This is a genomic window from Geodermatophilus sp. SYSU D00766, from assembly GCF_054049915.1.
In genome coordinates this window covers 1-115,343 of sequence record NZ_JBJGYI010000012.1, presented here as the reverse complement: position 1 = coordinate 115,343, position 115,343 = coordinate 1, and the positions used below count along the sequence as shown (strand labels likewise).

The 115,343-nt window shown below is 75.7% G+C and carries 98 protein-coding genes (1 of these 98 running past the window's edge); 73 read left to right on the top strand and 25 right to left on the bottom strand.

What is annotated here, in order from left to right; translation table 11 throughout:
* A protein-coding gene (locus ACI8AD_RS11890; protein WP_456870730.1) for an ATP-dependent DNA ligase crosses the window boundary here: on the bottom strand, positions 1 to 238 show its 5' portion. Its footprint begins 833 nt before the window's first position; 238 of the gene's 1,071 nt are visible here — the first part of the coding sequence; it begins with the start codon at positions 236 to 238; the stop codon falls past the left edge of the window.
* 108 nt (positions 239 to 346) lie between these two features.
* Here ACI8AD_RS11890 and ACI8AD_RS11885 point away from each other — a divergent pair, with 108 nt between their 5' ends.
* Positions 347 to 2,908, top strand: a complete 2,562-nt coding sequence (locus tag ACI8AD_RS11885; protein ID WP_456870729.1) for an ATP-binding protein — start codon at positions 347 to 349, stop codon at positions 2,906 to 2,908.
* A 3-nt stretch (positions 2,909 to 2,911) separates the two neighbouring features.
* On the opposite strand, the gene ACI8AD_RS11880 is transcribed toward ACI8AD_RS11885, so the two are convergent.
* Entirely contained in the window at positions 2,912 to 3,277 is a 366-nt protein-coding gene (locus tag ACI8AD_RS11880) for a DsrE family protein (RefSeq protein ID WP_456870728.1), read from the bottom strand.
* Between the two features lie 245 nt (positions 3,278 to 3,522).
* Between ACI8AD_RS11880 and ACI8AD_RS11875 the strand changes: the two genes are divergently transcribed.
* Positions 3,523 to 3,756 carry a type II toxin-antitoxin system Phd/YefM family antitoxin gene (locus ACI8AD_RS11875; RefSeq protein WP_456870727.1) on the top strand — a complete coding sequence of 78 codons (234 nt, stop codon included), beginning with the start codon at positions 3,523 to 3,525 and terminating at the stop codon, positions 3,754 to 3,756.
* The gene (locus ACI8AD_RS11870; protein ID WP_456870726.1) at positions 3,753 to 4,139 is read left to right on the top strand and encodes a type II toxin-antitoxin system VapC family toxin; all 387 of its coding nucleotides are present in this window, start codon (positions 3,753 to 3,755) and stop codon (positions 4,137 to 4,139) included. The genes ACI8AD_RS11875 and ACI8AD_RS11870 overlap by 4 nt, the downstream gene beginning before the upstream one ends.
* Positions 4,140 to 4,148: 9 nt before the next feature.
* On the opposite strand, the gene ACI8AD_RS11865 is transcribed toward ACI8AD_RS11870, so the two are convergent.
* From ACI8AD_RS11865 to glgX, 4 genes are all read right to left on the bottom strand, one after another.
* Positions 4,149 to 4,871, bottom strand: coding sequence for a dihydrofolate reductase family protein (locus ACI8AD_RS11865; protein ID WP_456870725.1), 723 nt, complete (start codon positions 4,869 to 4,871; stop codon positions 4,149 to 4,151).
* Positions 4,871 to 6,622 (bottom strand): malto-oligosyltrehalose trehalohydrolase, encoded by a 1,752-nt coding sequence (gene treZ, locus ACI8AD_RS11860; protein WP_456870724.1) that lies wholly within the window; start codon positions 6,620 to 6,622, stop codon positions 4,871 to 4,873. Before treZ ends, ACI8AD_RS11865 begins: the two co-directional genes overlap by 1 nt.
* Positions 6,623 to 6,723: 101 nt before the next feature.
* Entirely contained in the window at positions 6,724 to 9,054 is a 2,331-nt protein-coding gene (gene treY, locus ACI8AD_RS11855; protein ID WP_456870723.1) for a malto-oligosyltrehalose synthase, read from the bottom strand.
* Positions 9,051 to 11,165, bottom strand: coding sequence for a glycogen debranching protein GlgX (gene glgX, locus ACI8AD_RS11850; protein WP_456870722.1), 2,115 nt, complete (start codon positions 11,163 to 11,165; stop codon positions 9,051 to 9,053). The genes treY and glgX overlap by 4 nt, the downstream gene beginning before the upstream one ends.
* A gap of 470 nt (positions 11,166 to 11,635) precedes the next feature.
* On the opposite strand from glgX, the gene uvrB reads away from it, so the two are divergent.
* From uvrB to ACI8AD_RS11805, 9 genes are all read left to right on the top strand, one after another.
* The gene (gene uvrB / locus ACI8AD_RS11845; RefSeq protein ID WP_456870721.1) at positions 11,636 to 13,747 is read left to right on the top strand and encodes an excinuclease ABC subunit UvrB; all 2,112 of its coding nucleotides are present in this window, start codon (positions 11,636 to 11,638) and stop codon (positions 13,745 to 13,747) included.
* 248 nt (positions 13,748 to 13,995) lie between these two features.
* The gene (locus tag ACI8AD_RS11840; protein WP_456870720.1) at positions 13,996 to 15,093 is read left to right on the top strand and encodes a TerC family protein; all 1,098 of its coding nucleotides are present in this window, start codon (positions 13,996 to 13,998) and stop codon (positions 15,091 to 15,093) included.
* A 234-nt stretch (positions 15,094 to 15,327) separates the two neighbouring features.
* Positions 15,328 to 15,924 carry a TerD family protein gene (locus ACI8AD_RS11835; RefSeq protein ID WP_456870719.1) on the top strand — a complete coding sequence of 199 codons (597 nt, stop codon included), beginning with the start codon at positions 15,328 to 15,330 and terminating at the stop codon, positions 15,922 to 15,924.
* A 198-nt stretch (positions 15,925 to 16,122) separates the two neighbouring features.
* Complete coding sequence (locus ACI8AD_RS11830; protein ID WP_456870718.1) at positions 16,123 to 17,487, top strand: VWA domain-containing protein; 1,365 nt, start codon at positions 16,123 to 16,125, stop codon at positions 17,485 to 17,487.
* Positions 17,488 to 17,566: 79 nt separating this feature from the next.
* Positions 17,567 to 18,769 carry an HpcH/HpaI aldolase/citrate lyase family protein gene (locus ACI8AD_RS11825; RefSeq protein WP_456870717.1) on the top strand — a complete coding sequence of 401 codons (1,203 nt, stop codon included), beginning with the start codon at positions 17,567 to 17,569 and terminating at the stop codon, positions 18,767 to 18,769.
* Positions 18,766 to 20,049: a phosphoribosyltransferase domain-containing protein gene (locus tag ACI8AD_RS11820; RefSeq protein WP_456870716.1), complete on the top strand. Its 1,284-nt coding sequence runs from the start codon at positions 18,766 to 18,768 to the stop codon at positions 20,047 to 20,049. The genes ACI8AD_RS11825 and ACI8AD_RS11820 overlap by 4 nt, the downstream gene beginning before the upstream one ends.
* Positions 20,046 to 21,173: a cysteine protease StiP family protein gene (locus ACI8AD_RS11815; protein WP_456870715.1), complete on the top strand. Its 1,128-nt coding sequence runs from the start codon at positions 20,046 to 20,048 to the stop codon at positions 21,171 to 21,173. Before ACI8AD_RS11820 ends, ACI8AD_RS11815 begins: the two co-directional genes overlap by 4 nt.
* Positions 21,170 to 21,976, top strand: coding sequence for a hypothetical protein (locus ACI8AD_RS11810; protein WP_456870714.1), 807 nt, complete (start codon positions 21,170 to 21,172; stop codon positions 21,974 to 21,976). Before ACI8AD_RS11815 ends, ACI8AD_RS11810 begins: the two co-directional genes overlap by 4 nt.
* Positions 21,977 to 21,998: 22 nt before the next feature.
* Positions 21,999 to 22,874: a proline dehydrogenase family protein gene (locus tag ACI8AD_RS11805; RefSeq protein ID WP_456870713.1), complete on the top strand. Its 876-nt coding sequence runs from the start codon at positions 21,999 to 22,001 to the stop codon at positions 22,872 to 22,874.
* A 4-nt stretch (positions 22,875 to 22,878) separates the two neighbouring features.
* Here ACI8AD_RS11805 and ACI8AD_RS11800 read toward each other — a convergent pair whose 3' ends face one another.
* On the bottom strand, positions 22,879 to 24,147 hold the full coding sequence (locus ACI8AD_RS11800; RefSeq protein ID WP_456870712.1) for a hypothetical protein: 1,269 nt from the start codon (positions 24,145 to 24,147) through the stop codon (positions 22,879 to 22,881).
* Positions 24,148 to 24,384: 237 nt separating this feature from the next.
* Here ACI8AD_RS11800 and ACI8AD_RS11795 point away from each other — a divergent pair, with 237 nt between their 5' ends.
* From ACI8AD_RS11795 to ACI8AD_RS11755, 9 genes are all read left to right on the top strand, one after another.
* A complete protein-coding gene (locus ACI8AD_RS11795) occupies positions 24,385 to 25,506 on the top strand; it encodes a DUF475 domain-containing protein (protein ID WP_456870711.1) in 1,122 nt (373 codons plus the stop codon).
* A 142-nt stretch (positions 25,507 to 25,648) separates the two neighbouring features.
* Positions 25,649 to 26,266: an AIM24 family protein gene (locus ACI8AD_RS11790; protein ID WP_456870710.1), complete on the top strand. Its 618-nt coding sequence runs from the start codon at positions 25,649 to 25,651 to the stop codon at positions 26,264 to 26,266.
* Positions 26,267 to 26,269: 3 nt separating this feature from the next.
* On the top strand, positions 26,270 to 26,914 hold the full coding sequence (locus tag ACI8AD_RS11785; protein WP_456870709.1) for an AIM24 family protein: 645 nt from the start codon (positions 26,270 to 26,272) through the stop codon (positions 26,912 to 26,914).
* A gap of 10 nt (positions 26,915 to 26,924) precedes the next feature.
* Positions 26,925 to 27,884: an AIM24 family protein gene (locus tag ACI8AD_RS11780; RefSeq protein ID WP_456870708.1), complete on the top strand. Its 960-nt coding sequence runs from the start codon at positions 26,925 to 26,927 to the stop codon at positions 27,882 to 27,884.
* A gap of 72 nt (positions 27,885 to 27,956) precedes the next feature.
* Complete coding sequence (locus ACI8AD_RS11775; RefSeq protein ID WP_456870707.1) at positions 27,957 to 29,720, top strand: S9 family peptidase; 1,764 nt, start codon at positions 27,957 to 27,959, stop codon at positions 29,718 to 29,720.
* An 80-nt stretch (positions 29,721 to 29,800) separates the two neighbouring features.
* Entirely contained in the window at positions 29,801 to 30,631 is an 831-nt protein-coding gene (locus ACI8AD_RS11770) for a TerD family protein (protein ID WP_456870706.1), read from the top strand.
* Positions 30,632 to 30,686: 55 nt separating this feature from the next.
* Positions 30,687 to 31,901, top strand: a complete 1,215-nt coding sequence (locus tag ACI8AD_RS11765) for an alpha-hydroxy acid oxidase (RefSeq protein WP_456870705.1) — start codon at positions 30,687 to 30,689, stop codon at positions 31,899 to 31,901.
* Positions 31,902 to 31,947: 46 nt separating this feature from the next.
* Positions 31,948 to 32,949, top strand: a complete 1,002-nt coding sequence (locus tag ACI8AD_RS11760; RefSeq protein WP_456870704.1) for an acetamidase/formamidase family protein — start codon at positions 31,948 to 31,950, stop codon at positions 32,947 to 32,949.
* A 13-nt stretch (positions 32,950 to 32,962) separates the two neighbouring features.
* Positions 32,963 to 33,724: an SDR family NAD(P)-dependent oxidoreductase gene (locus ACI8AD_RS11755; protein WP_456870703.1), complete on the top strand. Its 762-nt coding sequence runs from the start codon at positions 32,963 to 32,965 to the stop codon at positions 33,722 to 33,724.
* A gap of 126 nt (positions 33,725 to 33,850) precedes the next feature.
* Here ACI8AD_RS11755 and ACI8AD_RS11750 read toward each other — a convergent pair whose 3' ends face one another.
* Complete coding sequence (locus tag ACI8AD_RS11750; RefSeq protein WP_456870702.1) at positions 33,851 to 34,507, bottom strand: MBL fold metallo-hydrolase; 657 nt, start codon at positions 34,505 to 34,507, stop codon at positions 33,851 to 33,853.
* A 48-nt stretch (positions 34,508 to 34,555) separates the two neighbouring features.
* On the opposite strand from ACI8AD_RS11750, the gene ACI8AD_RS11745 reads away from it, so the two are divergent.
* Positions 34,556 to 35,992, top strand: coding sequence for an amidase (locus ACI8AD_RS11745; protein WP_456870701.1), 1,437 nt, complete (start codon positions 34,556 to 34,558; stop codon positions 35,990 to 35,992).
* Between the two features lie 139 nt (positions 35,993 to 36,131).
* Positions 36,132 to 39,029, top strand: a complete 2,898-nt coding sequence (gene uvrA, locus ACI8AD_RS11740) for an excinuclease ABC subunit UvrA (RefSeq protein WP_456870700.1) — start codon at positions 36,132 to 36,134, stop codon at positions 39,027 to 39,029.
* Between the two features lie 86 nt (positions 39,030 to 39,115).
* On the opposite strand, the gene ACI8AD_RS11735 is transcribed toward uvrA, so the two are convergent.
* Together ACI8AD_RS11735 and ACI8AD_RS11730 are read right to left on the bottom strand one after the other, a co-directional pair.
* Positions 39,116 to 39,733 carry a copper resistance CopC family protein gene (locus tag ACI8AD_RS11735; RefSeq protein WP_456870699.1) on the bottom strand — a complete coding sequence of 206 codons (618 nt, stop codon included), beginning with the start codon at positions 39,731 to 39,733 and terminating at the stop codon, positions 39,116 to 39,118.
* 224 nt (positions 39,734 to 39,957) lie between these two features.
* On the bottom strand, positions 39,958 to 41,637 hold the full coding sequence (locus ACI8AD_RS11730) for a DUF222 domain-containing protein (protein ID WP_456870698.1): 1,680 nt from the start codon (positions 41,635 to 41,637) through the stop codon (positions 39,958 to 39,960).
* A 270-nt stretch (positions 41,638 to 41,907) separates the two neighbouring features.
* On the opposite strand from ACI8AD_RS11730, the gene ACI8AD_RS11725 reads away from it, so the two are divergent.
* The 8 genes from ACI8AD_RS11725 to ACI8AD_RS11690 all read left to right on the top strand — a co-directional run bounded on the left by ACI8AD_RS11725 (position 41,908) and on the right by ACI8AD_RS11690 (position 47,688).
* Complete coding sequence (locus ACI8AD_RS11725; protein ID WP_456870697.1) at positions 41,908 to 42,189, top strand: hypothetical protein; 282 nt, start codon at positions 41,908 to 41,910, stop codon at positions 42,187 to 42,189.
* Positions 42,190 to 42,240: 51 nt separating this feature from the next.
* Positions 42,241 to 43,164 carry an alpha/beta fold hydrolase gene (locus tag ACI8AD_RS11720; protein WP_456870696.1) on the top strand — a complete coding sequence of 308 codons (924 nt, stop codon included), beginning with the start codon at positions 42,241 to 42,243 and terminating at the stop codon, positions 43,162 to 43,164.
* Positions 43,165 to 43,192: 28 nt separating this feature from the next.
* On the top strand, positions 43,193 to 43,627 hold the full coding sequence (locus ACI8AD_RS11715; RefSeq protein ID WP_456870695.1) for a helix-turn-helix domain-containing protein: 435 nt from the start codon (positions 43,193 to 43,195) through the stop codon (positions 43,625 to 43,627).
* A 10-nt stretch (positions 43,628 to 43,637) separates the two neighbouring features.
* Positions 43,638 to 44,054, top strand: coding sequence for a VOC family protein (locus ACI8AD_RS11710; RefSeq protein ID WP_456870694.1), 417 nt, complete (start codon positions 43,638 to 43,640; stop codon positions 44,052 to 44,054).
* A gap of 61 nt (positions 44,055 to 44,115) precedes the next feature.
* Complete coding sequence (locus tag ACI8AD_RS11705) at positions 44,116 to 45,144, top strand: Bug family tripartite tricarboxylate transporter substrate binding protein (RefSeq protein ID WP_456870693.1); 1,029 nt, start codon at positions 44,116 to 44,118, stop codon at positions 45,142 to 45,144.
* Positions 45,141 to 45,686, top strand: a complete 546-nt coding sequence (locus ACI8AD_RS11700) for a tripartite tricarboxylate transporter TctB family protein (RefSeq protein ID WP_456870692.1) — start codon at positions 45,141 to 45,143, stop codon at positions 45,684 to 45,686. Before ACI8AD_RS11705 ends, ACI8AD_RS11700 begins: the two co-directional genes overlap by 4 nt.
* On the top strand, positions 45,686 to 47,269 hold the full coding sequence (locus ACI8AD_RS11695; protein ID WP_456870691.1) for a tripartite tricarboxylate transporter permease: 1,584 nt from the start codon (positions 45,686 to 45,688) through the stop codon (positions 47,267 to 47,269). The genes ACI8AD_RS11700 and ACI8AD_RS11695 overlap by 1 nt, the downstream gene beginning before the upstream one ends.
* Positions 47,266 to 47,688: a universal stress protein gene (locus ACI8AD_RS11690; protein ID WP_456870690.1), complete on the top strand. Its 423-nt coding sequence runs from the start codon at positions 47,266 to 47,268 to the stop codon at positions 47,686 to 47,688. The genes ACI8AD_RS11695 and ACI8AD_RS11690 overlap by 4 nt, the downstream gene beginning before the upstream one ends.
* 18 nt (positions 47,689 to 47,706) lie before the next feature.
* Here ACI8AD_RS11690 and ACI8AD_RS11685 read toward each other — a convergent pair whose 3' ends face one another.
* Positions 47,707 to 48,564, bottom strand: coding sequence for an alpha/beta fold hydrolase (locus ACI8AD_RS11685; protein ID WP_456870689.1), 858 nt, complete (start codon positions 48,562 to 48,564; stop codon positions 47,707 to 47,709).
* Positions 48,565 to 48,758: 194 nt separating this feature from the next.
* Here ACI8AD_RS11685 and uvrC point away from each other — a divergent pair, with 194 nt between their 5' ends.
* From uvrC to ACI8AD_RS11630, 11 genes are all read left to right on the top strand, one after another.
* Entirely contained in the window at positions 48,759 to 50,810 is a 2,052-nt protein-coding gene (gene uvrC, locus ACI8AD_RS11680) for an excinuclease ABC subunit UvrC (protein ID WP_456870688.1), read from the top strand.
* Entirely contained in the window at positions 50,807 to 51,790 is a 984-nt protein-coding gene (rapZ, locus tag ACI8AD_RS11675; RefSeq protein ID WP_456870687.1) for an RNase adapter RapZ, read from the top strand. Before uvrC ends, rapZ begins: the two co-directional genes overlap by 4 nt.
* Positions 51,790 to 52,833 (top strand): gluconeogenesis factor YvcK family protein, encoded by a 1,044-nt coding sequence (locus ACI8AD_RS11670; RefSeq protein WP_456870686.1) that lies wholly within the window; start codon positions 51,790 to 51,792, stop codon positions 52,831 to 52,833. The genes rapZ and ACI8AD_RS11670 overlap by 1 nt, the downstream gene beginning before the upstream one ends.
* Positions 52,834 to 52,876: 43 nt before the next feature.
* Positions 52,877 to 53,851, top strand: a complete 975-nt coding sequence (gene whiA, locus ACI8AD_RS11665) for a DNA-binding protein WhiA (protein ID WP_425454189.1) — start codon at positions 52,877 to 52,879, stop codon at positions 53,849 to 53,851.
* A 216-nt stretch (positions 53,852 to 54,067) separates the two neighbouring features.
* Positions 54,068 to 55,762, top strand: a complete 1,695-nt coding sequence (locus ACI8AD_RS11660; protein WP_456870685.1) for a diguanylate cyclase — start codon at positions 54,068 to 54,070, stop codon at positions 55,760 to 55,762.
* A gap of 120 nt (positions 55,763 to 55,882) precedes the next feature.
* The gene (gap, locus tag ACI8AD_RS11655) at positions 55,883 to 56,887 is read left to right on the top strand and encodes a type I glyceraldehyde-3-phosphate dehydrogenase (RefSeq protein WP_456870684.1); all 1,005 of its coding nucleotides are present in this window, start codon (positions 55,883 to 55,885) and stop codon (positions 56,885 to 56,887) included.
* A complete protein-coding gene (locus tag ACI8AD_RS11650; protein WP_456870683.1) occupies positions 56,887 to 58,077 on the top strand; it encodes a phosphoglycerate kinase in 1,191 nt (396 codons plus the stop codon). Before gap ends, ACI8AD_RS11650 begins: the two co-directional genes overlap by 1 nt.
* A gap of 9 nt (positions 58,078 to 58,086) precedes the next feature.
* Positions 58,087 to 58,899, top strand: a complete 813-nt coding sequence (gene tpiA / locus ACI8AD_RS11645) for a triose-phosphate isomerase (RefSeq protein WP_456870682.1) — start codon at positions 58,087 to 58,089, stop codon at positions 58,897 to 58,899.
* Positions 58,900 to 58,935: 36 nt separating this feature from the next.
* Positions 58,936 to 60,741 carry an ABC transporter substrate-binding protein gene (locus ACI8AD_RS11640; protein ID WP_456870681.1) on the top strand — a complete coding sequence of 602 codons (1,806 nt, stop codon included), beginning with the start codon at positions 58,936 to 58,938 and terminating at the stop codon, positions 60,739 to 60,741.
* A 36-nt stretch (positions 60,742 to 60,777) separates the two neighbouring features.
* The gene (gene secG / locus ACI8AD_RS11635) at positions 60,778 to 61,011 is read left to right on the top strand and encodes a preprotein translocase subunit SecG (RefSeq protein ID WP_456870680.1); all 234 of its coding nucleotides are present in this window, start codon (positions 60,778 to 60,780) and stop codon (positions 61,009 to 61,011) included.
* Positions 61,012 to 61,139: 128 nt separating this feature from the next.
* The gene (locus tag ACI8AD_RS11630; protein ID WP_456870679.1) at positions 61,140 to 61,481 is read left to right on the top strand and encodes an RNA polymerase-binding protein RbpA; all 342 of its coding nucleotides are present in this window, start codon (positions 61,140 to 61,142) and stop codon (positions 61,479 to 61,481) included.
* Positions 61,482 to 61,494: 13 nt separating this feature from the next.
* On the opposite strand, the gene ACI8AD_RS11625 is transcribed toward ACI8AD_RS11630, so the two are convergent.
* Genes ACI8AD_RS11625 through tkt form a run of 8 tightly spaced genes read right to left on the bottom strand, consistent with a single transcriptional unit; the run spans position 61,495 to position 74,115 of the window.
* Entirely contained in the window at positions 61,495 to 62,373 is an 879-nt protein-coding gene (locus tag ACI8AD_RS11625; protein ID WP_456870678.1) for a PIG-L deacetylase family protein, read from the bottom strand.
* A complete protein-coding gene (locus ACI8AD_RS11620; RefSeq protein WP_456870677.1) occupies positions 62,370 to 65,516 on the bottom strand; it encodes a BTAD domain-containing putative transcriptional regulator in 3,147 nt (1,048 codons plus the stop codon). The genes ACI8AD_RS11625 and ACI8AD_RS11620 overlap by 4 nt, the downstream gene beginning before the upstream one ends.
* A 2-nt stretch (positions 65,517 to 65,518) precedes the next feature.
* Positions 65,519 to 66,388, bottom strand: a complete 870-nt coding sequence (gene pgl, locus ACI8AD_RS11615; RefSeq protein WP_456870676.1) for a 6-phosphogluconolactonase — start codon at positions 66,386 to 66,388, stop codon at positions 65,519 to 65,521.
* The gene (locus ACI8AD_RS11610) at positions 66,385 to 67,548 is read right to left on the bottom strand and encodes a glucose-6-phosphate dehydrogenase assembly protein OpcA (RefSeq protein ID WP_456870675.1); all 1,164 of its coding nucleotides are present in this window, start codon (positions 67,546 to 67,548) and stop codon (positions 66,385 to 66,387) included. Before ACI8AD_RS11610 ends, pgl begins: the two co-directional genes overlap by 4 nt.
* Positions 67,549 to 67,573: 25 nt before the next feature.
* Entirely contained in the window at positions 67,574 to 69,091 is a 1,518-nt protein-coding gene (zwf, locus tag ACI8AD_RS11605) for a glucose-6-phosphate dehydrogenase (protein ID WP_456870674.1), read from the bottom strand.
* 51 nt (positions 69,092 to 69,142) lie between these two features.
* Positions 69,143 to 70,750 (bottom strand): glucose-6-phosphate isomerase, encoded by a 1,608-nt coding sequence (locus ACI8AD_RS11600; protein ID WP_456870673.1) that lies wholly within the window; start codon positions 70,748 to 70,750, stop codon positions 69,143 to 69,145.
* A complete protein-coding gene (tal, locus tag ACI8AD_RS11595) occupies positions 70,747 to 71,850 on the bottom strand; it encodes a transaldolase (RefSeq protein WP_456870672.1) in 1,104 nt (367 codons plus the stop codon). The genes ACI8AD_RS11600 and tal overlap by 4 nt, the downstream gene beginning before the upstream one ends.
* 30 nt (positions 71,851 to 71,880) lie before the next feature.
* On the bottom strand, positions 71,881 to 74,115 hold the full coding sequence (gene tkt, locus ACI8AD_RS11590) for a transketolase (protein WP_456870671.1): 2,235 nt from the start codon (positions 74,113 to 74,115) through the stop codon (positions 71,881 to 71,883).
* Between the two features lie 319 nt (positions 74,116 to 74,434).
* Here tkt and ACI8AD_RS11585 point away from each other — a divergent pair, with 319 nt between their 5' ends.
* Both ACI8AD_RS11585 and ACI8AD_RS11580 read left to right on the top strand, forming a co-directional pair.
* The gene (locus ACI8AD_RS11585; protein WP_456870670.1) at positions 74,435 to 75,349 is read left to right on the top strand and encodes a heme o synthase; all 915 of its coding nucleotides are present in this window, start codon (positions 74,435 to 74,437) and stop codon (positions 75,347 to 75,349) included.
* 394 nt (positions 75,350 to 75,743) lie between these two features.
* A complete protein-coding gene (locus ACI8AD_RS11580; protein ID WP_456870669.1) occupies positions 75,744 to 76,724 on the top strand; it encodes a ScyD/ScyE family protein in 981 nt (326 codons plus the stop codon).
* A 160-nt stretch (positions 76,725 to 76,884) separates the two neighbouring features.
* Here ACI8AD_RS11580 and ACI8AD_RS11575 read toward each other — a convergent pair whose 3' ends face one another.
* On the bottom strand, positions 76,885 to 77,814 hold the full coding sequence (locus tag ACI8AD_RS11575) for a COX15/CtaA family protein (RefSeq protein WP_456870668.1): 930 nt from the start codon (positions 77,812 to 77,814) through the stop codon (positions 76,885 to 76,887).
* 210 nt (positions 77,815 to 78,024) lie between these two features.
* Between ACI8AD_RS11575 and ACI8AD_RS11570 the strand changes: the two genes are divergently transcribed.
* From ACI8AD_RS11570 to ACI8AD_RS11520, 11 genes are all read left to right on the top strand, one after another.
* Positions 78,025 to 80,577 carry an ATP-dependent Clp protease ATP-binding subunit gene (locus tag ACI8AD_RS11570; protein WP_456870667.1) on the top strand — a complete coding sequence of 851 codons (2,553 nt, stop codon included), beginning with the start codon at positions 78,025 to 78,027 and terminating at the stop codon, positions 80,575 to 80,577.
* Between the two features lie 95 nt (positions 80,578 to 80,672).
* Complete coding sequence (locus ACI8AD_RS11565) at positions 80,673 to 81,494, top strand: helix-turn-helix transcriptional regulator (RefSeq protein ID WP_456870666.1); 822 nt, start codon at positions 80,673 to 80,675, stop codon at positions 81,492 to 81,494.
* On the top strand, positions 81,491 to 82,933 hold the full coding sequence (gene sufB, locus ACI8AD_RS11560; RefSeq protein ID WP_456870665.1) for a Fe-S cluster assembly protein SufB: 1,443 nt from the start codon (positions 81,491 to 81,493) through the stop codon (positions 82,931 to 82,933). Before ACI8AD_RS11565 ends, sufB begins: the two co-directional genes overlap by 4 nt.
* Positions 82,933 to 84,264: a Fe-S cluster assembly protein SufD gene (gene sufD, locus ACI8AD_RS11555; protein WP_456870664.1), complete on the top strand. Its 1,332-nt coding sequence runs from the start codon at positions 82,933 to 82,935 to the stop codon at positions 84,262 to 84,264. Before sufB ends, sufD begins: the two co-directional genes overlap by 1 nt.
* Before the next feature lie 3 nt (positions 84,265 to 84,267).
* Positions 84,268 to 84,621, top strand: coding sequence for a Rieske (2Fe-2S) protein (locus tag ACI8AD_RS11550; protein ID WP_456870663.1), 354 nt, complete (start codon positions 84,268 to 84,270; stop codon positions 84,619 to 84,621).
* A gap of 15 nt (positions 84,622 to 84,636) precedes the next feature.
* Entirely contained in the window at positions 84,637 to 85,410 is a 774-nt protein-coding gene (sufC, locus tag ACI8AD_RS11545) for a Fe-S cluster assembly ATPase SufC (RefSeq protein WP_089405652.1), read from the top strand.
* Positions 85,407 to 86,738, top strand: coding sequence for a cysteine desulfurase (locus tag ACI8AD_RS11540; RefSeq protein ID WP_456870662.1), 1,332 nt, complete (start codon positions 85,407 to 85,409; stop codon positions 86,736 to 86,738). The genes sufC and ACI8AD_RS11540 overlap by 4 nt, the downstream gene beginning before the upstream one ends.
* A complete protein-coding gene (gene sufU / locus ACI8AD_RS11535; protein WP_456870661.1) occupies positions 86,738 to 87,211 on the top strand; it encodes a Fe-S cluster assembly sulfur transfer protein SufU in 474 nt (157 codons plus the stop codon). The genes ACI8AD_RS11540 and sufU overlap by 1 nt, the downstream gene beginning before the upstream one ends.
* Positions 87,208 to 87,588, top strand: coding sequence for a metal-sulfur cluster assembly factor (locus ACI8AD_RS11530; RefSeq protein WP_456870660.1), 381 nt, complete (start codon positions 87,208 to 87,210; stop codon positions 87,586 to 87,588). The genes sufU and ACI8AD_RS11530 overlap by 4 nt, the downstream gene beginning before the upstream one ends.
* A gap of 146 nt (positions 87,589 to 87,734) precedes the next feature.
* On the top strand, positions 87,735 to 88,202 hold the full coding sequence (locus tag ACI8AD_RS11525; protein WP_456870659.1) for a GNAT family N-acetyltransferase: 468 nt from the start codon (positions 87,735 to 87,737) through the stop codon (positions 88,200 to 88,202).
* A gap of 71 nt (positions 88,203 to 88,273) precedes the next feature.
* Entirely contained in the window at positions 88,274 to 89,464 is a 1,191-nt protein-coding gene (locus ACI8AD_RS11520; protein WP_456870658.1) for a site-2 protease family protein, read from the top strand.
* A 9-nt stretch (positions 89,465 to 89,473) separates the two neighbouring features.
* Here the strand turns inward: ACI8AD_RS11520 and ACI8AD_RS11515 are convergent, their stop codons facing one another.
* Complete coding sequence (locus ACI8AD_RS11515) at positions 89,474 to 91,327, bottom strand: SCO7613 C-terminal domain-containing membrane protein (protein WP_456870657.1); 1,854 nt, start codon at positions 91,325 to 91,327, stop codon at positions 89,474 to 89,476.
* 42 nt (positions 91,328 to 91,369) lie between these two features.
* Entirely contained in the window at positions 91,370 to 93,463 is a 2,094-nt protein-coding gene (locus ACI8AD_RS11510; protein WP_456870656.1) for an SCO7613 C-terminal domain-containing membrane protein, read from the bottom strand.
* Positions 93,464 to 93,594: 131 nt separating this feature from the next.
* On the opposite strand from ACI8AD_RS11510, the gene ACI8AD_RS11505 reads away from it, so the two are divergent.
* The 8 genes from ACI8AD_RS11505 to ACI8AD_RS11470 all read left to right on the top strand — a co-directional run bounded on the left by ACI8AD_RS11505 (position 93,595) and on the right by ACI8AD_RS11470 (position 100,367).
* Complete coding sequence (locus ACI8AD_RS11505) at positions 93,595 to 95,196, top strand: ABC-F family ATP-binding cassette domain-containing protein (protein WP_456870655.1); 1,602 nt, start codon at positions 93,595 to 93,597, stop codon at positions 95,194 to 95,196.
* 17 nt (positions 95,197 to 95,213) lie between these two features.
* The gene (locus ACI8AD_RS11500; RefSeq protein ID WP_456870654.1) at positions 95,214 to 95,594 is read left to right on the top strand and encodes an MmcQ/YjbR family DNA-binding protein; all 381 of its coding nucleotides are present in this window, start codon (positions 95,214 to 95,216) and stop codon (positions 95,592 to 95,594) included.
* Between the two features lie 160 nt (positions 95,595 to 95,754).
* Positions 95,755 to 95,985, top strand: coding sequence for a helix-turn-helix domain-containing protein (locus tag ACI8AD_RS11495; RefSeq protein WP_073420258.1), 231 nt, complete (start codon positions 95,755 to 95,757; stop codon positions 95,983 to 95,985).
* On the top strand, positions 95,982 to 96,755 hold the full coding sequence (locus tag ACI8AD_RS11490) for an enoyl-CoA hydratase/isomerase family protein (RefSeq protein WP_456870653.1): 774 nt from the start codon (positions 95,982 to 95,984) through the stop codon (positions 96,753 to 96,755). The genes ACI8AD_RS11495 and ACI8AD_RS11490 overlap by 4 nt, the downstream gene beginning before the upstream one ends.
* A 76-nt stretch (positions 96,756 to 96,831) precedes the next feature.
* Positions 96,832 to 98,724, top strand: coding sequence for an ABC transporter ATP-binding protein (locus tag ACI8AD_RS11485; RefSeq protein ID WP_456870652.1), 1,893 nt, complete (start codon positions 96,832 to 96,834; stop codon positions 98,722 to 98,724).
* A 43-nt stretch (positions 98,725 to 98,767) separates the two neighbouring features.
* Positions 98,768 to 99,235: an SgcJ/EcaC family oxidoreductase gene (locus tag ACI8AD_RS11480; RefSeq protein ID WP_456870651.1), complete on the top strand. Its 468-nt coding sequence runs from the start codon at positions 98,768 to 98,770 to the stop codon at positions 99,233 to 99,235.
* Positions 99,232 to 100,056, top strand: coding sequence for a sulfurtransferase (locus ACI8AD_RS11475; RefSeq protein WP_456870650.1), 825 nt, complete (start codon positions 99,232 to 99,234; stop codon positions 100,054 to 100,056). The genes ACI8AD_RS11480 and ACI8AD_RS11475 overlap by 4 nt, the downstream gene beginning before the upstream one ends.
* 29 nt (positions 100,057 to 100,085) lie before the next feature.
* Positions 100,086 to 100,367, top strand: a complete 282-nt coding sequence (locus ACI8AD_RS11470; RefSeq protein ID WP_456870649.1) for a hypothetical protein — start codon at positions 100,086 to 100,088, stop codon at positions 100,365 to 100,367.
* A 15-nt stretch (positions 100,368 to 100,382) separates the two neighbouring features.
* Here ACI8AD_RS11470 and ACI8AD_RS11465 read toward each other — a convergent pair whose 3' ends face one another.
* The 3 genes from ACI8AD_RS11465 to ACI8AD_RS11455 form a co-directional block, all read right to left on the bottom strand.
* Positions 100,383 to 101,063 carry a sirohydrochlorin chelatase gene (locus tag ACI8AD_RS11465; protein WP_456870648.1) on the bottom strand — a complete coding sequence of 227 codons (681 nt, stop codon included), beginning with the start codon at positions 101,061 to 101,063 and terminating at the stop codon, positions 100,383 to 100,385.
* Between the two features lie 65 nt (positions 101,064 to 101,128).
* Positions 101,129 to 101,884, bottom strand: coding sequence for an SDR family oxidoreductase (locus ACI8AD_RS11460; RefSeq protein WP_456870647.1), 756 nt, complete (start codon positions 101,882 to 101,884; stop codon positions 101,129 to 101,131).
* Between the two features lie 4 nt (positions 101,885 to 101,888).
* The gene (locus tag ACI8AD_RS11455) at positions 101,889 to 104,717 is read right to left on the bottom strand and encodes an aconitate hydratase (protein WP_456870646.1); all 2,829 of its coding nucleotides are present in this window, start codon (positions 104,715 to 104,717) and stop codon (positions 101,889 to 101,891) included.
* 263 nt (positions 104,718 to 104,980) lie between these two features.
* Here ACI8AD_RS11455 and ACI8AD_RS11450 point away from each other — a divergent pair, with 263 nt between their 5' ends.
* The 10 genes from ACI8AD_RS11450 to ACI8AD_RS11405 all read left to right on the top strand — a co-directional run bounded on the left by ACI8AD_RS11450 (position 104,981) and on the right by ACI8AD_RS11405 (position 115,241).
* On the top strand, positions 104,981 to 105,742 hold the full coding sequence (locus ACI8AD_RS11450) for an SIR2 family NAD-dependent protein deacylase (RefSeq protein ID WP_456870645.1): 762 nt from the start codon (positions 104,981 to 104,983) through the stop codon (positions 105,740 to 105,742).
* Positions 105,739 to 106,050, top strand: a complete 312-nt coding sequence (locus ACI8AD_RS11445) for a hypothetical protein (protein WP_456870644.1) — start codon at positions 105,739 to 105,741, stop codon at positions 106,048 to 106,050. Before ACI8AD_RS11450 ends, ACI8AD_RS11445 begins: the two co-directional genes overlap by 4 nt.
* Positions 106,047 to 106,478, top strand: coding sequence for a DUF1772 domain-containing protein (locus tag ACI8AD_RS11440; protein ID WP_456870643.1), 432 nt, complete (start codon positions 106,047 to 106,049; stop codon positions 106,476 to 106,478). The genes ACI8AD_RS11445 and ACI8AD_RS11440 overlap by 4 nt, the downstream gene beginning before the upstream one ends.
* A 224-nt stretch (positions 106,479 to 106,702) precedes the next feature.
* On the top strand, positions 106,703 to 108,238 hold the full coding sequence (locus tag ACI8AD_RS11435) for an AMP-binding protein (protein WP_456870642.1): 1,536 nt from the start codon (positions 106,703 to 106,705) through the stop codon (positions 108,236 to 108,238).
* 152 nt (positions 108,239 to 108,390) lie between these two features.
* A complete protein-coding gene (locus tag ACI8AD_RS11430; protein WP_456870641.1) occupies positions 108,391 to 109,845 on the top strand; it encodes a C40 family peptidase in 1,455 nt (484 codons plus the stop codon).
* A 303-nt stretch (positions 109,846 to 110,148) separates the two neighbouring features.
* A complete protein-coding gene (locus ACI8AD_RS11425; RefSeq protein WP_456870640.1) occupies positions 110,149 to 111,477 on the top strand; it encodes an AAA family ATPase in 1,329 nt (442 codons plus the stop codon).
* Entirely contained in the window at positions 111,474 to 112,556 is a 1,083-nt protein-coding gene (locus ACI8AD_RS11420; RefSeq protein WP_456870639.1) for a DUF58 domain-containing protein, read from the top strand. Before ACI8AD_RS11425 ends, ACI8AD_RS11420 begins: the two co-directional genes overlap by 4 nt.
* A 28-nt stretch (positions 112,557 to 112,584) precedes the next feature.
* Positions 112,585 to 113,544, top strand: a complete 960-nt coding sequence (locus tag ACI8AD_RS11415; RefSeq protein WP_456870638.1) for a VWA domain-containing protein — start codon at positions 112,585 to 112,587, stop codon at positions 113,542 to 113,544.
* A gap of 25 nt (positions 113,545 to 113,569) precedes the next feature.
* Positions 113,570 to 114,289 (top strand): SDR family NAD(P)-dependent oxidoreductase, encoded by a 720-nt coding sequence (locus ACI8AD_RS11410; RefSeq protein WP_456870637.1) that lies wholly within the window; start codon positions 113,570 to 113,572, stop codon positions 114,287 to 114,289.
* A 103-nt stretch (positions 114,290 to 114,392) separates the two neighbouring features.
* Positions 114,393 to 115,241: a mycofactocin-coupled SDR family oxidoreductase gene (locus ACI8AD_RS11405; protein ID WP_456870636.1), complete on the top strand. Its 849-nt coding sequence runs from the start codon at positions 114,393 to 114,395 to the stop codon at positions 115,239 to 115,241.
* Positions 115,242 to 115,343 lie beyond the last annotated feature (102 nt).

Genomic DNA, 115,343 nt, shown 5'->3' with positions numbered 1-115,343 from the left:
CGCCGTCGACGACGCAGCGCTCGGGCAGCGCCTCCTTCACCGCGGCCACCACCTCGGGGAAGTAGCGGGTGAGCGGGCGCTCGTTGCGGCTGCCGAGCTCCACCTCGTCGCCGTCGCGGAAGACGATGCAGCGGAACCCGTCCCACTTGGGCTCGTAGAACAGCCCCTCGGCGGTGGGCAGCGTCGTCGTGGCCTTGGCCAGCATCGGCCTCACCGGCGGGAGAACGGGCAGGTCCATGCCGGCCAGTCAAGCAGCGGGGGCCGACGGCGCACACGCCGCCGTCGATCGAACGGGTGGCGCGCCGCGGGCTCCCGCGACCGGCCGCGGGTCACTAGCGTCCCCGGCGTGCGCCTGCTCGAGCGGGAGGAGCCGCTCGCCCTGCTCGCCACCGCCGCCCGCGCGGCGGCGGCCGGCCGGGGCGGCGTCGTCCTGGTGACCGGCGAGCCCGGCATCGGCAAGACCGCGCTCGTGGGCGGCCTGGCCGGCCGGCTGGCCGGGGTGCGCGTGCTCACCGGCCAGTGCGACGACCTGACCACCCCGCGGCCCTTCGGCGCGCTGCGCGACGTCGCCCGGGCCGTCGGCGGCCCGCTGGCCGAGGTGCTCGCCGACGGGTCCGCACCCGCCGCGGTGCACGACGGGCTGCTCGCCGAGCTGGCCGGGCCGGCGCCGACGGTGCTGGTGCTCGAGGACGTGCACTGGGCCGACGACGCCACGGTCGACGCCGTCCGCACGCTCGGCCGCCGGGTGCCCGCGCTGCCCGCCGTCCTGGTGCTGACCTACCGCGACGGCGAGCTCGACGGCGCCGCGCCGCTGCGCCGGGCGCTGGCCGCCCTGCCGCCGCGGGCGGTGACCCGGGTGCCGCTGGCGCCGCTGTCGCGGGCCGCGGTGGCCGAGCTCGTCGGTCCCGGCGCCGACCGCGTGCACGCGCTGACCGGCGGCAACCCGTTCCTGGTCACCGAGCTGGCCGCCGAGGGCACCGACGGGCTGCCGCCGTCGGTGCGCGACGCGGTCGCCGGCCGGGTGGCCGCGCTGGCGCCCGGCGCCCGGGCCCTGGTCGAGCTCGTCTCGGTGGTCCCCGCCCGCACCGGCACCGACGTGCTCGACGCGGCCCTGCCCGGGTGGGAGGCGGCGGCCGCCGAGCCCGAGCGGACGGGGCTGCTGCGCGTCGAGCCCGGCTCGGTCGCCTTCCGGCACGAGCTGGCGCGCACCGCCGTCGCCGGGACGCTGACCGCCGCCGACCGCCGGCGGCTGCACGCCACCGTGCTCGCCGCGCTGCAGCGGCTCGGCGCGGACCCGGCCGACCTGGTGCACCACGCCGAGGCCGCGGGCGAGGCGGCGGCGCTGGCCGCCGCCGCGCTCCCGGCCGCCCGCGGCGCGGCGGCCGCGGGGGCCAACCGGGAGGCCCTCGCCCACTACCGGCGGGCGCTGCCACTGGCCGGCTCGCTGCCGGGCGCCGAGCGCGCCGCCCTGTACGAGGAACTGGCGGTGGTCGCCTACCTCAACGGGCGGATCCCGGAGGCGCTGACGGCCGTCGACGCGGCGGCCGCGGCGCACCGGGCCACCGGGGACCACCGGGGGCTGGGCCGCTGCGCGCGGGTGCGGTCGCGGCTGCTCTGGTACGCGGGGGACGGCGCGGCCGCCGAGCGGGAGGCCCGGGCCGCGGTCGCGCTGCTCGAGCCGCTGGGCGAGTCCGCCGAGCTCGCCCGCGCGTGCAGCGTGATCGGTCAGCTGGCGATGCTGGCCGGCCGGTCGGAGGAGGCGCTGACGTGGTCGGCGCGCGCGGCGGACATGGCGCTGCGGGCCGGCGACCGGGCCACCCACGCGCACGCGCTGGTCAACACCGGCAAGGTCCGGGCCACCCGCGACCCCGACGACACCGCGACCATCGAGCAGGCGTTCGCGGCCGCCGACGGCGCCGGCGACCCGCACGAGGCGGTGCGCGCGCTGGTCTGCCGGGCGTGGTCGGAGCTGCTGTGGGTGCGGCCCGGGCCGGCGCGGCGGACGGCGGAGCGGGCCCTGGCCTACGCCGCCGAGCACGAGGTCGACGCGCTGCGCGAGTACACCGAGGTCACCCTCGCCTGGCTGCGGGCGCGGGAGGGGGACTGGGCCGGCGCCGAGCGCGTCGCCCGGGCGCAGCTCGAGCGCGGCGTGACGGTCAACCAGATCCTGGCCAAGACCGTGCTCGCCGAGGTCGCCGTCCGCCGGGGGGACGACGACGCGGCCGCCCGCCTGGCCGACGTTGCCGCGCAGTCGTGGGCCACCGCCGAGATGCAGCGGATCGAGCCGGTGCTCGAGCTGCAGGTGGAGCACGCGCTGCTGCACGGGACCCCCATGCCGGTGGACCGGGTGCGGCAGGTCGACGCGCTCGCGCGGGCCACCGACTGGGCGGGGTGGGGCGGCGTCCGGATGGCCGCGTGGGCCGCGGTGGCCGGCTGCCCGGTGGAGTCCCGCGTGCGTGCCGCGCCGCCGCACCGGGCCGTGCTCGACGGCGACTGGCGGGCGGCGGCCGACGCGTTCGGCGCCGTCGGCTGGTCCTACGACCGGGCGCTGTGCCTGTCCGCGCTCGACGACCCCGCCGCGCTGGCCGAGGCCCTGGAGACCGCCCGCGCGCTCGGCGCGGCACCGCTGGCCGCACGGGTGACCCGGCGGCTCCGGGCGCTGGGGCTGCCCGTGCGGCACGGCCGCCGGGGGACCACCCGCGCGCACCCCGCCGGGCTGACCGCCCGGCAGGAGGAGGTCCTGCGGCTGCTCGCCGAGGGGCTCACCAACGCCGAGATCGCCACGCGCCTGGTCGTGTCCCCGCGGACGGCCGAGCACCACGTGACCGCGGTGCTCGGCCGGCTGGGGGTCCGCGGGCGGCGGGAGGCGATCCGGCGGGCGGGGGAGCTCGGGCTGCTCAACGGCTGAGCGTCAGTAGCTGAACGTGGTCGCGCCCTCGTCGCCGATCCAGTTCCACAGCGGGATGGTCCCGGCGAGCTCGGCGTTCTTGATCAGCTGCCCGGCGTCGAGCTGCTTGGCCTCGACGCAGATCGGGCAGACGAACCAGCGCCCGCCGGCGGCGGCGAAGCGCTCCATCAGCGAGGGCAGCGGCGGACAGCCGGCGCAGGCGGTGCCGACCGCGGTGCCCTCGAGCGCCAGCCGCACCGCCTCCTTGGCGGCGAACACGACCGTCTCCCGGCCGGTCTCGGCGGCGCCCACGGCCACCAGCATCGCGACGGTGACCTTCTCCGGGTCCTCGAGACCGGTGGCGAGACTGACGACGGCCTTGGTGCTCATGTGTCCTCCTGGCGGTGTCGGCCCGCTCCCTCGGCGGGCTCGGCCACGACGCTAGGGACGCGCTGACCTGCGGACATGGGGCGCCGACCCCCATGTGAGCGCCGCGGACCCCCACGCGAGACCCGCGGCGACGACGGCGGCCCGAGCGTGTGCGCCGGCGCCGCGAACGGGCCCCCGGACCGCGGCGCGGGCGCACACGCCGGCGACGACCGCGACGAGATGACCAGCTCAGTAGACTAGCCGGCATGACGGTGTCGGTCGGCGTGCACGAGGCGAAGACGCACCTGTCCCGGCTGCTCGAGCGGGTCGCGGCCGGTGAGGAGGTCGAGATCACCAACCGCGGGCGCGTGGTCGCCCGCCTGGTGGCCCCGGCGCGCCGGACTCCCAACTTCGGCTTCGACCGGGGCAACGTGTGGATCGCCGACGACTTCGACGAGCTGCCGGAGGACCTGCAGCGGGCCTTCGAGGGGAACGAGTGAGGGTCCTGCTCGACACCCACGTCCTCGTCTGGGCCGCCACGACCCCTGAGCGTCTCGGTGCCGCCACGGATCTGGTCGCCGGGGCCGAGCGCCGGCTGATCTCGGCAGTCTGCGTCTGGGAGCTGGCGATCAAGCAGGGCCTCGGCAAGCTGACCCTCGGGTCCGACGTCCGCACCTGGACGCGCCGGGTGGCCGCGGAGCTGGCGCTGGACCACCTGCCGGTCACCGCCGAGCACGCCGCCGCCGTCGAGCACCTCCCCGACCTGCACCGCGACCCCTTCGACCGGCTGCTGGTCGCCCAGGCCGTCGCCGAGGGTGCGGTGCTGCTGACCGCGGACACCCGCCTGGCCGGGTACGGGGGCGCCGTCCGCCTGGTCGGCTGAGCGGGCCGGCTACCGGTCGAGCGCGTAGCGGGTGAACAGGACGCCGTCCTCCTCGAGCACCTGCACCAGCCGGGGGCGGACGACGTCGCGCAGCGCCCGGTCGAGCAGCCGGGCCGGCCCGCCGACGAGGGCGGGGGAGACGGTGAGGTCGAGCTCGTCGACGACGCCCGCGTCCAGCGCCGCCGACAGCAGCGACGGTCCGCCCTCGCACACCAGCTGCTCGAGCCCGCGGTCGGCGAGCCGGTCCAGCGCCAGGGGCAGGTCGACGTCGTCGTCGCCGCAGACGAGCACGTCCACGCCGGTGCCGGCCAGGGCGGCGCGGCGGCCGGGGTCGGCGGCCGCGCAGGTCACCAGCACCGTGGAGGGGACGGCCAGCCGGTCGCCCGGCGCGAGCGACGCCCGCCGGGAGACGACGACGACCGGTGCGGTCTCCGGCCGGCCGAGCCCGGCGCGCAGCCGCCCCACCGCGGAGTCGGCGGCCACCGGCCGGTAGCCCTCGGCCGCGGCGGTGCCGTGCCCGACCAGCACGGCGTCGGCGAGCGCCCGCAGCACCCGGAACACCCGCCGGTCACCCGGGGACCCCAACCCCGCGCTGCGCCCGTCGACGGAGATCGCGCCGTCGAGGGAGACGACGAAGTCCACCCGCACCGACCGCCCCGGCGGCAGCCGGTAGGCCTCGGCGAGCGCGGCGTCGTCGTCGACCGGGTCGGCCCCGGGGAAGAGCCGGCGCATCAGGTCGTGAGCACGGCCGCGCTCTCGGCCGGCAGCCGCACCGTGTCGCCGCCCAGCGACGGCTCCTCGGCGGTGGCGAACAGCACGCCGGTGACGGGCCGGTCGAGGTCGACCTCCCGCGGCTCGCCCGACAGGTTGGCCACCACCCGCAGCCGGCCGCGGTGCACCACCAGCAGCCGGTCCTCGTCGTCCCAGCCGACCTCCACCGCCGTGAGGTCGGGGTCGACCAGCTCCGGCTGCGCCCGCCGCAGTGCCAGCAGTGCCCGGGTGGTCGCCAGCAGCGTGGCGTGCGGCTCCCGCTCGACCTCCGACCAGTCCAGCTTCGAGCGGGTGAAGGTCTCGGGGTCCTGCGGGTCGGGCACCTCGTCGGCGTCCCAGCCGTGCTCGGCGAACTCGCCCTTGCGCCCCTCGGCGGTCGCCCGCCCGATGTCCGGGTCGGTGTGGCTGGTGAAGAACTGCCACGGCGTCGCGGCGCCCCACTCCTCGCCCATGAACAGCATCGGGGTGAACGGGCTGGTGAGGACCAGGGTCGCGCCGACGGCGAGCAGGCCGGGGGACAGCGACGCCGACACCCGGTCGCCGATGGCGCGGTTGCCGATCTGGTCGTGGTCCTGCAGGTAGCCCAGGAACTTCCAGCCGGGCAGCCGGGCGGCGTCCACAGGCCGGCCGTGGGACCGGCGGCGGAAGCTCGACCACGTGCCGTCGTGGAAGTACGCGCCGGTCAGCGTCTTGGCCAGCCCGGCGAGGCCGGCCTCGGCGAAGTCGGCGTAGTAGCCCTGGCCCTCCCCGGTGAGCACCGCGTGCAGCGCGTGGTGGAAGTCGTCGCTCCACTGCGCGTGGATGCCGGTGCCGTTGGCCGCGCGCGGGGTGACCAGGCGGGGGTCGTTGAGGTCGCTCTCGGCGATCAGCGTGAGCGGCCGGCCGAGTGCCACCGACAGCCGGTCGACCTCCTGGGCCATCTCCTCGAGCACGTGCGTGGCCCGCTCGTCGACCAGCGCGTGGACGGCGTCGAGCCGCAGCCCGTCGACGTGCATGTCGCGCAGCCACATCAGCGCGTTGTCCAGGACGTAGCGGCGCACCTCGTCGGAGTCCGGCCCGGACAGGTTGATCGAGGAGCCCCAGGGGTTGGGGCCGCCCTCGCTGAAGACCGGCATGAACAGCGGCAGGTAGTTGCCCGACGGGCCGAGGTGGTTGTAGACGACGTCCTGGATCACGCCGAGGCCGCGCCGGTGGCAGGCGTCGACGAAGCGCTGGTAGGCCGCCGGCCCGCCGTAGCTCTCCTGCACCGTGTACCAGAGGACGCCGTCGTAGCCCCAGTTGTGGGTGCCGTCGAAGCCGTTGACCGGCAGCAGCTCGACGAAGTCGACGCCGAGGTCGACCAGGTGGTCCAGGCGCTCGACCGCCGCGTCGAGGGTGCCCTCCGGCGTGAACGTGCCGACGTGCATCTCGTAGACGACGCCGCCGGCCAGCGGGCGCCCGGTCCAGGCGCCGTCGCCCCACGGGTACGCCGCGGGGTCGAAGCGGCGGGACGGGCCGTGGACGCCGTCGGGCTGCCGGCGCGAGCGCGGGTCCGGGTACACCTTCTCGTCGTCGTCGCCGAGCAGGTAGCCGTAGTCGGCCTCCGGCGCGGCCTCGACCTCGGCGCGCCACCAGCCGCCGGCGTCGCGCCGCATGTCGTGCACGGCGCCGTCGACCTGCAGGCGCACCCGCTCCGGTACGGGCGCCCAGACGGCGAACTCGGCGGCGGGCATGCAGGGACCTCCTGGGGTGCTGGGGTGGGACCGGTGCTCAGTGCCCGGGCGGGCGCGGGCCAACCGTGGCCCCGGCGCGCCGCGCCGGGACCACGGCCGGCTCAGGCGCGGACGAGCAGCGCGACGGGCAGCCGGTCGAGCAGGCCGGCCAGCGGGACGCCGTCGGCGTCGGACACCACCCGGGCGCCGGTGAGGACGTCGCGCCAGGCCCCGGTGGGCAGGGCCACCGTGGTGTCCCCCCACCCGGTGGTGGCCAGCGCCACGGGCAGCCGGGTCGCGACCGTCACGGCGCCGCCCCGGTCGAACGCGACGACGTGCGGCGCGGCGCTGCCGCGGGCGGGCACCGGCGTGTAGCCGCCGAACAGCTCCGGGGAGTCCCGCCGCAGCCGCAGCGCCCGCGAGGTGACCAGCAGCTTGGCCGCGCCCGTGTCGTCGACCCCGGGCACCCAGCCGTCGTCGAGGCGGGCCAGCAGCCGCCGCCGCTCGTCGTAGTCGACCGGGCGGCGGTTGTCCGGGTCGACCAGCGAGCGGTCCTCCAGCTCGGTGCCCTGGTAGACGTCGGGAACGCCGGGCATCGTCAGCTGCACGAGCTTCTGCGCCAGCGCGTTGGACCGCCCGGCCGGCCCGATCCGGGCCACGAACGCCTCGATCTCGGCGGTGGTCGCCGGGTCGTCGTAGGCGGCGTCGACCATCGCGTGCAGCTGCGCCTCGAAGGCCTCGTCGACGTCGGTCCACGTCGTCGACAGCCCGGCCTCGCGGGCGGCCTTCTCGGCGTAGGCGTGCGCCCGCTCGCGCGACAGCGGCCACGCGCCGACCAGGTTCTGCCACACCAGGTGCGCCAGCGGCCGGTCGGGCAGCGGGTGCCGCGACAGCCAGCCGCGCACCAGGTCGGCCCACTCGGTGGGCACCTCGGCGAGGACGGCCAGCCGGGCGCGGGTGTCCTCGCTGCGCTTGGTGTCGTGGGTGGTCAGCGTGGTCATCGACCGCGGCTTGACCGCCAGCCGCCGCGCCTGCGCCTCGTGGAACTCCTCGACGGTGACGCCGAAGCGGGCGGGGTCGCCGCCGACCTCGTTGAGCACCACGAACCGGGCCCACCGGTAGTAGGCGCTGTCCTCCACGCCCTTGGCCATGACCGGGCCGCTGGTCTGCTCGAAGCGGGTGGCCGCCTCGGTGCCGGCCCGCGCCAGCACCGGGTGCAGCGCGTCGACCGCCGCCACCAGGTCGGGACGGCGGTCCCGGACGGCGGCCACCGCGGCGTCGAGGTGCTCGCGGCCGTCGGGCAGGTAGGTGCGGTAGACGGAGAAGGTGGCCAGCAGCTCGGCCAGCGCCTCCCGCTCGGTCGCCTCGTCGACGCCGGGCAGCTCGCCGATCACCCGCACCAGGCGGGCCACCTCCGAGCCGAGGCTGCCGTCGGTCACCTCGCGCTTGCAGTCGTGCACCAGCCGCGCGTAGTCGACCGGCCGGCCCGACAGCTCGGTGTCCAGCGCGGTCAGCGCCGCCTCGCCGGCCGTGTCGACCAGGACGTCGTCGACCTCGGCCAGCGCGTCGTAGCCGGTGGTGCCGTCGGTCCGCCAGCTCTCCGGCAGGTCCTCGCCGGGCTCGAGGATCTTCTCCACGACCGTCCACCGCCCGCCGGAGGCCTCGGCCAGCCGGTCGAGGTACCCCTTCGGGTCGGCGAGGCCGTCGGGGTGGTCGATCCGCAGCCCGTCGACGGCGCCCTGCTCGACCAGCCGCAGCACCAGCTCGTGGGTGGCGCGGAAGACCTCCGGGTCCTCCACCCGCAGCCCGGCGAGGGTGTTGATCGCGAAGAACCGCCGGTAGTTGAGGTCGGTGTCCGCCCGCCGCCAGTCGACCAGCTCGTAGTGCTGCCGGTCGTGCACCTCCTGCGGGCTGCCGCCCTCCGTCCCCGGCGCGATCGGGAAGCGGTTGTCGTAGTAGCGGAGCTCGCCGCCGACGACCTCGAGCTTCTCGACGTCGTCGGCCGACCCCAGCACCGGGATCCGGATGCGCCCGCCGCCGAAGTCCCAGTCGACGTCGAACGCCGACGCGTGGGCGCTCTCGCGGCCGTGCCGCAGCACGTCCCACCACCACGGGGCCTCGGCCGGGTCGGCCACGCCCATGTGGTTGGGCACCAGGTCGAGGACCAGGCCCAGCCCGTGCTCGTGCAGCGCGGCGACGAACCGGTCGAGGCCGGCCTGCCCGCCGCGCACCTCGTCGACGTGCGCGTGGTCGACGGTGTCGTAGCCGTGCGTGCTGCCCGCCGCCGCGCGAAGCAGCGGCGAGGAGTAGGCGTGGCTGACCCCGAGGTCGGCGAGGTAGCCGGCCACCGCCGCGGCGTCGTCGAGGGTGGAGTCGGCGGTCACCTGCAGCCGGTAGGTCGCCGTCGGGACGTCCCGGCGCCGGTCGGCGCCGAGCGGCTCGCCCGCGGTCACGACCGGCGGGGGGCGCTGAGCACGACCATCGAGCGGTCCTGCACGGTGATCGTCTCGCCCGGCTTGAGCTCGCGCGGCTCGACCTCGCCCACCTCGGCGGTGTCGAGGCGGACCGTCCACAGCCCGGCGTACTCCTCGGCCGGCACGGTGAACTCGATCGGCTCGTGCGAGCCGTTGAACGCCAGGTAGAAGTGGTCGTCGACGACGTCCTCACCGCGCTCGTCGGTGGACCGGATGCCGTGCCCGTTGAGGTACATCGCGATCGACTTCGCGAAGCCGGCGTCCCAGTCGTCCTCGGTCATGAGGTCACCGGCCGGCGTGAGCCAGGCGATGTCCTGCACCGGGGCGCCGGCCTGGCGGCGCACCGGCCGGCCGTGGAAGAAGCGGCGACGGCGGAAGGTCGGGTGCTCAGCGCGGAGCCGGGTGACCAGCTTGGTGAACTCCAGCAGCCCCTCGTCGACCTCGTCCCAGTGGATCCAGGTCAGCGGGGAGTCCTGGCAGTAGCCGTTGTTGTTGCCGCGTTGGGTGCGGCCGAGCTCGTCGCCGTGCAGCAGCATCGGCACGCCCTGGCTGAGCATCAGCGTGGCCAGGAAGTTGCGCCGCTGCCGGGCGCGCAGGGTGAGCACCTTCTTGTCGACGGTGTCGCCCTCGACCCCGCAGTTCCAGCTGCGGTTGTGGCTCTCGCCGTCGTTGTTGCCCTCGCCGTTGGCCTCGTTGTGCTTCTCGTTGTAGGAGACCAGGTCGGTGAGGGTGAACCCGTCGTGCGCGGTGACGAAGTTGATGCTCGCCATCGGCCGGCGGCCGGAGTGCTGGTAGAGGTCGGAGGACCCGGTGATCCGGCTGGCGAACTCGCCGACCGTGGCGTCCTCGCCGCGCCAGAAGTCGCGGACGGTGTCGCGGTACTTGCCGTTCCACTCCGTCCAGAGCGCGGGGAAGTTGCCCACCTGGTAACCGCCCTCGCCGACGTCCCACGGCTCGGCGATCAGCTTCACCTGGCTGACCACCGGGTCCTGGTGCACCAGGTCGAAGAACGCCGAGAGCCGGTCGACGTCGTGCAGCTCGCGGGCCAGCGCCGAGGCCAGGTCGAAGCGGAACCCGTCGACGTGCATCTCGGTGACCCAGTACCGCAGCGAGTCCATGATCAGCTGCAGCGCCTGGGGGGTGCGGGCGTTGAGCGTGTTCCCGGTGCCGGTGTAGTCCATGTAGTACTGCGGGTCGTCCTCGACCAGCCGGTAGTACGCGCGGTTGTCGATGCCCTTGAACGACAGCGTGGGGCCCAGGTGGTTGCCCTCGGCGGTGTGGTTGTAGACCACGTCGAGGATCACCTCGATGCCCGCCTCGTGCAGGGTGCGGACCATCCCCTTGAACTCCTGCACCTGCATGCCGTTGTCGGTGTTGCTGGCGTACTCGTTGTGCGGCGCGAAGAAGCCGATCGTGTTGTAGCCCCAGTAGTTGCGCAGGCCCTTCTGCAGCAGCGTGTCGTCCTGGACGAACTGGTGCACCGGCATGAGCTCGATGGCGGTGACGCCGAGGCCCTGCAGGTGGGAGACGACGGCGGGGTGCGCGATGCCGGCGTAGGTGCCGCGCAGCTCCTCGGGCACGTCGGGGTGCGTCATCGTCAGGCCCTTGACGTGGGCCTCGTAGATGACGGTCTTGTGGTAGGGCGTCCTCGGGGGGCGGTCGACACCCCAGTCGAAGTAGGGGTTGACGACGACGGACTTCGGCATGTGCGCCGCGGAGTCCTCGTCGTTGCGCTCGCCGCTGTCGAAGTCGTAGCCGAACACCGACGGGTCCCACTCGATCTGGCCGTCGATGGCCTTGGCGTAGGGGTCCAGCAGCAGCTTGGTGGGGTTGCAGCGCTGTCCCTGCTGCGGGTCGTACGGGCCGTGGATGCGGTAGCCGTAGCGCTGCCCGGGCTGGATGCCGGGCAGGAAGGCGTGCCAGACGTAGCCGTCCATCTCGGGCAGCCGGATGCGGGTCTCGGTGCCGTCGTCGTCGAAGAGGCACAGCTCGACCTTCTCGGCGACCTCGCTGAAGATCGCGAAGTTGGTGCCCGTGCCGTCGAACGTGGCTCCGAGGGGATAGGCCGTGCCGGGCCACACCTGGTTCATGGACGTGTTTCCTCCTGCGTGGGCGCCCCCGCGGGGGTCACGGGGCGCGACGGCCCCCCGCCGCGGCCGTCGGCAGGGGGTCTGGGCACACGGTGCCCGCGGGTCCCTTGCCCGATCCGGACGGGTCCACACCTGACGCGGCGCACGTCACGCCCCGGCCGCTGCCGTCCGGGGACGACGACGCCCCCCGGGCCGGGGCCGCGGGGGGCGTCGTGCGCAGGTCCGGCGGTGCCGTCGGAGGCCCTGGCCGGGGGAGCGCTGCCCGGGTCCGACCTCGCCCGGTGTCCGGGTGGCACTGGTCCCTGGCGGGGCGCGCTCCTGCGGGGCGTCACGCTAGCGGGCCCGCCGCACCGGCACGAGCACCGAGGCCGCTCCCGGTCAACCCGGCACGTCCCGTCCGTCCCGCCCGTCGCGGCGGGCCGCCCGGATCACACCGGTTTCTGTCGCCGGTCGGTCGTACCGTCGTCCTCGTGCGCGCGACCACCGACATCCGGCCCACCCAGGGGCGCTTCCGCGTCGTCAGCGAGTTCCAGCCCTCGGGTGACCAGCCCGCCGCGATCGAGGCCCTCGCCCGGCGGGTGGAGGCCGGCGAGACGGACTCCGTGCTCCTCGGCGCCACCGGTACCGGCAAGTCGGCCACCACGGCCTGGCTCGTCGAGCAGGTGCAGCGCCCCACCCTGGTGATGGCGCCGAACAAGACCCTCGCCGCGCAGCTGGCCAACGAGTTCCGCGAGCTGCTGCCGGACAACGCCGTCGAGTACTTCGTCTCCTACTACGACTACTACCAGCCCGAGGCCTACGTCCCGCAGACCGACACCTACATCGAGAAGGACTCCTCGGTCAACGACGAGGTCGAGCGGCTGCGGCACTCGGCCACCCAGGCGCTGCTCACCCGGCGCGACGTCGTCGTCGTCGCCACGGTCTCCTGCATCTACGGCCTGGGCACCCCGCAGGAGTACGTCGACCGGGCGCTGCGGATCTCGGTGGGGGAGGAGCGCGAGCGCGACGAGCTGCTGCGCACGCTGGTCGAGGAGCAGTACACCCGCAACGACCTGTCCTTCACCCGCGGCACGTTCCGGGTGCGCGGCGACACGATCGAGGTCTTCCCGGTCTACGAGGAGCTCGCCGTCCGGATCGAGATGTTCGGCGACGAGGTCGAGCGGCTCTACTACCTGCACCCGCTCACCGGCGAGGTGGTCCGCGAGGTCGAGGAGCTGTTCGTCTTCCCGGCCACCCACTACGTCGCCGGTCCCCAGCGCATGGAGCGCGCCATCGCCTCCATCGAGGCCGAGCTCGAGCAGCGGCTGGCCGAGCTCGAGCGGCAGGGCAAGCTGCTGGAGGCCCAGCGGCTGCGCATGCGCACCACCTACGACATCGAGATGATGCGCCAGGTCGGCTTCTGCTCCGGCATCGAGAACTACTCGCGGCACATCGACGGCCGCGCGCCGGGCAGCGCCGGCGCGTGTCTCATCGACTACTTCCCCGACGACTTCCTGCTCGTCATCGACGAGTCGCACGTCACCGTCCCGCAGATCGGCGGCATGTACGAGGGCGACATGAGCCGCAAGCGGACGCTGGTCGAGCACGGCTTCCGGCTGCCCTCGGCGATGGACAACCGCCCGCTGAAGTGGGAGGAGTTCACCGACCGGATCGGCCAGACGGTGTACCTGTCGGCGACGCCGGGGCCCTACGAGCTGGGCCGGGTGCAGGGCGACGTCGTCGAGCAGGTCATCCGGCCGACCGGGCTGGTCGACCCGGAGGTCGTGGTCAAGCCCACCAAGGGCCAGATCGACGACCTGGTGCACGAGATCCGGGTGCGCACCGAGAAGGACGAGCGGGTCCTGGTCACCACGCTGACCAAGAAGATGGCCGAGGACCTCACCGACTACCTGCTCGAGCTCGGCATCAAGGTGCGCTACCTGCACTCCGAGGTCGACACCCTGCGCCGGGTGGAGCTGCTGCGCGAGCTGCGGCAGGGCGAGTACGACGTCCTGGTCGGCATCAACCTGCTGCGCGAGGGCCTCGACCTGCCCGAGGTGTCGCTGGTGGCCATCCTCGACGCCGACAAGGAGGGCTTCCTGCGCTCGGGCACCTCGCTGATCCAGACGATCGGCCGCGCGGCCCGCAACGTGTCGGGGCAGGTGCACATGTACGCCGACACCGTGACGCCGTCGATGGCCCTGGCGATCGAGGAGACCAACCGGCGCCGCGAGAAGCAGATCGCCTACAACCAGGAGCGCGGCATCGACCCGCAGCCCCTCCGGAAGAAGATCGTCGACATCCTCGACGGCATCTACCGCGAGGCCGAGGACGGCGGCGCGGAACTGGTCGGGGGCTCGGGCCGGCAGCAGTCCCGCGGCAAGGCGCCGGTGCCCGGCCTGTCGTCGAAGACCAAGGGCAAGGCCGGGGCGATCGACGTCGCGGGCCTGCCCCGGGCCGAGCTGGCCGACCTGATCACCCAGATGAACGAGCAGATGCTGGCCGCCGCCCGCGAGCTGCAGTTCGAGGTGGCCGCCCGGTTGCGCGACGAGCTGGCCGAGCTGAAGAAGGAGCTGCGCCAGCTCGACGCCGCCCACGCCTGAGCCGGCCCGAGCGGACGCGACCGTCCGCTCGGGCCGGGAACCCGGCACGGGGCACCGGCCGTTGGCAGTTGCGGACCCTCCCGTGCGGCGCTCCCGCGCGGGCCGGGTCCCGCGTGGAGGGGAGTATCCCGACGCGGTGGTGTCGTCAGCACGGGCAGCAACGCCCCGGCGCCATCGGCCGGCCGGTAACGGTCGGCGGGAGAGACCTCCGGTGCTGACAGCTGCCAGTGGACCGGAGGTACCGCCTGATGGACGTCCCACTCTGGGTGTGGGGGATCACCGTCGCCGCGATCGTGTCGATGATCGCGTTCGACTTCGTCGGCCACGTGCGCACACCGCACGCCCCGACGCTGCGCGAGTCGGCGACCTGGTCGGCGATCTACGTCGCGCTGGCCGTCGTCTTCGGGATCCTGGTGTGGGTCTTCGCCGGCGGGACGTTCGGCGGTGAGTACTTCGCCGGCTACATCACCGAGAAGAGCCTCTCGGTGGACAACCTGTTCGTCTTCGTCCTGATCATGGCCAGCTTCGCGGTGCCGCGGGAGCTGCAGCAGAAGGTGCTGCTGTTCGGCATCGCCTTCGCCCTGGTGCTGCGGACGGTGTTCATCTTCCTCGGCGCGGCGGCCATCGAGAACTTCAGCTGGGTCTTCTACCTGTTCGGCGCGTTCCTGATCTACACCGCCGTCGCGCAGGCCCGGGCCAGCGGCCACGACGACGACGAGTTCAAGGAGAACGCGTTCCTGCGGCTCACCCGCAAGATCGTGCCGACGACGCAGGAGTACCACTCCGACCGGCTGACCACGAAGATCGACGGCCGGCGGTACATCACCCCGCTGGCCATCGCGCTGGTCGCCATCGGCAGCGCCGACATCCTCTTCGCCGTCGACTCGATCCCGGCCATCTTCGGCCTGACCACGGAGACCTACCTGGTCTTCGCCGCCAACGCCTTCAGCCTGCTGGGCCTGCGCCAGCTCTTCTTCCTCATCGACGGCCTGCTCGACCGGCTGGTCTTCCTGCACTACGGCCTGGCGGTCATCCTCGGCTTCATCGGGATCAAGCTGCTCATCCACGCGCTGCACGAGAACGAGCTGCCGTTCATCAACGGCGGCGAGCACGTCACCGCGATCCCCGAGGTGCCCACCTGGCTGTCGCTCACGGTCATCGTGGTGACCCTGTTCATCACCACGGTCGCGAGCCTCGCCCGCAGCCGCCGCGACGCCCGGGAGGCCGCCGCGCAGGGCACCGTCGGCCGGGGCGCGGCCGCGGTGGCCGGCGAGACCGGCGTCCCGACCGCCGAGCGCCAGGGCGAGGAGCAGCCGCGCCCCGCGCGGCCGGCGCCACCGGCCTGACCGGGCCGGGCAGGGGCCGCGCGGGCGGGAACCCGTCCGCGTCACGGCACCTGTTGCTCCCGGTGACCGTGCGGCAGTATCCGGAACACGTCCGCTCCGCTGGGTGCCCGACCGGCACCCGGCGCAGCGGGACCGGGGGACAGCGCCGGGCGCCCGCGCCTGCGCACCCGCCGGTGACGCCGGCTCGTCCGGCGTGCTCGCCAGCGGCGACCGCCGCTGCGCGACCCGACAGACATGGGAGTCCAACAGATGGGTGTCAGCCTCTCCAAGGGCGGGAACGTCTCGCTGACCAAGGAGGCGCCGGGCCTGACCGCGGTCAACGTGGGCCTCGGCTGGGACGTCAACACGTTCTCCGGGGGCGACTTCGACCTCGACGCGTCGGCGATCATGCTCGACGCCGGCGGCAGGGTCACCCCCGACGACTCGGGCTTCGTCTTCTTCAACAACCTCCGCAGCCCCGACGGCTCGGTCGTCCACGTCGGTGACAACCTCACCGGCCAGGGCGAGGGCGACGACGAGGTCATCCAGGTGAACCTCGCGGGCGTGCCGCCGACGGTCGACAAGATCGTCTTCCCGGTGTCGATCTACGACGCGGACAACCGCAAGCAGAACTTCGGCGCGGTGCGCAACGCGTTCATCCGCATCGTCAACCAGGCCAACAGCCAGGAGATCGCCCGCTACGACCTCACCGAGGACGCCTCGGTCGAGACCGCGATGGTCTTCGGTGAGCTCTACCGCAACGGCGCCGACTGGAAGTTCCGCGCCGTCGGCCAGGGCTACGCCTCGGGCCTGCGCGGCATCGCCCAGGACTTCGGCGTCAACGTCGGCTGACCCCCACCGGGCCCGGACGGCACCCGTCCGGGCCCGGTGCCGCCCCGCGCGCCGATCCCTCCCGTTCCGGGCCCACCCGACGTACTGTCCGCGCGCTCCCGCACCCGCCCGAGACCGGAGGTCCGATCCCGCCATGCCCGTCGACGTGCCCGCTGCCCACCCGCGCACCGCCCGCTCCTCCGGCTGAGCGGCAGCAGCGTGGTCCACGTCCTCACCCGCGGCGGCAACGTCGGCCTGGCCCAGGCCGGCCTGAGCGGGCCCGTCGTCGTCACCCTCACCTGGAACCCGGCGCCCGGCGTCGACGCCGACCTCTCGGCGTTCCTCACCACCGGTGCCGGCCGGGTCCGCAGCGACGACGACTTCGTCTTCTACAACCAGCCGTCCGGCGCCGGCGGCGCGGTGCGCCACCTCGGCAAGTCCACCCGCGGCGGCGGGACCGTCGACCAGGTCCGCATCGACCCCGCCGCGCTGCCCGCCGACGTGGAGAAGGTCGTCATCGGCGCCTCCCTCGACGGCGCGGGCACCTTCGGCGCGCTCACCGGCCTCGCCGTCGAGGTGGCCCCCGACGGCGGTGCCCCGGCCGCCGTGCGCTGCGAGCTGGCCGCCGGGCCGGAGACCGCCCTGGTCTTCGCCGAGGTCTACCGCCGCGGCGGCGAGTGGAAGGTGCGCGCCGTCGGGCAGGGCTACACCGGCGGCCTGGCGGCCATGGCCACCGACGTCGGCGTCAGCGTCGACGACGAGCCCGCCGCCGCGGCACCGCCGGCCTCCGCCGCCCCCGCCCCGTCCGCGGCGCCCCCGGTCAGCACGGAGAAGCGCCGGCTGGTCGACCTGGAGAAGAAGCTGTCGACGCAGGCGCCGCAGCTGCTCAGCCTGGTCAAGACCGCCGGCGTCAGCCTGGAGAAGCGCGGTCTGGGCGAGCACACCGCCCGCGTCGCGCTGGTTCTCGACATCTCCGGCTCGATGGCCGCGCTGTACCGTGCCGGCGCCGTGCAGCGGCTGGCCGAGCGGGTGCTCGCGCTGGGGCTGCGCTTCGACGACGACGGCGTCGTCGACGTGTTCCTCTTCGGCAAGGACGTGCACCGGCCCGAGCCGGGACTGCGGCTGGAGGGCCACCAGCAGTACATCGCCGAGCTCACCCACCGGTACCCGCTGGAGTACGACACCCGCTACGGCGCCGCGATGGCCGCCGTCCGGCAGGCCTACTTCGGCGACAGCCGCGAGCGCGCCGAGCCGCAGCCGGCGCAGGTGCCCGTCTACGTCATGTTCCTGACCGACGGGGCGCCGAGTGACAAGGCGGTGGCCACCCGGCAGATCCGCGCGGCGTCCTACGAGCCGGTGTTCTGGCAGTTCATGGGCATCGGCCCGGAGCGGCAGTTCTCCTACCTGCAGCGGCTCGACGACCTCGAGGGCCGGTTCACGGACAACGCCGACTTCTTCGCCGTCGACCAGGACGACCTGATGGGCCGCCGGCCGATCGGCGACGACGCGCTGTTCGACCGGCTGATGACCGAGTACCCCGGCTGGCTGCAGCGGGCGCGGGCCCAGGGCCTGCTGCGTCCCTGACCTCGCACCCGCCCGAGACCATCCCGGCCGCCCGGCCGCCGCCAGCCCACATCCAGCAGAGGGTGAGAGGGATCGACCCGTGCGCCACTTCGCCTACCTGACCGACGACGAGCGGGAGCGGCTCTTCGCCGTCCCGCCGGGGGAGATCGGCCCGGCCACGCCGCGCGCCATGCTCGCCCTCGCCCTCGGCGCGACGCTCTACAGCCCCGGCACCCGGCCGTCGCTGGACGCCGACGCCGCCCGGGCCGCCGCCGCCGGCGCCACCAGCACCGTGTGGTGCCTCGAGGACGCCATCCCGCACGCCGCGGTGGGGGAGGCCGAGGCCAACGTCGTCGCCGCGCTGCACCGGATCGACCGCCGGGTCACCGAGGGGGACCCGGCGCCGCTGCCGCTGGTGTTCGTGCGGGTGCGCACGCCCGAGCAGATCCGCTCGATCGCCGTCGGCGCGGGGCCGGCGCTGGCGCGGCTGGCCGGCTTCAGCCTGCCGAAGGCCACCGGCGCGACCCTCGGGCCGATGCTCGAGGCCATCGCCGAGGTGAGCGCGGCCACCGGGCACCCGCTGTACGGCATGCCCATCCTCGAGACGCCCGACCTCGCGTGGCGGGAGACCCGCGCGGAGGCGCTGGCCGCACTCGCCGAGGTCCTCGACGCCCACCGCGAGCAGGTGCTGTGCCTGCGGGTGGGCGGCACCGACCTGTCCGGGCTGTTCGGCCTGCGCCGCGACCGCGACACCACGATCTGGGACGTCGCCGTCGTCCGGGACTGCCTGGCCGACGTGGTCAACCGGTTCACCCGCGGCGGCGAGCACGTGGTCACCGGGGCGGTGTGGGAGCACATCCCCGGCCCCCGGCTGTTCAAGCCGCAGCTGCGCCAGTCGCCGTTCACCGAGCAGCACGAGGGCCGGCTGCGGCAGCGGATGATCGCCGGCGACCTCGACGGCCTGGTGCGCGAGGTCGCCCTCGACAAGGCCAACGGGGTGCTCGGCAAGACCGTCATCCACCCGGCGCACGTCTCGGTGGTCAACGCGCTGCTCACCGTCTCGCGCACCGAGTACGACGACGCCCTGGAGATCCTCACCGCCCGCGGGCAGGGCGGCATCGCGGGATCCGGCAACGGCCGGATGAACGAGATCGGCCCGCACGCGCTGTGGGCGGAGCTGATCAGCCGCCGCGCCGCGGTCTACGGCGTGGTCGCCGACGAGGCGGCGCTGGTCGACCTGCTGTCGGCCGGCGAGCGCCGGGTCGCCGAGGTCTTCGCCGCGAACGAGGTCCGCCGCGCGTGACGGCCACGCTCACCCCGGCGGGTCTCGCCGGCACCGTCTCCGCGCTGCTCGACGTCGGGGTGTCCGACCCCGGCCGCTTCGCCGCGCTGTGCGGCCTGGCGCTGCGGGACAACCCGCGCCGGGCCCACCTCGTCGTCTCCCGCGTCCTCGGCAAGCACGTGCCGGTCGCCCCGGCCGAGGTCCTGGGTGCCGGGCACGCCGTCGGCGACGCCGTGGCCGCCGTCCTGGGCGGGGAGGTGCCCGGCCTGGTCGTCGGCTACTGCGAGACCGCCACCGGGCTCGGGCACGCCGCCGCCGCGCGGCTCGGTGCGGCCGCGCTGTCGACCACGCGGCGGGTGCACCCGGGCGTGCCGGTGGCGGCGGCGTTCGAGGAGGAGCACTCCCACGCCGTCGCCCACGCCCTGCAGCCGGCCGGCCCGGTGACCCTCGGCGCGCCGGGCCCGCTGGTGCTGGTCGACGACGAGCTGACCAGCGGGCGCACCGCGCTCAACACCGTCGCCGAGCTGCACGCCCGCTGGCCGCGCGAGCGCTACGTGATCGGCACGCTGCTCGACGCCCGCCCACCGGCCGCGCGGGCCGCGTTCGCCGAGCGGGCCGCCGCGCTCGGCGTGCGGGTCGACGTCGCCGCCGTCCTCACCACCGCGCTCACCCTCCCCGACGACGTCCTGGCGCGCGCCGCGGCCGCCCGCACCGCGCTGCCCGGCCCGGCGCCGCTGCCGGCCGGCGCGCCCGGCGCGGTGCGGGTGCACGAGGGCCTGTGGCCGGCCGGCGCGCCGACCACCGCCCGCCACGGGCTGACCGCCGCCGGCACCGCCCGGCTGCACGCGGCCGCCGGCGCGGCGGCCGCCGCCCTCGCGCCGGCGCTGGCCGGCAGCCGCGGCGTCCTCGTGCTCGGCACCGAGGAGCTGATGTACGCGCCCACCGTGCTCGCCGCCGCCCTCGCCGGGCGACCGGCGGGCGTCCCCGTCACCACCCAGTCGACCACCCGGAGCCCCGTGCACGCCGCCGACGACCCCGGCTACGCCCTGCGCCGCAGCCTGTCCTTTCCCGCACCCGACGAGCCGTCGCGCACCTCGCGGGTGCACAACCTCGCCGACCCCGCCGCCGTCCCGGCGCACGGCCGCTGGTCGGACCTGCGCGCCGACGACGTCGTGGTCGTCGTCGACGCCCCGCCCGCCGACGCCGCGCCGCTGGCGCAGGCGCTGCGCCCCTTCGCCGCCCGCGCCGTGCACGTCGTCCCGGTCCCGCTGTCCTCGCCGCTGCCGGAGCCGGCCCCGTGACCGCGCTGCAGCCCCCGCCGGCCCCTGCCGTCCCGGGACGGTTCGGCTCCTACCCGGCCGAGGACGTCACCTGGCTGCTCACCGACCTGTCCGGCGTGGCGCTCGAGCGCGGCACCGAGGACCGCGAGGAGGCCATCCAGTCGGGCACCCACTACTCGGAGATGCTGCCGGTCGAGTACCAGCCCGACGACGCCTACCTCGCGCTGTTCACCACCGCGCTCGAGCAGTCCGCCGGCCGGCTCGCCGACGCCGTCGCCCGGGTCGGGGAACTGGTGTGGGACGCCGCGGCCGCGGCCGGGCACCGGCCGGTGCTGGTCTCGCTGGCCCGCGCCGGCACCCCGATCGGGGTGCTGCTGCGCCGCTGGTACCGCGTCTCGCGCGGCGTCGACGTGCCGCACTACACCGTCTCGATCATCCGCGGCCGCGGCATCGACGAGGTGGCGATGGCGCACGTGCTCGCCCGCCACCCGGCCGGCGCGCTGCGCTTCGTCGACGGGTGGACCGGCAAGGGCGCCATCCAGCGGCAGCTGACCGAGGCGGTCGCCGGCTGGGTCGCGGCGCACCCGGAGGACGCCGCCCTCGACGACCGGCTCGCCGTGCTCGCCGACCCCGGCGTCTGCACCGAGCTGTACGGCACCCGCGACGACTTCCTCATCCCGAGCGCCTGCCTCAACAGCACGGTGTCCGGGCTGGTGTCCCGGACGGTGCTGCGCGCGGACCTCATCGGCCCCGGCATGTTCCACGGCGCGAAGTACTACGCCGAGCTCGCCGCCTCCGACGTCTCCGCGCTGTTCGTCGACACCGTCGCCGCCGCCTTCCCGTCCACGGCCCCGGCCGACGACGTCCCCGCCGCGCACCGCCGGCCGACCTGGGCCGGGTGGGCGGCGGTGGAGCGGATCGCCGCCGACCACGGCATCGCCGACGTCAACCTGGTCAAGCCCGGGGTGGGGGAGACCACCCGGGTGCTGCTGCGCCGCGTGCCCTGGCAGGTGCTGGTCCGGCCCGACCGCGCCGCCGACCTGCGGCACGTCGTCGCCCTCGCGCGGGCGCGCGGGGTGCCGCTGGTGGAGGTGCCCGACCTGCCCTACTCCTGCGTCGGGCTGATCCGGCCGGTGACCCGGTGACCGCCGTCCTCGCGGCCACCCTCGCCGCCGTCGACCTCGACCGCACGCTCATCTACTCCGCGTCCGCGGCGGGCGGCACCGACGGGCTGGCCGTGGTCGAGCACCTCGACGGCGCCCCGCTCAGCCACGCGACCCCGGCGTCGTGGGAGCTGCTGGCCGAGCTCGGCCGTCGCGCCCTCGTCGTGCCGGTGACCACCCGCACCGCCGCCCAGTACGAGCGGGTGCGGCTGCCGCTGGTGCCCCGCTACGCGCTGTGCGGCAACGGCGGCGTGCTCCTCGCCGACGGCGTCCGCGACCCCGACTGGGACGCCTGGGCGGCGGCCACCGCGGCGCAGGCGGCGCCGCTGGCGGAGCTGCTCGCCCCGCTGGAGGCGGTGGCCGGCCAGCCGTGGGTGCGCACCGTGCGCTCGGCCGAGGGCCTGTTCGGCTACCTCGTCGCGCACACCCGCGACGGCATCCCGGCGGACTGGCTGGCCGCCACCACCACCGCCGCCCGCGCCGCGGGCGCCACGCTGAGCGTGCAGGGCCGCAAGGTCTACGTCGTCCCCGCCGGGCTGTCGAAGGCCGGCGGCCTGCTGCGGCTGCGTCGGCTGCTGGCGGGGGAGGGGCACGCGCCGCGCCTGCTGTGCGCCGGCGACAGCCTGCTCGACGCGCCGATGCTGCTCGCCGCCGACGCCGCCGTCCGGCCCGCGCACGGCGAGCTGCACGAGCAGGGCTGGACCGGCAGCCGGGTGGCGGTCACCGCGGCCACCGGCGCGGCGGCGGGGGAGGAGATCGTCCGCTGGCTGCTCGAGCGGGCCTGAGACCTCTGGCAGGGTGACCGGCGTGGGCCTCGACCGCGCGGTGCTCTTCCGGCTGGCGACGAGCGGGCGGTTCGAGCGCGCGGTGCGCGCCCTGCCGGGCGGGGAGGAGCTCAGCCGACGGGCGGCCGCCCGCTACGTGGCCGGCCGCGACAGCGGCGAGGCACTGGCCGTCGCCGGCCGGCTGCTCGCCGCGGGGCACGGGGTCAGCATCGACCTCTTCGGCGAGTGGGTGACCGACGTCGGCACGGCGGCCGACGTCGTCGAGCAGTACCGCTCCCTGGCCGCCGCGCTGCCGCCGCCCCCGGCCGACGCCTGGCTGTCGGTCGACCTGACCCACCTGGCGCTCGACGTCGACCCCGCCGGCACCGCCGACCGGCTCGCCGCCGTCGCGGCCGCCCTGCCGCCGGGCCGGCGGGTGCAGGTGGGCGCCGAGGACGCCGCCCGGACCGGCGCGGTGCGGGCCTGCGTCCTCGACGTCGCCGGCCGCGGGCTCGCCGACCGGCTGGGCGCCACCGTGCAGGCCAACCTGCTGCGCTCGCCCGGCGACGTCGACGCCCTCGTCGACGCCGGCGTCCACGTGCGGCTGGTCAAGGGCGCCTACGTCGAGCGGTCCGGGACGCACCCGTACGGCGAACCCACCGACGTCGCCTACCTGCGGCTGGGCGCGCACCTCGCCGGCCGGCGGGCGGCGTGGTCGATGGCCACCCACGACGGGCGGCTGCGCGAGGCGCTGCTCCTGCTCGACGGGGCGGGGACCGTCGAGCAGCTGCTCGGCGTGCGGCCCGACGTCCTCGCCGACCTCCGGCGCCGCGGCGTCCCGACCCGGGTGTACGTGCCCTACGGCCGGGACTGGTTCCGCTACTGGATGCGGCGGGTGGCCGAGTCCCGCGGCGCGTGAGCCGCTACTCCGCCCGGGCGGTGCGCACCAGCCCGGCCAGGCCCTGCTCGATCGACTCCGCCTCGCGCAGCACCGCGCCCCAGTCCGGCCGGTCGCCGCGGGCCGCCGCCTCCAGCGCGGGCAGCCGGCGGGCGAGGTCCTCGAAGGTCCGGCGGTAGCGGCGGGCCCGCTCCTCGGGCAGCCCGGCGAGGAACCGCCGCGCGTCGACGACGCCGCGCTGCACCCCGGCCAGCAGCGACCCCGGATCGGCCCGGACGGCGTCCAGCCGCGCCAACCGCCCGGTCGCCGCGCGCACCTCGTCGTCGACCCGGCCGGCCGCCGCGCGGACCCGGGCCAGCTGCGCGGCCGCCTCCGGCACGTCGAGGACGGGCGCGGCCAGCGCCGCCTCCAGCGCGGCGAGCGCCGCGTCGGCCTCCGCGAGCGCCCCGGCCGCCCGCTGCGGGGCCCGCTCGACGTCGGCCCACGCCGACAGCGGGTAGCGCCGCCGCAGCTCGCTCATCACCGGCGCCAGCCGCTCGTGCCGCGTGCCCAGCGCCTCCCGGCGGGTGCGCACCGACGCGGCGCCCCGGCGCACCTCGGCGGCCCGCTCGGGCAGCCGGTGGAGCCGGTCGGCGGCGGCGTCGGCCCCCCGGCGGGCCCGCTCGGCCGCGGCGACGGCGTCGGCGGCCCGGCGCTGCGCCAGGGCGGTCTCGGCGCCGGCCAGCGCGGCGGCGGCGTCGTCGAGCAGGGCCGGCACCCCCGGGTCGGTGAGGTCGGCGGAGGAGGCGCCGGCCAGCGCCGCCCGGGCGGCGGCGATCGCGGCGGACGCGGCGGACACCGCCGTCCGGGCGCCGGCGCGCACGCGGGCGGCGGCGGCGAGCACCTCGCCGTACTGCTCCCGGAAGCGCCGCACCTGGTCGAGGACGCCGCGCAGCGCGGTCGCCGCGGCGCCCAGCTCCCGCGTCGCGGCGCGGGCGCGGCCGGGCTCGCCGACGTCGTCGTGCTCGGCGACGGCCTGCAGGTAGGAGCCGATGACGGCGTCGGCGTGCGTCGACAGGTCGTGCCAGTCGCGGGCCAGCGACGCGGGGACGGCGGGGCCGCGCAGGCCCCGCCCGCCGGCACTCGCGCCGGCCTCCTCCGCCGCGGCGACCGCGTCGGGCAGGTCGGCCAGCGCCGCGTCCAGCTCGAGCATCGCCGCCGCGGCGGCCTCGCGCGCCGCCACCGCCTCGCGCTGCCCCGTCTCCCGGTCGCGCCGCCACCAGCGGGGAGCGGGGTTCCCACCGAGCCCGCCCACGACCGTCTCCCTCCGTGCCGCCGGCGCGCCCGCGCCCCGGCGTCGTGCCTACCACGTCGCGGCCCCGCCCTCCCGCGGGCGTGGCCGTGGTCACCCGCCCGGGAGGGCCGCGGCGGGAACGTCCGCCGGTGCGGGCACGTTGGACACCCTCGGACCCGTCTGCCGGTCGACCCGGCCCGGTGCTCTCCGTGCCGCACTCGTCGCCGCCCCGCCGGTCAGGCGTCGGAAAGGAACCTGATGCTCCGCTACTTCGGCTTCTCCGTCTTCCTGACGGTGGCCGCGCTGGTGACCGCCGTGTTCTTCGGCGGACCGGCCGCACTCCTCGCCGTCGCCGTCCTCGGCGTGCTCGAGGTGTGCCTGTCCTTCGACAACGCCGTGGTCAACGCCAAGGTGCTGCGCCGGATGAGCCCGCTGTGGCGCAAGCTCTTCCTCTACGTCGGCATCTTCATCGCCGTGTTCGGGATGCGCCTGCTGCTGCCGATCGTGCTGGTGTCGGTCACCGCGGGCCTGTCGATCCCCGAGGTGTGGGACCTGGCGCTCACCGACCAGCAGGCCTACGGCGAGAACGTCGAGGCCGCGGCCGAGGCGATCTACACCTTCGGCGGCATCTTCCTGCTGATGATCTTCCTGAACTTCCTCTTCGACGAGGACCGGGAGATCCACTGGCTGTCGTGGCTGGAGCGACCGCTGGCCAAGGCCGGCAAGCTGCCCTACCTCGCCGTCGTCATCGCCCTGGCGGTCATCTACGTCGGGTCGCAGATCGCCGACGACGACAAGTACGCCACCGTGCTGGTCTCCGGCATCGCCGGCCTGTTCACCTACCTGCTCATCGGCGGCCTCAACGAGCTCATGGAGGCCCCGGAGGAGGACGACGACGACGACGTGACCGCGACCGGGGGGTCGACGGGCGGCGGCAGCGCGGCCGGCACGGCGACGAAGGCGGTGGCCGGCGCCGGTGCGGCGGCGTTCCTCTACCTCGAGGTGCTCGACGCGTCGTTCTCCTTCGACGGCGTGATCGGCGCGTTCGCCATCAGCAGCGACATCTTCATCATCGCGCTGGGCCTGGGCATCGGCGCCTTCTGGGTGCGGTCGCTGACCATCTACATGGTCGACAAGGGCACCCTCGACGAGTACCGCTACCTCGAGCACGGCGCCATGTGGGCCATCGGCTTCCTGGCCGCGATCATGATCCTCGAGCTGCGGTTCCACATCAGCGAGTACGTGACCGGGCTGACCGGTCTGCTGTTCATCGTCGCCGCGGTGATCAGCAGCGTCCTGGAGTCCCGGCGGGAGCGGGCCGCCGAGCCCGTCCCCGCCGCGGCGCAGCGGGACGAGGAGGTCACCGCCGGCCGGCGCTGACACCACCGGCACACCAGCGGCCCCGGGGCACCGCCCCGGGGCCGCCGGCGCGTCCGGGACGCGCCGGGGCGCAGCACCTACCGCGCGGGGAGGTCGCCGGATACGGTCCCGCCGGTCCCGACCCCCGTCCCGAGAGGCATCCGTGGCACTGCTCACCGCCCACAAACGCGTCCTGCACGCCGACCTGCAGGGCGACCGCATCCGGGCCGCCAGCGGCTCGATGGTCGCCGTCGAGGGCAACGTCGACTTCAAGAGCTCCGGCATGGGCGGGGGCGGTGGCGTGCGGGCGGCGCTCAAGCGCGCCGTCGCCGGCGAGAGCCTCTCCCTCATGGACTGCGCCGGTCACGGCCGGGTGTACCTCGCGCTCGACGCGATGGACGTCCTCGTCGTCGACCTCGCCGGGGACACCCTCACCGTGGAGAGCCAGCACATCCTGGCCCACACCGAGCAGCTGCGCCTCGACGTCCAGTTCGCCGGGCTGCGGGGGATGACCAGCGGCCACGGCCTGGCGACGACGACGGTCACCGGGCACGGGCAGGTCGCGATCGTCTCCGAGGGCCCGGTCATGGCCCTGGAGGTCGCCCCCGGCGCCGACCTCGTCGTCGACCCCGACGCCTACGTCGGCTCCCGCGGCCAGCTGTCGATGAACCTGGTCTCGGGCGTCTCGTGGAAGTCGCTCGTCGGCGAGGACGCCGGCGAGCCGTTCTCCCTCCGGTTCACCGGCTCCGGCCTGGTGCTCGTCCAGTCCGCGGAGCGCTGACCCATGCCCTTCGAGACCGTCAACAGCAAGGTCGTGCGCGCGCACGTCACGCCCGGCACCCCGGTGCTCGCCCGCCGCGGCTCGATGCTCGGCTACTCCGGGCAGGTCGCCTTCCGCCCCGTCCACGGGCAGGGCCGCGGCATCGGCGGCATGGTCGGCGCGGCGATGTCGGGTGAGTCCAACCCGATGATGGCCACCGAGGGCACCGGCCAGGTGCTCTACGGCCACAAGGGCCTGCACGTCACCGTCCTGGAGCTCGACGGCGGCGCGCCGCTGGTCTGCGAGGCCGACCGGCTGCTGGCGCACGACGCCACGCTGCAGACGAGCGTGCAGTTCCTCGGCTCGGGCGGCATCCGGCAGGCCATCAGCGGCGCGATGACCGGGCAGGGCCTGTTCACCACCAACGTCCACGGGCGCGGCGCGGTCGCGCTGCTCTCGCACGGCGGCGCCTTCCCGCTGCAGCTGCAGGGGCAGCAGATCGGCGTCGACCCGCAGGCCTACGTCGGCCACGTCGGGCAGCTCACCGTCGACCTCGCGGCCAAGGTCGGCTTCCGCGACGTCGTGGGCCGCGGATCCGGCGAGGCTTTCCAGCTGCGGATCGGCGGTCACGGCACCGTGTACGTGCAGGCCAGCGAGAAGAAGTTCTGAGGGCGACGAGATGACCTACCCACCCGGCAACCCCTACGGCCAGCCCCAGGGCAACCCCTACGGCGGCCAGCCCCAGCCCTACGGCCAGCCGCCGCCCGGGTACGGCCAGCAGCCGCCGCCCGGCTACGGCCAGCCCCAGCCCGGCTACGGCCAGCCGCCGCCCGGCTACGGCCAGCCCCCGCCGCCGTACCCCGGCCAGCCGGCGCCCGGCGGTCAGCCGAGCTGGCAGCCGAGCACGCTCAACCCGCACACGCTGCCCGACGACGACAACGTCAACCCCTACGTGTTCTGCGTCGCCCTCACCGGCGGCGAGTGGTTCATGAGCAAGGGCGCGATGCTGGCCTACTACGGCGACGTCCGGTTCGACGCCGTCACCGAGTACTCCTCGGTGCAGGCGTGGGTCGCCTCGCGGTTCTCCAGCCCCGTCTACATCTCCGACTGGGTGGTCGCGCAGGGCCACGGCAAGCTGCTCATCGGCGACCGCGGGTTCGACCTGAACTCCTACGACCTCGACGACGGCAACCTGACGATCAAGGCGAGCAACCTCTGCGCGTTCTCCAAGCAGCTGGAGCTCAAGCAGTCGATCGTCCCGGGGTTCGTCACGCTCCTCGGCACGGGCAAGTTCATCGCCTCGTCCAACGGGCCGGTGATCTTCGTCGAGCCGCCGTTCCGCGCCGACCCCGACGCGCTGCTCGGCTGGGCCGACTGCCCGTCGCCGTCGGTGCACCACGACGCGCAGTGGATGACCCAGAACCTGCGCGGGATGATCTCCGGCGCGCTCGGCCGAGCCTCCGGTGAGGAGCGGCAGTACGACTTCACCGGGCAGGGCACGATCCTGCTGCAGTCCTCCGAGGTCGGCCGCGAGGACCCGGCGGTGCTGCGGCTGGTCGAGTCGCAGACGCAGCTGCTCACCAACAGCCAGGCCGGCTCGCTCGGCCAGCGGCTGATCGCCCGGGCCCAGCAGCAGTAGGCCGGTCTCCCGCGGCCCGGGTCCCGCGTGGACCCGGGCCGCGGGTGACCGCTGCACTACGCTCGGTGCGCCATGCGGCCCGCCGACCTCGCCCTCGTGCGCACGCCGGGCACGCCCACCGTGTCCCCGGACGGGCGCATGGCGGTGGTCGCCGTGGACCGGCCCGACCCCCGCACCGGCGCCCTGCTCGGGCAGCTGTGGGCGGTGCCGACCGACGGCTCCGCACCGCCCCGCGCGCTGACCTCCGGCGCCGCCGACTCGGCGCCGGCCTTCTCACCCGACGGCCGCTGGCTGGCCTACCTGTCCGCCTCCCCGGGCGGCCCGCCGCAGGTGCACCTGCTGCCCACCGCCGGCGGCGCGCCCCGCCGGCTCACCGACGCACCGCTGGGCGCCGGCGCCCCGGTGTGGTCCCCGGACTCCCGGCGGCTGGCCTGGGTCGCCCCGGTACCGGCGGCCGACGACGGGCCGCGCCTGGTCACCCGGCTGGGCACCCGCGACGGCGCCCCGCGCACCTGCGTGGTCGTCCTCGACCTGCCCGAGGACCCGCTCGACGACGCCGCGCCGCCCGCGTCCCGGCAGCTCACCGACGGCACCGCCGCCGACGCCGACGTCTCCTGGTCACCCGACGGCGCCACCCTGGCCTTCGTCTCCGCCCGGCACCCCGGCGCCGACCGCGACCGCGTCCGCGACGTCTACCTCGTCCCGCTCACCGGCGGCCGCCCGCGGCGGGTCACCCGCAGCAGCGGCGAGTGCCGGCAGCCGGTGTTCGACGCCTCCGGCAGCACCCTCTGCGTCACCGCGCGTCCCGACCTGGGCCCCGACGGCCTCGACATCGCCGCGTCGTCCCCGGCGCTGTGCCGGGTGCGGGTGTCCGGCGGCGAGCTCGAGCCGCTGCTCGACGGCGTCGTCCACGACGGCCCGCCGGCGCTCGCCCGCGACGGCGGGGCGGTGCTCGCCGGCGTCGCGCGGCGGGGCGCGGTGGAGCTCGTGCGGGTGCCGCTCGACGGCGGCCCGCCCGCCGCGCTGGTCGACGGCCCGTTCACCGTGCGTGGCTGCGCCTCCGCGGCCGGGGTGGTCGTGGCGACCGTCGCCCACGACCGCTCCGCGGGGGAGCTGGTGGCGATCACGCCCGGCCGGCGCCGGCTGCTGACCGGCTTCGGCTCCGCGCTGGGTGCCACGGGCCGGCTGCACCGCACCGGGCAGCGCGCCGTCGTCGCCCCGGACGGCACCGAGGCGCGGCTGTGGGTGACCGTGCCGCCGGGGCCGGGTCCCCACCCGGTGCTGGTGGCCGTGCCCGGCGGGCGGGCGCCCGGGTGGTCGCTCGCCGACGACGTGCAGGTGCTCGCCTCGGCCGGCTACGCGGTGCTGCGCTGCGACGGCGACGTGCTCGCCCTGCTCGACACCGCCCTCGCCGACCCGGCCCTCGACGCCGGCCGGGTCGGGCTCACCGGCGGGCCGGCCGCCGCGGCGCTGCTGACCCGCACCGACCGGTTCGCCGCCGCCGTCGTGGACTGGACGGACGCACCGCCCGGCGCGGACCCCGACGACGTCCTCCTCGACGCCGCCGCCGTGGTCACGCCGACGCTGGGGGTGCAGGACGAGCGCTGCCCGGCGGGGGAGGGCCGGCGGCTGTTCGCCGCGCTGCAGCGGCGCCGGGTGCCCAGCGCGCTGCTGCTCGTCCCCGGGAACGGCTCCGGGCACCGCCCGGCCCGGTTCGAGCACCTGCTCGACTGGTGGGACCGCTGGCTGCCCGTCGCGCCGCCGGGTGTCGGCGATCCCGAGGACGACGAGGCGGTCGACGGGCCGCAGCAGGTCGGCCTGGACCGCCGGGCGTGACCGCCCCCTAGGGTCAGGGGACGTACCCGCCGCTCAGCGAGCAGGGCCCCGCGCACCGGGGACCTGCGGGAGGGCTCCCCTTGGTCGACTACACGAAGCGCCCGAAGTCCCCGCCGCCCCAGCAGCCGCCGGCCCAGCAGCCGCCGGCCGAGCAGCCGCCGCCGGGGCAGCCGTACGGGGCACCCCCGGCCCAGCCACCGCACGGACAGCAGCAGTACGGGCAGCAGCAGTACGGGCAGCAGCCGCCGCCGGCCCCGCCGGGCGGCGTGAACATGAGCAAGGTGTCGCTGACCAAGTCGGCGCCGTCGGTCTCGCTCACCAAGACGGCCGGCACCACCGGGATCCTGAGGGTCAACCTCAACTGGAACTCCAGGCCTGGCGGCGGCGGTGGCGGTGGGGGGTTCCTCAAGCGGCTGGCCGGGGCGGCCGGCGGCGGCGCCATCGACCTCGACCTCGGGTGCCTGTACGAGTACGCCGACGGCTCCAAGGGCGTCATCCAGGCACTCGGCAACGCCTTCCGCGGGCAGCACAACCTCGGCGGCGGCCGGTCGATCGCGTGGCTGGACGGGGACGACCGCTCGGGGTCGGCCGCCGGCGGGGAGAACCTGCTCATCGATCTGCAGCACACGCAGCTGATCCGGCGGATCCTCGTGTTCGCGCTGATCTACGAGGGCGTGCCGAACTGGGGTCAGGCCGACGCCGTCGTCACGATGTACCCGGCGTCCGGGCCGCAGATCGAGGTGCGCCTGGACGAGCACGACCCGCGGGCCCGCATCTGCGCCATCGCGATGATCCAGAACCAGGGCGGGCAGCTCGTCGTCAACCGCGAGGTGCGCTACGTGCACGGCGGCCAGGACGTGCTCGACCGCACCTACGGCTGGGGCATGGACTGGACCCCGGGCCGCAAGTGAGCCGCTGACCGCCGGGCCGGCGGGGCACCTGCACGACGACGGAAGGGGATCCCCCGTGGTGGAGCGCAGGCTGCCCCGCTGGTCGGAGGTGGGCGAGCTGGTCCGGCCGCGCCGCCCGCCCGGCGACGCCACCGACCGCCGGCTCGCCCGCGCGGCGAGCATCGGCGACCTGCGCGAGCTCGCCCGCCGGCGGGCACCGCGCGCGGTCTTCGACTACACCGACGGCGCCGCCGGGGCGGAGATCGCCCTGCGGCGCGCCCGCGAGGCGTTCCGGCGGGTCGAGTTCCGGCCCAGCGTGCTGCGCGACGTCTCCGTCGTCGACCCCTCGACGGTGCTGCTCGGCCGGCCGTCGGCGCTGCCGCTGGCGTTCGCGCCGACCGGCTTCACCCGGCTCATGCACACCGAGGGCGAGACGGCGGTGGGCCGGGTGGCCGAGCGGGTCGGCATCCCGCACGCCCTGTCGACCATGGGGACCACGACGATCGAGGAGCTGGCGGCCGCCGCGCCCGCCGTGCGCCGCTGGTTCCAGCTCTACCTGTGGCGGGACCGCGCGGCCAGCGCCGCGCTGGTCGAGCGGGCCGCCGCGGCCGGGTACGAGGCGCTGGTCCTGACCGTCGACACCCCGGTGGCCGGGCCGCGGCTGCGCGACGTGCGCAACGGCCTGACCATCCCGCCCGCGCTGACCCTGCGGACCGTCGCCGACGCCGCCGTCCACCCCCGCTGGTGGATCGACCTGCTCACCACCGAGCCGCTCGAGTTCGCCTCGCTGCGGTCCTGGGGCGGCACGGTCGCCGAGCTCGCCGACCGCGTCTTCGAGCCCGCCGCGACGCCGGACGACGTCCGCGCGCTGCGGGAGACGTGGTCCGGGGCGCTGGTGGTGAAGGGCGTGCAGACGGCGGAGGACGCGCGGGTGGTCGTGGACGCCGGGGCCGACGCGGTCGTCGTCTCCAACCACGGCGGCCGCCAGCTAGACCGCGCCCCCACCCCGCTGGAGGAGCTGCCCGCGGTGGTGGCCGCGGTCGGCGACCGCGCCGAGGTGTACCTCGACGGCGGCATCCTCGACGGCGCCGACGTGGTGGCCGCCGTCGCCCTCGGGGCCCGCGGCTGCCTGGTGGGCCGGGCCTACCTGTACGGGCTCATGGCCGGCGGCGAGCGCGGGGTGCAGCGGGCCGCGGACATCCTGGCCGGGGACGTCACCCGCACGCTGCGGCTGCTCGGCGTGACCTCGGTCGCCGAGCTGACGCCGGACCGGGTGCGGCTGCGCGACTGACCGCCGCCGGTTGCTCCGCCCACCTGCGACTTCCTAGGGTGCGGCGATGGACGTCGTCGAGGTCGTTCCCGGGTTCGAGCAGTACGCGTTCACCTTCGGCGGCGTCGCTCCCCTGATGCGGATCAGGCCCGGCACGGCGCTGCGGGTCTGGTCCGACGACGCGTTCTGCGGCGCGCTGCAGAAGCCGACCGACCTGTCCGCGGAGAAGGTCGACCTGCGGTTCGTGAACCCCCAGACCGGCCCCTTCCACGTCGAGGGCGCCGAGCCGGGGGACACCCTGGCGCTGCACTTCGTCGCGATGGAGCCGGCGCGCGACTGGGGCGCGTCGGCGGCGATCCCGTTCTTCGGCGGGCTGACCAGCACCGACCGGACGGCGACCCTGCAGGAGCCGCTGCCGGACACGACCTGGATCTACGAGCTCGACCGGGCGGCGAACACGGTCACCTTCGCGGCCCGGCACAGCGAGCTGCAGGTGGCGCTGCCGGTGGCGCCGATGCTGGGCACGGTGGGGGTCGCCCCGCCCGGCGGTGAGGTGCGCAGCTCGCTGGTACCCGAGCGCTTCGGCGGCAACATGGACTCCCCGCAGATGCGGCCGGGCACCACCTGCTTCCTCGGCGTCAACGTCGAGGGGGCGCTGTTCTCGATCGGCGACGGCCACTACCGCCAGGGCGAGGGCGAGGCGTGCGGCACGGCCGTCGAGGGCGCGATGACCACCACGCTGGTCGTGGAGCTGGTGAAGGGCGGGGCACCCCTGTGGCCGCGCCTCGAGGACGACACGCACTGGATGACCGTCGGGTCGAGCCGGCCGCTGGAGGACGCGTGGCGGATCGGCCAGGTCGAGCTGGTGCGGTGGTTCGGCGAGCTGTACGGGCTGCACCCGATGGACGCCTACCAGCTGCTGTCCCAGATCACCGAGGTGCCGATCGCGAACGTGGTCGACGCGAACTACAGCACCGTGGTGAAGGCCCGCAAGTCGCTGCTGCCCCGGGCGGCCGCGTACGACGGGCTGCACGACGACCTCCGCCGCCGTGCGGCGTCCCTGCTCTGACCGGGAGGACCCCTTGGACCTGCAGCTGACCGGCTCGCGCGTGCTCGTCACCGGCGGCACCCGCGGCATCGGCCGCGCCATCGTCGAGGCCTTCGTCGACGAGGGCGCCGTCGTGGAGTTCTGCGCCCGCGACGCCGCGGAGATCGAGGCGACGGAGAAGGCGGTCGCCGAGCGCGGCGGCCGGGCGACCGGCGTGCGGCTCGACGTCCGGGACGGGCCGGCGCTGACCGGCTGGGTCGAGGCCGCGGCGGGCCGGCTCGGCGGGCTGGACGCCGTCGTCGCCAACGTCAGCGCCCTGGCCATCCCCGACACGGAGGAGAACTGGTACACGTCTTTCGAGGTCGACCTCATGCACACCGTCCGCCTGGCGCAGGCGGCGCTGCCGCACCTGGAGGCCAGCCCGCACGGGTCGATCGTCGCCGTCTCCAGCGTCTCCGGGCGCGAGGCCGACTTCGCCGCCGGCCCGTACGGGACCATGAAGACGGCGATCATCGGCTACGTCTCCGGGCTCGCCTTCCAGCTGGCCGGTCGCGGCGTGCGGGCCAACGTGGTCTCGCCCGGCAACACCTACTTCGAGGGCGGGGTCTGGCAGCAGATCGAGCAGGGGAACCCGGACCTCTTCTCCCTCGCCGTGGGGTTGAACCCGACCGGGCACATGGGCACACCCGAGGAGTCGGCCCGGGCGGTGGTCTTCCTCTCCAGCCCGGTGTCCAGCCGCACCACCGGCACCCACCTGGTCGTCGACGGGGGGTTGACCCGCGGCATCCAGCTCTGACCTCGTCGGCCGACGGTGTGCGCCGATGTGCAGTGCCCAGCCCGGGACCTGCACCTGAGCGCACACCGTCCGGGCGTCGGTGCGTCTCGGCAGCGCCGGGAGTGCCGGGTGCGGACGCGGTAGCGGTCACCAGCCCCGGGCGCGCCACTCCGGCAGTGACGGACGCTCGGCGCCCAGCGTCGTGTCCTTGCCGTGGCCCGGGTAGACCCAGGTCCCGTCGGGCAGGGCGCCGAACAGCCGCTCCTCGACGTCGTCGAGGAGGCTGGTGAAGTCCTCCGGCGACCAGGTCTTGCCGACTCCGCCGGGGAAGAGGCTGTCGCCGCTGAACGCGTGCGTGCCGGCGTCGCCCGGGCCGCGCCAGACCAGCGTGATGCTGCCGGGCGTGTGCCCGCGCAGGTGCACCACCTCGAGCACCTGCTCGCCGACCTCGACGGTGTCGCCGTGGGCCACCGTCCGGTCGACCGGCACCGGCAGGTCGCCGGCGTCGGCGGCGTGCGCCACCGTGCGCGCACCGGTGGCCGCGACGACGTCGGGCAGCGCGCGGTGGTGGTCCCAGTGCCCGTGCGTGGTGACGACGGTGCGCAGGTCGGCGTCGCCGATCAGCGCGCGCAGCGTCTCCGGCTCGGCCGCGGCGTCGACGAGCAGCGCCTGGCCGGTGGCGGTGCAGCGCAGCAGGTAGGCGTTGTTGGCCATCTCGCTGACCGCGACCTTGCTGATCACGAGGCCGGGCACCTCCCGCACGTCGGCCGGGCCACCCACCTCGACGTCGCCGGTGTAGGTCATCGGGCCTCCGTTCGAGAACTGTCGGCGAGCGCGGTTACGGTCGCGTCCATGGACGCTAGCGGAGGTCCCGGCGGCGGCCGGGTCGTCGGTCTGCCCGCCACCGAGATCGCCGCGCGGGTCCGCTCCGGCGAGGCCCCCGCCGTCGAGGTGGTCCGCGCGCACCTGGCCCACCTCGCCGACGTCGAGCCGCGGATCGGCGCGTTCCGGGTGGTCCGCGAGCAGGCGGCCCTGGCCGAGGCGGCGGCGGTCGACGCCCGGCCCGACCGCGCGTCCCTCCCGCTGGCCGGCGTCCCGGTGGCGGTGAAGGACAACCTGGCCGTCGCCGGCGAGACGGCGACCGACGGCTGCGCCGACCACCCCGGGGTCCACGCGCCGGGCGACCACGAGGTCGTCGCCCGGCTGCGCGCCGCGGGGGCCGTCGTCGTCGGCATCACCCGGGTGCCGGAGCTGTGCCTCTACGCCGCCACCGACGGGCCGGGCACGGTCACCCGCAACCCCTGGGACACCGCGCTGTCACCGGCCGGGAGCTCCGGGGGCAGCGCCGCCGCGGTCGCCGCCGGCGTGGTGCCGCTGGCCCTGGGCAACGACGGCATGGGCTCGCTGCGGCTGCCGGCCGCCGCCTGCGGGCTGGTCACGCTCAAGCCCGGCCGCGGGCTGGTGCCCACCCTGCCGCTCGACTGGAGCGGCATGGTCGAGAACGGCGTGCTGGCCACCACCGTCGCCGACCTCGCGCTCGGCACCGCCGTCCTCGCCGGGCAGCCGCCGGCCGCCCCGCCCGACCCGGGCCGGCCGCTGCGGATCGCCGTCGCCCGCCGGTCGCCGGTCCCCGGCGCCCGTCCCGACGGCCCGGCCCGCGCCGCGGTGGAGCGGACGGCGCGGCTGCTGCGCGGCGCCGGTCACGTCGTGGACGAGCGCGACCCGGTGGTGCCGCTCGACGCGGCGGTCGGCGGCCTCGCCCGGTGGTTCGCCGGTGCGCACGACGACGCCGCCGCCCTCGGACTCGACCCCGCGGCGCTGCAGCCGCGCAGCCGCGGCCACGCCCGCCTCGGCCGACTGGCCCGCCGCGCCGGCCTGGTCCGGCCGGCCACCGCCGAGCGGTTCCGGGCGCGGACGGCGGCGTTCTTCGCCGAGCACGACCTCGACGTGCTGCTCAGCCCCATCACCAACGGCCCGCCGCTGCCGGCGCGGCCCTGGCACGAGCGCGGCGTGTGGGCCAACGTCACGGCCGGCGCCCGCTGGGGCCCGTGGGCCTCGCCGTGGAACCTGGCCGGGTTCCCCGCCGCGGTCGTGCCGGTCGGCACCCGGCCCGAGGGGGTGCCGGTGGCCGTCCAGCTGGTCGGCCCCCCGGGCAGCGAGACGCGACTACTCTGGCTGGCCGGAGAGCTGGAGCGCCGGCAGCCCTGGCGGCGGCACGCGCCGGTCTTCGACCCCGCCGGCGGCGGAGCCGGAGCCCGTGCCGGAGCGCCGTCGCCGGCTCCCGTCTGAGCACACCCGCAGCAGACGGCAACGTCGCCGTCGTCACGGATTGCGCCCGGGCAGTGACGGCGTTGCCCGTATCGACATCTCGACATCCTGACCGCGGCCCGGCGAGACCGGCCGGCCCGGCTGACCGACAGGGATCACATTGGACCGTCTCGTCGTCCGCGGCGCCCGTGAGCACAACCTCAAGGACGTCCACCTCGACCTGCCCCGCGACGCCCTGATCGTCTTCACCGGGCTGTCCGGGTCGGGCAAGTCGAGCCTGGCCTTCGACACCATCTTCGCCGAGGGCCAGCGGCGCTACGTCGAGTCGCTGTCGGCCTACGCCCGCCAGTTCCTCGGCCAGATGGACAAGCCCGACGTCGACTTCATCGAGGGGCTGTCCCCGGCGGTGTCGATCGACCAGAAGTCGACCAACCGCAACCCGCGCTCGACCGTCGGCACGATCACCGAGGTCTACGACTACCTGCGGCTGCTCTACGCCCGCGCCGGCCAGCCGCACTGCCCCAACTGCGGCAAGCCGATCTCGCGCCAGACGCCGCAGCAGATCGTCGACCAGGTGCTGGCGATGGAGGAGGGCACCCGCTTCCAGGTGCTCGCGCCGGTCGTGCGCGCCCGCAAGGGCGAGTACGTCGACCTGTTCAGCTCGCTGCAGACCCAGGGCTTCTCCCGGGTCCGGGTCGACGGCGTGGTGCACCCGCTCACCGAGCCGCCGAAGCTGAAGAAGCAGGAGAAGCACACGATCGAGGTCATCGTCGACCGGCTGACGGTGAAGGAGAGCGCCAAGCGCCGCCTCACCGACTCGGTCGAGACGGCGCTCGGCCTGGCCGGCGGCCTGGTGGTCCTCGACTTCGTCGACCTGCCCGAGGGCGACCCGGAGCGGGAGCGCACCTTCTCCGAGCACCTGGCCTGTGTCGACGACGGCCTGTCGTTCGAGGCGCTCGAGCCGCGCAGCTTCTCCTTCAACTCGCCGTTCGGCGCCTGCCCCGAGTGCACCGGCATCGGCACCCGCAAGGAGGTGGACCCCGACCTCGTCATCCCCGACCCGGAGAAGAGCCTCGCCGAGGGCGCGGTCGCCCCGTGGGCCGGGTCGATGAGCAACGAGTACTTCCAGCGGCTGCTGTCCGGGCTCGCCGACCAGCTAGGTTTCTCCATGGACACCCCGTGGGAGAAGCTGCCGGCCAAGGTGCAGAAGGCGGTGCTGCACGGCTCGCCGGACCAGGTGCACGTCCGGTACAAGAACCGCTACGGCCGCGAGCGCAGCTACTACGCCGCGTTCGAGGGCGTGCTGCCCTTCCTCGAGCGGCGGCACGAGGACACCGACAGCGACTACATGCGGGACAAGTACGAGGGCTACATGCGCGACGTGCCCTGTCCCGTCTGCCACGGGACCCGGCTCAAGCCGGAGATCCTCGCCGTCAAGCTCAGCGGCCGCTCGATCGCCGAGGTCACCGGCCTGTCGATCGGCGAGGCCGCCGACTGGCTGCGCGCCCTGGAGCTGGGCGAGCGCGAGCGGGCGATCGCCGACCGCGTGCTCAAGGAGATCCAGGCGCGGCTGTCGTTCCTCGTCGACGTCGGCCTGGACTACCTGTCCCTCGACCGGCCGGCCGCGACGCTGGCCGGTGGCGAGGCGCAGCGGATCCGGCTGGCCACCCAGATCGGCTCGGGGCTGGTGGGCGTCCTGTACGTCCTCGACGAGCCCTCGATCGGGCTGCACCAGCGCGACAACACCCGGCTGATCGAGACGCTGGTGCGGCTGCGCGACATGGGCAACACGCTCATCGTCGTCGAGCACGACGAGGACACCATCAAGACCGCGGACTGGGTGGTCGACATCGGCCCGGGCGCCGGTGAGCACGGCGGCGAGGTGATCGTCAGCGGCACCGTCGAGGAGCTGCTGGCCAGCGAGCGCTCGATGACCGGGCAGTACCTGTCCGGGCGGCGGGAGATCACCGTGCCGAAGGTGCGGCGGCAGCCGCAGCCCGGCCGCGAGCTCGTCGTGAAGGGCGCCCGCGAGCACAACCTCAAGGGCGTCGACGTCACGTTCCCGCTCGGCCTGCTGGTCGGCGTCACCGGGGTGTCCGGGTCGGGCAAGTCGAGCCTGGTCAACGACATCCTCTACACGGTGCTGGCCAACCAGCTCAACCGGGCGCGGATGGTGCCCGGGCGGCACCGCACGGTCACCGGCCTGGAGCACCTGGACAAGGTCGTGCACGTCGACCAGTCGCCGATCGGCCGCACGCCGCGGTCCAACCCGGCCACCTACACCGGCGTCTGGGACCAGGTCCGCAAGCTGTTCGCGCAGACGTCGGAGGCGAAGATCCGCGGCTACCAGCCGGGGCGCTTCTCGTTCAACGTCAAGGGCGGGCGCTGCGAGGCGTGCTCCGGCGACGGCACGATCAAGATCGAGATGAACTTTCTGCCGGACGTCTACGTCCCGTGCGAGGTGTGCAAGGGCGCCCGGTTCAACCGGGAGACCCTCGAGGTGCACTACAAGGGCAAGACGGTCGCCGAGGTCCTCGACATGCCGATCGAGGAGGCCGCGGACTTCTTCGCCGCGATCCCGTCGATCTCCCGGTACCTGCGCACCCTCACCGACGTCGGGCTGGGCTACGTGCGGCTGGGCCAGCCGGCCACGACGCTGTCCGGCGGCGAGGCGCAGCGGGTGAAGCTGGCCAGCGAGCTGCAGAAGCGGTCCAACGGCCGCAGCGTGTACGTCCTCGACGAGCCGACCACCGGCCTGCACTTCGAGGACATCCGCAAGCTGCTGCTGGTGCTGCAGGGCCTGGTCGACAAGGGCAACTCGGTGATCGTCATCGAGCACAACCTCGACGTGATCAAGAGCGCCGACTGGCTGATCGACATGGGTCCCGAGGGCGGGTTCCGGGGCGGCACGGTGGTGGCCGAGGGGCCGCCGGAGTTCGTGGCGTCGGTGCCCGAGTCGCACACCGGCCGCTACCTGGTGCCGATGCTCGACCCCGCGGCGGTCGAGGCCGCCGCGGCAGGCCCGAAGAAGCGGGCCACCCGCAAGCGCGCGAGCTGACGCCTCCCGCACGACGGCGCCGGTCCCGGGACGTCCCCGGGGCCGGCGCCGTCGTCGTCGGCGGACCCGGGTGCGGTGCGGCGGACTCAGCCGCGACGGCGGAGGACGGCGACCGCGCCTCCGGCGAGCAGGGCCACCGCGGCGACGGGGAGCACCCAGCCGGGGAGGCCTCCGCCGCCGGACGACGCGGACGCCGTGTCGGTCCCGGTGTCGGTGGTCGGGGCTGCCTCGTCGGGCGTCGGTGCCGGCGTGGTGCTGGTCGGCGTGCTGGTGGTCGGTGCGGCGGTGGTCGGTGCGGCGGTGGTCGGGATCGGTGTGGCCGGGGCGAAGTCGAACGCGAACGTGCCGTCGAGGGCGTGACCGTCGTCGGCGACCGCTGACCAGGTGACGGTGTGCCGGCCCGCTGCCGTCAGCGCGACCGGTGCGGTGAGGACGGCGCCGTCGTGCGCCACGGGCCCGGACCCCACGGGCGCGCCGTCGGGCCCGGTCACCGTGACCTCACCGCCCAGCACGGAGGCGCTGAAGGTGAGCGTCACCGCCTGCGGGGCGGCGGTGACGCTCGTGTCGGCCGCCGGCTCGGTGGTCCGCAGGCCGGTGTGCGCCGACGCGGTGCCGGGCGCGGCCAGCAGGAGGCCGAGGACGAGCACCACCGTCGCCAGGAAGCGGGCTGGTACCGCGGGTGAGCGAGCGACGGCCGGCGACACGGGACCTCCAGGAGTACGGGTGTTCACGTGCATGGTCGTCGCCGAGCGCCGTGCGGTTCCCGTTGGTCCGTCCTCGGGTCCGGCGCCTCGCTCAGTAAGGCGGTGGTTCGGTGGTGGCGGTGAGGCCTGACGGGGTGGTGACGGTGAGGGTGCCGTCGGGGGCCAGGTGGTGGGTCCAGCCGGGTGCCTGAGGAAGGACCCCGTCCTCCCCGCCCTTCGCAAGCTCAGGGCGGGACCCTGGACGGGGCCGTCGAGCGGTGGTGGCCGGTGCAGTAGCCGGCCAGGTTGGCTGCGGTGGTGGGGCCGGCGGGCCAGGGGGTGTGGTGGTCGAGTTCGCCGTGGCGGGGGACGGGGCGGCGGCAGCCGGGGAAGCGGCAGCGCCGGTCGCGGGCGCGCACGAACCGGTCCAGGGCCGCGGTGGGTCGGTAGCCGGGGCTCTCGCCCGGGGGGCTCACTCCGGCGCCGGCGCGGGCGGCCTGCTGTAGTCCGGGCAGGTCGGTGAGGGCGAGCAGGGCGCCGGTGACCGCATCGGTGAGGGCGAGGCGGGGCCGGTCGGCCAGCCCGCCGCCGGCGGTGCGGGCGAGCAGGTCGGCCAGGTCGGCGCGGGCCTGATCGGCGGCGGCGGCCAGCGCGCTCAGCGCGTCGGGTGCGGCGCTGACTCGCCCGGCGGGGCTGGTGGCCCAGGCGGTCTCGTCGGCGGTGTCGGCGCGTTCGGCGGTGGCCACCGTCCGGCGGGCGTGGCCGAGGGCGCGTTCGAGGGTGAGCAGGGCGGTGCCGGCGTCGTCGACGGCGCGGTCGGCGCGCACCCACCACCCGTCGGGCACGGCCGGGCCGGGGTGCGGTGGGGGTGGCGCATCGAGCGAGATTTCGGGCGGTGGCCCGTCCTCGTCGAGATAGCAGGGGGCCGGCTCGGCGTCGAACTCCCCGGCCAGGACGCGGTGTTCCAGCTCCTGCGACCAGCGCGCGAAGTCCTCCGCCGCGGACACAATCGCGGATGTGCCCGCCGTGGCGGCCGGCTCGGTGTCGGTGGGCTCGGTGTCGGTGGCGGCCGCGTGACCGGTCAGGGCGGCGAGCAGGGCACGCACCACCTCGGCGGGCACCACCTGGCCGTCGATCTCGCACGGGGCATCCCCGCCCAGCAGCGCCCCGACCGGGGCGACCACCGTCAGCGCGACCTGCACCGGCGGCAGCCCGGTCTCACCGGGGCGCAGCACCAGGTCCAGCAGGCAGTCGGCCATCTTCTGCCCGCGGCTGCGGCCATCGGCCGGATCGGCGGGCAGCGCGTCGGCGTGCGCGCCCAGCGCCGCCAGCAGCGCGCACGCCTCCGGCGTGCTCAGCAGCGCCGACACCACCGACATGCCGGCCACCCGGTCCGGGCGGGCGGCCACGCCGCGCCGGCGGAGCGCGCGGGCCAGGTCGCGGGCGGCGTCGCGGGCGCGGTGGGCGAGCACCACCCGGCGCACCTTGTCGCCCAGCTGCGCCGGGGTGGTCACCGACCGGCCGGCCAGCCAGGCCAGCAGCTCGGTCTCGAGGCGGGCGCGCAGCGCGTGGTCGGCGATCGGCGCGACGTGCTCGAGCAGGCACCACAGGTGCCCGGGATGCAGCCGCCCCGCCTGCAGCGCGGCCAGGGCGCCAGGCAGCCGGTGCACCAGGGTGAGGGAGCGGACCAGCTCCTCCGCCCGCTGCGCGGTCACGTTCAACGCGATCGCCAGCTCGGCGGTGGCCCACTCACTCACCGGCCGCAGCACCTCGGCCCGCGCCGCCCACCGCTCGGCCGCCATCGCGCCGGGCTCCCCGGGCTGGCGGTCGGCGCAGGCGGGACAGGTAGCGGCGAAGGCCGCGATCGTCCGCGCCCGCAACGCCGTCTGCCGGGAGATCTCCCCGGTCGGCGGCCTGCACCGCACCCAGCGGCCCCGACGCCCACCCCACGGGAGGGCCGTCGAGCACCGGCTGCAGGACCACCGTTACATGTTCGATCACACGTTCGAGCAGGTTGGCGATCAAGCCGCATGGGGAGAAACCGCTGCTCAGAGGCTCGCCAAGGACGTCGTCCAGGAGTCTGAGCCGCCCGGTGATCACCCCTTGAGCGGAACAAGCGCCGCCCGTATCGTCGCTGTGACCGACGTCACGCCGTCGATCGGGCGTGGCGGGGTCCTGCGATGGAGGAGACGCCGATGAGCGCGCTCACGCCCGACTGCGATCCCGACCTGTCCCACTGCGGCAAGCCCGAACACAGGTCCGGCGGCGTGCGCTCCACCCTCGTCCTCCTCGCGCTGGTCGCCGTCGCCGCGCTCGCGGTCACGGGCGACGCCGTCCCCGGGGCCGTCGCCGTCCTGGCCGGCGGGGTGGGGCTGGTCGCGGCGCTCGTGCTCGGTGCCCGCGTCGTGCGGTTCACCCAGCGGGCCGCCGCAACGGTGCACCTGCCCGCGCTGAGCCGGTCCCGCGCCACCGGCTGACCTGGGTGGGGCAGGCTGACCCCCGACGACGACGTCCGAGGAGGCCCGCCCGTGACCGAACCCACCTTCGTCCCCGCCGCCGACGGCGCCCAGCTGGCCGAGCGCCGCTGGACGCCCGACGGCGAGGTCCGCGCGACCGTCCAGGTGGTGCACGGGCTCTCCGAGCACGCCGGCCGCTACGGCCGGCTGGCATCGGCGCTCACCGCCCGGGGGTTCGCCGTCGCCGCGCTCGACCAGCGCGGGCACGGGCTCACCGCGCGGTCCACCGGGCCCGGCCGCTTCGGTGACCCGAGGGCCGGGCACGCGGCCACCAGCGACGCCGTCCTCGACGACGTCCGCGACCTCGGCGAGCGGCTGGCCGCCGACCACCCCGACGTCCCGCGGTTCCTGATCGGCCACTCCCTGGGCTCGGTCGTGGCGCTGGCCTCGGCCGAGCGCGACGGCACCGACCTCGACGGGCTGGTGCTCTCCGGCCCCATCGGCGTCGCCCCCCACTTCGCCGCCGCGGCCGAGCAGCTGGCGGCTGCGGTCGCGGCCGGCATGGGGGAGCAGCCGCTGGACGTCCTCAGCGGGTTCAACGCGGCCTTCGAGCCGGCCCGCACCCAGCACGACTGGCTCAGCCGCGACCCGGCCGAGGTCGACGCCTACCTCGCCGACCCGCTCTGCGGCGACGACTTCCCTCCCACCCACGGCTACGGCGCCGCGATGCTCGCCCTCGCCGCCCGGGTGGCGAGCCCCGAGGCCGTGACCGGCCTGCCCGCCGGGCTGCCCGTGCTGGTCCTGTCGGGGCAGCGGGACCCGGTCGGCGGGGAGGACGCCTCCCAGGTCACCGCGCTGGCCGGGCTGCTGCGCGAGCGCGGCCTGCCGGTCGAGCAGCACGTCTACCCCGACGCGCGGCACGAGGTCTTCAACGAGACCAACCGCGACGAGGTGACCGCCGACCTGCTCTCCTGGCTCGAGGACCACCTGCCCTGACGGCGCCGGGCTCCAGGAGGACGACACCGTGAGCCGGGCCGGCGAGGACTCCAACCGGCGGATGCTGCGCGCCCGGGACGCCATGGACCGCAGCTACGGCGAGCCGCTCGACGTCGCCGCGCTGGCCCGGGTCGCGCACGTCTCGCCGGCGCACTTCAGCCGCACCTTCCGGGCCACCTTCGGGGAGACCCCCAACAGCTACCTGCGGCGACGGCGGGTGGAGCGGGCGATGTTCCTGCTGCGCAGCACCGACCGCTCGGTCACCGACGTCTGCCTGGCGGTCGGCTTCTCCAGCCTGGGCACGTTCAGCCGGGTGTTCGCCGAGATCGTCGGCGAGCCGCCGAGCGCGTACCGGCGGCGCGGGCCGCTGGCGCCGGTGCCCTCGTGCTTCGGGATGCGCTGGCTGCGGCCGAGCGAGAAGACAGCAGTTCCGGAGAAGCCCGCCGACGACGGCGGCCCCTAGCGTCACCTGCATGTTGACCTCGATCTCGATCACCTCCCTCTACGTGCTGGACCAGGACCAGGCGCTGGACTTCTACGTCGGCAAGCTGGGCTTCGAGGTCCAGACCGACCAGCAGTTCGGGCCGATGCGCTTCCTCACCGTCGCCCTCCCGAACGACCCCGGGCACGCCGTGCTGCTCGAGCGGCCCGCCCCGCCGTCGGTGAGCGCGGAGATCGCCGACACGGTGCGCGACCTCGTCACCAAGGGCGCCGGCGGCGGGCACCTGTTCCTCACCACCGACGACGCGCACAAGACCCACGCCGAGCTGAGGGAGAAGGGCGTCGAGCTGCCCGAGGAGCCGGTCGTGCAGCCCTACGGCATCGACTTCGGGCTGCGCGACCCGTTCGGCAACTCGGTGCGCATCGCCCAGATGACGCCGGCCGGCTGACCCCCGGGGCGGCTCGCGGGGTGGCGGTTGAGCGGCCGGGGGCGCGGGTCTAGCGTCCGGTGTGATCGCCGTCACCCCCGAGGGGAGGCCGCCGGTGGCGCTCACCCGGAGGTCGTTCCTCGCCGGGGCGCTGGCCGCCCCGGCGCTGGCCTCCGTCGCCGGGGCGCTGGCCGGGTGCGCGGGCACCGTGGTGCAGCCCGGCGACCTCTCCCGGCTGCGGGTGATGGCGCCGGCCAGCCCGGGCGGCGGCTGGGACACCACCGCCCGCGTCTTCCAGCGCGTCGTGCAGACCAGCGGCCTGGCGCGCAACGTGCAGGTGTTCAACGTCGAGGGTGCGGGCGGCACCATCGGCCTGGGACAGCTCGCCCGCGAGACCGACGACGCGCTGCTCATGATGATGGGCCTGGTCATGGTGGGCGCCGTCGACACCAACGACTCCGCCACCCGGCTCACCGACGTCACCCCGATCGCCCGGCTCATCGGCGAGACGGAGCTCATCGTCGCCCCGGCCGACGCGCCGTACTCCGACATCGGCGGCTTCGTGGAGGCCTGGGCGGCCGACCCCGCCGGTACCCCGATCGCCGGCGGGTCGGCGGGCGGCACCGACCAGATCCTGGCCGGACTGCTCGCCCGGGCCGCCGGCATCGACCCCGCGCAGGTCAACTACATCGCCTACTCCGGCGGTGGGGAGTCCCTCGCCGCGCTGCTCGGCAACCAGGTCGCCGCCGGGATCTCCGGCACCGCCGACTACGGCGAGCAGGTCCGCACCGGGGACCTGGTCGGCCTGGCGGTGTCGACGGCGGAGCGCTCCGGGCAGGTGCCCGACGTCCCGACGCTCGTGGAGTCCGGCTTCGACGTCGAGGTGGACAACTGGCGCGGGCTCATGGCCCGGCCCGACATGTCCGACCAGGCCCGCGAGGACCTCACCGCGCTCGTCGTCGACGTGCACGACAGCGACGAGTGGGCCGAGGCGCTGGAGACCAACGGCTGGACCGACCTGCTGCTGGCCGGCGAGGAGTACGGGCGGTTCCTGGCCGAGGAGGAGCAGCGGGTGCTGGCGATCCTGCGCGAGATCGGGCTGGTGCAGTGAGCACCGCGGCCCGCGACCCCGGCGCCCCCGCGCCCGCCCCGCCCCCGGCCGGCGTCAGCCGCGGTGAGCTGGCCATGGTCGTGCTGCTCGGCGTGCTGGGCCTCTACCTCATCCTCGACGCGGCCAACATCGCCGTCCCGGGCTCGGCGAACACCATCGGCCCGCGGTTCTTCCCCTACCTCATCGGCGGCGTCGTGCTCGCCACCGCGCTGGCGCTCGGGTTCCGCGTGCTCCGCGGCGACCGCGGGCCCTCCGACGAGAGCGAGGACGTCGACCCCGACGCCCCGACGTCGTGGCGCGCGGTGGGGATCATCGCCGTCGCCTTCCTCGGCCACGCGCTGCTCATCAACGTCGTCGGCTGGCCGCTGGCGGTGACGCTGATGTTCGGCGTGGTGGCCTGGGCGCTCGGCGCCCGCGGGGTGGTGCGGCCGCTGCTGGCCGGCGGCGTCCTGTCGGTCGTGGTGTGGATCGTGTTCGTCAAGGGCCTCGGCGTCGCCCTGCCCGGCGGCACCCTGCTCGAGCTGGCGACGGGCTGGTGGTGATGGGCGCCCTCTCCGACCTGGCCGGCGGCTTCGCCGACGCGCTCACCCCGGTCAACCTGCTCTTCGCGCTGCTCGGCGTGCTGCTCGGCACCGCCGTCGGGGTGCTGCCCGGCATCGGCCCGGCGATGACCGTCGCGCTGCTGCTGCCGGTCACCTACGCGCTGGAGCCGACGACGGCGTTCATCATGTTCGCCGGCATCTACTACGGCGGCATGTACGGCGGGTCGACGACGTCGATCCTGCTCAACACCCCCGGCGAGTCCAGCTCGATCATGACCGCGCTCGAGGGCAACCGGATGGCCAAGGCCGGCCGCGGCGCCGCCGCGCTGGCCACGGCGGCGATCGGCTCCTTCGTCGCCGGCACGATCGCCACCCTGCTCCTCGCGCTGGTCGCGCCCACCGTCGTCGACCTGGCCATCGGCATCACGCCGGCCGACTACTTCGCCCTCGCCGTGCTGGCCTTCGTCGCGGTGGCCACCGTGCTCGGCGCCTCGCCACTGCGCGGGCTGGCCTCCCTCGGCGTCGGCCTCTACCTCGGGCTGGTCGGCACCGACGTGCTCACCGGCCAGGAGCGGTTCACCCTCGGCATCCCGCAGCTGTCCGACGGCATCGACGTCGTCGTGGTGGCCGTGGCGCTGTTCGCCGTGGGGGAGGCGCTGTACGTGGCCTCCCGGCTGCGGCGCGGACCGGTCCAGGTGATGGCGGCGTCCGGGCCGTGGTTCACCCGGCGGGACCTGCGCCGCTCGGTCGGCCCGTGGCTGCGCGGGACGGCGCTGGGGTTCCCGCTGGGAGCGCTGCCGGCCGGCGGCGCGGAGATCCCGACGTTCCTGTCCTACGCCGCGGAGCGGAAGCTCACCAGGCACCCCGAGGAGTTCGGCCGGGGCGCCATCGAGGGCGTCGCCGGCCCGGAGGCGGCCAACAACGCCGCGGCCGCCGGCGTGCTCGTCCCGCTGCTGACCCTGGGTCTGCCCACCTCCGCGACGGCGGCGATCATCCTGGCCGCGTTCCAGGGCTACGGCATCCAGCCCGGCCCGACGCTGCTGTCCACCGAGTCCTCGCTGGTCTGGACCCTCATCGCCTCGCTGCTCATCGGCAACCTCATGCTGCTGGTGCTGAACCTGCCGCTCGCGCGGGTGTGGGTGCAGCTGTTGCGGGTGCCGCGGCCCTATCTCTACGCCGGGATCCTGCTGTTCGCCTCCCTCGGCTGCTACGCGGTCAACGCCGACCCGCTGGACCTGGTCCTCCTGCTGGTCCTCGGCCTGCTCGGCTTCGCGATGCGCCGCTACGGCTGGCCGGTGGCACCGGCGGTGATCGGGCTGATCCTCGGGCCGGTCGCCGAGACCAACCTGCGGCGGGCGCTGGCGATCAGCAGCGGCGACCTCGGCGTCCTGGTCGAGACCTGGTTCAGCCGCGTGGTCCTGGCCCTCGCGCTGGTCGCGCTGGTGGCGCCGATCGTGCTGCGGGCGGTCCGGGGGCGGCGGTCCACGCCGGAGGAGCTGCAGGCGGGCGAGGGCCTGCGGCACCCCGACGGCGGCCCGCGCGCGTCCGTCGGGGCCCGGGACGGCGACGAGGAGGAGCGGTGAGCCAGTCACAGCCGGTGGTCGTCGTCGGGCACGTGCCCACCCCGCGCGGGCGGGCCGCGCTCGACCACGCCATCGGCGAGGCCGAGCGGCGCGGCGCCCGGCTGGTGGTGGTCAACAGCACCCGCGGCGACGCGCTGGTCGACGAGGAGTACCTGCAGGGCGATCCGCTGCGCCGGCTGCGCGACGAGCTCACCGTCTCCGGCGTCCCGTTCGAGCTGCGCCAGCCGATCGGCCGCGACGTCGCAGAGGAGCTCGCCGACGCCGTCACCGAGACCGGCGCCGAGCTGGTCGTCATCGGGCTGCGCCGGCGCAGCGCCGTGGGCAAGCTGCTCATGGGCAGTGCCGCCCAGCGGATCCTGCTGACCGTGGAGTGCCCGGTGCTGGCGGTGAAGGGACCACCCGGGGCCGACCGCCGGTGATGGCCCCGCCGGTGGGCGCTACCCCACGGGACGGGCGTCGGGCGCGGCCGCGGTGCGGGGCGGCGGTGCCCCCGCCGGGGCGTCCACCTCGCGCCAGAACGCGTCGACGCGGGCGTTCCACCGGTCGGGAACCTCCTGGAACGGCTGGTGGCACTCGGTCGGCCACAACTCGAAGCGGGCCCCCGGGACCGCGTCGGCGACGGCGCGGCCGAGGTCGCGGGCGGTGGAGTCGACCCCGCCGGCGAGCACCAGCGTCGGCGCGGTGATCCGCGCGGGGCGGTCGGGGACGTCGTCGTCGTGGAAGGCGGCCAGGTAGGCCTGCAGGTCCCGCGGCGCCTGCTTGTGCGGGAAGGCCAGCACCTCCTCGACGAAGGCGGCGACGGTGCCGTCCCCGTGCGCCCGCGGGGTGTAGATGTCGAGGAAGAACCCCTCGAGGAAGTCCCGCTCGCTGGGGGCCGCCGCGACCAGCCACTGCACGAACCGCAGCCACGCCCGCAGGTAGGCGTCCGGCAGCGCCCAGGTGCTCTGCAGCACCAGGCTGGCGACCAGGTCGGGCCGCTGCACCGCCAGCTCCTGGGCCACGATGCTGCCGCCCGAGAACCCGGCCACGTGCGCCAACCGGACGCCGAGGCCGTCGAGCACGCCGGCGGCGTCCCCGGCCATGGTGGCCACCGTCAGCGGCCCGGGAGGCATCGCGGTGCGCCCGGCCCCACGGGTGTCGAAGGCGGTCAGCCGGTAGCGGTCGGCGAGCCCGTCGAGCTGGAACTGCCACGACTCGACGGTGTCGGCGGCGCCCCCGAGCAGCAGCACGTCGGGGCCGGCGCCCACCTGCTCGGTCCAGACGTCGAGGCCGCCGCTGCGGACGTGGGTGCCCATGGCCGTGCTCCTCCCGGCTGGCCGCCCCTGCCCGGCCGAGGGTGCTGCCCGGACCCCGCGGGAGGACAGGGCCGGAGGTCCCCGGCGGTCCTCGGAGGTGCTCGGCGGCCCGTGGGGGTCCCCGGAATGCCACCGGTGTGGTTCCCGGGACGGGAGACGGGCGGACCGTCGTCCTCCCCACCTAGTGTGGGTGTGTGCCCGACCCGTCCACGTACCGACCGGCGGTCGGCTCCATCCCCGAGTCGCCGGGGGTCTACAAGTTCCGGGACCCCAACGGCCGCGTCGTCTACGTCGGCAAGGCCAAGAGCCTCCGGCAGCGGCTGAACAGCTACTTCGCCGACGTCGCCGGTCTGCACCCGCGCACCCGCCAGATGGTGACGACGGCGGCGAGCGTCGAGTGGACCGTCGTCGGCACCGAGGTCGAGGCCCTCCAGCTCGAGTACAACTGGATCAAGGAGTTCGACCCGCGGTTCAACGTCCGCTACCGCGACGACAAGAGCTACCCGTCGCTGGCCGTGACGCTCAACGAGGAGTACCCGCGGCTGCAGGTCATGCGCGGCCCCAAGAAGAAGGGGGTCCGCTACTTCGGCCCGTACGCCCACGCCTGGGCCATCCGCGAGACGCTCGACACCCTCACCCGGGTCTTCCCCGCCCGCACCTGCTCCAACGGCGTCTTCAAGCGCGCCGGGCAGATCGGCCGGCCCTGCCTGCTCGGCTACATCGGCAAGTGCGCCGCCCCGTGCGTGGGCCGGGTCAGCGCCGAGGAGCACCGGCAGATCGTCGACGACTTCTGCGACTTCATGGCCGGCCGCACCGACCTCATGGTCCGGCGCCTCGAGCGCGAGATGGCCGAGGCGAGCGAGGCGCTGGAGTTCGAGCGGGCCGCGCGGCTGCGCGACGACCTCGGCGCGCTCAGGCGCGCGATGGAGAAGCAGGCCGTCGTCCTCGGCGACGGCACCGACGCCGACGTCGTCGCCTTCGCCCAGGACGAGCTCGAGGCCGCCGTCCAGGTCTTCCACGTCCGCGGCGGGCGGGTCCGCGGCCAGCGCGGCTGGATCATCGACAAGGTCGAGGAGGTCACCACCGGCGAGCTGGTCGAGCAGTTCCTGCTGCAGGTCTACGGCGGCGTCGACGAGACCACCGGCGTCACCGAGGGCGGCGAGGCGGTGCCCAAGGAGGTGCTCGTCCCCGAGCTCCCCGACGACGCCGACGTCTACGAGGAGCTGCTCGGCGAGCTGCGCGGCTCCCGGGTGTCGCTGCGGGTGCCGCAGCGCGGCGACAAGCGCAGCCTCATGGAGACCGTCGAGCGCAACGCCAAGGAGGCCTTCGCCCGCCACCGGGTCAAGCGCTCCAGCGACCTCACCGCCCGCTCGCTCGCCCTGTCGGAGCTGCAGGAGGCCCTCGAGCTGCCCGAGGCGCCCCTGCGCATCGAGTGCATCGACGTCTCGCACGTGCAGCAGACCAACGTCGTCGCCTCGATGGTGGTCTTCGAGGACGGCCTGCCCAAGAAGTCCGACTACCGGCGCTTCTCCGTCCAGCACGGCACCGACGACACCGCGGCCATGGCCGAGGTGGTCCGCCGCCGCTTCGCCCGCCACCTCAAGGAGGAGGCCGACCGTCGCGACGAGCAGGGGGTCGCCGCGGAGGAGGGCCGGCCGCGCCGGTTCGCCTACCCGCCGAACCTGCTGGTCGTCGACGGCGGCGCCCCGCAGGTGGCCGCCGCGGCGCGCTCCCTCGACGAGCTCGGCGTCGTCGACGTCGCCGTCTGCGGGCTGGCCAAGCGCATGGAGGAGGTGTGGCTGCCCGGCGAGTCCGACCCGGTGGTCCTGCCGCGCACCTCCGAGGCGCTCTACCTGCTGCAGCGGGTGCGCGACGAGGCCCACCGGTTCGCGATCACCTACCACCGGCAGAAGCGGTCGGTGAGCATGCTGGTCTCTCTCCTGGACGACGTCCCCGGCCTCGGGGAGACGCGGCGGAAGGCGCTGATGAAGCAGTTCGGGTCGCTCAAGCGGCTGCGCGCGGCCACGGTCGAGGAGCTCACGGCGGTGCCCGGCATCGGCCGGCGCACGGCCGAGGCGGTGCTGGCCGCCGTCGCCGAGCCCGCGGAGGACGCCACCGGCCCGGCGGGGGAGGAGCCGGCCGAGGAGGTCGTGGAGAGCACGACGGCGCCGGCCGGCCCGGCGCAGCGGGGCACGCCCACCCCCGGCGCCGGCGCCACCGCCGAGGTCGGCCGGGTCGCCTCGTGAGCGGCGACCGGATGACCGGCACGGGCCCCGACGCCCCGACCGGCGGGTCGGCCGCGCGGGAGGGGCAGGCCGGCCCGCAGGCCGACGTCCCCGCCGGGCTCGACGGCACGAGCACCGAGACGCCGCCGGTCGAGGTGGTCGTCGTCACCGGCCTGTCGGGGGCGGGCAAGAACAGCGCCGGGCGGGTCATGGAGGACCTCGGCTGGTACGTCGTGGAGAACCTGCCGCCGGCGCTGCTGCTGCCGATGGTCGAGCTCGGCGCCCGCGGCGACGTGCGGCGCTTCGCCGCCGTCGTCGACGTCCGCAGCCGGGCCTTCTCCAGCGACCTGCAGGAGGCCATCCGGGTGCTCGCGGAGGCCGGGCACCGCCCGCGGGTGGTGTACGTGCACGCCCGCGACGAGGTGCTGGTGCGCCGCTACGAGTCCAACCGGCGCGAGCACCCGCTGCAGGGCTCCGGGCGGCTCATCGACGGCATCACCGCCGAGCGGGCGCTGCTCACCGGCATCGCCGGCGAGGCCGACCTGTGGGTGGACACCAGCGACCTCAACGTCCACCAGCTGCGCGCCACCCTGGAGAACGCCTTCGCCCGCGAGGGCCGCACCCCGCCGCTGACGGCGACCGTGCTCAGCTTCGGCTTCAAGTACGGCCTGCCGCTGGACGCCGACCTCGTCGTCGACGCCCGCTTCCTGCCCAACCCGCACTGGCTGCCCGAGCTGCGGCACCACACCGGGCAGGACGCCGACGTGCGCGACTACGTCCTCGGCCAGCACGACGCCGGGCCGTTCCTCGACCGCTACACCGAGGTGCTGCGGCTGCTCATCCCCGGCTACCGGCGCGAGGGCAAGCGCTACCTGACGCTCGCGGTCGGCTGCACCGGCGGCAAGCACCGCAGCGTCGCCATCGCCGAGGAGTTCGCCCGCCGGCTGGCCGCCGACGGCATCGACGCGGTCGCGCGCCACCGCGACCTGGGCCGCGAGTAGTGGGCGGCCCGAGGGTCGTCGCGTTCGGCGGGGGCCACGGCCTGGCCGCCGCGCTGGCCGCCTGGCGCCGGATCACCCCCGACCTCACCGCCGTGGTCACCGTGGCCGACGACGGCGGCTCCTCCGGCCGCATCCGCCGGGAGATGCCGGTGCTGCCGCCCGGCGACCTGCGCATGGCGCTGGCCGCCCTCGCCGACGACGAGGGCGGTCGCCAGGAGATGGCCCGGCTGCTGCAGCACCGGCTCGGCGGCTCCGGCGCGCTCGCCGGCCACCCGGTGGGCAACCTCGTCCTCACCGGGCTGGTCGAGCTGCACGGCGGGGACACCGTGCGCGCGCTCGACGCCGTCTGCGCGCTGCTGCGCACCCGCGGCCGGGTGCTGCCGATGGCCGACGTCCCGCTCGACCTCGTCGCCCGCGTGGAGACCGTCGACCCCGACGACCCCGCGCGCACCCGCACCATCCGCGGGCAGGTGGCCATCGCCTCCACCCCGGGCCGGGTGCGGGAGATCCTGGTGTCGCCGCCGGACCCGCCGGTGCACCCCGACGTGCTCGACGCCATCGCCGCCGCCGACGTCGTCTCGCTCGGTCCCGGCTCGTGGTACACCTCGGTGCTGCCCCACCTGCTTGTGCCGCGCCTGCGGGAGGCGCTGGCCGCCAGCCGGGCCCGCGTGGTCGTCGTGCTCAACCTGGAGCCCCAGCCCGGGGAGACCGACGGGTTCTCCCCGGAGGAGCACCTGCGGGTGCTGCAGGCCCATCTGGGCGGAGTGGCGCTGCACACCGTGATCGCGGATGTGGACTCGGTGGTTGACCGCTGTGGTCTCCTGTCAGCGGTGCGCGAGTGCGGCGCCGAGCTCGTGCTCGCTCCGGTGGCCGAGTCCGGCGGGTCCCCGCGGCACGACCCCGGCCGGCTGGCCGCGGCGCTGGCCCCGGTGGCCGGGGCGCCGACGGCGGGCCGGCCGGAGGTCGGGCAGGGGGAGGGCACACAGGTCGCAACCGGTGCACCAGGACCGGTGGTGCCCGGACGGTTCGAGGGGGAGAGGTGACGCCGATGAGGGCGCCGCAGCGGAAGGAGTGGTCGTCGTGGCGATGACGGCCATGGTCAAGGACGAGCTGTCCCGGGTGGAGTGCACGCGGACCTCCGAGCGCAAGGCCGAGGTCACCGCGCTGCTCCGCTTCTCCGGGGGGCTGCACATCGTGGGCGGCCGCGTGGTGATCGAGGCCGAGCTGGACACCGGCTCGGTCGCCCGCCGGCTGCGGCGGGACATCAGCGAGGTCTACGGCTACACCAGCGGGGTCAGCGTGCTGGCCGGCGGCAACATCCGCCGCGGCGTGCGCTACCTCGTCCGGATCGCCAAGCACGGCGAGGGCCTGGCCCGCCAGACCGGCCTGGTCGACCAGCGCGGCCGCCCCGTGCGCGGCCTGCCGCCGTCGGTCGTGTCCGGCAGCATCAACGACGCCGAGGCCGCCTGGCGGGGCGCGTTCCTCGCGCACGGGTCGCTCACCGAGCCGGGCCGCTCGTCCTCGCTCGAGGTGACCTGCCCCGGGCCCGAGGCGGCCATGGCGCTGGTCGGCGCGGCCCGCCGGCTGGGCATCGCGGCCAAGGCCCGCGAGGTCCGCGGCGCCGACCGGGTCGTCGTCCGCGACGGCGACGCGATCAGCGCGCTGCTCACCCGGATGGGCGCCCACGACGCGGTGCTGGCCTGGGAGGAGCGGCGGATGCGCCGCGAGGTCCGCGCCACCGCCAACCGGCTGGCCAACTTCGACGACGCCAACCTGCGGCGCTCGGCGCGCGCGGCCGTGGCCGCCTCGGCCCGGGTCGAGCGGGCGCTGGAGATCCTCGCCGGCGACGCCCCCGAGCACCTGCTGGTGGCCGGGCGGCTGCGCCTGGAGCACGGGCAGGCCTCGCTCGAGGAGCTCGGCCAGCGCGCCGACCCGCCGATGACCAAGGACGCCGTCGCCGGCCGGATAAGGCGACTGCTGGCCATGGCCGACAAGCGGGCCAAGGACCTCGGCATCCCCGACACCGAGTCGGTGGTCACCGAGGACATGCTCGCCCAGTAGGAGAAGGACCCCTCTGCCCCACCGCTCGCAGGCTCGCGGCGGGACCCTGCAGAGGGGCCGTTCCACCCGCTCACCAGGGGCGCCCTCCGCCGTCGCGGAGGGCGCCCCGGTGCGTTCACCCGGCCGGGTGAGGGCGGCTCCAGAGGGACGTGGCGTCCGTCGATGCACGCACCAGTGGCGCGCAACCGGTCGCGCCCTCGCAGCGAGGGGCCCGGGATGAGCGCGGCGCAGTGGGCGCTGGTGTTCGCGTGCGCGACGCTGGTCGCCACGGGCACGGCGGTGCTGGCCTGGCGCCGGCGCTCCCGCACCCCCGCCGCGACCGCGCTGGCGGTCACCATGTCCGGTGTCGCCGTCTGGTCGGCCGCCGACGCGCTGCTGCACGGCGTCGGGTCCGACGGGCTGGTCGCGGCCTACCCGCCGCTGCTGCTGGCCTCGGTCGGGCTGGTGGTGGTGGGCACCTACGTCCTCGCCCGCACCGTGTCGGACCCCTCCTGGCGACTCGACCGCCGGCCGGCCCTGCTGCTGGCGGTCGAGCCGGTCCTGCTCGTGGTCGCGGCCACGCTCCCGGCGACGCGTGACCTGGTGATGTCCGGACTGACCCCGGCCGACGGCGCGGGCGAGGGCCGGGTGACCTTCGGGCCGCTGTTCCTGGCCCACACCGCCTACTCCTACGCGCTCGTCGCCGTCGCCTACACCCACCTGGTCCGCCGGTACCGGCACGCGGCGGGCGTGTTCCGCCGGCAGATCGCGGTCCTGCTCTCCTCGGCGCTGGTGTCCAGCCTCGGCAACGTCGTGGCGGTCGGCAGCCAGCTCGACGGCAGCGGCATCGACGTCACCCCGCTGTTCTTCCTCGTCACCGGGCTGGTCGACTGCTGGGCGATCTTCCGCGTGGGCCTGCTCCGGCTGGTCCCGGTCGCCCGCGAGCAGGTGGTCGAGACCGTCCCCGACGCGGTGCTCGTCGTCGACCCCGGCGGGGTCCTCATCGACTGCAACCCGGCCGCGACCCGGATGCTGCGGCGGCTGCGCCCCGAGCTCGGCGAGGACCTCGTGGGCCGTCCCCTGACCGACGTCGCCGGCCCGCGGGCGGTCGCCGTCCTCGACGGCACCGAGCGCCGCGACGGGCACCGCGTCGCGCAGGTGCGGCCGGACCTGTGGCTCGACGTGCGCGACTCGGCGGTCAGCGACCCGCGGGGCCGGCCGCTGGGGCGCATCCTCGTGGTCCGCGACGTCTCCGAGCAGCAGGAGCGGCAGGCCGCCATCGAGGCGCTCAACGCGCGGCTCGCCGAGCAGGTCGAGGTCATCGAGCGGCTGCGCGCCGAGCTCGCCGAGGAGGCCGTGCGCGACCCGCTGACCGGCCTGCACAACCGGCGCCACCTCGACCGCGCGCTCGGCGCCGACCTGGCCTCGCGGCCGCGGACCGGCCGGCTGTCGGTGCTGCTCGTCGACGTCGACCACTTCAAGTCCGTCAACGACCGCCTCGGCCACGCCGCGGGCGACCGGGTCCTGACCGCGGTCGCGCGGACCCTCGCCGGCGCCGTCCGCGAGGGCGACACCGCCGCGCGCCTGGGCGGGGAGGAGTTCGTGCTGGTGCTGCCGGGCGCGGGCCGCGAGCAGGCCCTCGAGCGGGCCGAGCAGGTCCGCCGCGCGATCGCCGGGCAGCGGCAGGCCCTCGACGGCGAGGACGTCGGCGTCACCGTCAGCATCGGCGTGGCCGTCTGCCCGGCCGACGGCGCGTCCGCCGCGGCGCTGCTCGAGGCCGCCGACCGCGCGCTCTACACCGCCAAGGCCACCGGCCGCGACCGCGTCGTCACCGCCGACCCCGCCGTTCCCGGCGCCCCCGTGCCGGCCGCCGACGTCCCCGCCCCGGCCCCCGCGGCCGACGACGTCGCCGCGCTGGTCCCCGGCGGCTGAGGGCTCGCCCGGACGGCTGCCGCCGGGGCCGATAGGGTCGTCGCCGAGCACGCCGCGCGGCCCGCGCGGCCGACGCACGCGACGGCGCCGGACGGCGCCCCGGATCCGTGGAGGTCAGCAGTGACGGTGCGGGTGGGGATCAACGGGTTCGGCCGGATCGGCCGCAACTTCTGGCGGGCGGCCGCGGCCAGCGGCAAGGACATCGAGATCGTGGCGGTCAACGACCTGACCAGCCCCGAGGTCCTCGCCCACCTGCTGAAGTACGACAGCATCCTGGGCGTCCTGTCCGAGGACGTCGCCGCCGACGGCGAGGGCATCAAGATCGCCGGCAGCACGATGAAGGTGCTCTCCGAGCGGGACCCGGACGCGCTGCCCTGGGGCGACCTGGGCGTCGACGTCGTCGTCGAGTCCACCGGCTTCTTCACCAAGGCCGCCGACGCCCGCAAGCACGTCGACGCCGGCGGCGCCAAGAAGGTGATCATCTCGGCGCCGGCCACCGGCGACGACCTGACCATCGTCATGGGCGTCAACCACGAGAAGTACGACGGCTCGCAGACGATCATCAGCAACGCGTCGTGCACCACCAACTGCCTCGCGCCGCTGGCCAAGGTGCTCAACGACGCCTTCGGCATCGAGCGCGGGCTGATGACCACCATCCACGCCTACACCGCCGACCAGAACCTGCAGGACGGCCCGCACAAGGACCTCCGCCGCGCCCGCGCGGCCGCGCTCAACATGGTCCCCACCAGCACCGGCGCGGCCAAGGCGATCGGCCTGGTCCTGCCCGAGCTGCAGGGCAAGCTCGACGGCTACGCCGTCCGCGTCCCGGTGCCCACCGGCTCGGCCACCGACCTCACCGTCCAGCTCACCCGCGAGGTGCCGGCCGACGAGATCGACGCGGCCTACCGCGAGGCCGCCGCGGGCCCGCTCGCCGGCATCCTCAAGTACACCGACGCCCCGATCGTGTCCTCCGACATCGTCACCGACCCGGCGTCGTGCATCTACGACAGCAAGCTGACCAAGACCTTCGGCCCGATGGCCAAGGTGCTCGGCTGGTACGACAACGAGTGGGGCTACTCCAACCGGCTCGTCGACTCCGTCGAGCTCGTCGGCCGCTCCCTCTGATGGCCCGCTCCCTCGACGACCTGCTCGCCGAGGGGGTGACCGGCCGGCGCGTGCTCCTGCGCGCCGACCTGAACGTCCCCCTCGACGGGCAGACCATCACCGACGACGGGCGGATCCGGGCCAGCCTCCCCACGCTGCAGGCGCTGCGGGAGGCCGGCGCCCGGGTCCTCGTCGCGGCGCACCTGGGCCGGCCCAAGGGCGCGCCCGACCCGCGGTACTCCCTGGCGCCGGTGGCCGCCCGGCTCGGCGAGCTGCTCGGCACGGAGGTGCCGCTGGCCGCCGACGTCGCCGGTGACGACGCCCGCGCGCGGGCCGCGGCCCTCGGCGACGGCGACGTCCTGCTGCTGGAGAACGTCCGCTTCGAGGCCGCCGAGACCAGCAAGGACGACGCCGAGCGCGGCGGGCTCGCCGACCGGCTGGCCGCGCTGGCCGACGTCTACGTCGACGACGCGTTCGGCGCGGTGCACCGCAGGCACGCCTCGGTGTACGACGTCGCCCAGCGGCTGCCGCACGCGGCCGGCCGGCTCGTCGCCGCCGAGCGCGACGTGCTCACCCGGCTCACCACCGACCCCGCGCGGCCCTACGTCGTCGTGCTGGGCGGCTCGAAGGTCAGCGACAAGCTCGGCGTCATCGAGGCGCTGCTGCCGAGGGTCGACCGGCTGCTGGTCGGCGGCGGCATGTGCTTCACCTTCCTCGCCGCCCAGGGGCACGGGGTGGGCACGTCGCTGCTGGAGGCCGACCAGGTCGACACCTGCCGGCGGCTGCTCGCCGAGGCCGGCGACCGCATCGTGCTGCCGGTCGACGTCGTCGTCGCGCCGGAGTTCAGCGCCGACGCCCCGACCACCACGGTGGGCGTGGACGCGATCCCCGGCGACCAGATGGGCCTGGACGTCGGGCCGCGCACGGTCGAGCTCTTCGGCCGGGAGCTCGGCGGCGCGCGCACGGTGTTCTGGAACGGGCCGATGGGCGTGTTCGAGCTGGCGCCCTTCCAGGCCGGCACGCGCGGCGTCGCCGAGGCCGTGGCCGCCGTCGACGGGCTGTCGGTGGTCGGCGGTGGCGACTCCGCGGCCGCGGTCCGGCAGCTCGGGCTCGACGAGGCCGCCTACGGCCACATCAGCACCGGCGGCGGCGCGTCGCTGGAGTTCCTCGAGGGCCGGGAGCTGCCGGGCCTCGCGGTGCTCGAGGACTGAGGGGGCGCGGTGGCACGCAGGCAGCCGGCCCCCGCCCGCCGGGAGGGCCGCCGCCCGCTGATCGCGGGCAACTGGAAGATGCACCTCACGCACCTGGAGGCCATCGGCCTGGTGCAGAAGCTGGTCTTCAGCCTCAGCGAGGAGGAGCTCGACGACGTCGAGGTCGTCGTCCTGCCGCCGTTCACCGCACTGCGCAGCGTCCAGACGCTGGTGAACGGTGACCAGCTCGCGGTCGGCTACGGCGCGCAGGACCTCTCCGCGCACGACTCCGGCGCCTACACCGGCGAGGTCAGCGGCGCGATGCTGGCGGCGCTGGCGTGCGGCTTCGTCGTCGTCGGGCACTCCGAGCGGCGCGAGCTGCACGCTGAGGACGACGCGGTGGTGGCCGCCAAGACCCGCGCCGCGCTGCGGCACGGCCTCACCCCCATCGTGTGCGTGGGGGAGGGGCTGGAGGTCCGGCAGGCCAACGGGCAGGTGGTCCACTGCACCGACCAGCTCGACGCCTCCCTCGCCGGCCTCGACGCCGAGCAGGCCGCCCACGTCGTGCTCGCCTACGAGCCGGTCTGGGCCATCGGTACCGGCGAGGTGGCCACCCCCGAGGACGCGCAGGAGGTGTGCGGCGCACTCCGGTCGCGGCTCGCCGAGCGTTTCGGCCCGGAGACCGCCGCGGTCGTCCGTATCCTCTACGGCGGGTCGGTCAAGGCCGGCAACACGGCCGGGATCCTGGCCGGGCCGGACGTCGACGGTGCACTCGTCGGGGGCGCGAGCCTCGACGGCGACGAGTTCGCGCGGATCTGTCGGATCGCCGCCGGGGGCAGCTGAGCACGCTCCCCCGGCAGCCGAGCGGGGGGTGGGTGGGTGAGCAGCGCGCTGCAGCGATCTCCCCGCCCCCGCTCCTCCCGGGCGGCCGGGCTGGTCCGCGGCACGGCCGCCCGCGTGCTCGGCCTGGCCGTCGTCGTCGTCCTGGTGGTCGCGGTCGCGGTCAGCTGCCGCGGCGGGGGCGACGGCGGGAGCGGCGTGCCGGTCCTCGGCGACGGCCCCGACGCCGGCGTCGAGGGCGTGCGCGCCCCCTCCGACGAGGCCGGCGGCACGCTGCGGGTGGTCACCGGCGAGGTCGACAGCCTCGACCCCCAGCGCTCCTACCAGCCCGGCGTGTGGAACCTCATGCGGCTCTACACCCGCACTCTGGTCACCTACTCCGCCGAGCCGGGGGCCACCGGTGACCTCGTCGCCGACCTCGCCACCGACCTCGGCACCACCCCCGACGGCGGCCTGAGCTGGACGTTCACCCTGCGGGAGGGCGCGCGGTTCGAGACCGGCCGGCCGATCACCTCGCGCGACGTCAAGTACGGCATCGAGCGGTCCTTCGCCTCCGACGTCATCGTGGGCGGTCCCACCCACGTGGTGGAGCTGCTCGACGACCCCGAGAACCCGTACGCCGGGCCCTACCAGGACGAGGACCCGGCCAAGCTGGGGCTCGCCGCCATCGAGACCCCCGACGACGCCACCGTCGTCTTCCGGCTCCGGTCGGCGCAGCCGGACTTCCCCTACGTCCTGGCGCTGCCCTCCAGCAGCCCGGTGCCGGTGGAGAGCGACACCGGCGCCGACTACGGCGCCGACCCGGTCTCCTCCGGCCCCTACGCGATCACCTCCGTCGACCCGGTGACCGGCATCGTCCTCGACCGCAACCCCGCCTGGGACGCGGCCGCCGACGGGGTGCGCACCGCGCTGCCCGACCAGGTGGTCGTCCGCACCGGGCTGTCCAACCTCGAGCGCGACCAGGCGCTGCTCGCCGGCTCCGCCGACGTCGACGTCTCCGGCACCGGCGTGCACCCGGCCACCGGCGCCCGGCTGACGGAGGACACCGGGGGAGAGGCGCCCCTGCCCGACCGGGTCGACGACGTCACCACCGGCGCGGTGCGGCTGCTGGCGCTGCCCACCGACGTCGCCCCGATGGACCAGCCCGACTGCCGCGCCGCGGTGGCCGCCGCGATCGACCGCCGCGCCGTCCAGGAGGTGCTGGGCGGTGACCGGGCCGTGCGCACCGCGCGGCTGTGGCCGGCCGCGCTCCCGGGCGGTCCCGAGGAGGCCGATCGCGGACCCGACCCCGACGCCGCCCGCGCGGCGCTGACCGCGTGCGGCCGGCCCGAGGGCTTCAGCACGGTGATGGCCGTGCCCGACGCGCAGGCCAGCCTCGACGTCGCCGACGCCGTCGCCGCCCAGCTCGCCGAGGTCGGCATCACCGCCGAGGTCCGGCCCCTGCCGGCGGCCAGCTTCTACGCCACCGACGTCGGCAGCCCCGACAACGTCACCCGCAACGGCTTCGGCATCGTGCTGGCCACCCGGACGGCGGACTTCCCGACCCCCGGCTCCTTCCTCGTGCCGCTGGTCGACGGCCGCTCGGTCAGCCCGGTCGCCAACACCAACTTCGCGCGGCTGACCGACCCGGCGCTGTCCGCGGCGGTCGACACCGCCCGCGCCGCGCCCGACCCCGGCGCCGCCAGCACGGCCTGGGGGGAGGTGGCCGCCGCCACCCTCGACACCGGCGCCTACGTGCCGCTGGTGGAGACCCGGGTGCAGCTGCTGGCCGGTCAGCGGCTGCACAACGCCGTGGTGCTGCGGCCCTACGCCGGCTACGACCTGGCCACCGCGGGCGTGCGCTGACCGGAGCGGCTCCGGGCACCGGTTACCCTGGTGCCCATGGTCGAGCTCGTCCTCAACGTGCTGCTGGTCCTCGCCAGCGTCCTGCTGGTGGTGCTGATCCTGCTGCACCGGGGCAAGGGTGGCGGCCTGTCCTCGATGTTCGGCGGTGCGGTCTCCTCGCAGCTGTCCGGGTCCTCCGTGGTGGAGAAGAACCTCAACCGGCTCACGGTCTTCACCGGCTTCGTCTGGGTGATCTGCATCGTGACGCTGGGCATCCTGCTCAAGGTCTAGCTCCCCGCGCCGGTCGGGCGGGCGCCGCTGCGCCCGCGGCGAAAACGTGATCGAGAGAACGTCCCCGAGGCCCTAGACTGCGGAAACGGCGTGGTCCGCGCCGGGCAGGTCGGTCTGAGGGGGCGCTCGTGGCTGGTGGCAACGCGATCCGGGGGACCCGGGTCGGAGCGGGTCCGATGGGAGAGGCGGAGCGCGGCGAGGCCGCACCGCGGCACAGGATCGGCTACTGGTGCAGCCAGGGCCACGAGACCCGGGTGGCGTTCGCCACCGACGCCGAGGTGCCCGAGTTCTGGGACTGCCCCCGCTGCGGCCTGCCGGCCGGCCAGGACGCGCAGGCGCCGCCCCCGGCGCCGCGCACCGAGCCCTACAAGACCCACCTCGCCTACGTCCGCGAGCGGCGCAGCGACGCCGACGGCGACGCCCTGCTCGAGGAGGCCCTCGCCAAGCTGCGCGCCCGCCGCGGCGCCTGATCCGCCGCGCGGTCTAGGGCCGCGAGGTCTGGGCCCCGGCCGGGCACGGCACCCAGCCGGCCCGGGTGGGGTCCCACCACCGCTGCGGGCCGCGGGGCCGCCACGGCACGCGGGCCAGGTGGTCGGCGCCCAGGAACGCCCGCCGCAGCTGGGGGCTGAGCCCGTCGAACGGTGAGGTCTGCGAGCGGTGCTCGGCGATCGCCGCCTCCCGCCGGTCGAGGACGGCGCCCACGTCGAGGACGTCGGTGACCTCGGCGTCGGGCCGGCCCAGGTCGGCGGGGTCGAGGGCGTGGTAGGCGGTGTCCGGCCGCAGGGCGCGCACCTCCTCCAGCCAGCGGCCCATCAGCGACCTCGGCAGGCAGTGCTCGACGAGCACGGTGGCCGGGCCGGCGGCGGCCTGCACCGCGGCGGCCGTGGCGGTGCGGACCCGCTGGTGGTCGCGGTGCCCGTCGCTGCCGTCGAGGACGAGCACGACGTCCGGCCGCACCTCGGTGACCAGCCGCGCCAGCACCCCGGCCACGTCGTCCGGCGCGGCCGCGCACAGCGACCCGCGGGGCGGTTCCCCGCCGAAGCCCGAGTCGCGGTACCCCAGCAGCTCCACCGCGGCGATGCCGAGGGCGGCGGCCGACCGGTAGAGCTCGGCCTCCCGCACCGCGCCCAGGTCGGCGCAGTCGGCCAGCCCGGGCGCCGCCTCGCCCGCCTCCCCCCGGGTGGCGCAGGCCAGGGTCACCCGGGCGCCGTCCGCCGCGGCGCGGGCGATGGTCGAGCCGCAGCCGAAGGCCTCGTCGTCGGGGTGGGCGACCACGACCAGCCAGCGGTCGCCGGGCCGGACGTCGGTGACGCGGTCGCGCGGGGGAGCGGACGGGGTCGGGACAGCGAGATCGGTCGTCATGGCGCCGAGCGTGGCCGGCCGGACTGGGCGGCCTCTTGGTGTCCACTGACGTCCGCACCGGCCCCGGCCGCCCGCGCCGCGGCGAGCAGCCGGGTCAGCTCCGGCACCCAGTAGCGCTCACCCCGCTCGGCGACGGCCAGCCCCGCCTCGCACGTCGCCGCGGCGACCGCGGGCTCCCCGGCGGCCAGGGCGGTGGCGGCCAGCAGGCCCAGGAACACCGACCGGCCGGCGGCCAGGCCCTGCTCGGCGAGCGCCGCGTGCGCCGCCCGCATCGCGGCCAGCCCGGCCCGCGGGTCGCGGCCGGCCAGCAGCCACCCCTCGGCGAAGGCCACCACCGCCGACGGGTAGCGGTACCGCTCCCAGGCCGGCTCGCGCAGCGGGAGCGCGACCAGGGAGCGGACGCGGTCGCGGTCGCCGTCCACGAGTCCCAGGACCAGCGCCCAGCGGCGGGCGAAACCGGCCGCACCGAGGCCCGCCTCCTCCGCGACGGCGAGGGCGGCGTCGGCCTGCGCGCGGGCGTCGTCGCGCCGGCCGAGCAGCCACAGGCACAGGGCGCGGACGACGGCGAGGCGGGTGGGCGGGGAGAACGCCAGCGAGCGGGACAGGTCGACCCGGCCGCTGTCGGCGTGCGCCGCGGCCCGGTCCAGGTGCTCGAGCGCCTCGGCGGGGCGGGCCTGCATCCACCGCACGACGGCGGTGATGTCCTCGGTGAGGTACCCGGCCGTGGCGTCGTCGAGCCGCCCGGCCAGCGCGGCCATGCGCGCCACGGTGCGGTCGGCGTCGTCGAGCCGGCCGACCTGGCACTGGAACAGCGTGGCCACCCACAGCAGCTCGACGTCGCCGGGGAGCGGCGGGTCGGGCACCTCCCAGGCGGCGGCGAGCCGGCCGTACTCGCGGATCGTGGGGCTGTCGTAGCCGGCCGCCCACGCGTCGGCGTACGCGGTCCGGCTCAGCGCGCGCAGCTCCCGGCGCCGCCGGTCCGGCCCGGCGGGCAGCCCCGCGGCCGCCGCGAGCAGTTGCCCGCCCAGCTCGCGGAGCTGGTCGAGCGCCGAGACCCGGACCGCGTGGTCGGTGGCGCGTTCCAGCCACGGCACGGCCGCGGCGCCGCCGTCGAGGGCGCGGGCGGCGAGCAGGTGCGCGGCGACGCGCGAGGCCTGCTCGTCGTCGTCTCCGGCCCGCGCGGCCAGCCGCTCGCCGACGGCGCGGTGCAGCCGGGCGGCGCGGGCGCTGGACAGCTGGGCGCGCAGCACCTCCCCGAGCAGCGCGTGCGCCGGCGCGAAGGTGCCCTCCCCGCCGTCGACGGCCAGCCGCGCGGCGACCGCCGCCTCCAGGGCGTCGAGCGCCGCTCCGACGGGCACCCCGGCCACCGCGGCGAGGTCCTCGACCGGCAGGGGGGACCCGGCGACGGCGGCGGCGGTGAGCAGCTCCGGGCCCGGGGACGGCAGGCGGAGGACCCGCTGGCGCAGGACGTCGTGGACCGCCGCCGGCACCCCGCCCACCGCCCGGCCCCGGCCCGGCGGCGCGGCGCCGCCCGGAGCGGGGGCCGCTCGCGCCAGCTCCAGGGCGAAGAACGGGTTGCCGCCGGCGCGGGTGACCGCCGCCCGGACGCCGTCGTCGTCCAGGCCGGCGGGGGCGGCGCCGCGGACCAGGTCGGCCACGGCGTCGGCGGGGAGGGGCTCGAGGTCCAGCCGCACCAGCCGCGGCAGCCGGCCGAGGGCGGCCAGCGCGTCGACCAGGGCCGGGCCGCCGTCCTCGCCGCTGCGCAGCGCGAGGGCGAGGACGGCCGGGGAGCCGGCGGCGACGTCCGCGGCCAGGCCGGCGACCAGCCGCAGCGTCGCGGGGTCGGCGGCCTGCAGGTCGTCCAGCGCCAGCACCGCGGGCCGGCCGGCGGCGCCGAGCACGCCGCCGAGCGCGTCGGTGAGGTGCACCAGGACCATGGCGGGGTCGACGCCGGCACCGGGCGGCGGGTCCCCGAGGCCGGGGACCACGGCCCGCAGCGGGCCGAGCGCGCGGGCCACCCCGTCCCGGCCGGCGGCGTCGAGGGCGGGGACGGCGGCGCGCAGCACCTGCAGCACCGGCCAGTAGGGCGGCCCGGCCACCCCGTCGCGGCAGGTGCCGGTGTGCGCCGCGCCGCCGGCCGCGGCGGCCGCCGCGGTGAGCCACCGCAGCAGCGCCGACTTGCCCATCCCGGCGTCCCCGGTGACCAGCACGACGGCGCCGGACCCGGCGGCGGCGCCGGCGAGGACGTCGGCCAGCAGGGCGCACTCGGCCTCCCGGCCGCGCAGGGGCGCGGGCGGCCGGAGCGGGGGCGGCTCCGGCGCGGGCCGGGATGCGGCCGGGGACGGCGGGGTGCGGGCCGGCCGCAGCCCCGGGTCGTGGCGGAGGATCTGCTCCTCCACCTCGCGCAGCGCCGGGCCGGGGTCGAGGCCGAGCTCGTCGCGGAGCAGCCGCCGCCCCTCGGTGAGCACCGCGAGGGCGTCCGCGGCGCGGCCGGCGAGGTACAGCGCGCGGGCCAGGGTGGCGCGGGCCTGCTCGCGCAGCGGGGAGCGGGTCAGGTGCTCCTGCAGGTCGGCGACGGCGCGGCCGGTCTCGCCGAGATCGAGCAACGCCGCGGCCCGCTGCTCGACGGCGCCCAGCCGCAGGCCCTCCCAGCGCTCGACGGCGGCGCGGGCGAACGGCTCGTCGGCGAACTCGGCCAGCGCCGGCCCGCGCCACAGCGCGAGGGCGTCGTCGAGCAGTGCCACGGCACGGGCGTCGTCGCGGCCGGCCAGCCGCCCGGCCTCGGCCAGCAGCCGCTCGAAGACGTCGGCGTCGATCTCGACGGCCTCGCGGGCGAGCCGGTACCCCGGTGGCGCGCTCAGCAGCACCGACCCGCTCGAGCGGGGGGCCCGGCCGGGTTCCAGGGTGCGGCGCAGCAGCGCGATGGTGGTGTGCACCGACGCGGCGACCTTGGGCGGCGGGGCACCGTTCCACAGCAGGTCGGCGAGCCGGTCGGCGGGCACCAGCCGGCCGGCCTCCACCGTGAGCACGGTCAGCGCCGCGCGCTGCAGCCGGGCGCCGATCGGCACGGGCACCCCGTCGCGGCGCAGCTCGAGGTGCCCGAGCACCCCGATCCACAACCCCCCGGCGGCCGGTGGCGCCACCGTCAGCCGTCGGTGCCGGGGCCTCCGGCGTCGGTTCCGTCGGGATCGGTCGCTCCCGGCAGCCGGCTCGCCGCCCCGGCGTCGAGCAGCCAGCGGGTGGCCCGCCGGCCGCACGCGCCGGCCGCCGGCACGTCGAGCGGGTCGGCCCCGCCGAGCGCGCGGGCCACCGCCTCGGCCTTGCCCTCCCCGGCCACCAGCAGCCACACCTCCTCGGCGCTGCCGATCGCGGAGAACCCGAGGCTGACCCGGGTCGGGGGTGGCTTGGGGCAGTCGCGCACCGCCACCACCGCGCGGTCGTCGGAGGCGGCCGGCGAGTGCGGGAAGATCGACGCCACGTGGCCCTCGGCGCCCATGCCCAGCAGCAGCACGTCGAAGCGCGGCAGCGGCCCGTCGGCGCCGGCGTCACGGGCGGCGTCGGAGAGGACGCCGGCGTACCACTCGGCGGCCTCCTCGGGCTCGGCGAACCCGGCGTCGGAGGCCGGCACCGGGTGCACCCGCTCCGGCGGCACGCCCACCCGGTCCAGCAGCGCCTCCCGCGCGCCCTTCTCGTTGCGCTCGTCGTCGTCGGCCGGGACGAACCGCTCGTCGCCCCACCACACGTCGACCGCCGTCCAGTCGACGTCCTGGCCGGGCGCGGGCTCGGCGGCCAGCTCGGCGGCGTGCCGCAGCACCGCGGTGCCCACGCCGCCGCCGGTGAGCACCACCGACGCCGTCCCGTGCACCAGCTGTGCGGCGGCCAGCCGGGCCACCAGCGCCGCGGCGGCCGCCCGGGCGAGCGTCTCGGCGTCGGGCTCGACGATCACGTCGGGCACCGGACCCTCGCTGCGCCGGGACAGCTCCTCGACGATGCGGTCCCCCGGGGTGAGGGTCACCGGACCGCCTCGGGCGTCTCGGGCGCCGTCGGGTCGGGGGTGTCGTGCTCGCCGTGCAGGGCCACCTCGTCGGTGCCCTCGGACGTCGGGGGGACGGTGGGTGCCGCGCCGTGCGGGCTGCCCTCGTCGACCCGCTCGGCGTCGACCGCCCCGGAGCCGGCGCCGTCCTGCTCGGCGGGGTCGACCCACACGTGCGAGCGCACGCCGGTGCGGCCGGCCAGCCCGGAGACCCCGGTGGTGACCTCCAGCGCCTCGGCGTAGGGCTCGTCGGGGTCCAGCCGGCGCAGCTCCTCGCCGAGCAGGTCACCGAGCGAGCGGTCGGGCAGGGCCATGGTGGCGTCGGGCCGGTAGGGCTGGCTGATGACCGCGCCGCCGCGGCGGTCGGCGTGCACCCGCACCTCCTCGTCCTGGTCCAGCTGCAGGACCACCGAGTCGATGCCGCTGGGACCCGCGTGCCGGGTGGCCTGGACGACGTCGAGCCGGGCGCCGGAGCGCGACTGGATCCAGCCGGACAGCAGCTGGGCGGTGGCCGCGCCCGGGTCGCCCTCGATCCGCCCGCCCAGGACCTGCACGGCGTCGCCCCGGCGGCCGGAGACCGAGTCCAGCGCCGAGGTCAGCGTCGCCCGCCAGCCGGTGGCGCGGGTCCAGGCCAGGTCGGTGTCGCCGGGCGCGTAGTCCTGCGCGCGGGTGCGCAGCGCGCGCATCTGGTCGGCGGCCACGGTGCTGTCGGTGATCCGCCGGTCGGCGATGACGGCGAGCGCGTCGGTGGTCAGCCGGCTCGGCGGGTCGCTGTGCCACCAGGTGACCACCGGGGCGTCGGCGGCCAGCAGCGGCAGCACGACCGACTCGGCGTGCAGCGCCAGCCGCCCGTACATGCGCATGACGACCGCCTCGCCGGGACCCAGCCGCCCGCCGATGGACACCTCGGCGTCCAGGCGGGGGACCGGCGCGTCGATCTGCCGGCGCACCACCACGAGGATCCGGCAGGGGTGCTGCTCGGCGGCGGTGGTCGCGGCGTCCTCGGCCTCGGTGACCCGGCCCTCGTCGGCGACGACGACCAGCGTCAGCGCGACGCCGGAGAGCACGGCGCCGCCGGTCCGCCGCTGGGCGGCCAGCTCCTTGACCACCGCCGATCCGGTGGTGTCCCACAGCGTCGTCACGGGTTCTCCTCCCGTCGGCTGCCGCTCACGGCCGCCGCCACCGGCGGCCCTCGGCGGCGAGCATCTCGTCGGCGGCCCGCGGGCCCCACTCCCCGGCCCGGTAGGGCTCCGGCGTGCCGCCCGCCCAGAACTCCTCCAGCGGGTCGATCACCGCCCAGGAGGCCTCGACCTCGGCGTTGCGGGGGAACAGCGTGGCATCGCCCAGCAGCACGTCGAGCAGCAGCCGCTCGTAGGCCTCGGGGCTGGTCTCGGTGAACTGCTCGCCGTAGAGGAAGTCCATCGACACGTCCCGGACCTCCATGACGCTGCCGGGCACCTTGGAGCCGAACTTCAGCGTCACGCCCTCGTCGGGCTGCACCCGCACGACGAGCTGGTTGTTGCCCAGCTCCTCGGTGTCGGTGTCGGCGAAGGGCAGGTGCGGCGCCCGCTTGAACACCAGCGCGATCTCGGTGACCCGCCGCGGCAGCCGCTTGCCGGTGCGCAGGTAGAACGGCACGCCGGCCCAGCGGCGGGTCTCCACCCCGAGCCGGACGGCGGCGAAGGTCTCGGTGGTCGACTCCGGGTCGACGCCCTCCTCCTGCCGGTAGCCGCGGGCGCGCTGGCCGGCCAGCCAGCCCTGCTCGTACTGGCCGCGGACGGCGAAGGTGCGCATGTCCTCGGGCAGCGACACCGCGCGCAGCACCTTGAGCTTCTCGGTGCGGATCTCGTCGGCGGAGAACTCGACCGGCTCCTCCATCGCGGTCAGCGCCAGCAGCTGCAGCAGGTGGTTCTGCAGCACGTCGCGGGCGGCGCCGGTCTTCTCGTAGAACCCCGCCCGCCCGCCGATGCCGACGTCCTCGGCCATCGTGATCTGCACCGAGTCGACGTGGTGGCCGTTCCAGATCGGCTCGAACAGCGTGTTGGCGAACCGCAGCGCCATCAGGTTCTGGACGGTCTCCTTGCCCAGGTAGTGGTCGATGCGGAAGACGTCCTCGGCGCTGAAGACGGAGTCGACCAGCTCGTTGAGCTCGCGGCTGGAGGCCAGGTCGGTGCCGAAGGGCTTCTCGACGACGACCCGCCGCCACCGGTCGGCCGTGCTCTCGGCCATGCCGGTGCGCTGCATCTGCTTGAGCACGACCGGGAACATCGCCGGCGGGATCGACAGGTAGAACGCCGCGTTGCCGCCGATGCCGTGGCTGCTCTCCAGGTCGTTGAGCGCGTTGGCCAGCTCGTCGAAGGCGTTGTCGTCGTCGAAGGACCCCTGCACGAACCGCACGCTGGCGGCCAGCCGCTCCCACACCTCCTCCCGCCACGGGGTGCGGGCGGCGTTGCGGGCGGCGTCACGGGCCAGCTCGGCGAAGTCCTGGTCGCCCCAGTCCCGCCGCGCGAAGCCCAGCAGCGCGAAGTTGGTCGGCAGCAGCCCCCGGTTGGCCAGGTCGTACACGGCGGGGAGCAGCTTCTTGCGCGCGAGGTCCCCGGTGATGCCGAAGACGACGAGCGCGCAGGGCTCGGGGACGCGCGGCAGCCGCCGGTCCCGCGGGTCGCGCAGCGGGTTGGGGATCACGAGTCCTCCTCTGGGCTCCTCTTGCCGGCGGCTCCGGTGCTACCCCGGCGGTCAGCCGAGGGCACCGAGGACCTGGTCGATCCCGGCGGCGCGGTCGGTCAGGTGCAGGTGCAGCAGCGGCCGCTGCCGGTCGGCCAGCGCCTGCCGGTCGCCGGCGGCCTGGGCGGCCTGCAGCGTGGCGAAGGAGAACGGCCGGTCGGGCACCGGCAGGTCCGTCGTCGTGGCCCCGGTGAGCTGCAGGAACGCGCCGACCTGCGGGCCGCCCTTGTGGTACTGGCCGGTCGAGTGCAGGAACCGCGGGCCCCAGCCGAAGGTGACCGCGTGCTCGGTGCGCCGCGCCAGCGCCGCGCGCAGCTCCCCGGCGCGGGCGTCGGCCTGGCGGTCGAGGTAGGCCATGACGGCGAGGTAGCCGCGCGGGGGCACCGCGGCCAGCAGCGCGTCGAGGACCAGCCGCAGCCCGTCGTGGGAGGAGAGGTCGACGCCGTCGAGCACCCCACCGGAGCCGTACACCTCGACCGCGCCGATGGTGGCGGCCGGCTGCTCGTCGGGGAGGCCCGCGTCGAGGATGCGGGCGGTGTTCTCCTTGGACTCGGTGACGTTGGGCTGGTCGAAGGGGTCGATGCCCAGGATCCGCCCGGCCACCGCCGTCGCGTACTCCCAGCCGAGGAACTGCGCGCCCAGCGGGCCGCTGACCCCCACGGAGGGACGGCCCTCGACGGGGTCCCCGTCGACGACGGCCAGCAGCGCGTCGGGCGCGGCCGAGCCCGGGGCGTCCACCGACTCCAGGACGACGGGCAGCAGCCCGCGGCCCTCCTTGCCGGTGGACTCGGCGATCAGCTGCTCGGCCCAGTCGCCGAAGCCCTCGATGCGGCCGCTGCCGCTGCCGCCGTCGGCCAGCGCCACCTTGTCCCGGCCGGTGCGGAAACCGGCGCCCAGCGCGATCCCGAGCTCCAGGGCCGGGTTGCCCTGCTCGGCGAGGCTCTCGGCGAGCTCGGCGGCCCGGTCCAGGAGCGGCTCGACGTCGACCCCGGCCAGCGCGGCGGGCACCAGCCCGAACGCCGACAGCGCGCTGTAGCGGCCGCCGACGTTCGGGTCGGCGAGGAAGACGGCCCGGGCGCCCATCGCCGCCGCGGTGTCGGCCAGCGGCGAGCCGGGGTCGGTGACGACGACGAACCGGCGGCCGGCCTGCTCCTCGTCCAGGCCGGCCTCGGCGAACGCGGCGAGGAAGGCCCGCCGGTGGCTGTCGGTCTCGATGGTGCCGCCGGACTTGGAGCTGACCACCACCACGGTGCGGTCGAGGTCGGTCACGGCCGCGGCGACCTGGCCGGGGTCGGTGGTGTCGAGCACGACCAGCGGGACACCGGCGGTGCGGCAGATGACCTCCGGCGCCAGCGAGGACCCGCCCATGCCGGCGAGGACGACCCGGTCGAGGCCCTCGCCGGCGAGCTCCGCGCGCAGCGCCGCCAGCCGCGGCACCAGCTCGCGGGAGGAGGCGGGCAGGTCCAGCCAGCCCAGCCGGATGGAGGCCTCGCTCTCGGCCTCCGGCCCCCACAGCGTCGCGTCCTTGGCGACCAGCCGCGCGGCGACGTCGTCGTCGGCGAGCTGGGTGCGGACGTTCTCGGGGACGTCGAGACCGCTGCAGCTGAACTGCAGGGTCATGCCTTGTCCTCGAGCTCGGTGCGGACCGACTCGGTGAGCTCGTCCCACGAGTCGACGAACTTCTGCACGCCCTCCTCCTCGAGCACGCGGAAGACGTCGTCGAGGTCGACGCCGGCGTCGGCGATCGCCTTCATGGTGGCCGCGGCGTCGTCGTAGGTCTGCTGCACCGGGGTGCCGGCCTCGCCGTGGTCGGCGTAGGCCTTCATCGTCTTCTCCGGCATCGTGTTGACCGTGCCGGGGGCGACCAGCTCGCTGACGTAGAGGGTGTCGGAGTACTCGGGGTTCTTCACGCCGGTCGAGGCCCACAGCGGCCGCTGCGGGCGGGCGCCCTTGGCCTCCAGCGCCTTCCACCGGTCGGAGGAGAAGACCTCCTCGTAGGCCTGGTAGGCCAGCTGCGCGTTGGCCAGCGCCGCCTTGCCCTTGAGCTCGTCGGCGCCGACCTTCTCCAGCCGCTTGTCGATCTCGGTGTCCACGCGGGAGACGAAGAACGAGGCGACCGAGGCGACCTGGGTCAGGTCGGCGTCGGGGTCGTCGGCCAGCCGCTGCTCCAGCCCGGCGAGGTAGGCGTCCATGACGGCCCGGTAGCGCTCGAGGCTGAAGATGAGGGTGACGTTGACGCTGATGCCCTTGGCGATCGACGTGGTGATCGCCGGCAGCCCCTCCACGGTGGCGGGGATCTTGATGAACAGGTTGGGCCGGTCGACCAGCCACCACAGGTGGGCGGCCTCGGCCGCGGTCGCGTCGGTGTCGTGGGCCAGGCCCGGCGCGACCTCCAGCGACACCCGGCCGTCGCCGGGCTGGCGCTGGGCGACCGGCGCGAGCAGGTCGCAGGCGTCCCGGACGTCGGCGGCGGTGATGGTGCGCAGCGCCTCCTCGACGCTCACCTGCCGCACGGCGAGGGCGTGCAGCTGGTCGTCGTAGGAGTCCGACCCGCTGATCGCCGCGGCGAAGATGGTCGGGTTGGTGGTGACGCCGACGACGGAGTACTCGTCGACCAGCGACTGCAGGTCGCCGCTGCGGATGCGGTCGCGGGAGAGGTCGTCGAGCCAGACGGCGACCCCCGCCGACGACAGCTGCGCCAGCTTCTCGTTCTGTGCCATGTCAGTTTCCCTTCGCTGCGGAGGTGCAGTTCAGCGATCGCCGGTGGGGTGGGGGAGGCCGCCGGTTGCGGCCACCGGGCCGGCCGGGACGGCGGGACCGGCCGCGGCCGCCTCGATCGACTCGCGGGCGGCGGCGACGACGGCTTCGTCGGTCAGGCCGAACTCCTCGTAGAGGACCGAGTAGGCGGCGCTGGCGCCGTAGTGGGTGAGCCCGACGATGCGCCCGGCGTCGCCGACGAACTCCCGCCAGCCCATCGGCACGCCGGCCTCGACGCTGACCCGGGCGCGCACGCTCGGCGGGAGGACCTCGTCCTTGTAGGCCTGGTCCTGGTCGGCGAACCACTCGACGCAGGGCACCGACACCACCCGCGTCGGGACGCCGTCGGCCTCCAGCCGCTCGCGGGCGGCGACGGCGATCTGCACCTCGGAGCCGGTGCCGAGCAGGATCACCTCGGGCCGCCCGTTCGATGCGTCGGCCAGCACGTAGGCGCCGCGGGCGACGCCCTCGGCCGAGCCCATCTGCGACCGGTCGAACACCGGCAGGTTCTGCCGGGACAGCAGCAGGCCGGCCGGGCGGTCGTTGTTCTCGAGGATCGTCCGCCAGGCGACGGTCACCTCGTTGGCGTCGGCCGGGCGGACGACGTCGAGGCCCGGGATGGCGCGCAGCGCGGCGAAGTGCTCGATCGGCTGGTGCGTCGGGCCGTCCTCGCCCAGGCCGATCGAGTCGTGCGTCCACACGTAGGTGACCGGCAGCTGCATGAGCGCGGCGAGGCGGACCGCGCCGCGCATGTAGTCGCTGAAGGTGAGGAACGTGCCGCCGTAGACGCGGGTGCCGCCGTGCAGGGCGATGCCGTTCATCACCGCGCCCATGGCGTGCTCGCGGACGCCGAAGTGGAGGGTGCGGCCGTAGGGCCCGCCGCTCCACATCTTCGTCTGGCGGTCCGACGGCAGGAACGACGGCTCGCCCTCGACGGCGGTGTTGTTGCTCTCGGCGAGGTCGGCCGACCCGCCCCACAGCTCCGGCAGCGCCGGGTACAGGGCGGCCAGGACCTTGCCGGAGGCCTTGCGGGTGGCCACGCCCTTGGGGTCGGCGTCGAAGGTGGGCAGGCCCTCCGCGAAGCCCTCGGGCAGCCGGCGCTCGCGCATCCGCTCCAGGAGCGCGGCGCGCTCGGCGTTCTGCTGCGCCCAGGCGTCGAAGCGCTGCTGCCACTCGGCGTGCGCCTTCTGGCCGGCGTCGACGACCGACCGGGCGTGGGCGAGCACCTCGTCGTCGACGTCGAAGGTCTTCTCCGGGTCGAAGCCGAGGACCTCCTTCGTGGCGCGCACCTCGTCCTCGCCCAGCGCCGAGCCGTGCGCGGCGCCGGTGTTCTGTTTGTTCGGCGCCGGCCAGGCGATGACCGTCCGCAGCACGATGATCGACGGGCGGCCGGTCTCGGCCTTGGCGGCGGCGAAGGCGGCGTCGACCGCGGCCAGGTCCTCGCCGTCGTCGACGTGCTGCACGTGCCAGCCGTAGGCCTCGTAGCGCTTGCCGACGTCCTCGGTGAAGGCGACGTTGGTGTCGTCCTCGATGGAGATCCGGTTGTCGTCGTAGACGAGCACCAGGTTGCCCAGCTGCTGGGTGCCGGCCAGCGAGGAGGCCTCGCCGCTGACGCCCTCCTCCAGGTCGCCGTCGGAGGCGAAGACCCAGATGGTGTGGTCGAAGAGGCTCTCGCCCTCCGGGGCCTCGGGGTCGAGCAGGCCGCGCTCGCGGCGGGCGGCCATCGCCATGCCCACGGCGTTGCCGACGCCCTGGCCGAGGGGACCGGTCGTCGTCTCCACGCCGGGGGTGTGGTTGACCTCGGGGTGGCCCGGGGTCTTCGAGCCCCAGGTGCGCAGCGCCTCGAGGTCGGCGAGCTCCAGGCCGTAGCCGGACAGGTAGAGCTGCACGTACAGCGTCAGGCTCGAGTGGCCCATCGACAGCACGAAGCGGTCGCGGGCGACCCAGTTCGGGTCGGTCGGGTCGTGGCGCAGCCACTTGTGGAACAGCAGGTAGGCGGTGGGCGCCATGCTCATCGCGGTGCCCGGGTGGCCGTTGCCGACCTTCTGGACGGCGTCCATGGCCAGGACGCGCGCGGTGTCGATCGCCCGGCGGTCGAGGTCGCCGAAGCCCTCCGGCAGCGTGGGGTGCGGCTGGCGCGGGTCGCCGGTGGGGGCGTCGCTGGCGGCCTCGGCCGGGGCCTCGGGCTCGGTGCTCCTGGCGTCCGAGCCCGTGGTGTCGGTGGTCATGTCGGACGGTGCTCCTCGAGGTCGGCCGGTGCTGGGCCGCCCGGGGACCGGTGTCCCGTGCTCCGGGCGGGCGACGCGGTCGCGGCGTGCAGCGCAGCCGGTGTGCACCCGGGCCATCCCTGGCCCGGACGCTCCGTCGTCGGCGACGGCCCTACCCGCTGTCCGCGTGGCGTCAACGTGATCAGACCCTAGTCATCCCGCCCCGTGGGCGCGGCTCCTGCGGGATACAGTGGGCACCGTTCATCCCCCGGTTCGAGAGGACCCCCGTGCTGTCTGCGTGCCCGGTGGCGCCCCGCGAGCACGCGGGGGAGGACCTGCGGTGACGGCACTCACCGAGCGCCCGGTCGTCCCCGCCCGCCGGCTGCCCGCCGTGGTCGGCGCCTACGTGGCGCTGACCAAGCCCAAGCTGGTCGAGCTGCTGCTGGTCACCACGCTGCCGGCGATGATGATGGCCGCCGACGGCTGGCCGTCCTGGCGGCTGGTGGGCGCCACGATGGTGGGCGGGACGTTCGCCGCCGGCGCGGCCAACGTCTTCAACTGCTGGTACGACCGCGACATCGACCGGCTGATGTCGCGCACCCGCGACCGGCCGATCCCGGCCGGGGTGGTGTCGCCGGGGGCCGCGCTGACCTTCGGGCTGGTCCTCGCCGCGGCGTCGCTGACGCTGCTGTGGGTGGCCACCACGCCGCTGGCCACGGCGCTGGCCGCGGTCGCGATCCTGGCCTACTCCGTCGTCTACACGATGGTGCTCAAGCGCCGGACCCGGCACAACACGGTCTTCGGGGCCTTCCCCGGGGCGGCGCCGGTGCTCATCGGCTGGGCGGCGGTGACCGGCTCGCTCGACTGGCCGGCGCTCGCCTTCTTCGCCGTCGTCTTCTGCTGGCAGATGCCGCACTTCTGGGCGCTGGCCAGCCGCTTCCGCGAGGACTACGCCCGCGCCGGCGTGCCCATGCTCAGCGTGGTGGCCGGTCCCGAGAGCGTGGGCCGGCAGTCGGTCGTGTGGGCGTGGGCGACCCTCGGCGCCACGCTGCTCATGGGCTCGGTCAGCCCGGTCCTCAACTGGGCCTTCGCCGTCGGCGGCGGGCTGCTCGGCGCGTGGTACGTGGCCGAGACCCACCAGTGGCTCGCCCGCATCCGCAGCGCCGTCCCCGACCGGCCGATGAAGCTGTTCTCGGTGTCGATCACGCACATGACGCTGCTGTCGATCGCCATCGCCGTCGACGTCCTCGTCTGACCCCGCCCGCGCCTCACTGCTCCGTCGAGATCCCGTGATCTCGACGTTCGAAGGGCGGCACGGGCGCGTCCGTCGTCGACCTGGTGCTGTCTCGACGGCTGCGAGACAGCACCAGGTCGACGTGCGGCGCAGCGCGGTCTCCGCGGGCGCGGTGACCGTCGTCAGGCGCACCTCGCTCCTCGGGAAGCTGGTAGCCGGCCCGGTGCCGTTGCGCGCCGCGTCCGGCGGCCGTCACGGCAGGTGGTGCCGTGCCGCTGGCCCGATCCGCGGCGGCGGCACCGGGGCCCGACCCTCCTGGCGACGGAGTAGACCGGCTGTCCGGTCCGTGGCACCGGGGCGGCGCGGTGCCGTCCCGGCCGCGGGGAACGGGGCCGGGAGGAGAAGGGGGAGGACCATGAGGACTGCAGGACGGATCCCGTCGGTCGCCGCTGCCGCGCTGCTGGTCGCCCTGGCCGCGCCCGCGACGGCCGCCGCGGCCCCGCCGGACGCCGCGGAGCCGCAGCTGCTCTTCGGTGAACTGGACGGCGGTTCGGGCAGCACCGTCGGTCCCGGTGGGGACCTCTACGTCACCGAGCCGGTCTCCGGCGACCTGACCCGCGTGGACCGCCGCACGGGCGAGACCACGACGGTGGCGGACTGCCTGCCGGAGCGGGTGCTCCCGGACGGGCCGGGCGGTGCGATGGACGTCGCCTTCCGGGGCCGGACCGCGTACGTGCTCGTGTCGCTCGTCGGTCCCGACGTCGGCGGGGACGACGTCGTCGGGCTCTACCGCGTCGACGCTCCGGACACCTGCACGGTCGTCGCTGACATCGGTGCCTGGGCGGTGGAGAACCCGCCGGAGACCGACTTCTTCGTCCCCAGCGGCCTGCAGTACGCCATGGAGGCCGTGGCCGGCGGGTTCCTCGTCACCGACGGCCACCACAACCGGGTGCTGTACGTCACCACGGAGGGGGACGTCAGCGAGGTCCTGGCGCTGGACAACGTCGTCCCGACCGGCCTCGCGACCCACGGCCGCGGCGTGCTGCTCGCCCTGGCCGGGCCGGTCCCGCACGAGCCGGAGACCGGCCGGGTGGTGGCCTTCCGGCCTGGTGACGACCACGTCCGCGAGGTCGCCTCGGGTGGCCGGCTGCTCGTGGACGTCGAGCGCGGTCGGGGTGGCGTCTACGCCCTGTCGCAGGGCGTCTTCACGCCCGGCAACCCGGAGGGGTCGCCGGCGGATCCGGACACCGGACAGTTGCTGCGGGTGACCCGGGACGGCGGCTTCGAGGTGGTGGCCGGACCGCTCGACCGGCCGACGTCCATGGAGGTGGTGGGCCGGACCGCCTACGTCGTCACGCTCGACGGCGAGATCTGGACGGTCGACCTGCGCGGCTGAGCCCGGCCTCGCAGGAGGCCCCACCTCGCTGTGCGGTGCCCGACCTCACGCCACAGCGCGAGGTCGGGCACCGCGCCGTGAGGCCGGTGCGGTGAGCAGTGCGGGGGAGGGCCGCCGAGGGCGCAGCAGGTCGACGACGGGCGGGTGACCCCGCGGTCCCTCAGCGGGCGGCGGCGGTGGGGACGGCGGGGGTGTCGAGGGGCCGCTCGGTCGCCGGCCCGCGGACCGACCAGGCCAGCCGCGCGGTGTAGGCGGTCACCAGCACCGCGCCGAGCATGTGCAGCAGCACCAGCACCACGGGCAGGTGGGTGAAGTACTGCACGAAGCCGACCACGCCCTGCAGCAGCTGCACGACCAGCAGGTCGCGCGCGGCCCGGCGCACCCTGCCGGGGGAGTCCATGGCGTACAGCGCCACCAGCAGCGCGACGGTCAGCCCGACGAGCAGGAAGACGACGTCGGCGTGCAGCTGGCTGACCGTCTCCGGGTCGAAGCCCATCCGCCCGCCGGAGGGGGCGCCGGTCTCGTCGAGGTCGCCGCTGTGCGGGCCCGACCCGGTGACCACGGTGCCCAGCACCAGCACCACCGCGGTCACCGCGGCGATCCCGCCGACCAGCAGCGCGATCGGCCGGCGCACCAGCGGTTGCCCGACCCCGGGCTCCCGCGAGCGCAGCCACAGCACCGTGGACACCGCGACCAGCACCGAGGACAGCAGGAAGTGCGCGGCCACCGTCCACGGGTTCAGGCCGGTCAGCACGGTCACCCCGCCGAGCAGCGCCTGCGCGGGGATGCCCAGGAACGCGGCGACGGCCAGCCCCCGCAGGTCACGGCGGCCGGAGCGGAAGACGGCGACGACGGTGGCGATCGCGACCGCGGCCAGCACGAAGGTCAGCAGCCGGTTGCCGAACTCGATCACGCCGTGGCCGGCCAGCTCCGGCGTGGCCACGAAGCTCGCGTCGGTGCACCGTGGCCAGGTGGGGCAGCCCAGCCCCGAGCCGGTGAGCCGCACCGCGCCGCCGGTGACGACGATCGCGCCGTTGGCCAGGAGGTTGACCAGGGCGATCCGGGAGACGACGGCAGAGGAGACCCGCACGTCCCGATGCTAGCCGCGGGCGGGGCGCCTCCCGGTTCGCTCAGGGCAGATCACACCGGGGAAGCGCCGCGTCCCCGGACGCGCTGCAGACAGGCGAATGGCTGATGCGCCGCTCTCGGTGACGGTGTGCCATCCCGGGTACGGGCTCCCCCTGACGCGAGCCCTCCGGCGACCACCTCCCGACCCACCCGACCGACCTGGACGTGAGGCATGACCAGCCCCTTCTTCCCCGGCCCCTACGGGAGCCCCTTCGACGACTTCTTCGCCCGCTACCTCGGCGGCGGGCAGGGCGCGCCCCGTCAGCGCGTCGACATCACCCAGTTCCTCAGCCAGCAGGCGCGCGAGCTGGTCAACGCCGCCGCCGGGCAGGCGGTGGCCACCGGCAGCGCCGACCTCGACACCGAGCACCTGCTGTGGGCGATGACCGGCGACGAGACCACCCGCGCCTTCCTGGCCCGCACCGGCACCGACCCCGACCGGCTGCGCAGCGAGCTCGACGGCCAGCTTCAGCGCGGCGAGCCGCGCGAGGAGGCGCCGTCCCTGACGCCGGCCGCCAAGCGCGCGCTGCTCGACGCCCACCGGGTGTCGCGTGCGCTGGGCAGCACCTACATCGGCCCCGAGCACCTGCTGTTCGCCCTCGCCGTCAACCCCGACTCCCCCGGCGGGCGGGTGCTGCGGGAGCACGGCGTGACCCCGGAGGCCCTCCAGCAGGCCGCCACCGGCGGTCCCCAGCCCGGCGGCGGGCGCCCCGGCGGCCCCGGCCAGGGCCAGCAGTCGAGCACCCCGACGCTGGACGAGTACGGCCGCGACCTCACCGAGATGGCCCGCAACGGCCAGATCGACCCGGTGATCGGCCGGGAGGCGGAGATCGAGCAGACCGTCGAGGTCCTCTCGCGGCGCCGGAAGAACAACCCGGTGCTCATCGGCGACGCCGGCGTCGGCAAGACCGCGATCGTAGAGGGCATCGCCGCCCAGATCGTCGAGGGCGACGTCCCCGAGACGCTGCGCGGCCGCCGGCTCGTCGAGCTCGACCTCACCGGCCTGGTGGCCGGCACCCGCTACCGCGGTGACTTCGAGGAGCGGCTCAAGAAGGTCATGGACGAGATCCGCGAGCACTCCGACGAGGTGATCGTCTTCATCGACGAGCTGCACACCGTCGTCGGCGCCGGCGCCTCGGAGGGCTCCGGCGGGGCGGGCAACATGCTCAAGCCGGCCCTGGCCCGCGGCGAGCTGCACATCATCGGTGCGACGACGCTGGACGAGTACCGCCGCAACATCGAGAAGGACGCCGCGCTGGAGCGCCGGTTCCAGCCGATCCTGGTGGCCGAGCCCAGCGTCGAGGACACCGTGGCGATCCTGTGCGGCCTGCGCGACCGCTACGAGGCCCACCACCAGGTGCGCTTCACCGACGACGCCATCCGCGCCGCCGTCGACCTCTCCGACCGCTACGTCCCCGACCGGCACCTGCCGGACAAGGCCATCGACCTCATCGACCAGGCCGGTGCCCGCGTCCGCCGCCGGGTGAAGACCCCGCCGACGGACCTGCGCGGCCTCGAGCAGGAGGTCGAGCGGCTGCAGCGGGAGAAGGACCAGGCGGTGGCCGCCGAGCAGTACGAGCGCGCCTCCGAGCTGCGCGACCAGCTCGCCGAGGCCCAGCGCCGGCTGGAGGAGGCCCGCACCGGCGGCGGCCAGGCCGGCGTGCCGGAGGTCGGCGTCGACGACGTCGCCGAGGTCATCTCGCGGCAGACCGGCATCCCGGTGGCCCAGCTGACCCAGGAGGAGATGGCGCGGCTGCTGTCGCTGGAGCAGCGCCTGCACGAGCGGGTGGTCGGCCAGGACGACGCGGTGCGCGTGGTGGCCGAGGCCGTGCGCCGCTCGCGCGTGGGGCTGGGCGACCCCGACCGGCCGATCGGCAGCTTCCTGTTCCTCGGCCCCACCGGCGTCGGCAAGACCGAGCTGGCCCGGGCGCTGGCCGAGGCGCTGTTCGGCGACTCCGACCGCATGATCCGGCTGGACATGAGCGAGTTCCAGGAGCGGCACACCGTCAGCCGGCTGGTCGGCTCCCCGCCCGGGTACGTCGGCTACGAGGACGCCGGGCAGCTCACCGAGGCGGTCCGCCGCCGGCCCTACTCGGTCGTGCTGCTCGACGAGATCGAGAAGGCCCACCCCGACGTCTTCAACACCCTGCTGCAGGTGCTCGACGACGGCCGGCTCACCGACTCCCAGGGCCGCACGGTCGACTTCAAGAACACCGTGCTGATCATGACCAGCAACCTCGGCTCCGAGCTGATCCAGGGCCGCAACGCCCCGCTCGGCTTCGGCACCGGGGACGCCGCGGCCGCCGACGCCGGGCTGCGCGACCGGCTCATGCGGCGGCTGCGCGAGTCGTTCCGGCCGGAGTTCCTCAACCGGATCGACGAGATCGTGGTCTTCTCGCAGCTGGAGACCGAGCAGCTGCAGCAGATCACCCGGCTGCTGCTCGACGAGACCCGCCGCCGGCTGTCGGCCCAGGACATCGAGGTGACCTTCACCGACGAGGCGGTCGCCTGGATCGCCGAGCGCGGGTTCGAGCCGCAGTTCGGCGCCCGGCCGCTGCGCCGGGCGATCCAGCGCGAGGTCGACAACCCGCTGGCCCGGCTGCTGCTCGACGGCCGCGTGGCGGCCGGCCGGCACGTCGTCGTCGGCGTCTCCGACGGCGCCCTGGACCTGCGCGTCGAGGACACCCAGCACGACGCCGAGCCCGCCGCGGCCGCGCAGGCGTGACCTGCCCCACCCGGCCCCTGACCTGCGCGGTCGGGGGCCGGGTGGGTTAGGGCGACCTTGCTTGCAGGCCTCCCGAAATAGGTCACAATCGTGTTGTGGAAACCAGCACGGTGCAGGCGGGGGCGGCGCGCGCCGACGACGTCCGCACCCGTGACCGGGTGACCGCGCTGCTGCTCGAGCACGGCCCGCAGACCGCCAGCGAGCTGGCCGGCCGGCTGGGCGTCAGCCCGGCCGCCGTCCGGCGCCACCTCGACGCCCTCGCCGCCCAGGGCCGGGTCGAGGAGCGGGCGGCGCCGGGCGCGCAGCGGGGGAGGGGCCGGCCCGCCCGGCACTTCCACCTCACCGACGCCGGCCGCTCCGGCTTCGCGCACGCCTACGACGACCTCGCGCTCACCGCGCTGCGGTACGTCGCCGCCTCCGGCGGTCCCGACGCCGTCCGCGCGGTCGCGCAGGCCCAGCTCGCCGGCCTCGAGCAGCGGGCCTCCGACGCCGTAGCCCGCGCCGACGGTGCGCCGGTCGAGCGGGCCCGGGCGCTGGCCGAGGCGCTGACCGCCGAGGGCTACGCTGCCTCGGCGTCGGCGATCGCCAGCGGCGGGCAGCTGTGCCAGCACCACTGCCCGGTGGCGCACGTCGCGGCGGAGTTCCCGCAGCTGTGCGAGGTCGAGACGGCGGTGATCGGCCGGCTCGTGGGCACCCACGTGCAGCGGCTGGCGACCATCGCCCACGGCGACGGCGTCTGCACCACCCACATCCCCGGGCCCTCACGCGCCCGGGCTCACACCGGCGCGGGGAACACAGACGGCCCCGCGCGCCCTGTACCCGGTGAGCGAGCAGCGCGGGCCGTCCCACGCCAGGCAGGCCGCGCACCGTCCACCAGCACCACCCCCACGAGCGACCGGGAGAGGACGCCCGCATGACCAGCACCCAGCAGCCGGTGACCGGCACGCCGCTGACGCAGGACGAGCAGATCGAGCAGCTCGGCCGCTACCAGTACGGCTGGGCCGACGCCGACGTCGCCGGGGCCTCCGCCCGCCGCGGCCTGGACGAGGACGTCGTCCGGGACATCTCGGCGCGCAAGAACGAGCCCGAGTGGATGCTCGAGCGCCGCCTCAAGGCGCTCAAGCTCTTCGACCGCAAGCCGATGCCCGACTGGGGGTCGGACCTGTCCGGGATCGACTTCCAGAACATCAAGTACTTCGTGCGCTCCACCGAGGCGCAGGCCACCTCGTGGGACGAGCTGCCCGAGGACATCAAGAACACCTACGACAAGCTGGGCATCCCCGAGGCGGAGAAGCAGCGGCTGATCGCCGGTGTCGCGGCCCAGTACGAGTCCGAGGTCGTCTACCACAAGATCCGCGAGGACCTCGAGGAGCAGGGCGTCCTCTTCCTCGACACCGACACCGCGCTGAAGGAGCACGAGGACCTCTTCCGCGAGTACTTCGGCTCGGTCATCCCGTCCGGTGACAACAAGTTCGCCGCGCTGAACACCGCGGTGTGGTCGGGCGGCTCGTTCATCTACGTGCCGAAGGGCGTGCACGTCGAGATCCCGCTGCAGGCCTACTTCCGGATCAACACCGAGAACATGGGCCAGTTCGAGCGGACGCTGATCATCGTCGACGAGGACGCCTACGTGCACTACGTCGAGGGCTGCACGGCGCCGATCTACAAGTCGGACTCGCTGCACTCCGCGGTCGTCGAGATCATCGTGAAGAAGAACGCCCGCTGCCGGTACACGACCATCCAGAACTGGTCGAACAACGTCTACAACCTGGTCACCAAGCGGGCGATCGCCCACGAGGGCGCGACCATGGAGTGGATCGACGGCAACCTCGGCTCCAAGGTCACCATGAAGTACCCGGCGGTCTGGATGACCGGCGAGCACGCCAAGGGCGAGGTGCTCTCCATCGCCTTCGCCGGCGAGGGCCAGCACCAGGACGCCGGCGCCAAGATGGTGCACGCCGCCCCGAACACCTCCTCGACGATCGTGTCGAAGTCCGTGGCCCGCGGCGGCGGCCGCACGTCCTACCGCGGCCTGGTCCAGATCGACGAGGGCGCGCACGGCTCGAAGTCCACGGTCAAGTGCGACGCCCTGCTGGTCGACACGATCAGCCGGTCGGACACCTACCCCTACGTCGACGTCCGCGAGGACGACGTCGCCATGGGCCACGAGGCGACCGTCTCGCGGGTCAGCGAGGACCAGCTCTTCTACCTGATGAGCCGCGGTCTGTCCGAGGACGAGGCCATGGCGATGGTGGTGCGCGGGTTCGTCGAGCCGATCGCCCGCGAGCTGCCCATGGAGTACGCCCTCGAGCTCAACCGGCTCATCGAGCTGCAGATGGAAGGTGCCGTCGGCTGATGCCGGAGCAGAACACCCCCAGCACCACCGGTCTCACCACCGAGTCCGCCACCCTCGCCGGCGAGCTGTTCGGCGAGGGGGTGGGCACCCAGGCAGGACCCCCGGCCGTCCCCGCGGCCGGCACGGGCACCGCCGGGCAGGCGGCCCCGGGCGCGCACTCGCACGGCGGCACCGCCCCGACCGGCTCGCCGGCCGAGCGGTTCACCTCGACCGACCCCGAGGCCTTCGGCCGCGTCACCGGCCGCGAGGAGGAGTGGCGCTTCACCCCGATGCGCCGCGTCCGCCCGCTGCTCGAGGGGGCGCCGTCCGAGGCCCACCTGCAGTGGACGACCGACCTGCCCGAGGGCGTCGAGCTGACCAGCGTCGACGCCGACGACCCGCTGCTCAAGGGCCTGCCCGAGCCGGTCGACCGGCTCGCCGCGCTCGCCCGCCGGCGCAGCGGCGGCGCCGCCGTCGTCCGCGTGCCGGCCGAGGCGCGCCCCGACCGCCCGGTCACCCTCGGCCTGGCCGGCACCGGGTCCGACGACGTCGTCTGGGGGCAGCTCGTCGTCGAGGTCGGGGCGTTTGCGGAGACGACCGTCGTCCTCGACCACAGCGGCCTGGCCCGCTACGCCGGCGGCGTCGCCGTCCTCGTGGGCGACGGCGCGCGGGTGACCGTCGTGTCCGTGCAGGACTGGGCCCCGGGCGCGGTGCACGGCGGGCAGTTCGACGCCGTCGTCGGCCGCGACGCCAGCTTCCGGCAGGTCGTGGTCACCCTGGGCGGTGACCTCGTGCGGCTGGTCAGCAACGTGCAGTACGCCGGCCCCGGCGGCACCGCAGAGCTGTTCGGCGTCTACTTCTCCGACGAGACCCAGCACCAGGAGCACCGGCTCTGGGTCGACCACGCGGTGCCCAACTGCACCAGCAACGTGCTCTACAAGGGCGCGCTGCAGGGCGAGGGCGCGCGCACGGTGTGGGTCGGCGACGTCCGGATCCGCCCGGCCGCCACCGGCACCGACACCTACGAGCTCAACCGCAACCTGGTGCTCACCGACGGCGCCCGCGCCGACTCGGTGCCCAACCTGGAGATCGAGACCGGCGAGATCGTCGGCGCCGGCCACGCCAGCGCCACCGGCCGGTTCGACGACGAGCAGCTGTTCTACCTGTGCTCCCGCGGCATCGACGCCGAGACCGCCCGCCGCCTGGTGGTCCGCGGCTTCTTCGCCGACGTCGTCCAGCACATCGGCGTCGACGCGCTGCAGGACCGCATCATGCGCTCCATCGAGGCCCGCCTCGGCGCGCTGCCCGGCCTCGAGGACCAGCACGTCGAGCAGCCGGTCGGGGTGGCCTGACCCATGGCCTTCGAGCGGGTCTGCGCCCTCTCCGACGTCCCGGAGAACGGGGCCCTGCGGGTCGAGCTGTCCGACGTCGACGTCGCCGTCGTCCGGTTCGAGGGCGGGGTCTACGCCGTCCAGGACGTCTGCTCGCACGCCGAGGTCCCGCTGTCCGAGGGCGACGTCGAGGAGTTCGACGGCGCCCCCACCATCGAGTGCTGGCTGCACGGGTCGTGCTTCGACCTGCGCACCGGCGAGCCCACCAACCTGCCGGCCACCGAGCCGGTCGACGTCTACCCGGTCCGCGTGGAGGGGGAGGACGTGCTCGTCGACACCGAAGCCGACGGCAGCCTCCCGCTCGCGGCCGGCAACTGAGGAGCGAGAGAAGAAGTGTCGGTTCTGGAGATCCGCGACCTGCACGTCACGGTCGGCGAGGGCGACGACGCCAAGGAGATCCTCCGCGGCGTCGACCTCACCGTCCGGTCGGGTGAGACCCACGCGATCATGGGCCCCAACGGGTCGGGCAAGTCCACCCTCGCCTACTCGATCGCCGGCCACCCGAAGTACACGATCACCGGCGGCACCGTGACCCTCGACGGCGAGGACGTCCTCGCGATGAGCGTCGACGAGCGCGCCCGCGCCGGCCTGTTCCTCGCCATGCAGTACCCGGTCGAGGTCCCCGGCGTCTCGGTGTCGAACTTCCTGCGCACCGCCGCCACCGCGGTCAAGGGCGAGGCCCCGAAGCTGCGCACCTGGGTCAAGGACGTGCGCGAGGAGATGACCGCGCTGGAGATGGACCCCGCCTTCGCCGAGCGCAACGTCAACGAGGGCTTCTCCGGCGGTGAGAAGAAGCGCCACGAGATCCTGCAGATGCGGCTGCTCAAGCCGAAGATCGCCGTCCTCGACGAGACCGACTCCGGTCTCGACGTCGACGCGCTGCGGGTCGTCTCCGAGGGCGTCAACCGCACCCGCGAGGAGGGTGACGTCGGCGTCCTGCTGATCACCCACTACACGCGGATCCTGCGCTACATCCAGCCCGACTTCGTGCACGTGTTCGTCGGCGGCCGCGTCGTCGACGAGGGCGGCAAGGAGCTCGCCGACAAGCTCGAGGCGGAGGGCTACGCCGCCTACGTCCAGGGCTCGAAGGAGACCGCGAAGGCATGACCTCGACCGTCTCGCGTCCCGCTGCCGGGGCGCAGAAGCAGCCCCTGCCCCTGGACGTCGAGGCGATCCGGGCGGACTTCCCCATCCTGTCGCGCACCGTGCGCGACGGGAAGCGGCTGGTCTACCTCGACTCCGGCGCCACCTCGCAGAAGCCCCGCAGCGTCCTCGACGCCGAGCGGGACTTCTACGAGAACCACAACGCCGCCCCGCACCGCGGCGCGCACCAGCTCGCCGAGGAGGCCACCGACCTCTACGAGGCGGCCCGCGCCACGATCGCCGGGTTCATCGGCGCCGCCGTCGAGGAGGTCGTGTTCACCCGCAACACGACCGACGCGGTCAACACCGTCGCCTACGCGCTGTCCAACGCCGCCACGGCGAAGGAGCCGTCCTTCCGCCGGTACGCCGTCGGGCAGGGCGACGAGATCGTCGTGACCGAGATGGAGCACCACGCCAACCTGGTGCCCTGGCAGCAGCTGTGCGAGCGCACCGGCGCCACGCTGCGCTGGCTCGGCCTCACCGACGACGGCCGGCTGGACCTCTCCGACCTGTCCACCGTCGTCAACGAGCGGACCAAGCTGGTCGCGGTCACCCAGCAGTCGAACATCCTGGGCACGATCAACCCGCTGCAGCCGATCGTGGCCCGGGCGCGGGAGGTCGGCGCGCTGGTGCTGGTCGACGGCGCGCAGTCGGTGCCGCACCAGCCGGTCGACGTCACCGCGCTGGGCGCGGACTTCCTCGTCTTCTCCGGTCACAAGATGCTCGGGCCCACCGGCGTCGGCGTGCTGTGGGGCCGCTACGAGGTCCTCGACGCGCTGCCGCCGTTCCTCACCGGCGGCTCGATGATCGAGGTCGTGCGCATGGAGGGCAGCACCTTCATGCCGCCGCCGCAGCGGTTCGAGGCCGGCGTGCCGATGACCGCGCAGGTGGTCGGACTCGGTGCGGCCGTCGACTACCTGCAGGCCCTCGGCATGGACCGGGTGCAGGCGCACGAGGAGGCGCTCACCGCCTACGCCCTCGAGCAGCTGCAGGCGATCCCGGGCGTCACCGTGATCGGCCCCCCCGACACCGTCGCCCGCGGGGGAGCGGTGTCCTTCACCGTCGAGGGCATCCACCCGCACGACGTCGGCCAGGTCCTCGACGACCTCGGCATCGCCGTCCGGGTGGGGCACCACTGCGCCTGGCCGGTGGTCCGCCGCTACGGCGTCCCGGCCACCACCCGCGCCACGTTCTACGTGCACACCGGGTACGACGACGTCGACGCGCTGGTGGAAGGTGTGCGGGCTGCGCAGCGTTTCTTCGGAGTGACGCCGGAGGAGGCAACCGCCTGATGCAGCTGCAGTCCATGTACCAGGAGATCATCCTGGACCACTACCGCAACCCGCACGGCCGCGGGCTGCGCGACCCGTACGAGGCCGAGGTCCACCACGTGAACCCGACCTGCGGGGACGAGGTGACCCTGCGGGTGCACCTCGACGGCGACACCATCGCCGACGTGTCCTACGAGGGCATGGGCTGCTCGATCAGCCAGGCGTCGGTCTCGGCGATGTACGACCTCGTCGTGGGCCGCCCGGTCACCGACGCGCTGGCCACCGGCGAGCACTTCATGACGCTGATGCAGTCCAAGGGCGACCCGGCCGTGGCCGAGGAGCTGGAGGACGAGCTCGAGGACGCCGTCGCCTTCGCCGGCGTGTCCAAGTACCCCGCGCGGATCAAGTGCGCGCTGATGAGCTGGATGGCCCTCAAGGACGCCTCCGCCCGCGCCCTGGCCGCCGCTCCCGCACCGACCGGAGGACAGGCATGAGCGAGACCACCGCCAACGACACCCCCGAGCTGCCGGCCTACAAGTCCGCGCTGCTGGAGGACGTCGAGGAGGCCATGCGCGACGTCGTCGACCCCGAGCTGGGCGTCAACGTCGTCGACCTCGGCCTCGTCTACGGCATCGACGTCGCCGACGACGGCGGCTCGCAGGTCGCCGTCCTCGACATGACGCTCACCTCGGCGGCCTGCCCGCTGACCGACGTCATCGAGGACCAGGCGCGCCAGGCCCTGACCGGCGGCCCCGGCCCCGGCCTGGTCGACGACATCCGGATCAACTGGGTCTGGATGCCGCCGTGGGGCCCGGACAAGATCACCGACGACGGGCGCGAGCAGCTGCGCGCCCTCGGCTTCCGGGTCTGAACGGGCTCCTCGAGCGCCTGGCCGCCGGCGACGACCCCCCGGCCGACGCCAGCGTCACCGCACTGCCCGCGCCCCTCGGGGCGCGGGCAGTCGTCGTCGGCGGGTCCGCCTGGCACGTCGTCGCGGCCGACGTCGACCCCGGGTGGGTGGCGGAGGCGGTGGCGCACGACCCGATCGCCGCGCCGCTGGGTGCCCGTTTCCTCGCCGCCCTCGCCGACCGGGTCGGCGCCGAGCCGGGCTCGCTGGACGCCGTCCTGGTGGCGCCGCGCACCGCCCGGCCGGTCGAGCTCGTGCCGGTCGAGGACCTCGACCACCCGCGCGTGCAGCGGGCGCTGCACCACCGCCGCGACGTGCGGGTGTGGGCGACGCCCGACGGTGCCGGCGTGCTCGTCCTCGGGCGCGGCGTCGCCGGGCGGCACGAGGTCAGCGTCGAGGTCGACCCGGTCGCCCGCGGGCGCGGACTGGGCACCGCGCTGGTCGCCGCGGCGCCTGCGCTGGTCCCCGGCGGCGGGCCGCTGTGGGCGCAGGTGGCGCCGGCCAACACCGCGTCGCTGCGGGCGTTCCTCGCCGCCGGCTACCGGCCGGTCTGCGCCGAGGTGCTGTTCGGCCCCTGACCGGCCGCGACCCGTGTCCGTCGCGCACCACCGGGTAGGGCGCCAGGGAGCCGCTGCCGGAGGAGCCCCGCATGACCGAGACCTTCCGCCTGGGCCGCATCGCCGGCATCCGGGTCGGCGTCAACGCCAGCGTCCTGGTGATCGTGCTGATCATCGCGGGCGGCCTGGCGCTGGGCCGGTTCCCGCTCGTGCTGCCCGGCCGCAGCGGCCTGGCCTACGCCACCGCCGCGCTGGCCGCCGCCGTGGCCTTCCTCGTCTCGCTGCTGGCGCACGAGCTGGCCCACGCGCTGGTCGCCCGCCGCAACGGCGTGGAGGTCGAGGGCATCACGCTGTGGCTGCTCGGCGGGGTCGCGCGGCTGCGCGGCGGCGCGCCCACGCCCGGGGCGGAGTTCCGCATCGCCGGCGTCGGCCCGCTCACCAGCCTCGCCCTCGGCGCCCTGTTCACGGCCGCCGGCCTGCTGGCCCGCGCGGCCGGCGCCGGCGGCCTGCCCGTGGCGGTGCTGGACTACCTCGCCGTCATCAACGTGTCGCTGGCGGTGTTCAACCTGGTCCCGGCCGCCCCGCTCGACGGCGGGCGGCTGCTGCGGGCGCTGCTGTGGTGGCGGCGCGGCGACCCGTGGTCCTCGGCGGTGACCGCGTCCCGGGCGGGCCGCTTCTTCGGGTTCGCGCTCATCGCCCTCGGCGCGCTGCAGCTGGTCACCGGTCGCGGGCTCGGCGGGCTGTGGCTGGGCCTGGTCGGGCTGTTCCTGGTCAACGCCGCGACCGCCGAGGAGCAGCAGGCGCGCGCGTCGGCGCGGCTCGGCGGGCTGTCGGTCGGCCGGGTGATGAGCGGCCCGGTGCTGACCGCCGACCCCGACCAGCCGGTCGAGCGGTTCCTGCACGAGGTGGTTCTGGCGCACCGGTTCAGCACCTACCCGCTGGTCGACGCCGGCGGTGCGCTGGCCGGGCTGGTGACCCTCAACCGGCTGCGGTCGGTGCCGCCGGGCGCCCGGGCGACGACGCGGCTGCGCGACGTCGCCTGCCCGCCGTCGGAGATCCCGACCGCCCGCCCGGACGAGCCGCTGCTGGACCTGCTGGGCCGGATGCAGGGCTGCACCGACGGGCGGGCGGTGGTCGTCGACGGGGGCCGGGTCGTGGGCGTGGTGTCGCCGAGCGACGTCACGCGCACCCTCCAGCTCGCCGACCTCGCCGCCGCCGGCCGGTACCCGCCCGCCGGCGGCGGGGCCGACGTCGCCCCGCGGCAGGGGCCGGGCCCGGTCTGAGCCGCCGGGTCAGCGCATCTCCGACAGCCGCGCGCCGAACCCGGCCACCGGGCGCAGCTCGCGGCGGGCGCCGATGGCCAGCAGCGTGGCGCCGACGACCAGCGCCCCGCCCAGCGGCAGGGGCAGCGCGACGACGGCCAGCCCGACGCCCAGCGCGACCGCGGTGGCCGCGCCGGTGAGCAGGGCCGCGCGGACCGCCGTGCGTGCGCCGAGGGCCATGACCGCCGCGGCCGCGACCAGCACCAGCACCGGGCGCAGCGCGCCGGGCAGCACCACCGCCGCCACTGTCGAGGGCACTGCCGCGACCACCAGCCCCGGACCCCACGCCGGCCACGACGGCCCGTGCAGCAGCCGCGGCCCCGCGGCCACCCACAGGCCCACGGCGGCCGGCAGGCTCCACGCCTCGACCGCGGCCGCGCCGGCCAGCGCGGCCGCCGTCCAGGCCGCCGCCACCAGCTCGGCGGCGCCGGTGCGCCAGGTCGCGACCTCCTCGGGCCCGCCGTCCCGGTCGCCGCCGCGCGCCTCGCGGGCCAGCAGCGCCGCCCAGCCGCAGGTGAGCACGCCCTGCACGGCCAGGTGCAGCGCGAGCTGGCTCCAGGCGGCGTCGACGGCGACCACCGCCAGCGCGGCGCCGGCGCACACTGCCCCGACGGTGCCGGTGGGGCCGCGCACGTCCGGGTCCATCGCCGGCCGGCCGGCGAGCGTGACCGCGTACAGCCCGGTGAGGGCCACCGCGGCGCCGCCGGGCGGGAGCAGGCCGGCCGGGACGGCGAGCAGCGCGGCCGCGGCCAGGCAGCCGGCCGCCGTGGGCAGGGCCGTGGGCCGCTCGTCGCGCCGCAGCGCGGCCACCCCGGCGACGGGCAGCGCGGTGAGCAGCAGCAGGACCACCAGTGCCGTCCACCGGGCCGCCAGCGCGAGCTGCCCGACCGCGAGCACGACGAGCGTGCTGCCGGCGGCGGTGGCCGCGGGGAGCAGCAGGCCCCGCCGCCAGCCGCCCAGCACGGTCGCGGCGACGCTGACCAGCAGCACGCCGAGCTCCCCGGCCAGCGGCAGCGACACCGGGTCGCCGGTGGACAGCGCCGCCCCGACCGCGCCGCCGGCGGCGAGCCCGGCGACCACGGGCACCAGCCGCGGCGGGCCGAGCAGCGGCTCGACCGCCCGGACCAGCCGCACCGGCAGCAGCGCTGCCGCCACCGCCACCGTGAGCCCCGCGGCGAGCCAGCGCGCCGGGCCGTCGGCGGTGGCGGCCGTGACCAGCCCGCCCGCGACGCCGGTGACCCACCACGGCCCGGTGGTGACGAGCGCGATGCGCGCGAGCGCGGGCCGCGCGGCCAGGGTCACGGCGAGCCCGGCGAGGGCGACGGTGAGCAGCAGCGCGGTGCGCGGGGCCCCGCCCTCGGCGAGGGACAGCGACCGCAGCGCGGCCACCTGCACCGCCACCCACGCCGCCAGCGGCCAGCTCAGCGGGCGGGGGAATAGCACCCGCAGGCTCACCAGCACGGCCGCCACCGCCAGCGCCGGCAGCGGGCCGCCCTCGAGCGGGTGGTCCCCGGTGCCGGCGCCGGTGAGCGCGAGCGCCGCCGCGGCCGCCGCGCAGGCCTCCTCGGTGCTGCGCAGCCGCGACCGCGCGGCCAGCGCCGAGGCGCAGGCGACCAGCAGCGCCAGCAGCAGCACGCCGACCCGGCCGGCCGGCCCGGCGAGCGCGGGCCCGGCCAGCCCGACGGCGACCAGGAGCACCACCCCGACGCCGAGCAGCACCTGCGGCGGGCGCAGCCGCGACGGCAGCGGCGGCGCCGGGGCGGCGGGCACGCGCCCCGGGGGGCCGGCGTAGGGGAGCCGGGGCAGCCGCGCGTCCGGCGTCACCGGTCCTCCCCTCGCTGGTGCACGGCCCCAGGTTGGGGCCGCTCAGCGCATCTGCGCCACCCAGGCGACCGCCTCCCGCGCCTGCTGGCGCCGCCGCTCGTAGGTGGCGCCCACGACCAGCAGCAGCAACCCCGCCGTGGCGAGCGTGACCCAGCGGGGGACCAGCGGTGCGTAGGGCGCCAGCCGCCCGAGGACGACGACCGCCAGCGCCGCGGCGCCCACCACGAAGGGCGCCTGCCGGTGGGTGAGCGTGCCCGCGACGGTCAGCCCGGCGGCGACGGCCACGACGCCGACCAGCCGCAGGGCCGTCGGCTCGTCGACCACGACCAGCGCCGAGGGCAGCAGTGCCACCGCCACCGCCGGACCCTCCGCGGCCCAGGACACCGCGCCCGTCCGCAGCGCCGGGACCGCCAGGAGGAGCAGGCCCGCGGCGGCGGGCAGCGTGTAGACCTCCGGCGTGCCGACGTCGGCGCCGGCCGCCGCGATCCAGCAGGCCAGGACGAGGTCGGCCACCGCCAGCACGGCGACCGGCTGCCGGCGGGCGACGACGGCGTAGCAGCCGGCGGCCGCGCCGACGACGGCGAGGTCGACCGCCAGCTGCCCCCACGCGCCGGCGTCGGCCGCGACCAGCCCCGCAGCGAGGCCGGCCAGGGTGCCGGCGAGCGCGGCGGCGGCCTCCTCCGGGAACCGGGCGCGCAGCGCGGCGACCGCGAAGGACGCCGCGCCGACCAGCGCGAGCAGCAGTGCGGCGGGGACCGGGCCGAGCAGGTCGCCCTCCAGCGCCACCAGCACCGCCAGGCCCGGCGCGGCCAGCGCGGCGCCCGTGGCGGCCGGCCGCACGCCCGGGCGCAGCACCGCGGCGAGCCCCGCGGGGACGGCGGCGGCCAGCACCAGCAGGGCCAGCGGGCCGCTGCGGCCCTCCTCGGCGAGCACTGCCGCGCCGGCCCCTGCCAGGACGCCGCCCGCGCCGACCAGCGCGGCAAGCGCCGTGGCGGCCGTGGCCGGCGGGGCCGCCGCGGTCAGCAGCACCAGGCCCAGCCCGGCCGCGACGACCGCCCCGCCGACGCCGAGACCCGCCAGCGACCCGGCGAGGGCCGCGGCCGCGATCGCGGCGGCCGCGCCCGACACCACCCGCGGCGGGGGCAGGTGTGCGGCGGTGCGGGGCTCGCGCAGCAGCGCGACGGCGCCGGCGGCCGCGGCGGCGAGGACGGCGGTGGCGAGCCAGGAGTCCAGCGGTGCGCCGTCCCAGGCCAGCGGCACGCCCAGCAGCACCCCGGCGGCGGCTCCCAGCGCGGCGAGGCCCTGCGCCACCGGCCGCAGCGCGGGGCGCAGGAGCAGCAGCGCGAGGACGTCGAGCAGCGCGGTGCCGAGCAGCACCGCCATCCCCGCCGCGCCGTCGGCGAGCCCGGCGGGCAGAAGCAGCCAGCCGGCGGGCTGGGCGACGAGCAGCGCGACCAGCGGCCAGGTGACCGTGCTGCGGGTGGCCCGGCCGAGGGCGAGCGCGGCACCGCCGACGACGACGCAGGACAGCCCGCTCCACAGCCGCAGCGGCACGGCGTCGGCGCCCGCCAGTCCCAGCGCGTGGGCGGCGCCGAGGTCGACGGCCAGCAGGGCGGCGCCGGCCGCGGCCAGGGCCTCCTCGGTGGCCCGCAGCCCGCGCCGGGCGGCGACCGCCGACGCGGCGCACGCCGCGGCGGTGACCGTGCCCATCACGACGGCCTGGAAGGTCACCCCCAGCCGCGTCCAGGCCACGGCGACGAACGCGACGGCCGCGGCGACCACCAGCAGCGCACCGAGCCCGAGGAGCACCTGCTGCGGGCTCAGGCGGGGGCGCGGCGGCCGCGGCGGCGCGGTCGGCCGGGGAGCCGGCGGCGCGGGGACCGGCGGGTCCGACACGCGGGCAACGACCGGGACCCGTGCCGGTGCGGGAGGAGGCGCCGTGCGGGCGGCCTGGCGCAGCGTGGCCAGCAGGGCGTCGCGCTCGCGAGCGAACTCGTCGATCGTGGCGCCCAGCCGCGCCACCACCGTCGCCGCCTGCGCCACCGCGGGCAGCCCGCAGGTGGGGCAGGGCGCGGGTGCCGGCACGGCCGGCGTCCCGCAGACGGGGCAGGGTGGTGCCCAGGTCGGCGTGCTCATGGCCGGGATGGTGACGCGCGACGGGCGCCGGCGGAACCGATCTCACCCCGGCTGTGGACGGCGCCGGCTGCTGTGGACGTCACCCGGCAATCCGCTCGGGTTCCGGCGTTCGGGCGCCTACCCTGGGATCAGTGATCACCACGACCGGCCTGGAGCTGCGCGCCGGGGCCCGCATCCTCCTGAGCGAGATCAGCCTGCGCGTGCAGGCCGGTGACCGCATCGGCCTGGTCGGGCGCAACGGCGCGGGCAAGACGACCACCCTCACCACCCTCGCCGGCGAGCGCCTGCCGCACGCCGGGAAGGTCGAGGTGGGCGGGGAGATCGGCTACCTGCCGCAGGACCCGCGCAGCGGCGACCTCGACACCAGCGCCACCGACCGCGTCCTGTCCGGCCGCGGTCTCGACGTCCTCAGGGCCCAGCTGGTCAAGGCGCAGGTGGCCATGGCCGAGCCCGCCGACGACGCCGAGCGCGACCGCGCGGTGCGCCGCTACGGCCGCCTCGAGGACCAGTTCGCCGCCCTCGGCGGGTACGCCGCCGAGAGCGACGCCGCCCGCATCTGCACCGCCCTCGGCCTGCCCGACCGGGTGATGGGCCAGCCGCTGCGCACCCTCTCCGGGGGTCAGCGGCGGCGCGTCGAGCTCGCCCGCATCCTGTTCTCCGACGCCGAGACGCTGCTGCTCGACGAGCCCACCAACCACCTCGACGCCGACTCGATCACCTGGCTCAAGGGCTTCCTCGCCGCGCACAAGGGCGGCCTGGTCGTCATCAGCCACGACGTCGAGCTGCTCGACGCCGTCGTCAACAAGGTGTGGCACCTCGACGCCAACCGGGCGACCGTCGACGTCTACAACCTCGGCTGGAAGGCCTACCTGCAGCAGCGGGAGACCGACGAGCGCCGCCGCCGGCAGGAGCGGGCCAACACCGAGCGCAAGATCGACGCGCTCACCGCGCAGGCGGACAAGATGCGCGCCAAGGCCACCAAGGCCCGGGCGGCGCAGAGCATGGACAAGCGGGCCCAGCGGCTCGCGGCGGGCCTGGAGGCGGTGCGCCAGCAGGACCGGGTGGCCAAGCTGCGCTTCCCGACGCCGGCGGCGTGCGGGCGCACGCCGCTGACCGCGGAGGGGCTGAGCAAGAGCTATGGCTCCCTCGAGGTCTTCACCGACGTCGACCTCGCCGTCGACAGGGGCACGCGGGTCGTCGTCCTCGGGCTCAACGGCGCGGGCAAGACCACGCTGCTGCGCATGCTGGCCGGCACCGAGGTGCCCGACACCGGCGAGGTGCGGCCCGGGCACGGGCTGCGGGTGGGCTACTACGCCCAGGAGCACGAGACGCTGGACATGGACCGGTCGCTGCTGGAGAACATGCGCGCGGCCGCGCCGCAGAGCACCGACACCGAGCTGCGGCGCATCCTCGGCGCGTTCCTGTTCTCCGGCGACACCGTCGACCAGCGGGCCGGGACGCTCTCCGGCGGCGAGCGCACCCGGCTGGCGATGGCCACGCTCGTCGTCTCCGGCGCCAACGTGCTGCTGCTCGACGAGCCGACCAACAACCTCGACCCGGCCAGCCGCGAGCAGGTCCTCGACGCGCTGCGCACCTACACCGGCGCGATCGTGCTGGTGACGCACGACGAGGGCGCCGTCCGCGCGCTGGACCCCGACAAGGTCATCCTGCTGCCCGACGGCACCGAGGACGCCTGGAGCGAGGACCTCGCCGACCTCGTCGAGCTGGCGTAGCGCAGCGGCGGGGACCCGTGGCGAGCTGGGAGGACGTGCGGCGCATCGCGCTGGGCCTGCCCGGCGCCGTCGAGGACGAGGGGCGCACCCGGTCGTGGCGGGTGGGCGCCCGGGCCTTCGCCTGGGAACGCGTGCTGCGCCGCGGCGAGCGCGAGCTGCTCGGCGACCGGGCGCCGTCCGGCCCGGCCCTGGGCCTGCGCACCGCCGACCCCGGCGTGGTCGACGCGCTGGTGTCCGCCCGTCCCGGGGTCTTCTTCACCGTCGCCGGCTACGGGCTGCACCCGATGGTGCTCGCGCACGTCGAGCGGGCCACCGTCGAGGACCTCGAGGAGGTGCTCACCGAGGCCTGGTGGTGCCGCGCCCCGCGCCGGCTGCGGGAGGAGCTGGAGGGCCGGTGACGGCGACCCGACCCGCAGATCCCGCCTCGCCTGGCCGAGGTCGCCCGACTGGGTGATCATCGGACGGGGAGGCCGGCGTCACGGGGACGGCGGCACCACGCGGACCAGCACCCGGCGCGCCGGCACCGGCCGGCGCGGACGGCGGCGACGGAGGGGAGTCATGGCCGACTCGAGCACGGCGGACCTCGGCAAGGGCAAGCGGATCACCGGCGGGGACCGCACGTCCCTCGCGGACGAGCTCAAGAAGCGCTACGACGGCGGGGAGAGCATCCGCTCCCTGGCCACCTCGACCAACCGGTCCTACGGGTTCGTGCACCGGCTCCTGTCGGAGTCCGGTGCCACCCTGCGCAGCCGTGGCGGTGCCAACCGGAACAGCAAGAAGACCGCGTGACGGCGGTCGACACCGAGGGCTGGGTCCGCACCAGCCGGGACGGCGCGGTCCTCACCGTCACCCTCGACCGTCCCGAGCAGCTCAACGCCCAGACGCCGGCCACCTGGACGGCGCTGGCGGCGGTCGGGGCCTCGCTCGACGACGGCGTGCGCGTCGTCGTCGTGCGGGGCTCGGGGCGGTCGTTCTCGGCGGGCCTGGACCGCAGCCTGTTCAGCGCCGACCCGTCGACCGCCGGCGGGCTGGGCCAGCTCGGCGCCCTGCCGCCCGACCAGGCCCAGGAGCGCATCCGCTCCTACCAGGCCGGGTTCCGGTGGCTGCGCTCGCCGGGGATCGTCTCGGTGGCCGCGGTGCAGGGCCACGCCATCGGGGCCGGCGCGCAGCTGGCGCTGGCCTGCGACCTGCGGGTGCTCACCGAGGACGCGTCGCTGCGGCTGCCCGAGGCGACGCTCGGCCTGGTGCCCGACCTGACCGGGACGAGCACGCTGGCCGAGCTGGTGGGCTACGCGCGGGCACTGGAGGTGTGCGTGACCGGGCGGCCGGTCGGCGCGGCCGAGGCGCTGTCGTGGGGGCTGGCCAACGCCGTCGTCCCGGCGGGGGAGCTCGACGGGGCGGTCGCGACGCTGGTGGCGGCCCTGACCGCCCCGCCGGCCGGCGCCGTCCGGGAGACCGCCGCGCTGGTCCGCTCCGCCGTCCGCAACCCCCCGGAGGCGCAGGACGCCGCCGAGCGCGCCGCCCAGGCGCGTCGGCTGGCCGAGCTGGCGGGCGGCTGAGGGATCCGGAACAGACGGGGACCGGCCGCTGTTCCACCAGCGGCCGGTCCCCGTCCGGCCGGGAGGAGGTCGTGCCATGAGCAGTCCCATGACCTCCATGGCGGCCATGCGCTCGTTCCGCCGGGACCCCTCGGTGACCTCGCGGCAGCTGCCCAAGGGCACCGTGCGCCGCATCCTCGGCATCGCCCGCCCCTACCGGCGGGAGCTGACGGCGTTCCTGGTGCTCGTCGTCGGCTCGTCGGTGATCGGCGTGCTGACCCCGCTGCTGGCCGGCGACATCGTCAACCGCATCGCCCGCCTCGACGGCACCGCGGGCGGCATCGTCCGGATCGCGCTGTTCATCGCCGGCCTCGCCGTCGTCGACGCGGCCATCTCGGTGGCCACCCGCTGGTACTCCGCGCGCATCGGCGAGGGCGTGATCTACGACCTGCGTGCCCGCGTCTTCGAGCACGTGCAGCGGATGCCGGTCGCGTTCTTCACCCGCACCCAGACCGGCGCGCTGGTCAGCCGGCTCAACAACGACGTCGTCGGCGCGCAGCAGGCCTTCACCTCGACCCTGTCCGGTGTCGTCTCCAACGTCATCGGCCTGGTGCTCACCGCCGGTGTCATGTTCACGCTGTCGTGGCAGATCACCCTGCTGTCGCTGGTCATGGTGCCGCTGTTCGTGCTGCCGGCCCGCCGCATCGGCCGCCGGCTGCAGGAGATCACCCGGGAGTCCTACGGGCTCAACGCGTCGATGAACGCGACGATGACCGAGCGGTTCAACGTCGCCGGCGCCCTGCTGGTCAAGCTGTTCGGCCGCCCCGCGGCCGAGGCGGAGAGCTTCCGCGGCCGGGCCGCGCGGGTCCGCGACATCGGCGTCCTGTCGGCGATGTACGGCCGCACCTTCTTCACCGCGCTGACCCTGGTGGCCGCGCTGGCCACCGCGCTGGTCTACGGCCTCGGCGGCTGGCTGGCCTTCTCCGGCTCGCTGTCCCCGGGCGACGTCGTCGCGCTCGCGCTGCTGCTGTCGCGGCTCTACGGCCCGCTGACCGCGCTGTCCAACGTCCGGGTCGACGTGATGAGCGCGATGGTCAGCTTCGACCGGGTCTTCGAGGTGCTCGACCTGCCGCCGATGATCGCCGAGGCCCCCGACGCGGTGCCGGTGCCCGCCGACGACCGGTCGGTGGAGTTCGACGCCGTCTCCTTCAGCTACCCGGCGGCCGCGGACGTGTCGCTGGCCTCGCTGGAGGACGTGTCGCTGCCCGAGCACGGCGGGCCGACGGCGGTGCTGCACGACGTGTCCTTCCGCGTCGAGCCCGGCCAGCTGGTCGCCCTCGTGGGGCACTCCGGCGCCGGCAAGTCCACGATCGTCAACCTGGTGCCGCGGCTCTACGACGTCACCGCCGGCGCGGTGCGCATCGGCGGGGTCGACGTGCGGCAGGCCACGCTGGCCTCGCTGCGCGACGCGATCGGCGTCGTCAGCCAGGACGCGCACCTGTTCCACGACACCATCCGCGCCAACCTGCTCTACGCCCGGCCCGAGGCCACCGAGGAGCAGCTGTGGTCGGCGCTGACCGGCGCGCGGATCGCCGCGCTTGTCGCCGCGCTGCCCGACGGGCTCGACACCGTCGTCGGCGACCGCGGCTACCGCCTCTCCGGCGGGGAGAAGCAGCGGCTGGCCATCGCGCGGGTGCTGCTCAAGGCGCCCGGGATCGTCATCCTCGACGAGGCGACCGCGCACCTCGACAGCGAGTCGGAGGTGGCGGTGCAGCACGCGCTCGACACCGCGCTGGCCGGCCGGACGTCGCTGGTGATCGCGCACCGGCTGTCCACGATCCGCAGCGCCGACCGGATCCTCGTCGTCGACGACGGTCGCATCGCGGAGTCGGGTACTCACGAGGAGTTGCTGGCGCTCGGCGGGCGGTACGCCGACCTCTACCGGACGCAGTTCGCCGACGGCGAGCGTCGGACGGTCGACGCGGCGTAGCAACTAGCGTTCCTCCTGCACCGGCTGCACCAGGAGGAACTCCGTGACGTCCGCCCACCCGCACGACGCCCAGATCCGCGCGCTGTACGCCGACTTCGTCGACGGCTGGAACCGGCGCAGCGGGGCGGCGGTCGCCGCGGTCTTCGCCGACGACGGCGACATGGTCGGCTACGACGGCACGACCGTCAGCGGCCGGCTGTCGATCGCCTCGGACCTGCGGCGGGTGTTCGGCAGCCACCCCACGGCCACCTACGTCGGCCTGGTCCGCTCGGTGCGCTCGATCGCCGACGGCGTGGCGGTGCTGCACGCGCACGCCGGGATGATCCCGCCCGGGGAGGACGACGTGGACCCGGGCCTGCACAGCATCCACACGCTGGTCGCCGTCGACGAGGGCGGCGGCCGGTGGAAGACGACGCTGTTCCAGGCGACCCCGGCGGCGTGGCTGGGCCGCCGCGACGCCCGGGACGCGCTGACCGCCGAGCTGCGCGGGCTGCTGGCCACCGCGCGGTGAGCGTGCTGGTGCGGGCCGGCGAGCTGCTGGCCGGCCCGCGGCCGGTGCTGCTCGACGTCCGGTGGGCACTCGGGGACGACCGCGGCCGCGAGCGGTACCGGGCCGGCCACCTGCCGGGGGCGGTGTCCGCCGACCTCGACACCGAGCTCGCCGGGCCGCCGTCGCCGGCGGAGGGCCGCCACCCGCTGCCGTCGCTCGCCGACCTGCAGGCCGCGGCCCGCCGGTGGGGCATCCGCACCGGCGACGCCGTCGTCGCCTACGACGCCACCGGCGGCCTGGCCGCGGCGCGGGCCTGGTGGCTGCTGCGCTGGGGCGGGCTCACCGACGTCCGGCTGCTCGACGGAGGCCTCGACGCCTGGGTGGCCGCGGGTGGTGTGCTGGAGACCGGCGACGTCGTCCCCGAGCCGGGGGACGTGGTGCTCCCCGGCGGGGGCGTGCCCACGCTCAGCGCCGACGAGGCGGCGGCGCTGCCGGGCGCGGGCGGGGTGCTGCTCGACGCCCGGGCGGGGGAGCGCTACCGCGGGGAGGTCGAGCCGGTCGACCCGCGGGCCGGGCACGTGCCCGGTGCGGTGAGCGCCCCGACGGCGGACAACCTGCGCCCCGACGGGACGTTCCGCCCCGACCTGGCGCAGCGGTTCGCCGCGCTGGGCGTGCGGCCGGGGACGACGGTCGGCGTCTACTGCGGGTCGGGTGTCACCGCCGCGCACGAGGTGGCCGCGCTGGCCGAGGCCGGCATCGCGGCGGCGCTGTGGCCGGGGTCGTGGTCGCAGTGGTCGAACGACCCGTCCCGCCCGGTGGCCACGGGACCGGATCCGGCCTGAGCCGGCGGCGGCCCTGCCATGCTGCCGCCGTGCCCACCCGGACCGCCCGCCCCGCCGCCGCACCGCTCCTGCTCGCCGCGCTGTCCGGGCTCGCCCACCTGGCCGTCGGCTGGTTCTACCTCGCCGGCGGCCTGGTCGTCCCCGGTCCGGTGCTGGTCCCGCTGTGGCTGCTCTGGCTGGCGCTGGCGGCGTGGCTGGTCCGCCTCGCGCTGCGCGGCTCGTGGTGGACGCCGGTGGTGCCGGTGCTCGCCGCGGCCGTGTTCGTGCTGGTGCTCGTCGTGGGGGAGCAGGCGCTCGGCTGGCAGGCGTGAGCAGGGCCCGGCGGGTCAGCCGACGGCGGCGTCGTAGCGGTCGAGCAGGACGGCGGCGAGGCGCTCGTCGGGCAGCAGCGGAGCGGTGACGACGTCGGCGCCGGCCTCGGCGAGCTTCCCGTGGAAGTGGCCGGGCGCCAGCAGGTAGGAGGCGACGACGACCCGCTCGGCGCCGCCCTTCCGCGCCGCGGCCACGGCGTCGGCGACGGGCGGCTGCGCGGCCGAGCCGTAGCCGGTGGTGACCGGCCCGGCCCACGAGCGCTGCAGCAGGTCGGCGGTGTCCTCGACGTCGGCCACCGACCGCGGGTCGCTCGACCCGGCGGCGGCCAGCACGACGGCGGTGAGCGGGTCGCGCGGGTCGGCGCCGGCCTCGACCAGCCGGTCGGCGAGCACCGCGGCCAGCCGGGGGTCGGGGCCCAGCGGCCGCGCGGCGACGGCGGCGTCGTGCGCGGCGACGGCCCCGGCGATGTCGACGTGCACGTGGTAGCCGCCCGACAGCAGCAGCGGCACGACGACCGCCGGCTGCCCGTCGGCGGCCAGCCCCGCCACGACGTCGGCGACGGTGGGCGGCTGCACGTCGACGAAGGCCGCCGTCGTCACCAGGCCCGGCCGCAGCCGGCGGGCGGCCAGCGCCAGCTCGGCGACCAGCCGGCGCCCGGCCGGGTTGCGGGTGCCGTGGGCACACGCGACGAGCACCGGCCCGTGGCCCTCTCGCAGGGGCCCGCCGCGAGCGTGCGAGGGGCGGGGGGCGAGAGGGTCCTTCATGGAGTGCGCAGGACGCCGCCGTCGACGGCGACCATCGTGCCGGTGACGTAGGACGCGGCGGGGGAGAGCAGGAAGGCGGCGACCCGGCCGAACTCGTCGGGCTCGCCGACGCGGCGCAGCGGGATGCCGGCCTCGGTGCGCGCCCGCATCCGCTCGGGGTCGCCGGAGGCGGCCTCGATGTCGGTGATCCGGTCGGTGGCGATCGTGCCGGGCAGCAGCCCGACCACCCGGATCCCGCGCGGGCCCAGCTCGTCGGCCAGCGCCTTCGCGGTCATGGCCAGACCGGGCCGCAGCCCGTTGGAGATGGCCAGGTGCCCGATCGGCTGGCGCGCCGACGTCGAGAGCACGAAGCCGATCGCGGCGCCCTCGGACAGGTGCGGCACCAGCGCGCGCACCAGCCGCAGCGGGCCGAGCAGCACGCTGTCGACGGCGTCGCGCCAGGCGTCCTCCGGCGTCTCCAGCACGGCGCCCGGTGCCGGGCCGCCGACGCTGACCAGCACGCCGTCGACCCGCCCGAGCACCTCCCGCGACCGGGAGACCAGCAGCTCGGCCGCGTCCGGGTCGGCGAGGTCGGCGGCGACACCCGAGGCGCCCTCGCCCAGCGACGCCACGGCCGCCTCCACCGAGGACGCGGAGCGTGAGCTGACCAGGACGCGCGCCCCGTCGGCGACGAGGGCCCGGGCGGTCGCGAGGCCCAGCCCCCGGCTCGCGCCGGTGAGCAGGTACCCGCGACCGCCCAGGCCCAGGTCCACCGGGTCAGCCCTGCCGGAGGGAGCGGAGGACGTACTGCATGATCCCGCCGTTGCGGTAGTAGTTCGCCTCGCCGGGGGTGTCGATGCGGACGCGGGCGTCGAACTCCACGTCGCCCGCCTTCACCTTCACCGTGCGGGGCGTGCGGCCCTCGTTCAGCTCGGTGACCCCGGTGATGGTGAACTCCTCGTCGCCGGTCAGGCCCAGCGACTCGCGGTTCTGGCCCTCGGGGAACTGCAGCGGCAGCACGCCCATGCCGATGAGGTTGGAGCGGTGGATCCGCTCGTAGCTCTCGGCGATGACCGCCTTGACGCCCAGCAGCGCCGTCCCCTTGGCCGCCCAGTCGCGCGACGAGCCCGAGCCGTACTCCTTGCCGGCCAGCACGACCAGGGGGATGCCCTGCTCCTGGTAGGCCCGCGAGGCGTCGTAGATCGTCGTCGTCTCACCGGTCAGGTGGTTCTTGGTGACGCCGCCCTCGGTGCCGGGCACCAGCTGGTTGCGCAGCCGGATGTTGGCGAACGTGCCGCGGATCATGACCTCGTGGTTCCCGCGGCGGGAGCCGTAGGAGTTGAAGTCGCGCCGCTCCACGCCGTGCTCGCGCAGGTACTGCCCGGCGGGGCTGTCGGCCTTGATGGAGCCGGCCGGCGAGATGTGGTCGGTGGTCACCGAGTCGCCGAGCACCGCCAGCGTGCGGGCGCCGGTGATGTCGCCGACCGGCGCCGGCTGCGCCGGCATGCCCTCGAAGTACGGGGGCTTGCGGACGTAGGTGCTCTCCGGGTCCCAGGCGAAGGTGTCGCCGGTGGGCGTGGGCAGGTCCTGCCACTGCTGCGTGCCGGCGAAGACGTCCTCGTAGCTGCGGCCGAACTGCTCGGCGGAGACCGCCTCGTCGATGACCCGCTGCACCTCCTGCGGGGAGGGCCAGATGTCGCGCAGGAAGACGTCGTTGCCGTCGGCGTCCTGCCCCAGCGGGTCGGTGTTCAGGTCGACGTCCATCGACCCCGCCAGCGCGTAGGCGATGACCAGCGGGGGGCTGGCCAGGTAGTTCATCTTGACGTCGGGGTTGATCCGGCCCTCGAAGTTGCGGTTGCCCGACAGCACCGAGACGACGGCGAGGTCGGCGTCGTTCACCGCCTGGCTGACCGGCTCGGGCAGCGGGCCCGAGTTGCCGATGCAGGTGGTGCAGCCGTAGCCGACCAGGTAGAAGCCGAGCTTCTCCAGGTACGGGGTGAGCTGCGCCTTCTCGTAGTAGTCCATGACGACCTTCGACCCGGGGGCCAGCGTCGTCTTCACCCACGGCTTGGTGGCCAGGCCGCGCTCGACGGCGTTCTTCGCCAGCAGCGCCGCGCCGATCATGACCTGCGGGTTGGACGTGTTGGTGCACGAGGTGATCGCCGCGATGACCACGTGGCCGTGGTCGACGGTGGTCTCGGTGCCGTCCTCGAGGACCACGCGGGTGGGCTTGGAGGGGCGGTCCGGGACGCGGTTCGGGACGACGTGGTGCGGCTTGCCGGCGTCACCGTTGCCGTGCGCGAACGGGCTGACCGGATCCGACGCCGGGAACGACTCCTCGGACGCCTCGTCGACGGCGGACTCGGTGTCGCGCGGGGCGTCGTCGTCGTCCTTCTGCATCTCCTCGATCGGCGCGTACGTGGGCAGCGCCTGCCGGAAGGAGGCCTTCGCGTCGGCGATCGTGACGCGGTCCTGCGGGCGCTTGGGCCCGGCGATCGACGGGACGACCGTGGCGAGGTCGAGCTCGAGGTACTCGGAGAAGGCCGGCTCACGGGAGGGGTCGTGCCAGAGGCCCTGCTCCTTGGCGTAGGCCTCGACCAGGGCGACCTGCTCCTCGGAGCGGCCGGTCAGCCGCAGGTAGCCGATGGTCTCCTCGTCGATGGGGAACATCGCCGCGGTGGAGCCGAACTCCGGGCTCATGTTGCCGATCGTGGCCCGGTTGGCCAGCGGGACGGCGGAGACGCCGGCGCCGTAGAACTCGACGAACTTCCCGACCACGCCGTGCTGGCGCAGCATCTCGGTGATGGTGAGGACCAGGTCGGTGGCCGTGGCGCCGTCGGGCAGCTGGCCGGTGAGCTTGAAGCCGACCACCCGCGGGATGAGCATCGACACCGGCTGGCCGAGCATCGCGGCCTCGGCCTCGATGCCGCCGACGCCCCAGCCGAGCACGCCCAGGCCGTTGACCATCGTGGTGTGGCTGTCGGTGCCGACGCAGGTGTCGGGGTAGGCGACGACGCGGTCGCCGTCCTGGCGCGGGAAGACCACGCGCGCCAGGTGCTCGATGTTGACCTGGTGCACGATGCCGGTGCCCGGGGGGACGACCTTGAAGTCGTCGAAGGCGCCCTGGCCCCAGCGCAGGAACTGGTAGCGCTCGCCGTTGCGCTCGTACTCGATCTCGACGTTGCGCTCGAAGCTCTCCGGGGTGCCGAAGACGTCGGCGATGACGGAGTGGTCGATGACCAGCTCGGCCGGGGCGAGCGGGTTGATCCGGTTCGGGTCGCCGCCGAGGTCGGCCATGGCCTCGCGCATGGTGGCCAGGTCGACGATGCAGGGGACGCCGGTGAAGTCCTGCATGACCACGCGGGCCGGGGTGAACTGGATCTCCTGGTCGGGCTCGGCCGTGGGGTCCCAGTTCGCCAGCGCCCGGACGTGGTCGGCGGTGACGTCGGCGCCGTCCTCGGTGCGCAGCAGGTTCTCGAGCAGGACCTTCAGGCTGTAGGGGAGCCGGTCTGCGCCCTCGACCGCGTCGAGCCGGTAGATGTCGTAGTCGGTGCCGGCGACGCTGAGCGTCGACCGGGCGCCGAAGCTGTCCTTGCTGGCTGCCACTGCTTGCGCCTCACCCTCGAGAAGTCCATCGGGCTTGAATGCCACCCGCCATCATCCCAGCCCGGGCCGGTGATCCGCTGGTGAGGCGACCCTTCCCTCACCGGGTGACCTGCGTCTCAGGGCCGCCGTCGGCGGATGATCAGGTGACCTGATCGTGCTGCGTCCTGGCTCACGGTGGGCGGTGAGCCAGGACGCGCGGGGGTGAGCCAGGACGGTGGCCCGGTCCTGCGCGGGCCGCCCCGCCGCTGCCTACGGTGGACGACGTGACCGGCGCCGTGCCCGACCCGCTCCCGGACTGGCTCACCGGCGCCCGCCGGATCACCGTGCTGACCGGCGCCGGCATCTCCACCGACAGCGGCATCCCCGACTACCGCGGCCCGAACGGCGTGTGGACCCGCGACCCCGACGCCGAGAAGCTCGTGACGCTGTCCTACTACGTGACCGACCCGGAGATCCGGCGGAAGGCATGGCGCATGCGGGCGGGGATGCGCGCCGCGGACGTCGCCCCGAACGCCGGGCACCGCGCGCTGGCCGACCTGGAGCGGCAGGGCCGGTTGCGGGCACTCCTGACCCAGAACGTCGACGGGCTGCACCAGGCCGCCGGGTCCTCGCCGCGAGGAGTGCTCGAGCTGCACGGCACGGTGCACGCCGTCGAGTGCCTCTCCTGCGGAGACCGCACCTCGATGGACAGCGCCCTGGCCCGGCTCGACGCCGGCGAGGACGACCCCGCCTGCCTGGTCTGCGGCGGCATCCTCAAGTCGGCGACGGTCAGCTTTGGGCAGGCCCTCGACGAGCGGGTCCTCGACGCCGCGGCGCAGGCGGCCGGCGACTGCGACGTCTTGCTCGCCGTCGGCACCTCGCTGGTGGTGTACCCGGTCGCGGGGCTGGTCGAGGTCGCCGCGGCGCACGGCGCGCGCGTGGTCATCGTCAACGCCGAGCCCACGCCCTACGACGGGCTGGCCGACCTCGTCGTCCGCGAGCCCATCTCGACGGCGCTGCCGCGGCTGCTGGGAACGGCGGCGTGACCCGCGCCGACCTGGAGGCCCGCTACCGCGAGCTGGTGCTGCGCGAGCTGCCGCGGCGGGCCCGCGCGGGCCGCTGGGTGGTGACGAACGACCACTGCTTCGGGCGGATCGTGCTCGACCACGCCGTCGGGGGCCGCTGGTACGACGTGCTCGACCGCCGGCGGTCCCCGGTGTTCGCGCAGCTGTCCGACGAGCAGCTCGCCGGCGCGGTCGCCCTGGCCGAGCGGGTGCTCGCCGAGGGGGATCCGCTGCTGCGCGAGCTCGACGCGCAGAGCCTCACCTGGCGCGGCGAGCCGCTAAAGCAGTGACGCTGCTCGTCGTCCACCTGGCGCTGACCGCGGCCTACGCCGGGTTCCAGTGGACCGTGCGCGCGCTGGTCTACCCGCAGTTCGCGCTGGTGCCGCCCGACGCGTTCCCCGCCTACGAGCGGGCGCACCAGCGGCGGGTGAGCCGGGTGGTGGGTCCGCTGTTCGCCGGGCAGGGCGTCACCACGCTGTGGCTGCTGGCGGCGCGGCCGGCCGGGACGCCGCTGCTGCCGGTGCTCGTCGGTGGCGCCTGCCTCGCGCTCGTCCTCGCCGTCACCGCGCTGCTCGCCGTCCCGCTGCACCGGCACCTGGGCCACGGGTGGGACCCCGTCACCCACCGCCGGCTCTGCCACGCCGACACCGTCCGCGCGCTCGCCGCGACGGCGGGGACCGCCGCGGTGGCCTGGGCCGTCCTCGCCACGGCCGGCTGACGCCGTCCTCCCGCACCGCCGCACGTCCTCCCGCACCGCCGCACGTCCTCCCGCACCGCAGCGCGTCCTCCCGCACCGCAGCGCGTCCTCCCGCACCGCCCACCGTGCGGGAGGACGCTGCACGATCAGGTCACCTGATCGTCGCGGAGGCGGCTAGCGTGACGGGGACCACGTCGAGCGGCCGACCGGCCTCCCCGGTCGGCCCTGGCCACCGGGAGCCCGGCATGCGCGTGCCCCTGACCACCCGCGACTTCCTCGACCGCGCCGAGCTCGTCTACGGCGACCGGATCGGCGTCGTCGACGAGCCGGACCAGCCCGCGCCGCCGGTGGGCGAGACGACCTGGCGGGAGTTCGCCCGCCGCGGCCGCGCGCTGCAGGCCGGCCTCGACGCGCTCGGGGTGGGGGAGGGCGAGCGGGTCGCGATCGTCAGCCACAACGCCGCACGGCTGCTGGAGGTGCTGCTCGCGGTCCCGTCGTCGGGCCGGGTGGCGGTGCCGGTCAACTTCCGGCTCAACCCCGAGGAGGTCTCCTACATCGTCGGGCACTCGGGCGCGAAGGTCCTGCTGGTCGACCCGGAGCTGGAGACCTCGCTCAAGGCCGTGCAGGCCGAGCACCGGTTCGGCACCGGCGAGGAGTACGAGCAGCTGCTCGCCTTCGACGCCGAGCCGCGGCCGTGGGGCGAGCCCGACGAGGACGCCACCGCCACGATCAACTACACCAGCGGTACGACGGCGCGGCCCAAGGGCGTGCAGATGACCCACCGCAACATCTGGGTCAACGCGGTCACCTTCGGCATGCACATGCAGGTGAGCGACCGCGACGTCTACCTGCACACGCTGCCGATGTTCCACTGCAACGGCTGGGGACTGCCGTACACGATGGCCGGCGTCGGCGCCCGCCAGGTGGTGCTGCGCAAGGTCGACGGCGCGGAGATCCTGCGCCGCGTCGAGCGGCACGGCGTCACGATGATGGCCGGCGCCCCCGCCGTCTGGAACGCCGTCCTCGAGGCCGCCGCGACCTGGGACGGGGAGATCCCGGGCCGGGACCGGGTGCGGATCGTCGTGGCCGGCGCCCCGCCGCCGTCGAAGACCATCGCCCGCGTGGAGGCCGAGCTCGGCTGGGAGTTCAACCAGATCTACGGCCTCACCGAGACCGCGCCGCTGCTCACCATCAACCGGCCCCGCGCGGAGTACGACGAGCTCCCGCCCGAGGAGCGCGCGCAGCGGCTCTCGCGCGCCGGCGTCCCCGCGCTGGGCACCCGGCTGGCGGTCAGCGACTCCGGCGAGGTGCTCGCCCAGGGCAACACCGTCCTGGCCGGCTACTGGGACAACCCCGACGCCTCGGCCGAGGCGCTGGAGGGCGGCTGGTTCCACACCGGCGACGGCGGCAGCATCGACGACGGCGGCTACCTGACGATCTCCGACCGCAAGAAGGACGTGATCATCACCGGCGGCGAGAACGTCTCCTCCATCGAGGTCGAGGACGCCGTCTTCAGCCACCCGGCCGTGGCCGAGGTCGCCGTCATCGGCATCCCCGACGAGAAGTGGGGGGAGCTGGTGACGGCGATCGTCGTGCTCGGCGAGGGCCAGAGCGCCACCGCCGAGGAGATCATCGCCCACTGCCGGTCGCGGCTGGCCGGGTACAAGACGCCCAAGCGGGTCGAGTTCCGCGACGAGCTGGCCCGCACCGCCACCGGCAAGATCCAGAAGTTCAAGCTGCGCGAGCCCTTCTGGCAGGCTGGCGGGCGCCAGGTGAACTAGGCAGGCGACCTCCCCCCTGCGGGGGAGATCGGCCCGCCGACCCCTCCGGAGGTCACCCGGACCGGTCGATCCCCGGTCCGGGTGGCGCCCGGACGGGCGCCCGGAGACGAGCGCCCGGTGTGCGACGCCGGCGCACCGGGAGGGGTCGGCACGTGGGAACGGGAACGCGCACGCGACATCACCGCTGGGCGCTGCGGGCGGTGGGGACGGCGCTGGCCGCGCTCACCGTCGCCGGCCTCACCCCCGGCACGGCCGCCGCCGCGCCCACCGACGAGGAGATCGCCGCCGCCGAGGCCGCCCGTGACGCCGCCGCCGCGCAGGTCGGCGTGCTCAGCGCGCAGCTGGCCGAGGCCGAGGCCGCCGCGGCGGCCGCCCACCAGGGCGCGCAGATCGCGCTGCAGGACTACGAGGAGACGCAGGCCGCCTACGAGGCCGCCCGCGACGCCGCCGAGGCCGCGACGGCCGCCGCCGCGCAGGCCGACGCCGAGGTCGCCACCGGCCGGGCCCAGGTCGCCGACTACGCCCGCGACACCTACATCCAGGGCAGCACCGCGCCCGGCACCGCCGCGCTGCTGTCGGCCGGCGGCCCCGCCCAGCTGATCGAGCGCGCCGCGCTGCTCGAGGCGGCCGGCACCCACCGCGTCGACGTCGTCGGTGAGCTCGTCGTCCTGCAGGAGCAGGCCGTCGTCGCCCAGCAGGACGCGCAGTCGGCCTCGGCGCGGGCCGAGGGGCTGCAGGCCGAGGCCGCCGCGGCCCTCGAGGGCGCGCAGGCCCAGGAGCTGGCCGCCCGCGAGCAGACCGCCGCCCTCGCCGGGCAGCGCGACGAGCTCGCCGCCCAGGCCGCGGCCGCCGGCCAGGAGGTCACCGAGCTGCAGCAGGAGCAGGACGCCGCCGAGGCCGCCGCGGCTGCGGCCGCCGCCGCGGCCGCCGAGGCCGCCCGCGCGGCGGCGTCGCGCCCGGCCCCGGCGCCCGCGCCCGCCCCGCAGGCCGCCCCGTCGAGCAGCGCGCCCGCGCCCGCTCCGTCCGCGCCGTCCGCTCCGGCGCCGTCCGCGCCGAGCACGCCCTCGGGGCCCTCCTCGGGGTCCTCCTCGGGGTCCTCATCGGGGTCCTCGTCGGGGTCCTCGGGCTCCTCCGGCTCGTCGGCGGGCACCCCGGCACCGCCGGCGTCGACGTCGGCCGGCGCGCCGTCGGCCTCGGCGGCGCAGCGGGCCATCGACGCGGCGCTGTCCCAGCGCGGCCTGCCCTACAGCTGGGGCGGCGGCGGCAGCAACGGCCCGAGCTACGGCATCCCGCCGGACACCCGCATCTGGGGCTTCGACTGCTCGGGGCTGACCCAGTACGCCTACGCCCGCGCCGGCATCCAGATCGGCGGCACCAGCCGCGACCAGTGGTGGAACAACCGCGGCAAGACCGTCGCGCGGGGCGACCTGCGCCCCGGGGACCTGGTCTTCTGGGGCTCGGGCAGCTCGTACCTGTCGATCTACCACGTGGCGCTCTACATCGGCGACGGCAAGGTGGTGCACGCCCCGCAGAGCGGCGACGTCGTCCGGGTGGCGCCGATGTGGTTCGGCAGCAGCTACTTCGGCGCGGTCCGGCCGTCGGCCTGAGCCGCACCGACCGGGACAGTAGGGCGTCGGGCAGCCACGGGGGGAGCTGCCCGACGCAGCGCCCACGCTAGCAGCCAGCGGGCGCGAGGTGGAGGGGGAAGGGCGTGCCCGGGCGGCGCGTCCGTGTCCTTCCCCGGCGTGTCCCGCCTGACACCCCGGGCGGCGCGGCGCCGCGCACGCCGGACGGATCCCCGGGCCGGGGTGGGACACTGGCCGCGGGACGGGCGGCAGGCCCCGTCACCGGCCTCCCCGGGGAGCCCCGCTCCGGATCCGGAGGCCGTGAACCGGCACCCGAGGAGCCTCGTGACCACCGCCAGCACCCCGCTCGACAAGCCCGCCGGCGCCACCGCCGCCGGTGCCCCGGTCCCGCCGTCGGCGGACGCCGCGCGGCTGGAACGGGCGCTGTTCGAGATCAAGCGGGTCATCGTCGGCCAGGACCGCCTGGTCGAGCGGATGCTGGTCGCCCTCCTCGCCCGCGGGCACGTGCTCCTCGAGGGTGTGCCGGGCGTGGCCAAGACCCTCGCCGTCGAGACGCTGGCCACCGTCGTCGGCGGGAAGTTCGCCCGGCTGCAGTTCACGCCCGACCTGGTGCCGGCCGACATCCTCGGCACCCGCATCTACAAGGCCGGGCAGGACGCCTTCGACACCGAGCTGGGCCCGGTGTTCGCCAACTTCGTCCTCACCGACGAGATCAACCGCGCGCCCGCCAAGGTGCAGTCGGCGCTGCTGGAGGTCATGGCCGAGCGGCAGGTCTCCATCGGCGGCGTCACCCACCCGCTGCCCGACCCGTTCCTCGTGCTGGCCACGCAGAACCCGATCGAGTCCGAGGGCGTCTACCCGCTGCCCGAGGCCCAGCGCGACCGCTTCCTCATGAAGGTGCTCGTCGACTACCCGAGCCCGGAGGAGGAGCGCGAGATCATCTACCGGATGGGCTCGACGCCGCCGCAGGCCGAGACCGTCCTGGGCCCGGACGACCTGCGCCGCATGCAGCGCACCGCCTCGCAGGTCTTCGTGCACCACGCGCTGGTCGACTACGTCGTGCGGCTGGTCGTCGCCACCCGGCAGCCGCGCGAGCACGGCATGGACGACGTCGCCTCGTGGGTGTCCTACGGCGCCAGCCCCCGCGCCTCGCTGGGCCTGATCGCCGCGGGCCGGGCGCTGGCGCTGGTCCGCGGCCGCGACTACGTGCTGCCGCAGGACGTCCTCGACGTCACCGCCGACGTGCTGCGCCACCGGCTGGTGCTCTCCTACGACGCGCTCGCCGACGGCGTCCCGGCCGACCACGTGGTCAAGCGGATCCTGCAGACGGTGCCGCTGCCGCAGGTGACCCCGCGCCAGCGGGCCGCCGGCTACGGCCCGGCCGCACCCGGTGGCCCGGCCGTCCCGCCGCCCGGCGCGCCGCAGTACGGCCCGCCGCAGGGCGTGGCGCCCTACGGCCCGCCCGGCTACCCGGCCGGCCCCGTGCCCGGCGGTCCCGTGCCCGGCGGCCCGGGAGGTCCCGGCGGCCCGGTGCCGAACGGCCCGGCCGGCCCCGGCGGGGCGGTGTCCCCGAACGGCCCGGCGCAGAACGGCCGGCCCGGCGCCGGTGCGCCGGGGGGCAACGGCCACGTGCCGGGCGCTCCGCAGGCGTGATCCGGCGGCGCGGCCGCCGGCGGGCCGAGGAGCCCGCCGCGGCGGGGACGGCGGCGGCCGTCACACCAGGGGCCGTCGCACCGGCGGGCGCCGTGCCGGCGGGCGCGGTGCCGTCGGGCGCGGGGACCCCCGGCTCGGGGATCGACCCCGGCGACGGCGACGCCTCCCCACCCCACTTCGGCGAGGGCCCGGCCGACGTGCTGCTGCAGCGGCTGGAGCTCACCGTGCGGCGGCGGCTCGACGGGCTGCTGCAGGGCGACCACCTCGGCCTCGTGCCGGGCTCGGGCAGCGAGGCCGGCGACTCGCGCACCTACCACCCCGGCGACGACGTCCGGCGGATGGACTGGCCGGTCACCGCCCGCACCCAGGTGCCGCACGTCCGCGAGACGATCGCCGACCGCGAGCTCGAGACCTGGGCCGTGGTCGACCTCTCCGCCAGCCTCGACTTCGGCACGGGGCTGTGCGACAAGCGCGATCTGGCCATCGCCGGGCTCGCCGCCGTCAGCCACCTGACCGTGCGCGGCGGCAACCGGCTCGGCGCCGTCGTCACCACCGGCGAGCGGGTGGACCGCTACCCGGCGCAGGCCGGCCGGCTGGCCGCCGACCGGCTGCTGCGCGGGGTGGTCGCCACGCCGCGGGCCGCCACCGGCCGCCGCGGCGACCTCGCCGCGGCCCTGGAGGCGCTGCGCCGCCCGCCGCGCCGCCGCGGGCTGGTGGTCGTGGTCTCGGACTTCCTCGGCGACCTGGACTGGGAGCGCCCGCTGCGGGGGCTGGGCGCCCGCCACGAGCTGCTGGGCATCGAGGTGGTCGACCCGCGCGAGCTCGAGCTCCCCGACGTCGGCCTGCTCACGGTGCGCGACCCCGAGTCCGGGCAGACCCTGGAGGTGCCCACCGGCGACCCCCGGTTCCGCGCCCGGTTCGCCGAGGGCGCGGCCGAGCAGCGGCGGGCCATCGCCGCCGCGCTGCGCCGGGCCGGCGCCGGCCACCTGCAGCTGCGCACCGACCGCGACTGGCTGATGGACGTCGTCCGGTTCGTCGCCGACCGCCGGCGCGCCGGCTCCGGAGGGGCGTCGCGGTGACCGCCCCGAACCCCAGAGAGGTCCGCTCGTGAGTTTCCAGTCACCGCTGTGGCTGCTCGCACTCGTCCCCGCCGTCGCCCTGGCCGTGCTGTACGTGGTCAAGCAGCTGCGCCGGCGGGTGTACGCCGCCCGGTTCTCCCAGACCGGGCTGGCCGCGGGGCTCCTCCCCAAGCGGGCGGGGTGGGTGCGGCACGTCGCCTTCGGCCTGACGCTGACCGCGCTGCTGGGCCTGGTGCTGTCGCTGGCGCAGCCGAGCACCGAGGTGCGGGTGCCGCGGGAGACCGCCACCGTCGTCCTGGCGCTGGACGTGTCGCTGTCGATGCAGGCCGAGGACATCGAGCCCAGCCGGTTCGAGGCGATGAAGGACGCCGCCTCGGACTTCGTCGACATCCTCCCGGAGCGGATCAACCTCGGGCTGGTGTCGTTCTCCGGCACCGCCTCGACCCTGGTGACGCCCACGACCGACCGCGACCAGGTGCGTGGGGCGATCGCCAACCTGGAGCTGTCGGAGGCGACGGCGATCGGCGAGGCGATCTTCACCTCGCTCACCGCGATCAGCACCTTCCAGTCCACCCTCGACGTAGGGGAGGGCGAGGAGCTGCCGCCGGCGCGGATCCTGCTGCTGTCCGACGGCTACAACACCGTGGGCCGCGAGAACACCCAGGCGATCGCCGCGGCGCAGGGCGCCGGGGTGCCGGTCTCGACGATCGCGTTCGGCACCGACTACGGCTCGATCGAGATCGGCGGCGAGGTGACGCCGGTGCCGATCGACCGCGACGCGCTGCGGCAGATCGCCGAGGACACCGGCGGCCAGTACAACGAGGCCCGCACCCGCGCCGAGCTCGAGGCCGTCTACGACGACCTCGGCAGCCAGATCGGCTACACCACCGAGCCGCAGGACGTGTCCTACTGGTTCGTGCGGATCGCCGCGCTGCTGCTCTTCGGCGGGCTGGGGCTGGCGGCCTGGCGCCTGCAGCGCCTGTTCTGAGGTGGTGACCCGGCCGTCGTCGGTCGTGACCGGCGGAGCGCAGGGCGTCGGGCGGGCCATCGCCGAGCGGCTGGCCGCCGACGGCGAGGTGGTCGTGGTGGACACCGCCGCCGGCCTGGGCTGGACGCACGAGCGGGTGCGCCTGGTCAGCGGCGACGCGCGCGACCCGGCGGTCCTCGTCCGCGCGGCCGCCCTGGCGGAGTCGGCCGGCCCGCTGACCGGGTGGGTGGCCAACGCCGCGGTCTTCCGCGACGCCTCGCTCGCCTCCGCGCCCGCGGCCGAGGTGCTCGACCTGGTCACCGCGAACCTGGCGCCGGCGCTGACGAGCTGCTCGGTCGCCGTCCGCCACCTCCTGGCGCACGGCCGGGCCGGGGCGATCGTCACCGTGTCCTCGCACCAGGCACAGCGGCCGGTCCGCGGCGCGCTGCCCTACGCGACGGCGAAGGCGGCGATCGAGGGCCTGACCCGCGCCGTCGCCGTCGACCACGGGCCCGACGGGATCCGGGCCAACGCCGTCGCGCTGGGCACCGTCGCCACCGACCGGCTCGAGGAGTTCCGGGCCGCCCACCCCGCGGTCGACGCGCAGCTCGCCGACCTCCACCCGCTGGGGCGGGTCGGCACGCCGGCCGAGGTCGCCGACGTCGTCGCGTTCCTGCTGTCCCCGGCCGCGGCCTTCGTCAGCGGCGCCGTCCTCCCCGTCGACGGCGGCCGGGCGGTCCTCGGCGCCGACCCCGAGGCCCGCTGAGCCCGCAGCGGACCGGGGCTTGACCCCTGCCCGTGATCTGGATCACAGTGTCGCGGCACCGGGGTTGCCACCGGGGTGCACCCCGAGACGCAGGGGGGTTCCCGTGGGACGGGTCGAGGGGAAGGTCGCGTTCATCACCGGTGCCGCGCGCGGGCAGGGCCGCGCGCACGCCGTCCGCCTGGCGGAGGAGGGCGCCGACATCGTGGCGGTGGACCTCTGCGAGGACGTAGGGACCACGCCGTATCCCGGTGCGACGGAGGCCGACCTGCAGGAGACGGTCAAGGCGGTCGAGGCGCTCGACCGGCGGATCGTCGCCCAGCAGGCCGACGTCCGCGACCTCGGTGCGCTGCAGCGCGCCGTCGACGAGGGGCTGTCGCAGCTCGGCCGCATCGACGTCGTCTGCGCCAACGCCGGGATCGGCAGCTTCGCCCCCGCCCTCGAGCTCACCGAGGAGCAGTGGCAGGACGTCGTCGACGTCAACCTGACCGGGGTGTGGAAGACGGTGAAGGCCACGGCGCCGGCGATGGTGGAGGCCGGGCGGGGTGGCTCGATCGTGTTGACCAGCTCGACGGCCGGGCTCATCGCCTTCGCCAACCTGGCGCACTACACGGCCGCCAAGCACGGGGTCGTGGGGCTCATGCGCGCGCTGGCCGTGGAGCTGGCGCCGCACCGGATCCGGGTCAACTCGGTGCACCCCACGACCGTGGACACCCCGATGATCCAGAACCCGGCCATCTACGAGCTGTTCACCGGCCAGCAGGGCCTCAGCCGGGAGGAGGCCCAGGAGGCGTTCAAGCCGCTCAACGCCCTGCCGGTCCCCTGGATCGAGGCGGTCGACATCAGCAACGCCGTGCTGTACCTGGCCTCCGACGAGTCCCGCTACGTCACCGGGACCACGATGGTGATCGACGCCGGCGCGACGGCTCCGTACAAGATCCCGCACCAGGCCTGACGGGACCCGGGGGGGGGGGGGGGGGGGGGGGGGGGGGGGGGGGGGGGGGGGGGGGGGGGGGGGGGGGGGGGGGGGGGGGGGGGGGGGGGGGGGGGGGGGGGG

Excerpts from the sequence above, each read along its gene's own strand:
- treZ (WP_456870724.1), bottom strand. The coding sequence starts at position 6,622 with ATGCCCGCCGCCGAGTTCGCCGTCTGGGCGCCCGTACCGGAGCGGGTG.
- ACI8AD_RS11685 (WP_456870689.1), bottom strand. The coding sequence starts at position 48,564 with ATGGGCACCCACGTCCGCAGCGGCGGCCTCGACGTCTGGACCGAGCAG.
- sufB (WP_456870665.1), top strand. The coding sequence starts at position 81,491 with ATGACCAGCACCCAGCAGCCGGTGACCGGCACGCCGCTGACGCAGGAC.
- whiA (WP_425454189.1), top strand. The coding sequence starts at position 52,877 with ATGACGGCCATGGTCAAGGACGAGCTGTCCCGGGTGGAGTGCACGCGG.
- ACI8AD_RS11435 (WP_456870642.1), top strand. The coding sequence starts at position 106,703 with ATGCGCGTGCCCCTGACCACCCGCGACTTCCTCGACCGCGCCGAGCTC.
- ACI8AD_RS11660 (WP_456870685.1), top strand. The coding sequence starts at position 54,068 with ATGAGCGCGGCGCAGTGGGCGCTGGTGTTCGCGTGCGCGACGCTGGTC.
- ACI8AD_RS11580 (WP_456870669.1), top strand. The coding sequence starts at position 75,744 with ATGAGGACTGCAGGACGGATCCCGTCGGTCGCCGCTGCCGCGCTGCTG.
- ACI8AD_RS11750 (WP_456870702.1), bottom strand. The coding sequence starts at position 34,507 with ATGACCTACACCGGCGACGTCGAGGTGGGTGGCCCGGCCGACGTGCGG.
- ACI8AD_RS11510 (WP_456870656.1), bottom strand. The coding sequence starts at position 93,463 with ATGAGCACGCCGACCTGGGCACCACCCTGCCCCGTCTGCGGGACGCCG.
- ACI8AD_RS11540 (WP_456870662.1), top strand. The coding sequence starts at position 85,407 with ATGACCTCGACCGTCTCGCGTCCCGCTGCCGGGGCGCAGAAGCAGCCC.
- ACI8AD_RS11485 (WP_456870652.1), top strand. The coding sequence starts at position 96,832 with ATGAGCAGTCCCATGACCTCCATGGCGGCCATGCGCTCGTTCCGCCGG.
- ACI8AD_RS11880 (WP_456870728.1), bottom strand. The coding sequence starts at position 3,277 with ATGAGCACCAAGGCCGTCGTCAGTCTCGCCACCGGTCTCGAGGACCCG.
- ACI8AD_RS11745 (WP_456870701.1), top strand. The coding sequence starts at position 34,556 with ATGGACGCTAGCGGAGGTCCCGGCGGCGGCCGGGTCGTCGGTCTGCCC.
- ACI8AD_RS11865 (WP_456870725.1), bottom strand. The coding sequence starts at position 4,871 with ATGCGCCGGCTCTTCCCCGGGGCCGACCCGGTCGACGACGACGCCGCG.
- tal (WP_456870672.1), bottom strand. The coding sequence starts at position 71,850 with ATGGCACAGAACGAGAAGCTGGCGCAGCTGTCGTCGGCGGGGGTCGCC.
- ACI8AD_RS11780 (WP_456870708.1), top strand. The coding sequence starts at position 26,925 with ATGACCTACCCACCCGGCAACCCCTACGGCCAGCCCCAGGGCAACCCC.
- ACI8AD_RS11835 (WP_456870719.1), top strand. The coding sequence starts at position 15,328 with ATGGGAGTCCAACAGATGGGTGTCAGCCTCTCCAAGGGCGGGAACGTC.
- ACI8AD_RS11795 (WP_456870711.1), top strand. The coding sequence starts at position 24,385 with ATGCTCCGCTACTTCGGCTTCTCCGTCTTCCTGACGGTGGCCGCGCTG.
- glgX (WP_456870722.1), bottom strand. The coding sequence starts at position 11,165 with ATGAACCAGGTGTGGCCCGGCACGGCCTATCCCCTCGGAGCCACGTTC.
- ACI8AD_RS11725 (WP_456870697.1), top strand. The coding sequence starts at position 41,908 with ATGAGCGCGCTCACGCCCGACTGCGATCCCGACCTGTCCCACTGCGGC.
- sufD (WP_456870664.1), top strand. The coding sequence starts at position 82,933 with ATGCCGGAGCAGAACACCCCCAGCACCACCGGTCTCACCACCGAGTCC.
- sufU (WP_456870661.1), top strand. The coding sequence starts at position 86,738 with ATGCAGCTGCAGTCCATGTACCAGGAGATCATCCTGGACCACTACCGC.
- ACI8AD_RS11695 (WP_456870691.1), top strand. The coding sequence starts at position 45,686 with ATGGGCGCCCTCTCCGACCTGGCCGGCGGCTTCGCCGACGCGCTCACC.
- ACI8AD_RS11760 (WP_456870704.1), top strand. The coding sequence starts at position 31,948 with ATGGACGTCGTCGAGGTCGTTCCCGGGTTCGAGCAGTACGCGTTCACC.
- ACI8AD_RS11520 (WP_456870658.1), top strand. The coding sequence starts at position 88,274 with ATGACCGAGACCTTCCGCCTGGGCCGCATCGCCGGCATCCGGGTCGGC.
- ACI8AD_RS11625 (WP_456870678.1), bottom strand. The coding sequence starts at position 62,373 with ATGACGACCGATCTCGCTGTCCCGACCCCGTCCGCTCCCCCGCGCGAC.
- ACI8AD_RS11875 (WP_456870727.1), top strand. The coding sequence starts at position 3,523 with ATGACGGTGTCGGTCGGCGTGCACGAGGCGAAGACGCACCTGTCCCGG.
- ACI8AD_RS11840 (WP_456870720.1), top strand. The coding sequence starts at position 13,996 with ATGGACGTCCCACTCTGGGTGTGGGGGATCACCGTCGCCGCGATCGTG.
- secG (WP_456870680.1), top strand. The coding sequence starts at position 60,778 with ATGGTCGAGCTCGTCCTCAACGTGCTGCTGGTCCTCGCCAGCGTCCTG.
- ACI8AD_RS11650 (WP_456870683.1), top strand. The coding sequence starts at position 56,887 with ATGGCCCGCTCCCTCGACGACCTGCTCGCCGAGGGGGTGACCGGCCGG.
- ACI8AD_RS11710 (WP_456870694.1), top strand. The coding sequence starts at position 43,638 with ATGTTGACCTCGATCTCGATCACCTCCCTCTACGTGCTGGACCAGGAC.
- ACI8AD_RS11775 (WP_456870707.1), top strand. The coding sequence starts at position 27,957 with ATGCGGCCCGCCGACCTCGCCCTCGTGCGCACGCCGGGCACGCCCACC.
- tkt (WP_456870671.1), bottom strand. The coding sequence starts at position 74,115 with ATGACCACCGACACCACGGGCTCGGACGCCAGGAGCACCGAGCCCGAG.
- ACI8AD_RS11530 (WP_456870660.1), top strand. The coding sequence starts at position 87,208 with ATGAGCGAGACCACCGCCAACGACACCCCCGAGCTGCCGGCCTACAAG.
- ACI8AD_RS11495 (WP_073420258.1), top strand. The coding sequence starts at position 95,755 with ATGGCCGACTCGAGCACGGCGGACCTCGGCAAGGGCAAGCGGATCACC.
- ACI8AD_RS11550 (WP_456870663.1), top strand. The coding sequence starts at position 84,268 with ATGGCCTTCGAGCGGGTCTGCGCCCTCTCCGACGTCCCGGAGAACGGG.
- ACI8AD_RS11785 (WP_456870709.1), top strand. The coding sequence starts at position 26,270 with ATGCCCTTCGAGACCGTCAACAGCAAGGTCGTGCGCGCGCACGTCACG.
- ACI8AD_RS11570 (WP_456870667.1), top strand. The coding sequence starts at position 78,025 with ATGACCAGCCCCTTCTTCCCCGGCCCCTACGGGAGCCCCTTCGACGAC.
- ACI8AD_RS11600 (WP_456870673.1), bottom strand. The coding sequence starts at position 70,750 with ATGACCCTGCAGTTCAGCTGCAGCGGTCTCGACGTCCCCGAGAACGTC.